Here is a 112,613-nt window from a genome sequence, read left to right on the forward strand (position 1 = left end):
TGCCGCCGTGGACGGCCCACGATGCAGAGCCGGGGCCGAAGAATCCGGCATCCGTTCCGGTGGCCAGCTCGAGAACCCACGGGGGCGACCCGTCGTCGGTGCCGGAGAGCGTCTGCAGCAGATGGGAACGCCATCGATCGCGCACCGTCCCCATACCGCCAGTAGATCACGCTGTGCGGTGTCCGGGGCCGGATGCGACCCTTGTGCCTGCATCGCGGTTCTGCGACGGTATCGATGGGGGAGCTCCCACACACAGGAGTCTTCATGAACGTCGAACCATGGGGCACGACCGGGCCGGGCGCCTCGACGCCGGTGGTCCCCGCCATCCAATACCTTCTCCGGGACCATGGGCATCCCGTCGTCGTCGACGGCGCGTACGGCCCCGCCACGGCGTCTGCGGTGTCGGCAGTGCAGAGCGCCGCGGGCGTGCCATCCGACGGAACAGTGGGACCGGTCACCTGGCCGCATCTGGTGGTCGTGACCCACGACGGCTCGACCGGCGATTCCGTGCGCGCGGTGCAGCAGTTCGGTCTGGTGCCCTCTCCGGGAGTTCCTCCGCTCGCCGTGGACGGATCGTACGGGCCGATCACCGTCGAGCGCGTGCGGTTCCTGCAGGAGTCGTGGGGCCTCACGCAGGACGGCGCTGCCGGACGGGAGACCTGGTCGTTCGTCAGTACCTTCCAGCCCGGTCCTCGGCCGTGGGCGCTGGTGAAGGTCGGCGCCACACAGGCCTCGAACTGGCGCGTCCTGGCTGCGCAGCATCTGCTGCGATTCCGAGGCGCCGCGATCGCGGCCGACGGCGTGTTCGGCCCTCTCAGCGGCGAGGCAGCCCGCACCTTCCAGATGACCCTGCGCGCCACGGAGATCTCCACCACGCTGGGGCAGCTCGACTGGCCGGCGCTGATCCAGACCGTGCGACTGGGCGATACCGGGGAGGCCGTCCGTGCTGCGCAGTCGCTGCTTCCGGGCGCGTTGGCCGTCGACGGCGAATTCGGTCCGCTCACCGACGCGGCGGTCCGCAGCTTCCAGGGTGTGTTCCTGCCTCCGGCGGACGGCGTCGTCGGACCTACCACGTGGCACGCACTGACCCAGCGCACGTTCGACTGACCGCGGCCGCTGCCGAGCGGTGCGACCGCGCGCGGCTACGCTGAAAGCATGGTCCGCGGCAACGACGATGACGCCCTCGCATGGGGCGGCGACGATGATCCGACGCTCGATGTCGGTGCGACGACGGATCCGGATGCCGCTCCGGCAGCCCTGCCCGAGGGATACAGCGCCGTGGGCAAGGGCAGCGAGAACGTCGGCCGAATCCGGCAGGACGGCTCGGTCGCGATGCCGGGGGAGCGCGCGCCGATGGGCAACGCGCTGCTGATCACCCTCGGAATCATCGGCGGCATCTACCTGCTCTACGCGATCGGATGGCTCATCGGCGGTCTGCGCCTGCAGGGGCAGGCCGCGTACCTCGTGACCGACGTCATGTACCAGGGCAGCTTCTGGCTGGCCGTCCTCGCGCCGCCGCTGTGGTTCGCCACCGTGTTCCTGCTCACGATCGGCTCGAAGCCATGGGTCCGCGTCGTCTGGCTCGTGGCGGGCGTGGCCCTGCTGCTGCCTTGGCCGTTCGTGCTGATCGGGGCGGTGGGACGATGACCGATGCGACGGAAGCTCCGCTCGAGCGGCGGAGGAACCCGACGTGGGTGGTCGCGACCATCGCGGGGGCCTTCGGGCTCTTCTACGCGTACGCGGTATGGAACGCGGTGGGCAATCTCGTGCAGAGCGTCCAGTACGCCGGCGAGAACGGCTTCGCGCTCAGCGCGCTGGGATGGTTCATCTGGCTGTTCGCCACGGCGGTGCCGATCATCGCGTTCGCCGCCGCCTTCGCCGTCGGCTACCGTCGTCCCGTCCATCACTTCCTCCTCGTGATGCTCACGGGTCTGGCGCTCACCGCGGTGTTCTGGCTGAACGTCGTGGCGTACACCGAGCTCAACTTCGCCTCTCTGCTGGCCTGACGGCTCCGTCACACGATCGGAGGCCCGCAGACAGAGCCGATAGAGTGTGAGCTGAATGCGCCCCGATGGCGTGCGGCGCAGCATCCACTCGTCTTTCCGGCCGCGTCCCGCGCGCCCACGCTCCAAAGGATCCGCAGTCGTGCCGAAGCCTGTCGTGCTCATCGCCGAAGAACTCTCTCCCGCCACGATCGACGCGCTCGGTCCCGACTTCGACGTCCGGCAGGTCGACGGCACCGACCGGCCGGCGCTGCTGGCGGCGCTCGGTGACGCCCAGGCGGTCCTCGTCCGATCGGCGACCCAGATCGACGCCGAGGCGCTTGCCGCGGCGCCCCTGCTGAAGGTCGTCGCCCGCGCGGGCGTCGGGCTGGACAACGTCGACATCAAATCGGCCACCACAGCCGGCGTGATGGTGGTCAACGCCCCGACCTCGAACATCATCTCCGCGGCCGAACTCACGATCGGGCACATCCTGAGCCTGGCGCGACACATTCCGAGCGCGCACGCGTCGCTCGCGGACGGCAAGTGGAAGCGCAGCGCCTACACCGGGACGGAACTGTTCGAGAAGACCGTGGGCATCGTCGGCCTCGGCCGCATCGGCGCGCTGATCGCCGAGCGCCTCCGCGCGTTCGGCGTTCGCGTCGTCGGGTTCGACCCGTACGTGACGCCGACCCGCGCCCAGCAGCTTCAGGTCGAGCTGCTCTCGTTCGACGAACTGCTGCGGCAGAGCGACTTCGTCACCGTGCACATGCCGAAGACCCCCGAGACGACCGGAATGATCGGCGCCGAGCAGCTTGCGCTGATGAAGCCGACCGCATTCGTGATCAACGTCGCCCGCGGCGGCCTGATCGATGAGGAGGCGCTGTACAGCGCGCTCGCCACGGGTGTGATCGCCGGCGCGGGACTCGACGTGTTCACCTCCGAGCCCCCGGCGGCCGATTCGAGCGCCTCGCGCCTGCTGGACCTGCCGAACGTCGTCGTCACTCCGCACTTGGGCGCGAGCACGGACGAGGCCCAGGAGAAGGCCGGGGTGTCCGTCGCCCGTTCGGTCAAGCTGGCTCTCGAGGGCGATCTGGTTCCCGATGCCGTGAACGTCGCGGGCGGTGAGATCGACCCGTTCGTGCGCCCCGGCATCGCCCTGGTCGAGAAGCTCGGGCAATTCTTCACGGGCCTCGCGCACGCTGCCGTCACCAGCCTGGACATCGAGGTGCGCGGCGAACTGGCCGCCTACGATGTCAGCGTCTACCGGCTGGCGGCCCTGAAGGGCATTCTCACCAACGTGGTGAGCGAGAACGTCTCGTACGTGAACGCACCGCTGTTCGCGGAGCAGCGCGGCATCGAGACCCGGCTGATCGTCGAGTCCGAGAGCCCGCTCTACCGCAACCTCACCGTGCTGCGCGGCACGCTGGCGGACGGCACCGTGCTCACCATCTCGGGCACCCTGGCCGGAACACGCATGGTCCCCAAGGTCGTGGGCATCAACGGCTACGAGATCGAGGTGCCCTTCGAACAGCACCACATCGTCATGCGCTACGCCGACCGCCCCGGCATCGTCGCGATCTACGGGCAGCGACTCGGCGACGCGGGCATCAACATCGCGGGACTGCAGGTCGCCCATCCCGACGCGAGCGGCCGCGCGCTGTCGGTGCTGACGGTGGATTCCCCGGTGCCCGATGACATGCTGAGCGAGTTGCACGAATCGGTTCAGGCCGATCTGTTCCGCCAGATCGAGATCACCGAGCCCTGAAACGCGTGACGCGTTCGCTACGGTGAGCGGATGCGCCTTCTGAACGGACCACTGGCCCGCGTGCTCGGCTCGGCCGTGTCGTGGCTGCTGTTCACGGTGTGCTTCACCCTGCTCTTCCAGGTGTCCGCCGTCGTGATGGGGCTGGGCGGGTTCTGCGCCTCGGGCGGCCCGTACGTCATCGAGACGCAGTGCCCGGACGCCGTGGTCGTCTTCGCCCCGCTCAGCATCTTCGGCGGTCTGATCGCGGCGGCGATCGCGCTGTTCTTCGCGCGGGGATTCGGCACTCCGCTGGTGATCTGGGCGTGGCCGATCCTCTTCGTCGGACTCGGCATCGACTTCCTGCTGGCCGCGATCGTTCCCGGAGGGCTGGCCAACCTGATCGTGGGCATCGTCTTCGTCGCGATGGGCATGGCCCCGCTGCTGCTGGTCTGGCGGGTCGGGGCGGCGCGACTGCTCATCGGCACCACCGACGCGCATGACCGGCCGTTCCTCGACGGCCGAGGCCCGACGCCGATCTTCTCGCTCGGCAGCCGGGCGGACGACGAGGACGCGGCGCCGGCGACGGCGGGCGACTGGCTGAGGGCCCTGGCCGTCTCGGTGCCGGCGATCCTGCTCGGCTGCGGGCTCGGACTGACGATCTTCCGCGCTGCCGCTCAGACGGGCGGGTAGCTCAGCGCTTGGCCGCGCGCTCCACGAGCGCGATGAGGGCATCCATCTCCGCGCCTCGGGGGACCGGCCCCGGGATGCTGCCGCCGGCGAGGGCGTTGTTGAAGTAGAGGCCGTCGCTGACCAGCATCACCAGGTCGAGGGATGCGGCATCCTTCGTGTGCGGACGCAGGGCGTCGCCCCACCGTTCGCGTACGTCGCGCAGCGCCCGGCTGGCCGACGCGTTGCCCCCCTGCGCCAGCCGCGCCGTCGCGAGGATCGCCCGATCGAGGGGATCGTTCTCCATCACCGATGACCGCAGGAAGTACGCGACCGGACCCTCGGGCGCCTGCGCCATCGCGTCGATGTCCGCGGTGACCAGGGCATCGAGGCGCTCGATGACGCCGGATTCCAGGGCATCCTTCGAGCCGAAGTGGTACAGCAGACCGCCCTTGGAGACGCCGGCGGCGCGTGCCGTGGCGTCCATGGTCGCGGCCCGTTCGCCCTCGTCGATGAGGATCGCCGCGAACGCGTCGAGGACGCTCTCGCGGGCGTGCGGGGGCCGGCTCATGCGCTCGATCGTATCGAGGAACCCCGCGAGCCATGCCCAGACGAATCTGTTACTATACCGGCTGGACGGTTTATATATCATGACAACACTCACGCAGGACCTCGCCATCGCCAACGCTCGGGCACCTCGGGTGGGCTGGCGCGGCTGGGCCGCGCTGGTCGTGCTCATGCTGCCCGTGCTTCTCGTGTCGGTCGACAACACCGTGCTGAGCTTTGCCCTGCCCCAGATCGCGCTGGATCTCGAGCCCACCGCGACCCAGCAGCTCTGGATCATCGACGCCTACCCGCTCGTGCTCGCCAGCCTGCTGGTGACGATGGGCGTGCTCGGCGACCGTTTCGGCCGCCGCCGGATGCTTCTGATCGGCGCCACCGGCTTCGGCCTGGTCTCCGCCCTCGCGGCGTTCGCTCCGAGCGCGGAGTGGCTGATCGCCTCCCGTGCGGCGATGGGCGTCTTCGGTGCGATGCTCATGCCCTCCACGCTCTCGCTCCTGCGGAGCATCTTCGTCAACCGGGACCAGCGCCGGCTGGCGATCGCGGTGTGGGCTGCCGGCTTCTCGGCCGGGGCGGCCCTCGGACCGGTCGTGGGCGGCATCCTGCTCGAGCACTTCGCGTGGGGATCGGTGTTCCTCATGGCCGTGCCCGTGCTCGTTCCGCTGCTGATCCTCGTGCCGATCCTGGTCCCCGAGAGCCGTGACCCGAATCCGGGCCGCTTCGATCCGCTCAGTGTCGCGCTGTCGCTCATGACGATGGTGCCGATCGTCTACGCGATCAAGGAGTTCGCGGTGCACGGTACGCAGACGCTGCTCCCGGTCGTGCTGCTGGCCGTCGGCGTCCTGTTCGGAGTCCTGTTCGTGCGACGGCAGAACCGGCTCGAATCACCGATGCTCGACATGGCGCTGTTCCGCCGCCCGACCTTCTCGGGTTCGGTGCTGGTCAACCTGCTCAGCGTGATCGGCCTCGTGGGCTTCCTCTACTTCGTCGCGCAGCACCTTCAGCTCATCGTCGGACTGTCGCCGCTGGAGGCGGGCCTGGCCCTGGTCCCCGGCCTGCTCGCCATGATCGTGGCCGGCATCGGCGTCGTGCCGATCGCCAAGCGGGCGGCGCCGCGCGTCGTCGTTCCGGTCGCGCTGAGCTTCTCGATCCTCGGCTACCTGCTCGTTGCGGTGAGCACCAGCACCGGGGCACTGCCCCTGCTGATCGCCGCATTCGTCTCGCTGGGCGTCGGCATCGGCGCGGCCGAGACCGTTTCGAACGAGCTGATCCTCGCCAGCGCTCCGCCGGCCAAGGCGGGCGCCGCAAGTGCGGTCTCCGAGACGGCGTACGAGCTGGGCGCCGTGCTCGGCACGACGATCATCGGCGGCCTGCTCGCCGCGTTCTACCGCGCCAACCTCGTCCTGCCGGCGGGGATCCCGGCCGATGTGGCCGACGCCGCCCGCGAGACGCTCGCGGGTGCCGTGGCGGGGTCGAACACGCTCGACGCGGTGCTGGGCCAGGCGCTGCGGGATGCCGCCGCCCAGGCCTTCGACGCGGGGGTCGGTGTCACCGCGCTGATCGGCGCGGGCCTGATCGTCGTGGCGGCGGTGATCGCGGCGTCAACGCTCGGCGGTCGTCACAAGCGCGTGCCGGTCGAGCACTGACCCGCTGCAGAACTCCACTGATCTCAACGCCGCCGCTGCGGCCACTCCTGTGATCGTCCGGGCCGGGAATGCGGTGGTGGCCCGATTCGGCGGAGTTCTGCCCGCCGCTACGCTGGCAGGGACAGAAGGAGCGCAATGTCCCCGCCGTATGACCGTGTCGTCAAGCTCGCTGTGATCCCGGGGGACGGCATCGGACCCGAGGTGATCGCCGAGGCCGAGAAGGTTCTGGATGCGGCCACGGCCGGCTCCGGCATCGGATTCGACAAGACGCGATTCTCCCTGGGCGCCGCACGCTTCCTCGAGACCGGCGACACGCTGACGGATGCCGACCTCGCGGAGATCGCCGCGCACGATGCGATCCTGCTCGGCGCGGTGGGAGGCGTGCCCGGCGACCCTCGGCTGAAGGACGCCAACATCGAGCGCGGGCTGCTGCTGAAGCTCCGCTTCGAGCTCGACCACTACGTGAACCTGCGGCCGTCGAAGCTGTATCCCGGTGCTCCCGGACCTCTCGCGGAGCCGGGCGAGATCGACTTCGTGGTCGTCCGCGAAGGCACCGAGGGTCCGTACGTGGGCAACGGCGGGTCGATCCGGCGTGGCACGGAGCACGAAGTGGCCAACGAGACGTCGGTCAACACGGCCTACGGCATCGAACGCGTCGTGCGCTACGCCTTCGCCCTCGCGGAGCGCCGCCGTCAGAAGCTCACCCTCGTGCACAAGACGAACGTGCTGGTGCACGCCGGCGGCATGTGGCAGCGGATCGTGAACCGCGTGGCCGACGAGCACCCCGGCGTCGCGGTAGATTATCTTCACGTCGACGCGGCCACGATCTTCCTGGTCACAAACCCGTCCCGCTTCGACGTCGTGGTCACCGACAACCTCTTCGGCGACATCCTCACAGACCTGGCCGGCGCCGTCACCGGTGGCATCGGCCTCGCAGCCTCCGGGAACATCAACCCGGACGGCGCGTTCCCGTCGATGTTCGAGCCCGTTCACGGTTCGGCGCCCGACATCGCGGGGCAGCAGAAGGCCGACCCCACGGCCGCCATCCTCTCGATCTCGCTCCTGCTCGATCACCTCGGGCTGCGGGAGGAAGCACAGCGCGTCACCCGCGCTGTCGAGGACGACATCGCGGCCCGCGACGGGGATGCCCGCCCCACGGCCGCGATCGGCGACGCGATCGTCGCGCGGCTGCAGGCGTAACCTGGAATCTCGCCCGTCCGCGGGCACATCGAAGCTTTGGATGTGACATGACACTCATCGGAACCGACCCCGACACCGGACTCGAGCCCCTCTCGTTCGCCGTCACAAAGAACCTGAACGCGAAGAACCCGTCGCAGCGCGACGCGATCCTCGCGAGCCCCGGGTTCGGCGAGCATTTCACCGATCACATGGTCGACATCTGCTGGTCGGTGGGCGGCGGCTGGCACCGGCCGCGTGTGCAGCCGTACGGGCCCATCACCCTCGATCCCGCTGCCGCCGTGCTCCACTACGGGCAGGAGATCTTCGAGGGCATCAAGGCCTACCGTCATGCGGACGGCTCGATCCACACCTTCCGCCCCGATCAGAACGGCCGCCGCCTCCAGCGCTCGGCGCGGCGCCTGGCGCTGCCCGAGCTGCCCGTGTCGTACTTCATCCAGTCGTTGCGCGAGATCGTCGCGGTGGACGGGGCGTGGGTGCCCTCGGGTGAGGACCAGAGCCTCTACCTGCGCCCGTTCATGTTCGCGAAGGAGGCTTTCCTGGGCGTGCGTCCCGCGCACAAGGTGAACTACTACGTCATCGCCTCTCCGGCCGGCGCCTACTTCAAGGGCGGCGTCCAGCCGGTCTCGATCTGGCTGAGCGAGGACTACGCGCGTGCCGGCAAGGGCGGTACGGGCGCGGCGAAGACGGGCGGCAATTACGCCGCGTCGCTGCTGCCGCAGTCCGAGGCCTACGAGAACGAGTGCGACCAGGTCGTGTTCCTCGATCAGGACCGCAACGTCGAGGAGCTCGGCGGCATGAACGTGGTCTTCGTCTACAAGGACGGCACGCTCGTCACGCCGCAGTCCCCGTCGATCCTGGAGGGGATCACGCGCGATTCGATCCTGCAGCTGGCAGCGGATCGCGGTCACACGGTCGAGGGGCGCAACGTCTCCTTGGACGAGTGGCGGCGAGGCGTCGCGTCCGGCGACATCGTCGAGGTGTTCGCGTGCGGCACCGCCGCTGTGGTGACGCCCATCGGCGTGCTCAAGGGGAAGGACTTCTTCGACGAGCAGCCCATCGGAACTCTCGCGCTCGAGCTGCGCAAGGAGCTGACCGACATCCAGTACGGGCGCCTGCCCGACAAGCACGGATGGCTGCTGCGCCTGGACTCCTGACCGGATGCCGCGCCTTGGTCAAGATCTCGATACGGCGCTGGCGCGCCTACTCGATCTAGAGCCGCGGACGCGTCAACGCGGGCTTCGCTCACATTGACCCGTCCCGGCTCTAGGCTGATGCGGTGAGAATCGCGCGCTTCAGCCACCAGGACGCCATCCGCTACGGCATCGTCGACGACACCGAGCTGGTCGTGCTCGACGGCGACCCGATGTTCGCGGGATTCGACACGACGGGTGAGCGAGTGCCGCTCGGTGATGTGGCTCTGCTGGCACCGGTCATCCCGCGCTCGAAGATCGTCGCGGTGGGGCGCAATTACCGTGCGCACGCGGAGGAGCTCGGCAACGAGGTGCCCGCCGATCCCATGCTCTTCTTCAAGCCGAACACCTCGGTGATCGGCCCGGGGGACACGATCGTCCGGCCCCGGCAGTCGCAGTTCACGTCCTTCGAGGGAGAGCTCGCCGTCGTGATCGGCTCGATCGCCAAGAACGTCGCGCCCGAGCGCGCATCCGAGGTGATCTTCGGCTACACGATCGCCAACGACGTCACCGCTCGCGACCTGCAGAAGACCGACGGCCAGTGGGCGCGCGCGAAGGGCTTCGACACGTTCTGCCCGCTCGGCCCTGCGATCGAGACGGAGTTCGACCTCGCGTCGGCGACCCTCGAGACCCGCCTGAACGGACAGGTCGCCCAGCAGGCGCCGTTGACGGACATGATCCACTCGGTCGCCGCCATCATCGCGTACGCCTCGGCGGCCTTCACCCTGCTGCCCGGGGATGTCATCCTCACCGGGACCCCGTCCGGCGTCGGTCCTTTCGTGGCCGGCGACACGATCGAGGTCGAGATCACCGGACTCGGCACCCTGCGCAACACCGCGCGGGACGCATGATCCTCGCTTTCCATGGCTGACGCCGCGTCATCCACGAGCGCCCCGCTCACCGCGGCGGACGTCGCGGGAGTGCAGCGGCGCACCGTCGGCGTCCTGTCGGTCGCTCAGGTGCTCGGCGGCGTGGCGTTCGGCGCGACGATCTCGCTGGGCGCTGTCCTGGCCGCCGAGATCTCGGGAGACGAGACCTTCTCCGGGCTCGCGGCGGCTTCGGTCACGTTCGGCACGGCGATCATCGCGATACCGCTGGCCCGCCTCGCGAGGGTCCGCGGCCGCCGCCTGTCGCTTGCCACGGGCATGGCGATCGCGCTGGTGGGTGTGACCCTCGTCGTGCTCGCGGCCGGCATCGGGTCGTTCGCCCTGCTGCTGGTCGCGTTCCTTCTCGTGGGCGGCGGTCAGGCGGCCAATCTGCAGTCGCGGTTCGCTGCCGCCGACCTCGCGACCGACGTCTCGCGCGGCCGGGACCTCTCGATCGTCGTGTGGGCGACCACGATCGGCGCGGTGCTCGGTCCGAATCTCACCGGCCCGGGTGAACTCGTCGGCGACGCGATCGGCATGCCGCCCCTCACGGGCCCGTACCTGTTCACGATCATCGGCCAGATCCTCGCGATCGCCCTCTACGTCACAGCCCTCCGCCCGGATCCGCTGCTGCTGGCTCAGCGCGTGGTCGCCCAGGACGCCGCCCGCCCCGAGGCGCGTCCGATCGCACGGGCCGATCAGCCGCGCGTGGCCCGTTACGCGATCTTCGCCATCGCCGCCGCGCACGGCGTCATGGTCGCGGTGATGGCCATGACTCCCGTGCACCTGCTGCACCAGGGGGCCACGCTGACGATCATCGGCCTCACTCTGAGTCTGCACATCGCCGGCATGTACGCGCTGGCGCCGGTCTTCGGCATCCTCGCCGACCGCGTGGGCCGGATCCAGACCATCCTCATCGGGCAGGCGATCCTCGTCGCGGCGCTCGTGACGGCGTCGTTCGGTCAGGATGCCCCGGAGGCCGTCACGGTCGGACTCATCCTGCTCGGGCTCGGCTGGAGCGCGACGACCGTCGCCGGCTCGGCCCTGCTGACCGAAGCGTCGGCTGAGAAACAGCGCACCCGGCGGCAGGGTCTGAGCGATTTCACGATGAGCCTCGTCGCAGCGATCGGCGCCATCCTCGCGGGGGTCATCCTCGGCTGGATCGGCTACGGAGGGCTCGCGCTGCTGGTCGGAGTCGCGGTCATCGCCGTGGTCGCGCTGGCCCCGCTCGGACGCGCCGCGTCCGAGCGAACGGCCTAGCGCCCGAGGGCGGCCAGCGCGGCGCGAACGTCGGGCTCGTCGTTGAAGACGTGGAAAGCGACACGTGCCCGACCGGCGCGACCGGATGCCGCGACCCCGGCTGCGGTCAGTCGGGCCAGATCCCGCCCGCCGGGGTCCGCCCACGTGACGATCGCACTCGCGCGCTCCGCTGCAGCCAGCCCCATACCGGTCGAGAAGGTCGCCGCGAGTCCGGTGGCGTGCGCGTGCAGTTCGCGCGGGTCGACGGAGGCGAACAGCTCGAGCGCCGGCTCCGCTCCGACGAACGCCTGCCAGGCGGGGGAGATGTCGAATCGAGACGCGTCCGTCGCGAGCGCGACGTCGTGACCGTAGCAGGAGGTCCAGGGATCGGCGCCGGCGTACCAGCCGGCGAAGATCGCGGGCACGTGCTCGGCGAACTCCGCGGAGATCGCCAGGAACGCGACGCCGCGGGGCGCGCACAGCCATTTGTACGCGTGACAGATCACGGCGTCGTACTCGGACGCGTCGACCGGCAGCCAGCCCACCGCCTGCGTGGCGTCGCAGAGTGTGCGCGTGCCGTGCCTGGCCGCTGCGGCACGGATGGCGGCGGCATCCGCCACCTCACCCGTCGCCGACTGGACCAGTGAGAAGGCCACGAGCCACGTGTCCGAGGTGATCGAATCCGCGAGTTCGGTGAGGGGAACGGTGCGCAGGCGGATGCCGCGCCCGCTGTGCGCGAAGGGCAGCACCATCGATGCGAAGTCGCCGTCGACGCAGAGCACTTCGGCTCCGTCGGGGACCGCCGCCGCGATCAGGCCCGCGAACACCGAGGCCTGTGAACCGATCGCGATGCGACCGGGCTCCACCGCGACAAGCTTCGCGAAGTGCCCGCGCGTGCGCTCCACCACGGCGGTGTACTCGGCGGCGCTCGCACAACCTTCGGCGGCGGCATCCAGGTCGGCGATCACCGCCGCCCGGGTGGCACGAGTCGGCAGACCGACCGTGCATGCGGCCAGGTACAACGGCCCGCCCGCGAAGGATGCCCGCGCGCTGCGCAGACTCACCGCAACATCAGTGCTCATGCATCCAGCGTCCGCCGGATCGGCGCATTCGTCTACCGCAGCCTTTGCATCCGAATCATGCGTGACCGTTATGATTCCCCCGTGACCGATCGCTCCTTCGATGACCCCGACCTCGACGTTCAGACCCTTCGCGTCATGAAGGCCATCGCGGATGAGGGCTCCATCACCGCCGCCGCGGCGTCGCTCGGATACAGCCAGCCGGCGGTGAGCCAGCAGCTGCGGAAGCTCGAGCAGCGACTCGGCGTGCCGGTGATCGAACGCGTCGGGCGCGGTGTCCGGCTGACCGAGGCGGGACGCGTTCTGGCCCGCCACGCGCCCGCAGTGACCACAGCTCTGGACGCCGCGGCCGGCGAGCTCGCCGAACTGCGCGGACTGCGCGCGGGACGCGTCCGCCTCGTCGCCTTCCCCTCCGCCTCGCCCACCGTCGTGCCGCGGCTGCTCGCGGAGGTCGCGGCGCGACACCCCGGCCTGTCGATCACCTACGTCGAGGCCGAACCGCCCGAGGCGGTGGAGGCCGTTCGCGAGAATCGGGCGGACATCGCGCTGACGTTCAGCTACCCCGGCGATCGCGACGATCCGCACGGCTCGAGCGCGAGCGGTCTCGCGGTGCGTGCGGTCGGGGCTGACGACCTGCTGGTGGTCCTTCCCGTCGGGCACCGCGCGGCGGAGGTCGAGCGCGTCGAGGTGGGGGACCTCGCCGGGGAGAACTGGATAGCCGGCTGCCCGCGCTGCCGCGGTCACCTGCTGCAGCTGTGCGGTCGAGCGGGTTTCGAGCCGCGCATCGGATTCGAGACGGACAACTTCGTGGCGGTCGAGGGTCTTGTCGCTCAGGGGATCGGGGTGGCCACGCTGCCGCGCATGGCTGTCGAGTCGTTCCCCCTGCTGCCGGGCATCGTCACGCGGCCGCTGCCCGCCGCCGAAGCGCGCACTCTTCATGTCGTCACGGCGCACGGCGCCGATCGCGTGCCCTCGATGCGCATCGCACTCGGGGCCCTCGAGCGCGTCCTGGCCCGGCCTCCAGAAGGATCGGCCGCGGCCGCGAACTAAGCTGGTCCACGATGTCTACACCCGATCCCCGCACCACGACCGCCTCCGGCGCCGACGTGCGCGTGCGCTTCTGCCCCTCTCCCACCGGCCTTCCGCACGTCGGGCTGATCCGCACCGTGCTGTTCAACTGGGCGTACGCCCGACACAACGGGGGCACGCTCGTCTTCCGCATCGAGGACACGGACTCCGCACGCGACAGCGAACAGAGCTACCACCAGCTGCTCGATGCCCTCCGCTGGCTCGAGATCGACTGGGACGAGGGCGTCGAGGTCGGCGGACCCCATGCGCCGTACCGTCAGTCCGAGCGACACGACATCTACTTCGAGGTGCTCGAGAAGCTGAAGGCGACCGGCGCCGTATACGAGAGCTACTCGACGCCCGAGGAGATCGACGCCCGCAACGAGGCCGTCGGCCGCGCGAAGCAGCTCGGGTACGACAACTTCGACCGCGACCTGACCGAAGAGCAGAAGGCCGCCTACCGCGCGGAGGGTCGCGAGCCCGCCTGGCGGGTGCGCGTGCCCGACGAAGACCTGACCTACGTCGATCTCATCCGCGGCGAGGTGACCTTCCCGGCAGGATCCTTCCCGGACTTCGTCATCGTGCGCGCCGGCGGAGTGCCGCTCTACCCGTTCGTGAACCCGGTCGACGACGCGCTCATGGGCATCACGCACGTGATCCGCGGCGAGGACCTCATGCCGTCCACGGCGCGCCAACTGGCGCTCTACCGAGCGCTGGTCGAGGCGGGCGTGACGAGCTTCATCCCGCGCTTCGCGCACATGCCGCTCGTGCTCGGCGATGAAGGCAACAAGAAGCTGTCCAAGCGCGACCCGAAGGCCGACCTGTTCCTGCAGAGGGAGAGGGGCTTCATCCGCGAGGGACTGCTGAACTACCTGTCGCTGCTCGGCTGGTCGCTCTCTCACGATCGCGACGTGTTCTCGCTCGATGAGCTGATCGCCGCGTTCGACATCGTTGACGTCAACCCGAACCCGGCGCGCTTCGATCAGAAGAAGGCCGAGTCGATCAACGGGGATCACATCCGGATGCTGGCTCCCGAGGATTTCGCCGCGCGCATCGTTCCGTACCTGGCAGCGGAGGGCGTGCTGACGGTTCCGGTGGGCGATGAGGACCAGTCGATGCTCGACAAGGCGGCACCGCTCATCCAGGAGCGGCTCCAGCTGCTCGGCGACGCCCCGAATCTGCTGCGGTTCCTCTTCACCGACGAGATCTTCTACACCGAGGACGCCCTGGCCGGCCTTCCCGACAACACGGGGGTCGTGCTCGCGGCATCCGTCGGGGCCCTGGAACTCGTTCCCGAGGCCGAGTTCACCGCGGCGGCCGTCCAGGAAGCTCTCGCCGGCGCGCTCATCGACGGCCTCGGTCTGAAGCCGCGTGTCGCCTACGGCCCGCTGCGGGTGGCAGTGAGCGGCCGACGCGTCTCCCCGCCGCTGTTCGAGTCCATGGAGCTGCTCGGCAAGGCGGAGTCCATCCGCCGCCTGTCCGCGCTCGAGGCTTTCCGGACGCCGTAGCGCCGGCCGCCCCGGTTTGGCCGGGGGCCGTCTGTCGCGTAGACTTGACCCTTGGCACGGGCTTGAGTCCAGCGCCTTGGGGTATGGTGTAATTGGCAACACGGAGGTTTCTGGTACCTTTGTTCTTGGTTCGAGTCCAGGTACCCCAGCCAGTTGAAAACCCCCGCTCAGCGGGGGTTTTTCGTTTCCCTGCCGCGACGGGGCACGCGTTCGGGATGCCGCCCTTCCCGCTCACGTGCGAGGGATAATCGGAGCATGGACGCGCCGCCACTGCCGTCAGAGCGTCGACGAGAACTCGCCGTGCTCCGTTCCCGCGCGTACGGCCCCGATGCCGACATCAACGGCGACGCCGATGCGCTGGCGCGACTGATCGAGCTCGAGGACCTGGCCCGAGCCGACGGCGCGCCGGAGGTGGCAGCCGCCGGGGCCGAGAGCGCACCGCCGCAGAGGCAGCCCGCCGGCGTGGACCGAGACACGGCGACCGTCGTCCTCATCGATGAACCCCTTGCCTCCGGCGCCTCGGCCGCGCCGCGCGCGGGATGGCGCCGCGTACCGTTGTGGGCATACATCCTGAGTGCTCTCGCACTCGGGGTCCTCATCGGCGCGATCGTGCCGAGCCTGACGTCGCCGCATCCGGTCACGACGCTGCAGCAGATCCCGATCGAGGGAAAGCCTCTCGATTTCCAGATGTACGGCGTGCGTGCCGCATCTCCGGTCCGCTACGAGTCGTTTCACGATCTCGAAGTGTGGTCGGCGCGCACGACGCAGGGCTCGACGTGCATCGTGGTGGCCAACGATGCGGGGGAGTGGGTTGCGACGGGCTGCGCGCCCGAGCCGCTCACGCCGTCCGCCGACGTCATGTTCTACGAGGGGATGCGGCCTATCGACGGCCTGGACCTGCCTGACGGCAGTCTGCTGCGCTTCGTCCTGCGTGAGGACGTCATGGAGATCTGGATCGCCGAAACCGCACAGCCCGCGTGATCGCGGCTATCGCGTGAGAGCGATCAGCGCCTGTGCGCCCAGGGCGGCGTACTCGGGGTTGTCGTCGCTCTGGTCCAGGAATATGAGCGTGACGGCAGCGGCCCAGCCGCGCGCACGCGTCCAGGTGGCGGCGTCGTACCGGTCCGCGAGGGCGGCGACGAACGAAGCGCGGCCGACGGCATCGAAGGCCAGCCACGCGACGGCGAGGTCGTAGGCCGGATCCCCGGCGGTCACATCGCCGAAGTCGATGATCGCCACGAGGCGCGTCCCCTCGGCGACGAGGTTGCCCGGATGCAGATCACCGTGGATCCAGACGGGTGCACCGGACCACCGCGGAGCGGCAAGCGCTGCGTCCCACCACCGTCGGAGACCCTCGAGGCCGTCGTGGACGGACCGACCGCTCAGGGAGACGAATCGGGCGTCGACCGCGGCAGAGCGCACCGCCAACGGCGCGCCGCGGACGGGGTTCACGGGATGATCGGGCGGAGCAGGTACGTGCAGGGCGAGGAGCGCCTCCGCCAGGGGCCGCGCCCAGCCGCGGCGCTGCTCGGGATCGATCTGCAGACCGGTCTGACCGTCGAACCACGGCACGATCGACCACGACCAGGGATAGCCGCATCCCGGCCGCCCGGCGAACACCGGAGCGGGCACGCCGACGCCGGCGACCGCGATGCGCTCAGCGATCCCGGCGAGCACGTCCTGCTCGTGCAGGACGAGCGGCGCGGACAGCGCTCGACGCGGAAGGCGTACGGCGTACTCCTCGCCCAGCCGCCAGACCGAGCAGTCCCACCCGTCCGCGACGTGGGAGAGCGGCAGAGCGCCAGAATCCGCGATCGATGTGGCCTGACTGCTCACGAGCGCGCGCACGAGTTCGACGTCGATCACCACCTCCGCAGACGGCTTGTCGGGCACCCTCCGAAACTAGCGCCGGCGGCCTCCTCATGCCGGAATCGCCACCTGATTCGGGGATAGCCCTTGCGTTTGTGTTGTTTTGTGTTGTAACGTGTGGGAAATTCACGGAGGAATTCGCATGTACGCAATGGAGCGCCAGCAGCAGATCGAGCGCCTGCTTCTCGATGAGGGCCGCGTCAGCGTCATCGAGCTCGCGCGTCGCTTCGAGGTGACGACCGAGACGGTCCGCCGAGACCTCGACCAGCTGGAGCGCACCGGCGCACTTCGCCGGGTGCACGGGGGAGCGGTGACCCGCGACCGGGACAGCATGGCCGAGCCCACCCTCGCCGAGCGGTCTCACCGGCGCAGCGAAGCCAAGGCCGCGATCGCCCGGCGCGCGCTGGAGGTCATCGGGGATCGCTTCCACGGTTCGGTGTACCTCGACGCCGGCACGACGACGCACGCCGTCGCCGCTCAGCTCGCCGAGCGGCTCATCGTGACGGGCGGCAGCATCGACATCGTCACGCACGCGATGACCCTCGCCCACACGCTGGCCGGAGCATCCGATGCGGACCTCACCGTCATCGGCGGGCGTGTGCGCACGGCGACGGCGGCCGCGGTCGGTGCCGACACGGTCCGTGCGGTCGAGCGTCTGCGGCCGGACATCGCCTTCCTCGGAACCAACGGCATCTCGGCATCCTTCGGCCTCAGTACGCCCGATCCCGACGAAGCGGCGGTGAAGTCGGCGATCGTGCGGGCGGCGCGGCGTGTGGTCGTCGTCGCCGACGCGGACAAGCTCGGCAGCGAGCTGCTCGTCAGTTTTGCGCCGCTGGATGCCATCGACGTGCTGGTGACGGATGCCGAGCCCGATGCCGAGCTGTCCCGAGCGCTCTCCGACGCCGAAGTGGAGGTGTGGCTCGCATGAGCTTCCCGTTGAACGCGCCGGGTCGGATCGTCACCGTCACCGCGAATCCGTCGCTGGATCGGACCATCACGCTCGTCTCCCCGCTCGTCCCGGGGGAGGTTCAGGCGGCCGCGGCGGCCCGTGAGGATGCCGGCGGAAAGGGCATCAACGTCGCCCGTGTCGTTGCCGCAAGTGGGGTGGCGACGCTCGCCGTCCTGCCGCTGGCGGCGGACGATCCGTTCGCGCCCGCCCTGCACGCCTCGCATGTGCCCGCCCGGGCCGTGCCGGTCCGGGGGCACGTGCGCGCGAACGTCACGATCACCGATCCCGACGGCGTCACAACCAAGCTGAACCTGCCCGGCGCCCCGCTCTCGGCGCGAGACGTCGCCGCACTCGTCGAAGCCGTCGTCGAGGCCAGCGGCGGTGCCGCGTGGCTGGTGCTCGCCGGGTCCCTCCCGCCGGGCGCGGGAGATTCCCTCTACGTCGAGATCATCGCCGCGGTGCGCCGGCGTTGGGGCGCCGACGCCCCCCGCATCGCGGTCGACACCTCCGGAGCAGCCCTCCGCGCCGTGGTCGAGCAGGCGTCCCCCGACCTCATCAAGCCGAACGACGAAGAACTCGCAGAGCTTGCGGGCGCCACCCTCGAGCCGGGAGACCTCTCCGCCGCGGTGCTCGCCGTCGCGCGCACTCTCGTCCCTGCGAAGGTGGCCGGCGCGCTGATCACGCTCGGCGCCGCCGGCGCCGTGCTCGTCACCGCCGACGGCGCCTGGCAGTGCACACCGCCTCGCATCCGCGTCGTCAGCACCGTCGGCGCCGGCGACAGCTCGCTCGCCGGCTACCTGCTCGCCGACGTCGCGGGCGTCCCGCCCGAAGACCGGCTGCGCCGATCGGTGCAGTACGGAGCGGCCGCGGCATCGCTGCCCGGAACGCAGGCGCCGACGCCGGCTGACCTGCCCGCGGACGACCTGGTCGTCCGCGAACTTCGCACCACCCGCTAGAGAAACATCCACCCCGCCTCACCGCACCACCGACCATTGGAGGTCATCGTGTCCCAGACAATCACGCCAGAGTTGGTGTCTCTCGACATCCCACTCGGCACCGACAAGGCAGCGGTCATCCGCTCGCTCGCCGCGCGAGTCGCGCAGGAGGGCCGCGCGACCGACGCCGAGGCGCTGTTCGCCGACGCGTGGGCCCGCGAGCAGAAGGACGAGACGGGCCTGCCGGGAGGCATCGCCATTCCGCACGCGAAGAGCGCAGCGGTCGTCACGCCGTCGCTCGCGTTCGCCCGGCTCGCACCGGGCGTCGACTTCGGCGCCCCCGATGGGCCCGCCGACCTCGTCTTCCTCATCGCGGCCCCCGACGGCGCCGCCGAGGCGCACCTCGCAGTGCTCTCGAAGCTGGCGCGAAGCCTCATGCAGGACGACTTCACGGCGGGTCTGCGCGCGGCCGGAACGGCAGACGAGGTGGTCGCCATCGTGCGCAACGCGATCGGCGAAGGCGATGCCGTGCCGGCGGCGCCCGCGGCGGCGGCAGCGCCGGTCGCGGCAACAGCCTCCGACGCGCTCAGCATCAACGGCCATCCCGCCCGCATCGTCGCCGTCACGGCGTGCGCGACGGGCATCGCCCACACCTTCATGGCAGCCGACGCGCTGACCGCGGCCGGCAAGAAGGCGGGCATCGACCTCGTGGTCGAGCCGCAGGGCTCGAGCGGATACCAGGCCTTGCCGCGCGACGTGATCGACGGTGCCGATGCCGTCATCTTCGCGACCGACGTCGATGTGCGCGAGCCGGGTCGGTTCGCCGGCAAGCCCGTTGCACGCTCGGGCGTCAAGCGGGGAATCGAGCACCCCGACGCGCTCATCGCAGAGGCGATCGCCGCGGCGAAGAACCCCAACGGCGCGCGCGTGAGCGGCACCGCAGACGAGGCGGGTGCCAGCTCCTCCGCGCAGATCTCCTTCGGCGCGCGCATCCAGCGCATCCTGCTCACCGGCGTGAGCTACATGATCCCGTTCGTCGCCGGCGGCGGTCTGCTGATCGCCCTGGGCTTCGCGCTCGGCGGCTATGAGATCACGGCGAACGCGTCGACGATCATCACGCAGAACTCCCTGTGGGACCTGCCGACGACCGACATCACCTCCCCGTTCGGTCCGCTGGGACAGTACCTCGGCGCGGTCTTCTTCATGATCGGCGCGACCTCGATGGGATTCCTCGTCTCGGCGCTGGCCGGTTACATCGCCTTCGCGATCGCCGACCGCCCCGGCATCGCGCCGGGCTTCGTCGCGGGTGCTGTTGCCGTCCTCATGAACGCCGGGTTCATCGGCGGCATCGTCGGCGGCCTGCTGGCCGGTGTCGTGGCCTGGTGGCTCGGGCGACTGCCCGCACCGCGCTGGCTGCGCGGTCTGATGCCTGTCGTGATCATCCCGCTCGTCGGATCGATCGTGGCGTCCGGTCTGCTGATCCTCTTCCTCGGTCGACCGATCGCGACGCTGATGACGTGGCTCACCGACTGGCTGACCAGCCTGACGGAGTCCGGCGGTTCGGCGATCGTCCTGGGCGTCATCCTCGGCCTCATGATGTGCTTCGACTTGGGTGGTCCGGTCAACAAGGTGGCGTACTCGTTCGCCGTCGCGGGCCTGGCCGCCGGTTCGGTCGACAACCCGGCGCCGCTGCTGATCATGGGCGCGGTCATGGCCTCGGGCATGGTGCCCCCGCTCGCGATGGCGCTGGCCTCCACCGTGCTGGCCCGCAAGCTGTTCACTCCCGTCGAGCGGGAGAACGGCAAGGCCGCGTGGCTGCTCGGAGCGTCGTTCATCTCCGAGGGTGCCATCCCGTTCGCCGCGGCCGACCCGCTGCGCGTGATCCCGGCCTCGATGGTGGGCGGGGCGGTGACGGGTGCGCTGTGCATGCTGTTCCAGGTGGGTTCCTACGCGCCTCACGGCGGCATCTTCGTGCTCTTCGCGATCAGCCCGATCTGGGGCTTCCTGCTCGCTCTGGCGGCGGGTGTCGCGACCTCGGGCTTCCTGGTGGTCGCCTTCAAGCGCTTCATCGCACCGAAGGAGCTCGCAGAGGCCGAGGCGAACCTCGAGGTCGCCGCCGTCCCGGCCTGAACACTCGCAACCGCATGACGAATGCGGAATGCTTGCAACAGCCGTCTTCTACGAAAGGCAAGAAACCATGGCAGAACGTCAGGCAACCATCGCGAGCAGCTCCGGCTTGCACGCACGCCCCGCGAAACTCTTCGTGCAGGCCGTTCAGGAGAAGAAGATCCCCGTCACCATCGCCGTCGAGGGTGGCGCCGACCTGAACGCGGGCAGCATCCTCTCGCTGATGGGCCTGGGTGCGTCGCACGGCACCGTGGTCACTCTCAAGGCGGAGGGCGAGGGGTCCGAGCAGGCCCTCGACGAGCTCGTCACCCTGCTCGAGACGGATCTCGACGCCGAATAGCACGACGACGGATGCCGCGGGCCTCAGGGTCCGCGGCATCCGTCGTTTTCGGCGGAGGACTAGAGGTCGGTCGCGTCTCCGGGATCGAGCTCGAGGAACTCCCCTCCGTTCTTCTCGGTCGCCCACCGCAGGCGGGCCCGATGCATCGTGCGGCCGATGACCGAGAGCGTCATGTCGTGGGTCCCGAAAGCCTGGCGCGGGGCGACGGCGAGCACGAAGTCCATCGCCTCGCCCACCTTGAGCCAGGGCGCGCCGATCGGGGCCGCCAGCAGCTTCACCTCGGCATCCTCGGGAACCGCGAAGGAGTCGCCGGGGTAGTACAGCTGTTCGTTCACCAGCACCCCGACGTTCTCGATAACCGGGATGGTCTCGTGGATGACCGCGTGCGTGCCGCCGAAGAACCGCAGCGTGAACGGCTCGACCGTGACGGTCTCACCGGGCGCGACGACGGTGATGTCATAGCCGGCGGCAGCCTTGGCCACGCCCTCGGGACCGTAGATCGGCGCGTCGGGGGAATTGCGCAGCAGACGGTCGAGGTGGTCGGGTGTCCAGTGGTCAGGATGCTCGTGCGTGAGCACGATCGCGACGACCTCCCCGAGGTCCACGAGCGGGTCGGTGAACGAGCCGGGGTCGATGACGAGGGTCTTGCCGGATTCGCGGACCGTGAGGGCGGCATGGTGGTGCTTGGTGACTCGCATGCCTCGAGTCAAGCGGCCGGAATGGGCTGCGGCAAGCCGCGCCCAGACATCGGCCGTGATTTGTCGGGATGCCGCGGACATGGCATAATCGAACGGTTGCGTAAGCGGCCCCATCGTATAGCGGCCTAGTACGCCGCCCTCTCACGGCGGTAACGCGGGTTCGAATCCCGCTGGGGTCACCAACGAGAAAACGCCCGTCCGAAGGACGGGCGTTTTCTCGTTCGTTGCACGGAACCGGCGGGCGGGCAAGCCCCTCGGGCGAGGTCCTCCCGCTGTTCTACCGTCGGGCGCATGGACAGCATCAGGGTCATGACCTGGAACGTGTGGTGGCGGTTCGGGGGCAACTGGCGGGAGCGGGAACCCGGACTTCTCCAGGTCATCCGGAATGCCGATCCCGACGTGCTCGGTCTGCAGGAATGCTGGGGAGCGGCCGATCGCACGCAGGCCGACGTGATCGCCGCGGCACTGGGCGCGCATCACGCGGCGTTCGTCGAGGTCGGTCTGCCGCCCGCTCCCGACCCGGTGGAGACGGACGACCAGCGCGGAGCCGTCATGGGTCTCGGTCTGGTCAGCCGGTGGCCCCTGCGCGTCGTCGACCGATTCGAGGTGCCGTCGGTCGGGCGCAGCAACGCCGCGCTCGTGGCGACGATCGAGCACCCTGACGGCGAGCTGCGCGTGGTGGTGGGAGCGACCAGCTGGGAGCCCGAGCGGGTAACCGAGACGGCAGTGCAGTTCGCCGAGCTGCAGCGGCTCACCCGCGATCGCCACTCCCAGCGGCCGAACCCCAGCATCCTGCTCGCCGATCTGAACTACGATCCGAGCCAGCCGGCGCTGGCCGGACGGCATCTGCGCGATGCGTGGGAAACCGCCGATCCGGATGCGGACCCGCGGACGCTGAGCGCGACGAACCGCTTCGCACCCGCCGAAGCGGTCGATCAGTTCGACCGGCGGATCGACCACATCCTGTATCTCCCCGGGTCGGCGGGCGCGGAAGCCACGAGCGCCCGGATCATCCGTGAGGAACCGAACGGGATGCCGCCGTCCGACCACTATCCGGTCGTGGCGGACATCGCGGTGGGCCGGGGACCGAAGGCGCAGGCCGAGCCCCGCGGAAGTGCGTCCTGGATGGTCTGAGGCAGCCATCGCTCCGAGAACACGTCACGCGCCATAGGATCTCCCCAGGGCCGACCCCCGAGGAGCGCGCACATGACCGACGACACCCGAGTCACCTGGGTGCTCGTCGACGGCGAGAACATCGATGCCACGCTGGGCACCTCGATCCTCGGCCGGCGTCCGCAGCCGGACGAGAGACCCCGGTGGGACAGGCTGACGACCTTCGCGGAGCGGACGTGGGCGCAGCCGGCGCGCGGCGTGTTCTTCCTGAACGCATCCACCGGCATCCCGATGCCCTTCGTCCAGGCGTTGAAGGCCATGGACTACATCGTCGTGCCCCTGTCGGGGTCGCCGGACGAGAAAGTGGTCGACATCGCCATCCAGCGCACGCTGCAGGCGCTGCGGGGACGGTCGGCCGACGTGCTGCTCGTCAGTCATGACGGCGACTTCCTCGATGACCTCTCGGCTCTGATCGCCGACGAGCGGCGGGTCGGCATCGCCGCATTCTCGGAGTTCCGCAACTCGAGATTCAGCACGCTGGCGGGACTGGAGAAGTTCGACCTCGAGTACGACGCCCGCGTGTTCGATGCGCCGCTGCCGCGCATCCGCGTCATCCCGATCGACGAGTTCGATCCGAGCATCTTCCTGAACTGAGGACGTGATGATGGGGGATCGCAGCGGGACCGCAGAGCCGGGCGGAGCCGACGAGGTCGGTGCCACCCGTGACGCGCTCGGCGGCCGCCACGATCCGCTCGACCACCGACTGGGGGCAGGGCCGGGCGCGGACAATCCGAATGATCGTGCCGTGCCGAATCTGCCGTCGCGGGACTTCGACCGAACGATCTCGTTCTACAGCGCGTTCGGGTTCGTGACCGCCCACCGCGACGGGGGCTGGCTGATCCTGCGTCGCGGAGGGATCGCGCTGGAGTTCTTCCTCGCGCCGGAACTCGACCCGTATTCGAGCTGGTTCATGGCGAGCGTCCGACTGAGCGATCTGGACGGACTCTATGCCGCGGTCCGGGCGAGCGGTGTGCCCGAAGCAACGGTCGGTATCCCGCGGCTCGTACCGGTGGCCCTTCGCGAGTGGGGCCAGCGAGCGGGGTACCTGATCGACCTGGACGGCACCCAGCTGCACCTCATCGAGGATGCCGGCTGACGCTGTTCATCGGTAGCGGTAATGCTGCGCCGACGCGTTGATCCACGCCACGAACTGCCGCCCCCGGGTGGCCTGGTCCTGCCGCACGGGTGCCAGCCACATCTGCCCCCCGACCTCGACGACCAGGAAGGTCGTCTCGGGCACGACCACTCTGCGCAGCAGCCGCGGAGTGATCAGACCCGACGGTCCGTACAGCACGCGTGCGGTCGAAGGCTTGGCGAGCCGGCCCCGTCGCAGCAGTTCGGCTCCGGTGTCGAGGGATGCCGCTGCTTCGCTGATCGGCTGCGTCAGAGCGCCGAAGCGGATCGACCGCCCGTCGACCACCACTCCGGCGAAGACGTCCGGGTCGGCGGTCGGGGTGGTGTGCAGCTCGGTGTCGGTCTCGCGGAGGTCGATGTAGTGCTCGGTCCACGCCGCGCCGTCCCACCATCGCTGCTTTCCGTGGCCGTCGTCGTACCAGCCTGGTTCCGGTGCGCTCACGTCTCACCCCTTTCCGCCGCAGGCGATGGGGTCAGCGTACCGATCCGCGACCTGCAGGCGACGCATAATTGCCAGCTCGGTACCCTCGAGTGTGACCACACGAACCTTCGCCGACGGCGCGATCCTGCGTCCGGCTGCCCCCGGCGACGAGCCGGGGATCCTGGCCGGCATCCACGCACTCGCCGTCTACGAGAAGGAGCCGGATGCCGTGGCGAACACTGTTCCGGCCCTGACCGAGAGCCTGTTCGGGCCGACGCCGCAGACCTTCGCCCACGTGGTCGAGCGTGACGGCGCGATCGTGGGGATCGCCGTCTGGTTTCTGACCTATTCCACGTGGACCGGGCGTCACGGCATCTGGCTGGAAGACCTGCACGTCGATGATGCGCAGCGCGGGCGGGGGTACGGCAAGGCGCTCCTGGCCGCACTGGCGGTGCTCTGCATCGAACGCGGCTACTCCCGCCTCGAGTGGACGGTGCTGGACTGGAACGCTCCGGCCATCGGCTTCTACGGCTCCCTCGGTGCTCAGCCGATGAGCGAGTGGACCACGCAGAGGCTCACGGGCAACGAGCTGGCCGATCTGGCCGAAACCGATTCGCCGCAGCACGTGCGCCCCGGCGCCGACGTGGATGAGCGATGATCGAGGCGTGTATCCCGTTTCTGCATCCAGCGCGCAGGTGGGCGGTCCGGACGGCCACTCGTACGGCGGTGTGATCCTCCCTGAGCGGGATGCGGCTCTGCCGGGTCTGCTGGACTCGTTGGCCGGCATCCGGTTCAGCGGCTGGATAGCGCCGAGTCAGGACGGCTGGACGGTGGTCCTCGGTGATCCCGGCGCCGGGGTCGTCGCCGACGCGCGTCGCGGGATCATCGAGGTCGGCGCTCTGCTCGCCGCCCGGGTCCCCGGACCGGTGCTGGCGGTCCGCGTGCGTGAGGACCGTCAGCTCGCACTCGTCGCCTGGCGTTCGGCAGAGGAGGTGGCCCGCTACTGCAGCGATCCCTCTCGAGAGCCCGGCGCCGACAGGGAGGTGCTGAGCGAGCCGGTCGGCGCGGAGTACGCGGGCGCGTTCGCGCAGCTGTGGGACCGCCCGGATGCCGTCGACGAGCTTGCCGAACTGCTCGAGGAGGAACTGGACCCCGACAGCGTCTACGAGTCCGAGCGCCTGGGGACGTTGCTGCGTGTGCTCGGGCTGCCCGGTTGGATCGTCGCGGCCGGGTCGCTCCCGCGGTCCATGCCGCGCGGCCCTTCGTCCGCTGAGCTGACGCGGCTGCGCGCAGGGCTCACCGGCATGGGCGGTCGTTCGCGCGACGCGCTCGTGCGGCGGTTGCGGCGGCGGCAGAATCCGCCGCCCGTGATCGACGAACCACCGACCGGAGGAGCCGCGGGACTCGAGCCCTGGATGTTCTGAGGCTGGCGGTCCGTCTCGCGCAGGCGTACCGTTCGGGCCATGGATGCCGACCCCGTGGAGACCAACCCGGACCTGTACTCGATCGTCTTCGAGAACGAGCGGGTGCGTGTGCTGGAGTATCGCGACGCGCCGGGTGCGAAGAGTGTTCCGCACCATCACCCGGACAGCGTGATGGTCACCCTCAGCGGCTTCGAGCGCCGACTCTCGTCGGGCGGAGAATCGCTGGAGCTCACTCTTCCCGCGGGCGCCGCGCGTTGGCTGGGAGCGCAGAACCACAGCGGTGAGAACATCGGCACGACCGAGACCCACGTGATCTTCATCGAGCTGAAGGAGCCGTCTCCGGCAGGCCGCCCGGGGCCGGCGCCCTTGGGTCCGGCAAGCGGGTCCTAGACCCGGGTACCCACCCAGCCGAGCGCCGGCGCCACGAACTTCGCGAAGGACTCCACGACGCGCAGATTGAACGCGACCCCCAATTGACTCGGGATCGTGAGCATGAGCGTATCGGCGCTGCGGATCGCGGCATCCTGCAGCAGCTGCTCGACAAGCACGTCCGGCTCGGCGGCGTAGGTCTTGCCGAACGTGGACCGCATGCCGTCGATGACCCCGATCTGGTCGCCGTCCTGGCGTCCGCCGAAGTACATCTGCTCCTCGGCCGTGGTGATCGGGAAGATCGATCGGCTCACCGATACACGAGGCTCGCCGCTGTGACCCGCCTCCCGCCACGCGGTGCGGAACGTCTCGATCTGCTGTGCCTGCAGTTCGTCGAACGGCTGCCCGCTGGCCTCGGTCAGCAGGGTCGAGGACATGAGGTTCACGCCTACGGTGCCCGCCCAGGCGGCCGACTCGCTGTTGCCGGCGCCCCACCAGATGCGCGAGCGCAGACCGGGGGAGTGCGGCTCGATGCCCTGCATCCCGGAGCCTCCGCCGAACGGACTGTGGGCGTCGCGCTCAGCGAGTCCCTCGCCCTCGACGGCGCGAAGGAACGTCGTGAAGTGCTCACGCGCGATGTCGGCCCCGCGCGGGTCCCCCGAGCCGGTGTAGCCGAACGTTTCGTAGCCGCGCACGACGGACTCGGGTGACCCTCGGCTCACGCCCAGGGCGAGCCGGCCGTCGCTGATGAGGTCCACCGCCGCTGCCTCTTCGGCGAGGTACAGCGGGTTCTCGTACCGCATGTCGATCACGCCGGTTCCGACCTCGATGCGCTGGGTCGTGGCCGCAATCGCGGCAAGCAGCGGCATGGGCGAGGCCTGCTGGCGCGCGAAGTGATGCACCCGGAAGTACGTGCCGTCGACCCCGAGATCGTCCATCCCCTGCGCGAGATCGATCGCCTGTTTCATCGAATCGCCGGCGGTCAGCATCCGTCCGCCGCCGAGGGGGCCGTAGTGACCGAACGAGAGTGTTCCGAAGCGTTCCATGGTGGATGCAACGCTACTCCGGCACCCGTATTCCGGTGAATGGAGTCGCCGGGTGGATTCAGCGCAGCCTGCGCAGCGCCGATCCTTTGTGCGCGGCCCGATCGCCGCTCTTGTCCGATTGCACGATGAATGCCGGCTCATCCGCCGACGCCGTGAAATGCTGACCGGCGAACTCGAAGTCCTTCGTCTTGCGCTCCACGATCTCACCCTGCGTCCGCCCCTGAGAGGTGTTCCAGCTCACGCGGTCGCCCTTGCCGAGCTCTTCGGTCATGTCCGTCTCCGTCCGCCGGACTCCAGGGTGCGCCGGAGGTCCGGCCGCCGCCAACGGGTTGACGCGACCCGCGCCTCTGTGGGAATAACGCCGCACCGCAGCGGGGTTGGCGAGACCATGACCCGTGTCGGAAACAGCTCGCTCGATGTCCTCCCGCTCTCGCTCGGCGGCAATGTGTTCGGCTGGACAGCCGATCGCGACCAGTCCTTCGCCATCCTCGATGCCTTCGCAGCCGGCGGGGGGAACTTCATCGACACCGCCGACGGATACAGCGCGTGGGTCCCGGGCAACACCGGCGGTGACAGCGAGCGCATCATCGGCGAATGGCTCTCCTCCCGCCGCCCCGAAGGCATGGTCGTCGCGACGAAGGTGAGCCAGCACCCCGACTACCGTGGGCTGTCCGCGAAGAACGTCCGTGCTGCCGCCGAGGCGTCGTTGCAGCGGCTCGGCGTCGAGAGTCTCGACCTGTACTACGCGCACTTCGACGACGAGTCCGTCCCGCTCGAGGAGACGGTGGCGGCCTTCGGACAGCTCGTCGCCGACGGGCTCGTGCGCTACACGGCGGTCTCGAACTACGCGCCCGATCGGATCCGCGAGTGGCTCCGCATCGCCGATGAGACGGGCGTCGCCCGCCCGGTCGCCATCCAGCCGCACTACAACCTCGTCCACCGCAACGAGGTCGAAGAGCACATCGTCCCGATCGCCGGTGAATACGGCCTGAGCCTCGTGCCCTACTTCGCGCTCGCGAAGGGGTTCCTGACCGGCAAATACCGGTCGACGGATGCCGCGGGCCACGACTCACCCCGCGCGGAAGGTGCCGCGGTGTACGCCACTGCGCAGGGCCTTCAGATCATCGACGCCCTCGAGGGCATCGGACGGGCGCATGAGGTCTCGATCGCGGCGACCGCACTGGCCTGGCTGCGCGCCAAGCCCAGTGTCGCGGCGCCGATCGCCAGCGCGTCCCGGGCCGCGCAGGTCGCTGACCTCCTCGACGGCGCCCGCGTCGCGCTGACCTCCGACGAGGTCGCCGAGCTCGACAGCGTCTCGGAGTGGACCCCCGTCCAGGTCTGAGCCGCGACGACGTGCCGGTCATGCGCTAGTTTCGCGGCATGACCGACACCTCCGCTCCCGACTCGACAGTCGGCCGCAGACGCGACATCCCCCTCGCTGTGATCTCGGTGGGCATGGCGATCGTCGTCTGGTGGCCGGCCTTCACGATCGGCGCGTGGGGTCAGCTCTTCTTCGACACCCTTCTGACGCTGTGGGTGGCCTCGACCGCAGCCTTCGTCTTCGTGCTATTCGAGCGTCGGCCGCGCGGAAGTCGGCTGTGGCGTGCTTTTCTGCTTCTGCTGCCCTCGGTCGGGCTGGCATTCAGCTTCTTCGACTTCGAGACGACCGACCTGGTGACCTTCGCCGTGTCGCTGCTCGCGCTGCTGATCGTGGCGATCGCCAGCCCGCTCACCGTCTGGGTGCTCGCCCGCATCATGTGGCCGGACTTCGGGGAGAACTCCACGCGCGGCCAACGCTGGCTGATCGTCGGCGTCGTCGGCGGGATCGCGCTGACCGCGTTCCTGCTCGGCCTGAACCAGGAGTACTTCCTCACCTGCGGCGACTTCGCGATCAGCGGCAACTCCGAGCCGCCCGGGTGCGTTCCGGGGGACGACTAGCGCGTCATCGACGCCAGGAGCTCCGCGACGCCGGCGGAATAGACGCGGATGCGCGAGTCGCCCACGCCCACCGGCACCCAGAAGGTGCCGTCGTGGACGATCCCGCCGCAGGAGTAGACGACGCGCGGAACGTAACCGTCGCGCATGTCGCCCACGGGTGTCAGCACGGGCCGCGCAGTGCGCCCGATCACCTGCGTCGGATCCTCCAGGTCCAGCAGCAGCGCACCGAGTGAATAGGTGCGCAGCGGCCCGACCCCGTGCGTCAGTACGAGCCACCCCTCGGGCAGTTCGATCGGCGATCCGCAGTTGCCCAGCTGGATCAGCTCCCACACCTCGGTCGGCCGGTGAACGACCTCGATCTCCTCCCAGCTCAGTCCGTCCTCGGAACCGGCGAGCGAGATCGTCTCGCCGTCGGTGCGGCTGAGCGCGAGATGCCTGCCGCCGACTTCGCGCGGGAACAGCGCCATGCCCTTGTTCTTCGCGCCGGGGCCGGTGAGGCGGTGGATGGTGAAGCTCACCAGATCGTCGGACGTGATGAGCTTCGGCGCGATGTGATGCCCGTCGTAGGCGGTGAACGTCGCGCGATACTCGGTGCGTCCGTCGGGGTGTGTGAAGTGGACGAATCGCGCGTCTTCGATCCCGTTGCTCTCCTCGGCGGCCACCGGCATGAGCACACGTCCGCTCAGCGGCGAGTCGGCGGAGAAGTCGGCACGATAGGCGGATGCGGCGACCTCGCGCATCGACTGCATCGGCTGGTGACTGTCGGGACGCGCCGACAGCTGCACCGGCAGCTGGAGGAGGGTGTTGTCCAGCTCGAGCAGCGTGAACTCGTCGGGAAGCTGGCTCAGCACCGCGGTCGAGACGTCCGTGAGCGTACCGGCGTGCTCGAGCGAGAGCTGGTAGTGCGGGAGCGACCACGGCCCCGGCGCGATGACCGGCAGTGATGTGTCGAGCGAACGTTCGCCGAACCGCCACGTCCCGTCGACGCCGATGACGGCATCCGCGAATTCGATCGAGGAGATGTGGCCTTCTCCGATGCCGCGCAGCGAGACTGCCACACGCAGCTCACCCGGCTGGAGGCCTTCCTGCGAGGGATGGATCATCGTGCTCGGATTGCACAGGGCGGCGCCTTCGATCGCATACTCCGCCGTGAACGCGGCCCCCAGCACGACGGCCTGAGCATCGGTGACGAGGTGGTCGTGCAGCAGGCGGTTGGCCACAGCACGGGCGTTGGAATGCATCACCTCCGCGGCGTCGCCCTCTTTCGCGCGCAGGTCGGTCACGACTTCCCCGGCGGTCCGCTCGACGGCCTCGGCGGGCATCGTCAGGACTCGGGAGATGATCTGGGCGATCCGTGAATTGGAAAGCTCCAGTCCGCCGCCCGGGAGGGAGAATCTCGCCACGACGCGAGAGGTGTCAGGCTCGAGGAGTCCTTCGTGCGGTGTCAGCATCACCCGGTCAAGGATATGCAGTCACCGGACGCACACGACGTGCCGGCGGGCGATTCGCGATCAGCGCTCCAAGATCCGCCGGTACACCTGGAGGTAGCCGTCCACCATGCGCTCCACGTCGAATCGCTCTCGCGCTCGCCGCTGCACCAGAGTTCGATCCAAGGCGGCTGCGCGCGGGACGGCGGCTACAGCCTCGTCGAGGTCCGACACCGCGAAACCCGTCGTGCCCTCGTCGATGATCTCGGGCATCGACCCTCTCCGATAGGCGATCACCGGGGTGCCGCTCGCCATCGCCTCCACGACGGAGAGACCGAACGGCTCGTCGAAGTGGATGGGGTGCAGGAGGGCGGCCGCCTCGGCCAGCACATCCGATCGCTGCGCGGGTCCGACCGAACCGAGATAGACGACGCGATCTCCGTCGAGGTGAGGCTGCACTCTCTCGGCGAAGTAGGTCGGATCCTGCACGATTCCGCAGATGATCAGTCGCCGATCGGCCCGCCTGGCGATCTCGATCGCGTCGGCGATTCCCTTGTCAGGGTGAATCCGCCCGAAGACGAGAAGATGCTCGCCTGCCGTCGCGGTGGGCGCGAACTCCGTCATGTCGATGCCGTGGTGCACCGTCGCCGCGTACTCGAGCAGCGGCGAGCGGTCGGCGTCCGAGATGGAGACGAAGGCGGACGCGCCGCGCTCGTACGCCGGGAGGATCCCGCTGCCGGAGAAGCCGTGGATCGTCGTCACCATCGGCGCCCGCCACGCGGCGGCGAAGGCCAGTGGCAGCCAATCCAGCTGGTTGTGCACGAGATCGAACTGCGACGACCGGTCGATCGTGTGGGCGACGTGCAGCGCCTCCCACACGCGGCCGTCCATCGCGGGATCCTCGGCATACCCGTGTGCGGCCACCGACTCCAGGCGTGCACCGGTCAGTGAGTCCGCCGTGGCGAACAGCGTGACATCGACGCCGCGCCGCACGAGGCCTTCCGTGAGGAGACCGGTCACGCGCTCCCAGGGGCCGTAGTGCGCAGGGGGAGTCCGCCACGCGATCGGGCCGAGCATCGCGAGCTTCATGGCGCCACTGTACGCGGTCGCGTTTAGCCTGGAAGAGGACGCGTGGAGGTGGGCGTGACGAACGACAGCCGGGAAGCGGCGCTGCGGTACCGGCTGCAGCGAGAGGCGATCGAGCGCGGCGAGGAGCCCCCGCAGGACGACCCGGCGGCATCGCGCACCTGGTCCGAAGCCGAGCGCGCGGCGATCGTCGAGGTGTCGATCGAGCAGGCCATCCGTCGCGGCGACTTCGACGATCTTCCGGGCGCCGGCAAGCCGATCCCGGGGTTGGGCGCCACGGCCGATCCGGATTGGTGGATCCGGCGCAAGATCGAGCGTGAGCGACTCACCGGCCTCGGTCCGCCGGCGTTGACCCTGCGGACGGAGTACGCGTCGCTGCAGAGAACGCTGGACGAGTTGCGCACGGCGGAGGAGGTGCGAGAGCACCTGGAGGACTTCAACAAGCGGGTCATCGAAGCCCGGCGACAGCTCCTGGGCGGTCCACCGGTCGTCACGCCGACCGTCGAGATCGATGAGTGGGTGGCCGGCTGGAAGGACCGGCGTTCGGAGGCCGCTCAGCGAGTGGCCCAGCAGGCCACGACCGAGCATCGGCCACCGCCGCGCTGGCGGTTCTGGCGGGTGGACCGCTAGCGCGATCGCGGGTCTTCGCCGGCGTGCTGCCGGTACAGGTCGACGACTCGTCGCAGGTAGCGCGTGATCGCGTCCTGCTCGTCGGGACCGAAGTGATCGAGCTGCGCGTCCACGCCCATGATCATCGGCATGAGCCGTGCCATCGCCTGCGCGCGGGACGCCTCTTGCGGCACGACGAGCACACCGCGGCGGTCGTGCGGGTTGGGCTCGCGCGTCACATGGCCCAGGGCTACGAGACGGTCGATGGCGATCGTGGCCGACGCCGTGGAGATTCCCAGACGTCGCGCCAGCTCGCTCGGACCGAGCGGCCCGCTCATCAGAAGGTGCTCCATGGCCTCGAGGTCGGTCTTGTTGACCCGCAGCTCCGCGCCGAGCGACTTCTCGAACGATGCGCTCACATCCAGGAACGCACGCAGCAGTCGGGTGGCCTCGTGCACCTGAGGCTCGCGGGGGGCTGTCAGCTCCTCGGGGGAAGCATCGCGCGCCGTTTGCATGGCCACCACGATAGCGCTATTGTCTCTAGGCATCCTGGTAATTAGATAAACTAGCAACTTCAGCCGCCAGGCACCTCGCACACAACATCGAAGGAGTGAGTCACCGGTGACCGGACTTGTTCGTTTCATCACGTCCGCGAAGACATCGTGGATCATCCTCGTCCTCGTGGCGCTGGCCGCCGCCGCGCTGTTCGCCCTGAGCGGCGGCGAGGAATCCGAGACCGCTCCGGGCGTAGGACTGCCCGATGCCGCCGAGTCCGTGCAGGTGCAGAAGCTGCAGGAGGAGTTCGCGAGCGCCGATCAGACCGCGGCGCTGCTGGTGTTCGCATCGGACTCCGGAGAGCTGAGCGCGCAGACCCTCGCGGCGATCGACGCCAAGGCGTTCGGCGATCTGGCCGATCTCTCCAGTGACGGGTTCGTTCCTCCGGCCCAGGTCTCCGATGACGGCACGGTCGCCCTCCTGGTCGTGCCGCTCGATCCCGAGAGCGACGTCGCTGCGCAGGCCGAGCGCGCCCAGGAGCTGCGGGATGCCGCATCCGCCGATCTGGAAGGCGTCCGCGTCTATCTCACCGGTGCGGAAGGCTTCGAGGTCGACATCGCCGCCGTGTTCGCCGGCGCCGACTTCACCCTGCTGCTGACGACGGTGATCGTGGTCGCGATCCTGCTGCTGATCACCTACCGCAGCCCGTGGCTGTGGCTCATCCCGCTCGTGGTCATCGGGCTCGCCGACGCACTGGCCGGCATCGTCGCGGGCCTGGTCGCCTCGGCAGTGGGGGTGACCCTCGACGCTTCGGTCACCGGCATCCTCTCCGTGCTCGTCTTCGGCGCCGGCACCAATTACGCCCTGCTGCTCATCGCCCGCTACCGCGACGAGCTGCGCCTGCACGAGAGTCGCCGTGACGCGATGGCGCGTGCTCTGCGCGGCGCCGGACCGGCGATCATCGCGAGCGGCTCGACCGTGGCGCTGGCCCTGTCGACGCTGCTGCTGGCCGAACTCGCCGGCAACAGGGCGCTCGGCCTCGCGTGCGCCGTCGGCATCATCGTGGCCATGATCTTCGCGCTGTTCGTCCTGCCGGCGGCACTCCTGCTGTTCGGCCGCGGGCTGTTCTGGCCGTACGTCCCCCGATTCGGATCACCCGATGCGATCTCCCGAAGCTTCTGGGGCAAGCTCGGCCGCAACGTGTCCCGACGACCCGTCATCGTGGCCGTTTCGGGATTCATCGTGCTCGGGGTGCTGGCGAGCGGACTGTTCTTCGTCCAGACCGGTCTGTCGCAGAACGATCGGTTCCTCCAGAAGCCGGAAGCGGTTCAGGGACAGGAGGTGCTCGCCGACGCGTTCTCGGCCGGAGCCACCTCACCGGCGGTCGTGATCGTTCCGCTCGACGAGGCTGACGAGACGGCGGCCGCGCTCGCCGAGATCGACGGCGTCGATTCCGCAGCGGTCGGTGAGACCACCGATGACCTCGCCCGGATCGACGTGACGCTGAATGCCGGTGCCGAGACTCCCGAGGCCTTCGCGGCTGTGGAGGCGATGCGCTCGGGACTCGATGAGGTGGGAACCGGCGAGGGACTCGTCGGCGGCCTCGACGCCCAGGCCCTGGACGTGACGAATGCGCAGGCTCGGGATCAGGCGCTGATCATCCCGTTGATCCTCGTGCTGGTCTTCGTCGTCCTCGTCGTGCTGCTCCGGGCGCTCGTGGCGCCGCTGCTCCTGCTCCTGGCGGTGGTGGCCAGCTTCTTCTCGGCGGTCGGCGCCGCGTGGTACCTGTTCCAGACGCCGCTGTTCGGCTTCCCGGCGATCGACACGAACGTGCTGCTGTTCAGCTTCCTGTTCCTGGTCGCGCTGGGGGTCGACTACAGCATCTTCCTCGTCACCCGCGCGAAGGAGGAAGCCGATCATCTCGGCATGACGCAGGGCATGATCCGCGCGCTGGCGGCGACGGGCGCGGTGATCACGAGCGCGGGCATCCTGCTGGCCGCGGTCTTCGCGGTGCTGGGCGTTCTGCCGCTGATCACGCTGACCCAGATCGGGATCATCGTCTGCATCGGCGTGCTCATCGACACACTGCTCGTTCGGACCGTGATCGTTCCGGCGCTCGCCTTCATCACGAAGGACAGGTTCTGGTGGCCGCGCAAGCCGCTGCTGACCGATGCGCAGGCCGCCGCGCAGGGCGCCGACGCCCTCGCGCCGATCTCGAACGCCGAGGCGCTCGCGCGCGAAGCCGACGAGGACAGGACTCAGAAGGTTCCCGCCTGATCGGCGAGATCACGATGAGGAGTCGCTCGCCGAACCTTCCGTGCTGCTCACCGACGTCTGATTCGTCCTGCGTCGGCGGACGAGCGTGACGATCGCCCAGACGACCAGCGCGATCACACCGACCACCAGGATCCAGGGGATGAGGAACCCGAGTGCGATCACGATGCCGTTCAGCGTCGCGACCAACCCGTTCCAGCCCGCGGCGAGACCGTCACCGAACCCGGCGGGGTCCGCGGCGACGGTCTCGACCGGCTCGGTCAGCGTCACCGTGAGGGTCGACATCGCGACCTGCTCGTCGTAGTACTTCAGCTGCTGCTGGTAGGACTCGAGCGTCGCCTGCCGTTCGGACAGCGCCGCCTCCGCCGCGATCAGATCCGACACACTGCCCGCCTGCGCCATGAGCTGCGTGAGGCGGTCGACGGACGCCTGCGCCGCATCGACCCGCGCCTGCAGGTCGAGGGTGACTTCGGTGACGTCCTGCCGATTGAGCGACGACGCCGTCACCTCGCCCAGCCCGGACAGCTGATCCACGAGCGACTCGAGCCCGTCGGCCGGGACGCGCACCGTGATCCACGCACCGTCCGGGGAGGGGGGGTAGGGCATCGTGCTGTCGTAGGTCATTCCCGTCATCGGATCGATCGGCGTCATCTGACCGGATTGACCGATGCTCATCGACTCGACGTAGCCGTCGCGCGAAGTCGCGGCATCCGCGATCAATCCGACCGCCGCGTCGATGTCGTCGACGACGACGGTGGCCGACGCGGTCGTGATGATGTCGCGGCCCGTGGTGCTCGCTCCCGTGCCCGCGAGTGTGTCGGCGACCGCACCGCTGTCGGAGCTCATGCCCTCTTTGACTGCGGACGAGTCGGGGGCTGTGCCCTCGGCCGCGCCCTCCGCGGAGTCCACGAGCGGCGCCGATGGCGCGACGGCCGCCTGGTCGCCCCCCGCCGCGCCGACGAGGCCCCCGACGCTCGGAGCGATCACCGCAGCCACGACGATCACAGCGGCGGCCGCTCCGCTCGCGATCCACACTCCGGTGCGGCGCTTGCGGTGCACCGTGCGATCACGTGCGATCCCGGCGAACACGGCGCTCTCCATGCGCTCGACGCGTTCGTCGCTCAGTTCGGGCAGGGCCTCGGGCGTGCCGTCGACGGCCGGCTGGTCGGTGTTCATGTGCTCTCCTCGGCAACGGTCCGCAGGCGCGTGCGGATGCGGGAGAGACGATTGCGGACGACGCCGTGTGCGACCCCGAGCTGTTCGGCTGCCGCCTGGTAGGCGTAGCCCTCGCTCGCGCACAGGCGGAAGATGTCCTGGTCCAGCGGGCTCAGCCCCTCGACCTCCCGCAGGATGCGCTCGGCGAACTCGGTGTCGATGACCTGCTGCTCGACGTTCACCGTCGAGGGGATGCTGTCATCCGCGGCCTCCGCCGTGTGCTCACGCTCGCGCCGCTGTGCGCGGATGCGGTTCGCCGCCTGGAAGCGGCACACCGTCACGAGCCAGGGGAGGAGCGAATCACCGACGAGCTCGAGGCCGCGAAGCTTGCGCCACGCGACCAGGAACGTCTCCTGCGTGACATCCTCCGCATCGGGAGCATTGCCCAGGAGTCCATGCGCCAGCCAGTACACCGGACGCACATAGGCGCGGTACAGCGTGCGGAACGCGTGCTCGCTCCCGCCCGCGGCCTGCGCGACGAGCGAGGCGTCACCCGCCGCAGCCTGCACCATGCGCGTTCCCCTTCCCCGCCCGGCGGCATCGCCGCCGTTCGGCGGAAGCCTCATTGTCTCTCAACGGTTAAGTGTCCAGACAGCCGCGATCGTCTCAGCCTGTATCCTGGAGCGGCGAGAGGGAGTATCCCGACATCGCGTGTCCGTCATCACGGGAGCCATCGCCGCATCCCCGGGCACGCACCTCGACCGTCCGTACAGCGACGGCGAGGGGGAGAGACTTTCGGGAATCGAACGACCCCGCCCCCCTCGGAAAGGCCCTGCCATGGACCTGCAACTGCCCCTTTGGTTCGAGATCGGTTCGCTGATCGTCCTGACGTTGATCCTCGCGGCCGACCTGCTGCTGATCCTCAAGCGCCCCCACATCCCCTCCACCCGCGAGTCGACGCTCTGGGTGGTGTTCTACGTCACACTGGCGCTGATCTTCGCGGGACTGATGTGGATCTTCGCGGGCGGAGAGTACGCGGGCCAGTTCGTCGCGGGATGGCTCACCGAGTACAGCCTGTCGATCGACAACCTGTTCGTCTTCGTGCTCATCATGAGCCAGTTCGCGGTGCCCCGCCGGTACCAGCAGGAGGTGCTGATGGTCGGCATCATCATCGCGCTCGTGCTGCGCGGCGCCTTCATCCTCATCGGCGCGGCGGCGATCGAGCAGTTCAGCTGGGTGTTCTACATCTTCGGCGCCTTCCTGGTCTGGACGGCCTATCGTCAGGCATTCCCCGGGGGCGACCATGACGACGAGGTGAAACGCGAGAACTTCATCGTCCGGCTGCTGCGTCGCACGATCGACATCAGCGACCACTACGACGGTGCGAAGCTGCGCACGGTCGTCGACGGCAAGAAGTACTTCACGCCGATGATCATCGTCTTCGCTGCGATCGGGGTGACCGACCTGCTGTTCGCGATCGATTCCATCCCCGCGATCTTCGGCATCACGACGAGCCCGTTCATCGTCTTCACGGCGAACATCTTCGCGCTGATGGGACTCCGCCAGCTGTACTTCCTGCTCGGCGACCTGCTGGACCGCCTGCGGTACCTGCACTACGGGATCGCCTTCATCCTCGCCTTCATCGGCCTCAAGCTCGTCTTCCACGCGATGCATGTCAACGAGTTGCCGTTCATCAACGGCGGAGAGCCGATCGAGTGGGCGCCGGAGATCTCCACGTGGATGTCGCTCGCCGTGATCATCCTCTCGATGACGGTCGCCACGGTGGCGAGCCTGATCGCCTCGGCACGGGAGAAGAGCGCCAGCGCAGCGGTGCAAGAGCCCAAGAACCTGTGAGGTGCACAGCTTCCCGGAGTAGCGTGGGCAACCGGCGGGCTCGTCTGTGCCCGCCTCAGCACACGACCTCGGGAGGTCGTGATGTCTCACGGCATCGTCGCCACGAAAAAGCCCCAGACCCCGGCTCGCACAGGCAGTGATTTCACCGAGCTCGCCGCGATCGTCCGCGGTTCAGGTCTGCTGAGACGCCGTTACGGGTACTACTGGACCAAGCTCATCGCCGTCCCTGTCGTCCTGTTCCTCGCCGTGCTCGCCTTCGTATGGATCGGCGACACCTGGTGGCAGCTGTTCACCGCCGTGGCCTTCGCGGTCCTGTTCACCCAGATCGCCATGCTCGGTCACGACGCGGCGCACCGGCAGATCTTCGTGTCGGGTCGCTGGAACGACTGGGTCAGCCTGATCCTCGGTGATCTGTTCGTCGGCATGAGCTACGGCTGGTGGCGGCACAAGCACACGCGCCACCACGCGAACCCGAACAAGATCGACGCCGACCCCGACATCGACCTGCCGGTCATCTCCTTCACGCCCGAACAGGCGCGCGCGCCTCGATCACGCCTGTCCCGTTGGCTCGTCGCGCACCAGGGGATCTTCTTCTTCCCCATCCTTCTGCTGGAGGGTCTGTCGCTGCATGCCTCGGGTGTGCGCCGGGTCATCACGCGCGACAAGCTCGACCGCCGCTGGGTGGAGATCTCCTTCCTGACGGTGCGCCTCGTCGGATTCGTGACCCTCGTGTTCCTCGTGCTCTCACCCGGCATCGCCGTGGTGTTCCTCGTGGTTCAGCTCGGCGTCTTCGGCGTCTACATGGGGATGGTCTTCGCGCCCAATCACAAGGGCATGCCGCTCGTTCCCAGGGACGCCAAGCTCGATTTCCTCACGCGCCAGGTGCTGATGAGCCGGAACGTCCGCGGCACGTGGGCGCTGGATGTGATCATGGGCGGTCTGAACTATCAGATCGAGCATCACCTGTTCCCGTCGATGCCGCGCCCCCATCTGCGGCGAGTGGCTCCGATCGTCCGCGCCTACTGCGCGACGCACGGCGTTGCCTACACCGCGACCGGGCTGCTCGAGTCGTACGGCATCGTGATCCGCTACATCAACCGGGTGGGTCTCGGCGAGCGGGACCCGTTCGCCTGTCCGCTCGTGCAGCAGCGGCTCGCCGGCTGACGGTCGAACTGCGCGCCATCCGGTGCCGGTGATACCCTGAGTCCGTGCGGATCGCTCTCCTTCTCCTTAGCGGCCGCGGCGAGTCCTCGTAATCTCAGGCCTCCCTCGTCGCGGAGTTCGTCACGGGCCCGATCCCCTGAGGGCACAGCCCTCCTTCCTGGAGAACGAGACACATGAGCATCGACATCCCCGACCAGCCGCGCACCCTCGCCGAGAAGCTGTGGGCGGACCACCTCGTCGTGAAGGGCGAGAACGGCGAGCCCGACCTCATCTACATCGACCTGCACCTCGTGCACGAGGTCACCAGCCCTCAGGCCTTCGACGGCCTGCGGGCTGAGGGTCGGCCGCTGCGCCGCCTCGACCTGACGATCGCCACCGAGGACCACAACACTCCGACCCTCGACATCGACAAGCCGATCGCCGATCTGACGAGCCGCACGCAGATCGAGACACTGCGCCGCAATGCCGAGGAGTTCGGTGTGCGGCTGCACTCGCTCGGCGACAAGGAGCAGGGGATCGTCCATGTCGTGGGGCCGCAGCTCGGGCTCACGATGCCGGGCATCACCGTCGTCTGCGGCGACTCGCACACCTCCACGCACGGTGCGTTCGGCGCGATGGCGTTCGGCATCGGCACGAGCGAGGTGGAGCACGTCATGGCGACCCAGACGCTCCCGCTCACTCCCTTCAGGACCATGGCCATCACCGTGGAGGGGACCCTCAAGCCCGGCGTCACCGCGAAGGACATCATCCTGGCCGTGATCGCGAAGATCGGGACCGGCGGCGGACAGGGCTACGTGCTCGAATTCCGCGGCAGCGCGATCCGCGCGCTCTCCATGGAGGGCCGGATGACGATCTGCAACATGTCGATCGAGGCCGGCGCCCGCGCGGGAATGGTCGCACCGGATGAGACGACGTTCGCGTACGTGAAGGACAAGCCGCACGCTCCCCAGGGGCAGGACTGGGAGGATGCCCTCGCCTACTGGCGCACCCTTCCCACAGACGAGGGCGCGGTCTTCGACGCAGAGGTGTACCTGGACGCGGACGAGCTCGAACCCTTCGTCACCTGGGGGACCAACCCCGGTCAGGGCGTCTCGCTGAGCGACGTGGTCCCCTCGCCCGACGACTACGCCGACCCCAACGACCGAGCCGCCGCCGAACGGGCGCTGGAGTACATGGCCCTCACCCCCGGCACGCCGTTGAAGGACATCCCCGTGGATGCGGTCTTCATGGGTTCGTGCACCAACAGCCGGATCGAAGACCTGCGCGCGTTCGCCTCGATCGTGCGGGGCCGCAAGAAGGCCGACGGCGTCCGCGTGATGGTGGTTCCGGGTTCCGCCCGCGTGCGGCTCGAGGCAGAAGCCGAGGGGCTCGACAAGGTCTTCACGGAATTCGGCGCCGAGTGGCGCTTCGCCGGGTGCTCGATGTGCCTGGGGATGAACCCCGATCAGCTCGCGCCCGGCGAACGCTGCGCTTCCACCAGCAACCGCAACTTCGAGGGACGCCAGGGCAAGGGCGGGCGCACTCACCTGGTGTCGCCGCTCGTTGCCGCGGCCACCGCCGTGCGCGGGACTCTGTCCAGTCCGAGCGATCTCGACGAGCCGGCTCTCGGGGCAGCCGAACTCGATGACACGCCGATCTTCGCGCGCGTGCAGGCGGGGGAGGTCTGATCATGGAGAAGTTCCTGACCCACACCGGCATCGCAGCCCCGCTGAAGCGATCCAACGTCGACACCGATCAGATCATCCCGGCGGTGTATCTGAAGCGCGTCACCAAGACCGGGTTCGAAGACGCCCTGTTCGCCGCCTGGCGCCAGGACAACGAGTTCGTCCTCAACCAGTCCGCCTTCCAGGGTGCCAGCATCCTGGTGGCCGGGCCCGACTTCGGCACCGGCTCCAGCCGGGAGCACGCGGTCTGGGCTCTGCGGGACTTCGGGTTCGACGTCGTGCTGAGCCCCAGGTTCGCCGACATCTTCCGCGGCAACTCCGGGAAGCAGGGGCTGCTGACCGGTGTGATCTCGGAGGAGGACCTCGAACGCATCTGGGCGGCGATCGACGCGGACCCCGGCATCAGCATGACCGTCGATCTGGAACGCCGGACGGCCTCGATCGGCGACCTGGAGGTGCCTTTCGGGATCGATGATTACACTAGGTGGCGGCTTCTCGAAGGACTCGACGACATCGGGCTCACTCTGCGCAACGAGGACAAGATCTCGCAGTTCGAGGCGCGCCGTGAGGCGTGGCGGCCGCGGACCCTGCCTGTTCCCTAGACTCAGGCGGTTCCGTAGGCTCGGGCATTCACCCCACGAGGGTGGAACGCCGACAGCCGCCCCCTCGACACACACAAGTGAGGTTCCACCGGATGAAGACACTCCTAGACGACGGTGCTCGATCGAAGGATCAGGCGCAGGGCAAGGCAGGGGAGAAGCTGTCCGGCGAAACGCTCGCGATTCGAGGCGGGCGGCCCCTCCAGGGGCGGGTCGAAGTCAAGGGGGCGAAGAACCTCGCCACCAAGGCGATGGTTGCGGCCCTCCTCGGTGAGACGACCAGCGTGCTGCGCGACGTGCCGGACATCAGCGATGTGCAGGTCGTCCGCTCGCTCCTCGAAGTCCACGGTGTCACCGTCGTGGACGGCGAAGAAGAGGGATCGCTCGTCTTCGACCCGAGCGGCGCCGTCTCGGCGCACTTCGAGGAGATCGACGCGCACGCCGGCGCCTCCCGCATCCCCATCCTGTTCTGCGGACCGCTGCTGCACCTGCTCGGCGAGGCGCTCATCCCCGATCTGGGAGGCTGCCGCATCGGCGACCGCCCGATCAATTTCCACATGGACGCGCTGCGCGCATTCGGGGCCATCGTCGACAAGACCTACGAGGGCATCCGGATCACCGCCCCCAACGGTCTGCACGGCGCGAACATCGAACTGCCCTATCCGAGCGTCGGCGCCACCGAACAGGTGCTGCTGACCGCCGTACGCGCCAAGGGCGTCACGGAGCTGCGCAACGCCGCCATCGAGCCCGAGATCATGGACCTCATCGCGGTGCTGCAGAAGATGGGCGCCATCATCTCCTACGAGCCGAACCGCGTCATCCTCATCGAGGGCGTCGAGTCGCTGCGGGGATACGACCACCGGTGCATCTTCGACCGCAACGAGGCAGCCTCATGGGCGTGCGCGGCACTCGCGACCGACGGCGACATCTTCGTCGGCGGGGCCAAGCAGCAGGAGATGCTGACGTTCCTGAACGTGTACCGCAAGGCGGGCGGGGAGTTCGACGTCCATGAGGACGGCATCCGGTTCCGCCGCGGCGGTCCGCTCAAGCCGGTGGTCGTCGAGACCGATGTGCACCCCGGCTTCATGACGGACTGGCAGCAGCCGCTCATCGTGGCGCTCACGCAGGCGGAGGGTCGCTCGATCGTCCACGAGACGGTGTACGAGAACCGCCTGGGATTCACCGAAGCCCTCGTGCAGATGGGCGCCGACATCGTCGTCCACCCCGAGGGGATCGACAGCCCGGATCGCCGGGTGCCTCGCCGCGCGCTCGAGCAGGCAGCGGTCATCAACGGCCCCACGCCGCTGCACGGCGCCGATGTGGTCGTCCCTGACCTGCGCGGCGGCTACAGCTATCTCATCGCGGCACTCGCAGCCGAGGGCGAGTCGGTCGTGCGCAACGTCGGGATCATCCGGCGAGGCTACGAGAAGCTCTTCGCGAAGCTCGACGCCCTGGGCGCCGATTTCGACGTCATCGGATAGCACGAGTGGCCGCCTCCTCGCCCCGGCCCCGGGCTTCCGCCGAGAAGACGCGGCCGAGCGTCTTCTGGCCGCTCGCCCTCATCGTCGTGCCCCTCACCGGCCTGTTCGCCAAGATGGAGATCATCGACGGCCACAAGCTTCCGCGCGAGGGCGCCTACGTGCTGGCACCCAGCCACTCGACGGAGTTCGACCCCCTCATCGTTGCGGTCGCCGTGTGGCGCATGGGCCGTGCCCCGCGCTTCATGGCCAAGGAGAGCCTGTTCAAGGTTCCGGTGCTGGGCTGGGCGCTGCGGGCGACGGGCATGGTTCCGGTCGCGCGGTCCTCCTCGGCCGCCGCGGCGCGCCAGACGATCGAGGCGTCCGAGACGCTCGTCGAGCTCGGCCGCGGCGTGATCGTGTATCCCGAAGGCACGCTCACCCGCGATCCCGACCTCTGGCCCATGCGCGGCAAGACCGGCGCCGTCCGCCTCGCCCTGGCGGACGGCATCCCGCTCATCCCGATGGCCCACTGGGGCGGGCAGGACATCCTGCCGCGGTACGGCAAGCTCAGCTTCTGGCCCCTGCGCCGCCCCGTCAAGGTGATCGTCGGCGACCCTGTCGACATCACCGAGTTCCGCGGAAGAACGGCCTCGCCGGCCGCGCTGGCCGCCGGCACCGACCGGCTCATGAACGCGATCGCGCAGTTGTTGTCGCAGCTGCGCGGCGAGCCGGCTCCCGAGAAGCGCTGGAATCCCGGCGAGCACGGGCAGAGAGAGACGGGACGTCTTGAGCCGTAGACAGGACGCCGGACTGCCGCGCGTTGCCGTGATCGGCGCGGGAAGCTGGGGCACGACCTTCGGCAAGATCCTCGCCGACGGCGGAGCGCACGTCACCATGTGGGCGCGCCGGCCGGAGCTGGCGGGCGAGATCAACGAGGCCAAACGCAACAGCGAGTACCTGCCCGGCATCAACCTCCCCCGCGAGATGTACGCGACGCATCACCTGTCAGAGGCGCTCGAGGGTGCCGAGCAGGTGTTCCTGTCCGTTCCGAGTCAGTCCCTGCGTGAGAACCTCAAAGGCGTGCGCCCGCTCGTGGTGGGCACGGACGCTCCGATCGTGTCGCTCATGAAGGGCGTCGAGCGGCGCAGCGGTCTGCGGATGAGCCAGGTCATCGAGCAGGAGCTGAATTGCGATCCCGCCCGCATCGCGGTCGCGTCAGGCCCCAACCTCGCGCTCGAGATCGCCCGGGAGCAGCCCACCGCTGCGGTGATCTCCTCGGTCAGCCAGGAGACCGCGGATGCCGTCGCCCGCCGGGCGCGCAACCGCTACTTCCGCACCTTCGTCAACACCGACGTGATCGGGACCGAGTTCGGCGGCGTGCTCAAGAACCTGATCGCCGTCGCGATCGGCATCGTCGACGGCGTGGGCTACGGCGAGAACACGAAAGCCTCGATCATCACCCGGGGACTCGTGGAGATGACCGATTTCGCGGTCGCCCAGGGCGCCCACGTCGAGACCCTGCAGGGGCTGGCAGGCCTGGGAGACCTCATCGCGACGTGTCAGTCTCCCCTCAGCCGCAACAACACGGCGGGGCGCCTGCTCGGCCAGGGGTACAGCTTCCAGGATGTCGTGAAGCAGATGAACCAGACCGCCGAGGGACTCGCGTCGGTGGCTCCGGTTCTGCAGCTGGCCCGTGAGGCCGGCATCCAGATGCCGATCGTCGAACAGGTCAAGATGGTCCTGGACGGCACGATGAATCCCCGTGAGATCGCACCGCACCTCACGACAGACGACGACAGCCCCCAGGGCGAGAGGACGCAGAATGGACAGGCCGGCGGTGGTGGTGCTCTTTGGAGGTCGCTCCAGCGAACACTCGATCAGTTCCGCAACGGCGGGCGGCGTCCTTCGCGCGATCAGTCGTGACCGCTACCGGGTGATCCCGGTCGGGATCACGCGTGCGGGCGCGTTCGTCCTCGAGGACGACGATCCCGACAAGTTCCGTCTGGATGCCGACGAGCTGCCCGAGGTCATCGACAACGGCACGCGCATCCTGTGGCCGGAAGCGGGAGGAGATCGCGTGCTGCGCGTGCGGCGCGCGGACGGGTCGGTCGACGATCTCGGCGCCGTCGATGTCGTGCTGCCCATCCTGCATGGCGTCCACGGTGAGGACGGCACGGTCCAGGGATTCCTCGACACGCTGGAGATCCCGTACGCGGGGGGCGGTGTGCTCGATTCGGCCCTGTGCATGGACAAGCACTTCATGAAGATCGTGCTGCAGGCGGCGGGTGTGCCGGTCTCGCCGTGGGTCACGGTGACGCGCGCCGCGTGGGGGCGCGAGCAGGAGCGGATCCGAAGGGATGCCGCGGCCCTCGGGCTGCCGATGTTCGTCAAGCCCGCCCGGGCCGGCTCCAGCGTGGGGGTTTCGAAGGTGGCCCATCCGGATGAGCTCGATGCCGCCCTGCAGCTGGCGTTCGCCGAAGACGACAAGGTGCTGATCGAGACCGCGATCGTGGGTCGCGAGATCGAGGTCGCGATCCTGGAGGGGCGTGGCGGGGCGGCCTCGCGGGCCTCCCTGCCGGGTGAGATCGTGCTCACCACCCGCGAGTTCTACGACTTCGAAGGGAAGTACCTCGGCGGCGACGGCGCCGAGGTCGTCTGCCCGGCCGAGCTCACCGACGCCGAGATCGCGCGCATCCAGGAGCTCGGCATCCGCGCGTTCGACGCCGTGGATGGGCGCGGACTCGCCCGGGTGGACTTCTTCCTCGCCGCGGACGACCTCTATGTCAACGAGCTGAACACGATGCCGGGGTTCACGCCGATCTCGATGTTCCCCAAGTGCTGGATCGCATCGGGGATGAGCTACCCCGAGCTCATCTCGGAGCTGATCGACACCGCGCGGGAGCGCGCGTCGACGTAGGCGACGCTACCCCGATTCCGTGCAGGCCCGGCCGTTCTGCGGCAGCACCGAGACGACCTGCGAGAGCCGGTCGAGCACCTGCGCACTCGAGACGACATCGTTGTCGAGATAGATCTCCACAGCGGGCGTGCGATCGAAGGTCGTGACGCGGTAGCGGGGTGCGTCGGCGTCGTCGATCACCCAGTCCACGCCGTTGACCGGCGTGCAGGGGAGCGTGGTCGGGCCCAGTTCGGCGACCCCGCACGTGATCAGGACGGATGCAGGATCACCCCAGGCGCCGGTCGCCTGAGCGTCCGTCCACCGGCGAGACTGTCCGTCGACCGTGTCCGGCAGGCGCACCGTCAGATCGGCGCAGGCCGGGTCGTTCGCGTTCGCGGCCGCCGGGAGGGACACCGTCGACGTGCAACCGGTCAGCAGTCCGGCGACCAGCAGGATCGGTGCCGAGAGGACGAGGGCGAGGGACCGGCGGGGCACCGTTCCAGGTTACCTTCCGCGCGGTGCGAGCAGCCGTACGGCTAGCGTGGGACGGGTGACTGCCCCGCGCGAGGACCCGACGGTGGGCGAGCTGACGGAGGGCGAGATCCTGCGGCGGATCCTCGCCCGGCTCGGCCCTTCCCGCGCGCTCATCGGTCCGGGCGACGACGCGGCGGTCCTCGCCTCCCCGGACGGCCGGGTGGTGGCGACGACCGACACGCTCGTGCACGGCCCGGACTTCCGCCTCGCCTGGTCGAGCGGTTTCGATCTCGGGTGGAAGTCCGCAGCCGTGAACCTGGCCGACGTGGCGGCGATGGGCGGGCGTCCGACCGCCCTGCTGGTGGCCCTGGCGATGCCGAACGACACGCGCGTGTCGTTCGTCGAGAGGCTTGCGGACGGGCTGCGTGACGCGTGCGCGGCGCTCGCGCCGGGGTGCGCGGTCGAGGGCGGCGATCTGACCGTCTCGGACACCCTCACGATCGCCGTCACGGCGCTCGGATCGCTCGAGGGAAGACCCCCGGTGCGGCGCGGCGGGGCCCGTGCCGGGGATGTGCTGGCCGTCGCAGGTGACCTCGGTCTCGCCGCACGCGGCCTCGATCTGCTGTTCGGACGGTTCCGCGACGACCTCGGAAATCCCGTCGCCGTGGACCCGCTGATGCTCACCGCCGCCGAGACCGCCGCCGTCACTGCGCAGCTGCGCCCGCAGCCTCCCGTGGGTCTCGGCGTCGCCGCTGCCGAAGCCGGCGCGACGGCGATGATGGACGTGTCGGACGGGCTGCTTCTGGACGCCTCCCGGTTGGCCGCGGCATCCGGTGTCACGCTCGAGATCGACACGGCCGTCCTCGGCCCCGACCCCGCGCACGCGCTCACCGGCGGCGAAGATCACGCGCTGCTCGCGTGCTTTCCGGCCGGTGCTGCCCTACCGCTCGGATTCCACCGGATCGGCACCGTGACCGCGGCCGGCCGGCACCCGGTGCTCGTCGACGGGCAGCCGCACACGAGCGGCGGCGGATGGGATCCCTATCGCGACTGGGACGCCCAGGTCGGGTGACTCAGTCGGCGCGGCCCACCCACCACAGCACGGTGTCGCCGTATCTGCGGTCGCGGGAGTGAGCCCATCGATCCGGGAGAACGGGCTTCGCCGAGCGCGCCGCCCTCTCGATGATCACCGTGGCAGCGGGCGCGAGCGACGGCGTGAGCAGCTCGAGTGCGTGCGTGAGCTCCGGCTCCTCGAGGTCGTAGGGCGGATCCAGGAAGACGAGGTCGAAGGGACCGCGAACCCCGCCCAGGAACGCCGAGGCCGTGCTGCGGTGCACGCGTACCGCGACGCCTCGACCGACGGACTTGACAACTTTCGCGACGTTCCGCTCCAAGATCGCGACAGCGCGGGGGGACTTCTCGACCAGATCAGCGGATGCCGCGCCCCGGCTGATCGCCTCGAGCCCGAGCGCGCCGGAACCGGCGTAGAGATCCAGCACCGCTGCGCCCTGGAGCGAGTCGGCGGACTCGAGCGCTCCGAACAGGGACTCTCGGACGCGATCGCTCGTCGGCCGCGTGCCGGCCTCGGGCACCTCGAGGGTGATGGAGCCGGCACGCCCTGAGATGATCCGCGTCACACGATCACCCTATGCTCGGCACCAGGGGACCTTCGAGAGAATCGGAACGCACGATGATCCGCACGCGCACGCTGTCCATGATCCTTGCCGCCGCCGCCGTCACCCTCGCGCTGAGCGGATGCGCCGGGGGAAGCGGCGGCCCCACCGCTTCGCCGTCGACTCCGACTCCGACCCCGACTCAGACGCCGACGGCCACTCCCACTCCGACCCCGACGCCCGAGCCGACCGAGACGGTGGCTCCGGCGAACCTGCCGACGGATTGCAGCACTCTCGCCACGCCGGAGGTGCGCACGGAGGCGATCGGCGACCTGACGCTGCAAAGCGATGGCGTCGGGTTCGTCCGACCTGCTCCCGCGAACGCGACGCTCGTGCTGGGGTGCGACTGGATCGTCGGAGACTCCACGGGGATGCTGCTGCTGATCAGCACCGCGGCGCCCTCCGATGTCGCCGCCGCCGTCACGACGCTTCCCGGTCTGGGCTACGAGTGCAGCTTTTCGGATGACTTCGGCGCGGACTACTGCCAGCTCGAGGGCAACGCGCCCGACACGGAGGAGATGATCGTCGCGCGGGACGGGGTGTGGGTCTACCTCTCCACGTCCAACCGCAATGGGCGGGCGTTCCTCTCCGACATCGCCACGGGCATCTGGGGGTAGCCGCGGCAGGAGGGGCGGCGTCGTCGCCCGCCCTGCCTAGACTCGGAGCATGGTGGCCTTCGCTCTCGAGTCGCGCCTGGACGGCGCGGTCGGCGGCAAGACCGCAACGGCTCTGGAGAAGGCCTTCGGTATGCGGACCGTCGGCGATCTGCTGGCGCACTATCCGCGCCGCTACGCCAAGCGCGGTGAGCTGACCCCGATCTCCTCGCTTCCGATCGGCGAACCGGTCACGATCGTCGCGGAGGTGCGCCGGGCGAGCGAGCGGCGGATGCAGAATCGCAAGGGCTCGCTGCTCGAGGTCACCATCAGCGACGGCCAGGGCGAGCTGTCGCTGACGTTCTTCAATCAGGCGTGGCGGGTCAAGGACCTCCAGCCCGGACGCCGCGGGGTCTTCGCGGGCAAGGTGGGGGAGTACCGCGGCGCCAAGCAGCTCGCCCACCCCGACTACGAGCTGTTCGACGACGAGCAGACCGCGCGTCTCACGGCCGAGGCCAACGCGAATCTGCCGATTCCGATCTACCCCGCCACGAGCACGATCGCCAGCTGGCAGATGCGCAAGATCATCGAGCTGGTGCTGGACGGGCTCGGAGCGGTCGCGGATCCGCTGCCGGACGAACTGCGCCTGGCGGACGGACTGCTGGAAGCGCGCACGGCGATCGAGCGGATCCACCGCCCCGACTTCGAAGAGCAGATCGATCAGGCGCGCAGCACGCTGCGCATGCACGAAGCCTTCGTGCTGCAGGTGGCGCTGCTGCAGCAGCGCCAGTTCGTGCGCGCCCTGTCGGCCGTCCGTCGAGAGCCGGGGGCGCTGCTGCAGAGCTTCGACGGAGCGCTTCCCTTCGCACGCACGCCTGACCAGGTGTCGGTGGGCGATCAGATCGCGAAGGATCTCGAAGGCGACTGGCCCATGAATCGGCTCGTGCAGGGCGAAGTGGGATCGGGAAAGACCCTCGTGGCGCTGCGCGCCATGCTCCAGGTCGCGGAATCCGGCGGGCAGTCGGCGCTGATCGCCCCGACCGAGGTGCTCGCCGGCCAGCACGTGCGTTCGATCGCCCGCATGCTCGGCCCACGTCTGGCGCCCGAGCTCATGCCGACGCTCCTGACCGGTCAGATGGCCGCCGCCGACCGTCGCAAGGCCGCACTGCGGACGGCGTCCGGCCAGGCGAGGATCGTCGTGGGCACGCACGCGCTCCTGAGCGACTCCACGACCTTCGCGGACCTGGGCCTGGTCGTCGTCGACGAGCAGCATCGCTTCGGCGTGGAGCAGCGCGAGCAGCTGCGCGCCAAGGGCGCAGCCCCCCACGCGCTCGTGCTGACGGCGACCCCGATCCCGCGGACGGTCGCCATGACGGTGTTCGGAGACCTCGACGTCTCCACCATCCGGACGATGCCCGAGGGCCGTGCCGGCATCCAGACGTTCGTGGCGCCGCTGGCCGAGAAGCCGGGCTGGTTCGCGCGCGTGTGGGATCGCATCGCCGAAGAGGTCGGCAAGGGACATCAGGCTTTCGTCGTGTGCGCGGCCATCGACGCGGACGCGTCCGTCAAGGATGACACCGCGGACGAACCGGCCGCGGTGGTCGAGGGGGAGGCGGCACGCACCCGATGGGGCGTGGCGCAGGTCGTCGACATGGTGTCGCGGCATCCGGCGTTCGCGGATCTGCGCGTCTCGCCCCTGCACGGCAAGATGCCCTCGGACGAGAAGGACGCGATCATGCAGTCCTTCGCGCGCGGCGAGATCGACGTGCTCATCGCCACCACGGTCGTGGAAGTCGGGGTCGACGTGCCGAACGCCTCGACGATGGCGATCCTGGAGGCCGACCGCTTCGGCGTCTCTCAGCTGCATCAGCTGCGCGGCCGCGTCGGACGCGGCGGCGTGCCCGGGCTGTGCCTCCTCGTGACCGAGGCGCCGGCGGGGACTCCGGCCCGAGAGCGAGTCGAGGCTGTCGCAGGAACACTGGACGGCTTCCTGCTGGCCGAGATCGACCTCGAGCTGCGCGGTGAGGGCGACGTCCTCGGCGACGCCCAGTCGGGCGCTCGATCATCGCTGCGGCTGCTGCGCGTGGTCGCGGATGCCGATCTCATCGCAGAGGCGCGCATCGCGGCCGAGCGCGTGCTCGACGAGGATCCGGAACTGACCCGGCACCCGGGCCTGGCGGCGGCGCTGGAGCGCCGGCTCGGGATGGAGGAGCGAGCGGCGCTGGCGAAGAATTGACGCGAGCCGGATCAGGGTCGCGACAGAACTAGGCTCGTGGCATGAGCAGCCGGATCGCCGTCGTTCCTGGATCCTTCGACCCGCCCACCCTGGGGCACCTCGACGTCATCCGCCGCGCCGCCGCGCTGTACGACGAGCTGCATGTGCTCGTCGTCCACAACCCCGGCAAGGAGGCGATGCTGCCGATCGCCCAGCGGCTGTCGCTCCTCGAGCAGTCGATCGCCGAAGGCGACGTGGAGGGCGAGGTCATCGTCTCGTCCTGGAGCATGGGACTGCTGGTCGATTACGCGACCGATGTGGGCGCCGGGGTACTCGTGAAGGGCATCAGGTCGCAGATCGATGTCGCCTATGAGACGCCGATGGCGATCGTGAACCGCCACCTCGCTCACGTCGAGACCGTGTTCCTGCTTCCCGATCCCGCGCACGCGCTGGTGTCCAGCTCGCTCGTGCGGCAGGTCTCGGCCCTGGGCGGCGATGTCTCCCCGTTCGTGCCGCCGGCGGTCGCCCGCTTCCTCGACACCGGCGCCCGGGACATCTGAGCCGACCGCCCACAGCCGTTGCCCGGCTGCGCGCGGGTAGCATGGTCGACCGTGAGAAAGCACCGTTCCGGCCCCTTCGCACTTCCCGTGCGCGACATCATCCACCACCCCGGCGAGATGCGCGAGTTCACGCTCGACATCCCCGCGCCCGACAGATGGGGTGAGGGGCTCGTCAGCGTCGCCGAGGGCGATTCGGTGCTCGTCGAGGTGCGTCTCGAATCGGTGCACGAGGGGATTCTCGCCACCGGACGGATCGAGACCGAGTACGTCGGCATCTGCGGACGCTGCCTCATCGACATCGCCGAGCCTGTCGAAGTCGAGTTTCAGGAGCTTTTCGCGTATCCTGGAGAGGAAGCAACTGACTTCGAGGTTCAAGACGATCACGTGGATCTTGAAACTCTGGTCAGGGATGCGACCGTATTGGCGCTTCCGTTTCAGCCGGTGTGTCAGCCGGATTGCCCCGGCCTCGATCCGGCCACGGGCGAGCGGCTGGCCGTGAGCACCGGATCAGAGCAGCGCGAGCCCCTCGACAACCGCTGGGCCGCGCTCGAGAAGTTCACCCCAGACCACGACGACGAAGCCCCGCGCGCATAGCGCGGCCTGCGGCGCCGAGAACACAGAAGAGAGCAAGCCATGGCAGGTAACCCCCCGAAGCGGAAGGTCTCCCGCTCCAACACCCGTTCGCGTCGCGCCCAGTGGAAGGCGGCGCCCATCACGCTGACCTCCACCGTCGAGAACGGCAAGGTCGTCTACAGCCGTCCTCACCAGGCGAAGGTCGTCACCGACTCGCAGGGCACCGAGCTGTTCCTCGAGTACAAGGGCCGCAAGGTCGCTGACGTCTGATTCCGCGCCCGCGGATCGTGACTGACGTCGCACCGGAGCGCGTTGCGCTCACCGACAAGCTCGGAGTCGTGATCGACCCCGAGCTTCTGTCGTTGGCTCTGACCCATCGATCGTGGGCGTACGAGCACGGTCAGGGTCCCCACAACGAGCGTCTGGAGTTCCTCGGCGACTCGGTGCTGGGGCAGGCCGTTACCGTGCGCCTTTTCACCGCGAATCCCGCGCTCGACGAGGGCGCGCTGGCCAAACGCCGTGCCAGCGTCGTGTCCACCGTGGCGCTCGCGCAGGTCGCGCGCGGAATCGGCCTCGGCGACCACGTGAAACTCGGTCGCGGTGAGGAGCAGACCGGCGGCCGCAACAAGGACTCGATCCTGGCCGACACGATGGAAGCCGTGATCGGGGCGACGTACCTCTCGCTCGGTCCGGATGCCGCTGCGGGGCTCGTGCTGCGCCTGATCGACCCGCTCCTGGCGGATCCCGAGCGCTATGGCGCCGCCGTCGATCCGAAGACCACCCTGCAGGAGCTGGCCTCGCAGCGCGGCAGCGCTCCGCCGGTGTACGAGGTGTCCTCGACCGGCCCGGATCACAGCCGACTGTTCACTGCGACCGTCCAGGTCGCCGACTTCACGGCGTCGGGCTCCGGCTCCAGCAAGAAGCAGGCCGAGATGGCGGCCGCTCTGCTCGCGTGGCGTGAGCTCAGCGGCCGGGCCTGATCCGGCGTGCCCGAACTCCCCGAGGTCGAGGTGGTCCGCGCCGGCCTGAACCCGGCTGTGGCCGGCGCCACGGTGGTCGCGGTGACCGTGATGGACGAGCGCGCACTCACCCGGTATGCCGGCACCGGCGCAGAGTTCGAGGTCGCCCTCACCGGACGCCGGCTCCGCGGGGCGGCCCGACGCGGCAAGTTCCTCTGGATTCCGCTCGGTCCTGATGCGGGCGATGGCGCGGCGACCGAGGCGCTGGTCGCGCATCTGGGCATGAGCGGTCAGCTGCTGCTGCGTCCACCGGGCGCGGATCCGGAGCGGCACGAACGGGTGCGGCTCGATCTCGCCCACCCGGACCACGGTGAGGTGGCGATCGTCTTCGCCGACCAGCGCACGTTCGGATCGTTGACGCTCGATCCGCTGGTACCTACTGCGGATGCCGCTCCCGCTGGTCTCGGGACGCTCGAGCCCGCTGTTCCGAGCCAGGTGGCCCACATCGCACGCGATCCGCTCGATCCCGCGTTCGCGGACCGCGCTTTTCGCGCCGCGTTGAGCCGAAAGGGTTCCGCGATCAAGCGCGTGCTGCTCGATCAGACGACGATCAGCGGCGTCGGCAACATCTACGCGGACGAAGCGCTGTGGCGAAGCCGGATCCACCCCGAGACCCCGGCCCGAACCCTGCCCACGCGCTCGGCCCGTCGGCTTCTGGCCGAGGTCCGAGGGGTTCTGGAACAGGCTCTGGCCGAAGGCGGCACGAGCTTCGATGCCCAGTACGTCAACGTGAACGGGCAAGCCGGCTACTTCGCCCGATCGCTGAACGCGTACGGCCGCACGGGGGAGCCGTGCCCGCGCTGCGGTCGCCCGATCGTGCGCGTCTCCTTCATGAACCGCTCGAGTCACTACTGTCCGCACTGCCAGAAGCTGCGCGGCTGAGCATGCTGGTCGTCCGTCAGAGGCTCATCTGCCACATGCCTGCGTAGGCGATCGGCACGAAGCCCATCGCCTCGTTGATCGAGAGCATGGGCCTGTTCTCCTCGGCGTTGTTGGTCAGCACCTTCGGGGAGGTCGGCATGCGTTCGCGCCAGATCTTGAGCGTCTCCGCCTTCACGAGTGCGCCGAGCCGGTGACCGCGATGCTCCTTCAGCACGAGAGTGTCGTTCTGCGATGTCGGCCGCGAGTGGTCCTCGCCGATCATGTACAGCTCCGTGTAGGCGACGAGCTCGCCCGTTCCGATGTGCTGCGCTGCTCCGATCACGCCGGTGTAGCCCTGCGCGACGAGCCGGTCATCCATGCGGGCGACCCGGTCGGCATCCCATATCTGCTCGTCGAAGTCCATGTCGCCGGCGGGACTGTCCGTCGACATCCGCGACTTCATCCAGGCATACCCCTCTCGCCACTCCGGCGGCGTCGGCAGCGACCACGACACGTACCGATAGCCGGATGCGGCGCGCTGTGCGGCCGCCAGAATCTCGTCGATGCGCTCGAGCGGCTGGGTCAGGTCCAGGGCGCTGGCGCGATAGACCTGCTCGAGTGAGAACCCGAATGCCGTCATCGCCGCGGCGATGTGGTCCTCCGGCACCGAACCCCAGCCGGTGCGAGCGGTGAGCCGCCTCCCGCTCCGTTCCTGGTGGTCTGTCCAGCCGTGCAGCACGGTCCGGCGCTGGTCGCGCGCCAGTGCGACGAGGTGGTCGAACGTGTGCCGGCCCGCGCCGCGTCCCCACCATTCCGGCAGGATCTCGATGCGCACATCGGCGCCCCGAGACCCTTCCTGGGCCGGAATGTAGAGCATCCCCCGCCCGATCGGCTCGCCGTCCGCGAGGACGAGGAAAGCGTGGATCGCCTCGTCGGCCTGGTCCTGGAATGCCGGGAGAGTCTGCGCCGGCGTTGCGGCGACGGCCTGCTCGCCGCGAACGACGCGGTTGATCCGGTTGCGCAGATCGACCATGACCGAGAAGTCCGCGGAATCCGGTCCGCCCAGATCTGCGGGCACGACGATCGGTCGAAGGGTGATCGTCGCCTCCGGCCCCGTCGTCACGCGAGCACCTTCTTCCACGCGCCGGCGTACGACGCCGGGACGAAGCCGATCGCCTCGTTGATGTCGAGCATGTGCCGGTTCTCCTCGGCGTTGAAGGTCGACACGCGCGGCGACTGCGGCACGAGCTCGCGCCAGCGCAGCAGGTTCGCGCACTTGACGATCGTCCCCAGCCGGCGTCCCCGGTGATCCCGGAGGACGAGGGTGCCGTACTGCTGCGTGGCGCCGTCGGGCTCGGCGATCACCAGCTCGTTGTAGGCGGCGATCGCGCCGGTCGGCACGTGCAGCACGCAGGCCACCGAGACGGTCAGACCCTGAGCCTGCAGTCGGGCGTCGCGACGTCGCACCCGGGCGGCATCCCAGTGCTGCTCGTCGATGACCAGACCCGCCGCAGGCGCGTCGGTGGACATGCGGGCGAGCACCTGTGCGAATCCGTCCAGATGCTCCTCGGGCGTCGGGGCCGTCCACATGATGAGGCGGTAGTCCTGACCCGCGCGCTCGAGTGCGTCAGCGAGCTTCTGCTCGACGATCTCGAGCGAGCCGTGCAGGTCCAGGACGCTGTTGCGCTCCACCTGCTCGAGGGTGAACCCGCTCTCCTGCATGAACACGGTCTGCGGATCCATGGCGGGGATCGCGCCGAAGCCGGTCGGCGGAGCGAGGCGCGGTCCTTCCGTGTCGGGGCGATGCAGCGTCCACGACTGGATCGTGCCGATACCGCGCACGCGAGCCTGGGCTTCCACCGCGGTCAGCAGCGCCTGTTCGGCGCCCCGGCCGCGCATCGGCGGGTCGACCATGAGATCGAATTCGATCGATGAGACGTCGTCCTCGTTCGAGACCATCATCTTCACGGCGCCGACCACGCGACCGTCGAGCTCCGCGGTGAAGCCGATCTGGGTCCAATCCGACTGGTCCTGCCAGAACCCGAGGACCTCCTCCGCCGTCTCGTTCAGATAGTCGTGACCGGCATCCTCGAGGCACACGGCGTTCGCGATCCGCACCATCTCGAGGAACGGGCCGGCATCGGGGGAGTCCAGACTCGCCGGAACCACGATGGGCGAGACCGTCACGCCCGTTCGCTGGTCGATGTCAGTCATCGAGGACCTTCTTCCACGCGCCTTCGTACGCGATCGGCACGAAGCCGATCGCCTCGTTGATGTCGAGCATGGGGCGGTTCTCCTCAGCGTTGTAGGTGATGATGCGCGGCGAGAGGGGGGCGAATCGGCGCCACCTGAGCAGGCCGGCGCATTTGACGAGGGTTCCGAGCTTGTGACCGCGGTGGTCCTTCAGCACAAGGGTGTCCTCCTGGTGCGAGGCTTCCGTGCGGTCGTTGCCGATGACGAGTTCGTTGAACGCGCACAGCTCGCCCGTGGCGATGTGCTGCGCGGCGGTCACGAGCAGCGGCCGGCCGGCATCGGTGTAGATCGAGTCGTGCCGGGCGATGCGCGCGGCATCCCACGTCTCCTCGTCGAACTGCAATCCTGCAGACGGCGCGTCCGTCGCCATGCGGGATTTCATCCACGCGTAGCCGTCCACGAATTCCGGCGGCGTGGGCGCGAACCACTGCACGAGCCGATATCCGGAGGAGGCCGCCGTCGCCTCGGCGAGCAGTCGCTCGACGTTCTCGAAGGGTCCCTGCAGGTCCAGGGCACTGTTGCGTTCGACCTGTTCGAGCGTGTACCCGTGCCGCAGCAGGAACCGGGCCACGTGATCCTTCGGAATGCTGCCGAAACCGGTCGGCGCCTTCAGCCGCGGTCCGGGCGCGTCCGGGTGCTCAGCGAAGGACTGCAGGACGCTCCGGCCGTTCTCGCGAGCGATGCGCTCGACGAGTTCGTACGCGAGGGAGCCGATGCCGCGACCCCAAGCGTCGTGAACGAGCTCGATCAGCCAGAACGCCAGTGCGGAGTCGCCCTCGAGGGGCAGATCCACGCCGATGCGACCGACCATGCGGCCCTCGGTCCACACGGTCCAGGTGAGTCTGCGTTCGTGTTCGGAGGGCTGGTAGACGGGCAGCAGCTCGTCGGCGGCGATGCGATGGTCGTCATGCCCGGAGATCTCCCGGTAGACGAGATTTCGCACGCGGACCATCTCGATGAACTCCGCGGCATCGGAATCCTCGATGGATGCCGGGATGGTGAGAGGTCGGAGTTCGAGGCCGACCGGGGCGGTGATCATGGCTGGTTCCGTTCAGGAGGAGGGGATCCGGGCCCGCCGACAAGGCGGGCCCGGATGGGGATCAGGTGCGGATGCTGTTCAGGGCGTGCGCACGGAGGGCGGCATGGTTCCGGTCGGCCAGCGACCGGTGGTTTCCGAGCCTGCGGGCGTGGTCGGCATGATCGCGCGCGCTCTGCTGGCGACGGGCACTGCGCAGCACCAGCCAGAGACCGACCCGCAGCTCGAGTCGGTCGGCGAGCGTCAGCCGTGCAGCCTGCGCCGTCGTGGGGTGACGCAGCGCGGTGTTCAGCAGCGTGTCCGAGCCGGGAGACCGGACGGGCGCCAATGTGTCATTCATGGTGGTCTCTTTCTGGAAGGGGTGGAGGGAGGGACGCCCGAGCGGGCGGGGTCGCGAAGAAGCGACGCGCGGGACGCCTGAAGGAGGGCGTCGGCGGAGCGCGATATCGCGATCGGCCGGTGTCTGCGGGGACCAAGCGGTCCGCGGGCAGAGTCCTCCCGGGCGGCGGTCAGCCGGCGGTGGGAGCCGTGGCGCCGAACACCGAGGTCACCGGAGCGAATCCGCGGAACAGCGAACGGCGAACGGGCGAGAAGCCTGGGTTCATCTTGTGCATCATCGGTGACCTCCTTTCGTGTGTGGACGCGAAGAGTGACGATAGCGCCACGGCGATGCCGGCGTCAAGCGAATTCGCAGATTCGGTGACCGACGGGCGTGTCGCGGGCGGCTTCCGCTCCGGGCGGACCGCCGATCCCCTCGGCTCGCCTGCGCGGAAGTGAGGACGCGCTCGGGTAGCGTGGGTCGCTGAACAGCCCGGGGCGGAAGGCGTCTGTATGCACCTGAAGAGCGTGACGCTCAAAGGGTTCAAGTCGTTCGCTCAGCCGACGACCTTCGCGTTCGAGACCGGCGTCACCTGCATCGTCGGACCCAACGGGTCGGGCAAGTCCAACGTGGTCGATGCGCTCGCCTGGGTGATGGGCGAGCAGGGCGCCAAGACCCTTCGCGGCGGCAAGATGGAGGACGTCATCTTCGCCGGGACCTCGACGCGCGGCCCGCTGGGGCGTGCCGAAGTCCAGCTGACCATCGACAACGCCGACGGCGCACTGCCGATCGAGTACTCCGAAGTCACGATCAGCCGCACGCTGTTCCGCAACGGTGCGAGCGAGTACGCCATCAACGGCGGCGTGTGCCGTCTTCTGGACGTTCAGGAGCTGCTGAGCGATTCGGGCCTCGGTCGCGAGATGCACGTCATCGTCGGGCAGGGCAGGCTCGACAGCGTGCTGCAGGCTTCGCCCGAGGAGCGGCGCGGATTCATCGAGGAAGCGGCGGGAATCCTCAAGCATCGGCGGCGCAAGGAGAAGACGCTGCGCAAGCTCGAGGCGATGGAGGCCAACCTCACGCGCCTCAGCGATCTCGCCGGCGAGCTGCGCCGGCAGCTCAAGCCGCTCGGCCGTCAAGCCGAGATCGCGCGCGAAGCCGCCACGATCGCCGCCGTCGTGCGAGACGCCCGCGCCCGACTGCTCGCCGACGAGCTGGTCGCTCTCCGTACAGAACTCGCCGCATTCGCGCGCAGCGAGCAGGAGCGGCACACGGAGCGCCTGGTCCTGCAGGAGCGGACCGACAACCTGCGCACGCGGATCGCCGAGCTGGAGCAGCAGCAGCGGTCCGAGGGCGTCGACGAGGCGCGGAGCATCGTCCATGGGCTGGAGCGGGTGCAGGAGCGGCTGCGGAGCCTGTTCACCCTGACAGGTCAGCGACTCGCTCTCCTGGGCGAGAGCGCCGGTGACGAGGGTCTCGAGATCACGACAGTCTCGCAGGCCATGATCGACGACGCTCGCACGGAGATCGACGACATCGCCGCGGGACTCGGTGACGCACAGGATGCCGCCGCCGACGCCTCCCGGCAGGTCATGCGCGTCCGCGCGGAACTGGACGCGCTCGATGTCGACATCGCCGCGCAGAGCGCCCTGGTCTCCGAGCACGACATGCGCATCACCGCTCTGCGCGGATCCGCCGAGGCCGCAGCATCCGCCCTCGCCGCCGTGCAGGCCGGCGTCGCGCGGCAGCGTCTGGCTCTGGAGGCCGCCCTCGCGCGTCGCGCCGAGGCGGCAGGGGAGCTGGAGGACGCCGACCCCGATCTCGTGCCCGAGGGGTCGGCGGCCGAATACGCGGCAGCGTATGAGCGGTCTCAACGCGACGCGACGGAGGCGGAGGCCGCGGTCGGGCGACTCCGCGACCGACTGCACGCCGCCGAGCGCGAGCGCGAGTCGGTGACCGCGCAGACCGCCGCGCTGGGGCGGGCTCTGGACGTCCGAAACGCCGCGGCCGAACTCGTCGCCACCGGCGGGACGGGAATCGTCGGTCTGCTGGGTGATGCCGTGAAGGTGACGCCGGGATTCGAGGCGGCCATCGCAGCGGCATTGGGACCCCTCGCGGAGGGCGTCCTGGTGGAGAGCCGCGAAGACGCTTTCGCGGTCGCGCAGACGGTGAAGGGCGCGGACCTGGGAGTCGTCGACATCGCGATCGCGCGGTCGGTCGCAGAGGTTCCGGTGACGCCCGGCATGCCGGGCATCACCGCGGCGTCCGAAGTGGTCACGGCCCCGGACGGGGTCCTCGGCATCCTGTCTCGCGTGGTCGTCGCCGACGATCTGAAAGCCGCTCGAGCGGCGGGCGAGCAGCTGGCGACCGGCGGCGCCGTGATCACGATCGTCACGCGGGCCGGCGAGGTGTACACCCCGCACACGCTGCGCGCCGGCTCCGGACAGGGACGATCACGGCTCGAACTCGCTGCCGAACGTGATGCCGCAGCGGAGCGCCGGGACGAGATCGTCGTGGTGGCCGATTCTCTGCGCGAGGCACTCGGCGATGCCGTGCATGCTCTCGAGAATTCCCGGCAGCGTGCCAAAGCGGCTCTCGCGACGCTGCGGGCGCACGACGCGGCACTGGCGGCGCACACCGAGAAGGTCAACCGGGCCACCGTCCGTCACGAAGCGGCGATCGCGGACTGCGATCGCCTCGCCGCAGCCCTCGAGCAGGCATCGACGGCGGTGGATGAGGCGGAGGCGGCGGCCCGGGCCGCCGAGGACCGGCTGACCTCCGCGCGACAGGCGCCGCGCCCGATCCTGGACGCCTCGGCGCGCGACGGCCTGCTGGCGGAGCTGGAGCAGGCGCGGGACGCCGAGATGCGCGCGCGCCTGGAGGTCGAGACGCTCAAGGAGCGGGTGCGGGCGGGCGAGGCGCGCGTGGTGCAGCTCGAGCGGCAGCGTGAGCGCGAGCGGGATGCCGCGGCAGAAGCCGCGCGTCGTGCAGTGGTCCGCCGCGCCCAGCGGGAGGTCGCGGCGGAGGTCGCGGACCGGCTGCCCGCCGTTCTCGATTCCGTCGATCGCTCGGTGAGCCAGGCTCGCGTGGAGCTCGCGGCGGCGGAGTCCTCGCGGACTGCTGTCACCGCCGAACTCTCGGAGCTGCGGCGTCAGGAGAGCGCACTGCGAGATCGGCTCACAGGTCTGACCGAAAGTGTGCACGGACTCGAGCTGCAGATCCACGAGAAGCGTCTGCACGTCACGAGTCTTCTCGAGCGCGTCGGCTCGGAGCTCGGCCTGGAAGAAGACATTCTCATATCGGAATATGGCCCTGATCAGCCTTTGCTCCCGGAGGACGGGGCGGAGACCGACCCCGCACCGTTCGACCGGGCGCAGCAGCGGCGGCGGCTGCAGGACGCGGAGCGCAAGCTCGCGCAGCTGGGCCGGGTCAACCCGCTCGCGCTCGAAGAGTTCGCCGCCCTCGAGCAGCGGCACAAGTTCCTCGTCGAGCAGCTCGCAGATCTCACCCAGACCCGCAAGGATCTGCTCACGATCATCGAAGAGCTGGACGAGCGGATGCAGACGATCTTCCTGGCTGCATTCGAGGACACCCGCACGGCATTCGGCGAGGTGTTCCCGGTGCTTTTCCCGGGCGGGACCGGGAGCATCTCGCTGACCAACCCGGATGACCCGCTGACGACCGGCATCGAGGTCTCGGTGCGCCCGGTCGGCAAGAAGATCGAGCGGCTTTCTCTGCTCTCCGGTGGCGAGCGGTCGCTTGCGGCCGTCGCGCTGCTGGTGGCGATCTTCATGGCGCGGCCGAGCCCGTTCTACATCCTCGACGAGGTGGAGGCTGCGCTCGACGACGCGAACCTCGGACGCCTGCTCGGCGTCTTCGAGCGGCTCCGTGAGAGCAGCCAGCTCATCGTCATCACGCACCAGAAGCGGACGATGGAGATCGCGGACGCCCTCTACGGCGTCTCGATGCGTCAGGACGGCGTCTCCGCCGTCGTCGGTCAGCGTGTCGGGGAGCGCGCCTCGGCGTGAGCTCCCCGTCGGACGGCCCGATGCGGTCGCCGTAGGCTGGATGCATGGCTGAGAAGTGGTCCCTGGGCGGCGCGCTGCGCGGCATGTTCGTCCGTCCGACGATCGATGAAACCACCTGGGAAGACCTCGAGACGGCGCTGCTGACGGCCGACTTCGGTCCGGACATCACCGAGCGGATCATCGAAGAACTGGGCGAGAAGGTCGATCGCTATCGCACGACCGATCCGCGGGATCTGCAGCGGATGCTGAAGGAGACGCTCGAGGAGCACTTCGCGAAGTTCGACACCACGCTGCGTCTCACCGAGCGTCCGGCTGTCGTGCTCGTGGTCGGAGTGAACGGCGTGGGCAAGACCACGACGATCGGCAAGTTCGCGAAGTTCCTGCAGCGCTACGGCCGCACCGTCGTGGTCGGTGCCGCAGACACGTTCCGCGCCGCAGCCGTCGACCAGCTGGCCACCTGGGCCGAACGCGGGGGAGCGGCGATCGTCCGGCCGCAGCAGGAGGGCCAGGACCCGGCATCCGTCGCGTTCCAGACGATCGACTATGCGAAGCGCACCGGCACGGAGATCGTGCTGGTCGACACCGCCGGCCGTCTGCACACCAAGGGTGGGCTCATGGACGAGCTGGGCAAGATCCGTCGCGTCATCGAGAAGCAGGCTCCCATCAGCGAAGTGCTGCTCGTGCTCGATGCCACCACGGGCCAGAACGGCGTCATGCAGGCGCAGGCCTTCTTGGAACACGCCGGCGTCACGGGCCTCGTCCTGACCAAGCTGGACGGCTCGGCCAAGGGCGGATTCGTGCTCGCGGTCCAGGAGCGCACGGGCATCCCCGTCAAGCTGCTCGGACAGGGCGAGGGGATCGGGGACCTCACCGGTTTCACGCCGCATGTGTTCGCGGCATCCCTCGTCGACTGATTGCGAAGGCACTTCTGCGGCGCGCCGTCGCGGGATGGCGCCGATGCGCCGAGGCTGGTTTCATGGGGATATGGCGATCGAGCACGATTTCTTCGGACTCCTGGAGTCGGGCCCGGACGGGTCCATCTTCTGGTCCGAGAACGTCGACCTGGGCGATCAGACGGTGACGGTGGATCTGACCGCACCCGACCAGGACGATGTCTCGGAGGCCGCGCTCGATGTGGCGGCCAGCCTGATCTCCTCGATCGAGTCGATCGACCGCACGGCGCGCAATGCGATGGTCTCGGAGCTGGACGATCGCACGAGCGAGGTCATCGAGTACATCCTCCAGCAGCAGGAGGCGCTCGGCGACGAGCTCGACGACATGCTCGTGGACATCTCCGGGGACGTGCAGGTCGACGTGATCCGGTCGCTGCAGCTGATGAGCATGACCATCCTGGCCGACGAACACGGCGGCGCCGACCCGTTCGCGGTTCTCGAGTACGCCCTGGACCCGGATGCGACGGACGACGTCATCCTGGTGAACCTGGATTCGGACGGCCAGGTGCTCTCCGTGACCAGCGCGGACTGAGGCCACGGGCTCCAGCCGTTCGGTTCGCGCATGCAGACCTTCCTTCCGTACCCGTCTTTCGCGCGCTCGGCAGAAGCGCTCGATCGCAGCCGCCTCGGCAAGCAGCGCGTCGAGACGCTGCAGCTGCTGCGCGCGAACACGATCCCCGATTACGGGTGGCGCCACCATCCCGCGACCAAGATGTGGTCCCGGCACCTCCCGGCTCTGGTCGCATACGGCCTGGCGATGACGGACGCCTGGACGGCGCTGGGGCGCCCCGACACCGTGCGGCCGCAGCTGGTGGAATTCGCGCCGGAGGTCGATGGGCTCGCGCAGAGCGAGCTGGAGATGCCGCCGTGGATGGGTGACCCGGCCTTCCACCTCGCACACCAGTCGAATCTGATCCGCAAGGATCCCGAGTTCTACCGGCCGCTGTTCGGCGACGTGCCCGACGATCTGCCCTACATCTGGCCGCTGGCGTAGCTCAGACGGCCTGTGCGAACCCGCGCGACCCCTGCGCGATGTCCTGGGCGAGGTGCGACAGGTCGTCGGGGATGCCCCGGCCCTTGGAGATCATCGACTGCGCCCACAGGCGACCGGCCCGGTAGGACGAGCGCACGAGCGGACCGGCCAGCACCCCGAGGAACCCGATGCGCTCGGCCTCCGTCTTGAACTCCACGAACTCCTCCGGCTTGACCCACCGATCCACAGGCAGGTGCCGCGGAGAGGGCCGAAGATACTGCGTGATGGTGATGATGTCAGTTCCGGCGTCGTGCAGGTCCTGAAGCGCCTGCACCACCTCGTGCGGCTCCTCACCCATGCCCAGGATGAGATTCGACTTCGTGATCAACCCGAAGTCGCGCGCCTGCGTGAGCACGTCGAGCGAGCGGTCGTAACGGAAGGCGGGGCGGATGCGCTTGAAGATTCGCGGAACGGTTTCGACATTGTGCGCGAACACCTCTGGGCGTGACTCGAACACCTCGCGCAGGAGCGCGGGGTTGCCCGAGAAATCCGTCGCGAGGATCTCCACCCCGGTGCCGGGGTTCTCGGCGTGGATCCGCCGGACCGTCTCGGCGTGCAGCCACGCACCTTCGTCGGGGAGGTCATCGCGGGCCACACCGGTGACCGTGGCGTACCGCAGGCGCATCTTCTGCACGCTCTCGGCCACCCGGCGCGGTTCGTCGCGATCGTAATCGGCGGGCTTGCCGGTGTCGATCTGGCAGAAGTCGCACCGCCGCGTGCACTGCGAACCGCCGATGAGGAACGTCGCCTCGCGGTCCTCCCAGCACTCGTAGATGTTCGGGCAGCCTGCTTCCTGGCACACCGTGTGCAGACCCTCGTCCTTCACGAGCGAATGAAGAGCCGTGTATTCGGGCCCCATCTTGGCGCGCGTCTTGATCCACTCGGGCTTGCGCTCGATCGGGGTCTGGGCATTGCGCACCTCCAGACGCAGGAGCTTGCGTCCGTCGGGGGCGGATGCCGGGGTGACCGCGGCGGGCGCGCCGGTGGCGCAGCCGCTCACGCGAGCACCCCCGCGTACTCGCCCTGGAAGGCCGACACGACGGAGTCGACGATGTCGACGGGAGAGACGTCGGCGCCGACCACCTCGCTGATGGTCGTGACACCGGCATCCGTGATCCCGCACGGGATGATGCCGCGGAATCCCGCCAGAGTGTTGTCGCAGTTGACGGCGAAACCGTGCATCGTCACACCCTTCTCCACACGCACGCCGATGGCGGCGACCTTGTCCACGGACAGCGGACGGCGCACCCACACACCGCTGCGCCCCTCGACCCGGTATCCGTTCACCCCGTGCTCGGCCAGCGCTTGGATCAGCAGCCGCTCGAGACGGCGCACGTGCGCGACCACGTCCACCGGTTCCGGAAGGCGCACGATCGGGTAGCCCACGAGCTGGCCGGGACCATGCCAGGTGATCTTGCCACCGCGGTCCACATCGACCACGGGGGTGCCGTCGTGCGGCCGCTCGTGCGGCTCGGTGCGCTTGCCGGCGGTGTACACGCTCTCGTGCTCGAGCAGGATGAGGGTGTCGCGCCGTTCTCCGGAAACGACGCCCGCGTGAACTCGCCGCTGCAGCGCCCAGCCGTCGATGTAGGGCACGTAGCTGGGGCCGAGTCCGGCATGGACGATCTCGAGCATCGGTCCTCCGAGGGCAGTTTCTGGATCGCGTCCAACATTACATCGTCATGTATCTCGCCGCACGACCCGGCCCGTGTCCTCGTACGCTGTGGTCATGACCGCTCAGCGAGCAGGCCGGCCCCGTGCCTCGTCCCGCGAGACCCTCGCCGAAGCGGCGTGCGAACTCTTCCTCGAGCAGGGCTTCGCGCACACCACGATCGCCGAGATCTCCGGCCGTGCGGGAGTGAGCCGCTCCAGCTTCTTCAACTACTTCGCCTCGAAGTCGGACATCCTCTGGGCCGCGTTGGACGAGCGCATCGCGTCGTGGCAACGGGCGCTCGATGCCGAAGAGGGGCCGGATGCCGCGGCGGAGGTGCGCGACGGCGCGATCGGGCTCGCCGCCGGCTTCGCCCCGGACAGCCTCGCACTGGCCATCGTCAACGCTCGCGCGATGGACCTGGAAGAGGAGCTCGAACGCGAAGCCTCGATGCGGCGCGCGCGCATCGGTCGGGCCGTCTCGGCGCGACTGGTCCGCAGCGGCACGGAGCGCCTTCACGCCGATGTGGCCGGCTCCGCCTGGGGCGGGGCGATCCTGGGCGCAATCGAGGCCTGGGCTCGCGGCGGAGCAGGTCGCGCGCCTCTCAGCGGGTTCGTGGCGCGCGCAGCGAAGGTCGCCGACACCGCGACGACGGTTCCCGTGCTGGGGAGAGTGCGGCAGCTGCGCGTCGTCGTCCAAGCCGCGGACTTCGAGCGGACCCTTGCCTTCTACCGGGACGATGTCGGGATGCCGCAGGCCGAGGCCTACGAAGCCGAAGGCGGCGCGCGCGTGGCGATCCTCGACGCCGGGCGCGCGACCCTCGAGATCGCCAATCCGGCCCAGGTCGCGTTCATCGACCGGGTCGAGACCGATGGCGGCGCGAGCGATCCGATCCGGATCGCTCTCGAAGTGGAGGACACCGCCGGCGCGATGGAGCGCCTGACCGACGCGGGCGCCGAAGTGGAGGCATCCGCCCGGGAAACGCCGTGGCGGTCGATCAACGCCCGCCTGCGTGCACCTGCCGATCTGCAGCTCACGCTGTTCCAGGAGCTGGGACCGGCTTGACGGGTCGCCTCGCGTAAACTTGAGGCACTATGGCAACCTTCGGCACACTCTCCGACCGGCTCACCGAGACCTTCCGCAACCTTCGCAAGAAGGGGCAGCTCACCCCGGCGGACGTCGACGGCACGGTGCGCGAGATCCGCCGTGCGCTGCTCGAGGCCGACGTCGCGCTGCCGGTCGTCAAGGAGTTCACCGGCAAGGTGCGTGAGCGTGCCCTCGGCGATGAGGTCAACCGGGCGCTGAATCCCGCGCAGCAGGTCGTCCAGATCGTGAACGAAGAGCTCATCGCGATCCTCGGCGGTCAGCAGCGCAGGCTGCAGTTCGCCAAGAACCCGCCCACCGTCATCATGCTCGCGGGCCTGCAGGGCTCGGGTAAGACGACGTTCGCGGGCAAGCTCGCGCATCAGCTCGAGAAGGACGGGCACACCCCGCTGCTGGTCGCCGCGGATCTTCAGCGCCCGAACGCCGTGAACCAGCTTCAGGTCGTCGCCCAGCGCGCCGGTGCGGCGATCTACGCCCCCGAACCGGGCAACGGTGTCGGCGATCCCATCAAGGTCGCCAAGGACGGCGTCGAGATCGCGCGCCGCCAGCAGCACGATGTCGTGATCATCGACACCGCGGGGCGACTGGGTGTAGATGCCGAGCTGATGAAGCAGGCGGGCGACATCCGGCGGGCCACCGATCCGGACGAGGTGCTGTTCGTCATCGACGCGATGAGCGGACAGGACGCCGTCAACACGGCGAAGGCCTTCCAGGACGGTGTCGATTTCACCGGTGTGGTCCTGTCGAAGCTGGACGGCGACACCAAAGGCGGTGCCGCTCTCTCGGTGGCCTCCATCACCGGCCGCCCCATCATCTACGCGTCCACGGGTGAGGGACTCGACGACCTCGAGCCCTTCTACCCCGACCGCATGGCGTCGCGCATCCTCGACCTCGGCGACATCCTGACCCTCATCGAGCAGGCACAGCAGGCCTTCGACGAGGAAGAGGCCATGAAGATGGCCGAGAAGCTGGCCACCGACAGCTTCACGCTCGAGGACTTCCTCGACCAGATGCAGCAGCTCAAGAAGATGGGCTCGATGAAGAAGATGCTCGGCATGCTGCCGGGTATGGGCCAGATGAAGCAGCAGCTCGAGGACTTCGACGAGTCCGAGCTCGGCCGCACCGAGGCGATCATCCGCTCCATGACGCCGATCGAGCGCCGCAACCCCAAGGTGCTCAACGGCTCGCGCCGCCTGCGCATCGCGCGCGGTTCGGGCGTGACCGTCACCGAGGTCAACGGACTCGTCAACCGCTTCGAGCAGGCCGCGAAGCTTATGAAGACCGTGGCCCGCGGCGGCACGCCGAACATCCCCGGCATGGGTCCGATCCCGGGCTCTCGCCCGGGCGCGTCCGCCAAGCGCGGCAAGCAGCAGCCGAAAGCCAAGGGATCGCGTTCGGGCAACCCCGCCAAGCGCGCCGCCGAGAACGCCGGGATCGCGGCATCCACCCCCGCCGTCCCCACGGGTTCCGGCTTCGGCCTGGGTGCCGGTGCGGCGGCGAAGGGCGCGCCGAGCGAGGCGGACCTCGCTCAGCTGCAGAAGCTCCTCGGCAAGGGCTGATCTCCGAAGGTTCTCTTCGCTCGCGGTAGGAAATCGGACGGCCGTAGGAGAATTTCGCCGGGAACCTCCTGCGTCTGGCCGGTTTCCTCTCCTGGGCCGATCGCTGTCGACTCCTCCCCAGCTCCCCGGGGCGGGCTGCAGGTCCACAACGCGGCTGATCACCTGCCGCATGGTGACCTCACGCGTCACGCTCGGTGCATGACCAAGGCGACGTTCCTGCTCGAGTGGCTGGCGCGGCGCGGTGACATCGCGCACTCGGCTGAGGCCCGTGCCGCGGGCTTCTCTCGCCAAACGATGGCGGATGCCGTCGATCGTGGGCTCGTGCGACGAACACGGCGTTCGTGGCTGGTCGGCCCGGCAGCCGATGATCGCCTCGTGCGGGCCGTCTCGGCCGGAGGCCGGCTCAGCTGCCTCAGTGCGGCATCCCGACACTGCTTGTGGACGCCGCCGCACTCGGACCTCCACATCGCCGTCAAGCCGACGGCGTCCCGGATTCCGCGCGAGAACATCGTCGCGCACTGGTCGATCGGGCCGGCACCCGTTGGTCGGTACGTAGTCGAGGATTCGATGATCAACGCGTTGCTGTTAGTCGCGGAGTGCGTGCCGCGGGACCTAGCCCTCACGGTGTGGGAATCCGGCGTGCGTCGCGGACTGGTGAAGACAGAAGAGCTTCGCCGAGTGGACTGGCGAAGCCTGCGTGCACGAGAGGTCGCCGATGCGTGCTCGGCCTTGAGCGACTCGGGACTCGAGTCGATCTTCCTCAGCCGAATCGGCCGGTTAGGCGTCGGCATCCGTCAGCAGGTCTGGATCGATGGTCATCCGGTCGACTTCCTCATTGGCGTCAGACTGGTCGTTCAGCTCGACGGCTTCGAGCATCACAGCTCACCAGCCGCGCGGCGACGAGACTTGGATGCCGATGCTCGCCTGATTCTGGAGGGGTACACGGTGCTGCGATTTGACTATCAGCAGGTGATGTTCGGCTGGGACGCGGTGGAAGCGGTGATCGTCACGGCGATGGCGCAAGGCCTTCATCTCTCCAACCGGCCCCGAGGGTAGGAGACCGGCCTCACGTCGGATGAGACCTCCGCAAAGGTCCTACGGTCGGCCTATGTCCGACGCTCGCAGGCCACAACCCGGGTCAGTGACCCAGCGAGGCCAGATGCTCTCGCAGCGTCGGCCCGGCGCGGAACTCGCGGATCAGATGCTGCACGACCTCCCGCAGGTCGCCGTCGGCGGCATCCGCCACCATCGTCTGGCGTGCGTAGCTGGCACCCTGCGTCAGTATCGTCTCGAGACCGCTGAACTCGCGTGCGCAGTGGAGGTCGACGGCGAGGTCGCCGACGCGCTCCATCGTCTCGCGCAGGTGCTCCCTCACCGGAGCCTGCGTGCCCTGGTCGTCGACGATGATGCGGGCATCCAGGCCGTACCGGGCGGCGCGCCACTTGTTCTCGCGCACGAACCAGGGCTGGATCGACGCCAGTTCGCGCCCCTCGTCCAGCTGCCGGGAGAAGTGCTCCACGAGCACCTGCACGAGCGAGGCGACCGCGGCGAGCTCGGGCAGCGTCGACATCCCGTCGCACGCGCGCACCTCGATCGTGCCCCAGCGCGGGGCCGGCCGGATGTCCCAGCGCACTTCGCTCGCGTCGGCCATGACGCCGGTGCGCACCATGTCGTCCAGATACCCCTCGAACTCCGACCAGTCCCGCAGCGGCCACGGCAGGCCGGCCGTCGGCAGCTGCTGGAAGACGAGCGAGCGGTTGGATGCGTAGCCCGTGCGATCGCCCGCCCAGAACGGGCTCGAAGCGGACAGTGCCTGAAGGTGGGGCAGGTAGACCGCCAAGGCGTTGATGATCGGGAAGACCTTATTGACGTCCTCGACGCCCACGTGCACATGGATGCCCCAGATCATCATGTTTCGCCCCCACCATTGGGTGCGCTCGATCAGGGTGTGATAGCGCGTCTTGTCGGTGACCTGCTGGTCGTACCACTGCGCGAACGGATGGCTGCCGGCGCAGAGCAGCTCGACCTCCATGGGATTGGTCACCGTGCGGATCGCGGCGATCGCGTCCGCGATGTCATCCACCGCAGCGGCGACGGTGTCGCCGATGCCGCTCGTCACCTCGACGGTGTTGGTCAGCAGCTCCCCGGTCACGGTGTAGCGCTCGAGGGCGGTGCTCTCGGCCAGGGCGTCGATGACCTCGGGCCCGCGCGGAACCAGATCTCCGGTCGTGCCGTCGGCGAGCATCAGCTCCCACTCCAGACCGACCGAGGAACGCGCGGATGTGGCGAAGGGCACCGTCATCCGCACAGTTTGACACGCGGATGCCGCCACCCCGCGGTTTCGCGTGGTTCGCGGCGCCGCTCCGGTTATGAGAGAATTGTGGGTCGGATCACTTGCTCGACCCTCTATCCAGCATCTGATCCTCCCTTTTGAGCTTCCGCCGGGTGTGCACCCCACGCTCCAGGCGATCAGTTCGTCTCACTTCACACAATTCAGGAGAATCGTGGCTGTCAAGATCCGTCTCAAGCGCATGGGCAAGATCCGCGCGCCGTACTACCGCATCGTCGTCGCCGACTCGCGCACCAAGCGCGATGGTCGTGTCATCGAGGAGATCGGCAAGTACCACCCGACCGAGGAGCCTTCGTTCATCGAGGTCGACTCCGAGCGCGCGCAGTACTGGCTGGGCGTCGGCGCGCAGCCGACCGAGCAGGTCGCAGCCCTGCTGAAGCTGACCGGCGACTGGGGCAGGTTCAAGGGCGACAAGAACGCCGTCTCGACCGTCAAGGTCAAGGAGCCCAAGGCGCCGTTCGAGGTCGACTCGAGCAAGAAGGTCGTCATCAAGCCCAAGGCCGAGAAGAAGGCCGAAGAGCCCGCCGCCGAGGCGTCCGACGCCGACGCCGCGACCGACGCAGAGTAATCGTGGTGCTGGCCGCTGCGCTCGAGCACGTCATCAAGGGGATCGTCGATCACCCTGAGGACGTGTCCATCCGCTCGTCGACCTCGCCCCGCGGCGACGTCCTCGAAGTGCACGTGCACCCCGACGACCGGGGTCGCGTGATCGGGCGCGGCGGACGCACCGCCAGGGCGCTGCGCACGCTGATCACCGCACTCGCGGACGGCCGGCGCGTGCGCGTCGACGTCGCGGACGACTGACGTGGCTTCTCCCGAAGAGACCTCGTCGGCACGTCCGCCCAAAGCGGCCAAGACGCAACTGCGCGTCGGTCGCTTGGTCAAGGCGCACGGCCTCAAGGGCGCGCTCAAGCTCGAGCTGTACACGGATGACCCCGAAGGTCGCTTCGCGCCGGGATCATCGTTCACCCTGCAGGTTCCGGAGTCCTCTCCGTGGCACGGCAAGTCGCTCACCGTCCGTGAGTTCCGCTGGATGAACAGCCATCCGGTGGCCTTCTTCGAGGGCGTGGATGATCGCTCCGGCGCCGAGGAGCTCGTGCGCGCCATCCTCTGGATCGACCAGGACGACGAAGACGCTCCGTCCGAAGACGACGCCTGGTACGACCACCAGCTCGTGGGTCTGCAGGTCGTCCGCGACGGCGAGGTCGTCGGGCGCGTGATCCGCGTGGACCACTTCCCGGCACAGGACCTGCTGATCGTCCGACTTCCCGGTGACAGCGAGGTGCTCGTTCCCTTCGTCAAGGCGATCGTGCCCGAAGTCGACATCGCGGGCGGCCGGATCCTGGTGACCCCGCCGGCAGGCCTGTTCGAGGACCTTCCCGCCGACGACACCGACGACGACGGCGAGTTCGGGGACGCGGATGCCGACCGCCCGGCATCCGACGAGGACGACACCGAAGAGGCCTGACGTGCGCATCGACGTCGTCTCGATCTTCCCGTCCTTCTTCGACGTCCTCGAGGTCTCACTGCTGGGCAGAGCCCGCGGGAGAGGACTTCTCGACGTCCGCGTCCACGACCTGCGCGAGTGGACGTACGACCGCCACCGCACCGTCGATGACACGCCCTACGGCGGTGGAGCCGGCATGGTCATGAAGCCGGAGCCCTGGGGTGAGGCGCTGGATGCGATCACCGCGGATGCCGCACCCCTTCCGGTGATCATCTTCCCGTCGCCGGCGGGGGAGGTCTTCACCCAGGCGACCGCGCGCGAACTCGCGCAGCGGGAGCACCTGGTGTTCGGCTGCGGGCGATACGAAGGAATCGACGAGCGCGTGTTCACGCATGCCGCGCAGCTCGGCGAGGTGCGCCTCATCAGCCTGGGCGATTACGTGCTCAACGGCGGCGAGGTCGCCGCGATGGCGATGATCGAGGCGGTCGGTCGCCTCATCCCGGGTGTCGTGGGCAACCCGGAGAGCCTGGTCGAGGAGTCGCACGAGGAGGGCCTCCTCGAGTATCCGTCCTACACGAAGCCCGCCGCTTGGCGCGGCCTGGAGGTGCCACCCGTGCTCCTGAGCGGAAACCACGGCGCCATCGCGTCATGGCGTCTCGAACAGCAGCTCGAGCGAACTCGCGCGCGACGCCCCGACCTGCTGGGCTCCGACCACGACGGGGCCTCGTAGCCGCCACGTCAAGGGTCGCGGACCATGTTTCCCGGCCCAGTAGCCTGGAAACCCCGGTCGATCGGGTCCCGAACGATCGACCTCACTGGAGGCGATGTGCAGACTTGGCCAGGTTCGAGCTATCCGCTCGGCGCGACGTTCGACGGCAATGGAACCAATTTCGCACTGTTCAGTGAGGGGGCTGAACGGGTCGAGCTGTGCCTGTTCGGCGACCGCGGCAAGGAGACCCGCGTCCCCCTCGTCGACGTGGACGCCTACGTGTGGCATGCCTACCTTCCCCAGGTGCGCCCGGGACAGCGCTACGGCTACCGGGTGTACGGACCCAACGACCCGAAGAGCGGCGCGCGTTTCAACCCCAACAAGCTGCTGCTGGATCCCTACGCGAAGGCCGTCGAGGGTCAGGTGACGTGGGGGCAGCCCGTCTTCGGCTACGACTTCGGCGAGCCCGATTCCCGCAACGACGAGGACTCGGCGACATCCATGATGAAGGGCGTCGTGGTCAACCCGTACTTCGACTGGGCCGGTGACCGGCAGCCCAAGACGCCGTACTCCGAGTCGTTCATCTACGAGGCGCACGTCAAGGGGCTCACGCAGACCCACCCCGGCATCCCGGACGAGATCCGGGGCACCTACAGTGCCATCGCGCACCCCGTGATCATCGAGCACTTGAAGAAGCTCGGCGTCACGGCGATCGAGCTCATGCCGGTGCACCAGTTCGTCAACGACTCGACCCTTCAGGAGAAGGGGCTGTCCAACTACTGGGGCTACAACACCATCGCGTTCCTCGCGCCGCAGAACACCTACGCGTCCACGGGCGACCGGGGCCAGCAGGTCGAGGAGTTCAAGGGCATGGTGCGGGCGCTGCATGCCGCGGGCATCGAGGTGATCCTCGACGTCGTCTACAACCACACCGCTGAGGGCAATCATCTGGGGCCGACCCTGTCGATGAAGGGCGTCGACAACGTCGCGTACTACAAGCTCGAAGACGACGACAAGCGCTACTACACCGACTACACCGGTACGGGCAACAGTCTTAACGCCGGCAATCCGCACGCGCTCCAATTGATCATGGACTCGCTGCGGTACTGGGTGCTCGAGATGCACGTCGACGGCTTCCGCTTCGACCTGGCCTCGGCCCTCGCACGCGAGTTCTACGACGTCGATCGCCTCGCGACCTTCTTCGAGCTCGTCCAGCAGGACCCGGTGGTCTCACAGGTCAAGCTGATCGCCGAGCCGTGGGACGTCGGCCCCGGCGGATACCAGGTCGGCAACTTCCCTCCGCAGTGGACGGAGTGGAACGGCAAGTACCGCGACACCGTGCGCGACTTCTGGCGCGGCGAGCCGCAGGCCCTCGGCGAATTCGCGTCACGACTGACGGGGTCGGCAGACCTCTACGAGCACTCCGGTCGTCGTCCGGTCGCGTCGGTCAACTTCGTCACGGCCCACGACGGGTTCACGCTGCGCGACCTCGTGAGCTACAACGAGAAGCACAACGAGGCCAACGGGGAGGACAACAACGACGGCGAATCGCACAACCGCTCGATGAACTTCGGGGTCGAGGGTCCGACCGACGACGTCGAGATCAACACGATCCGAGCCCGCCAGCAGCGCAACTTCATCGCCACGCTCCTGCTCAGTCAGGGCGTGCCGATGCTCCTGCACGGCGATGAGCTCGGCCGCACCCAGTACGGGAACAACAACGGCTACGCACAGGACAACGAGATCACCTGGGTCGATTGGGAGAACGTCGATCAGCCGCTCGTCGAGTTCACCGCCGCCATGGCGCGACTTCGCCGTGACCACCCCACCTTCCGCCGCAGGCGCTTCTTCAACGGCCGTCCCGTGCGCATGCAGGACGGCGAACAGCGCCGCGACATCGCCTGGCTGCGACCGGACGGTACGCTCATGCAGCCGGATGACTGGGAGTCGGGTTTCGGACGCGCCATCGGCGTGTTCCTCAACGGACGCGGCATCCGCGAACGCGACTACCGGGGCGAGCCCATCGTGGACAAGCACTTCATCGTGCTGTTCAACGCCGGTGACGACATCGTCGACTTCCGCACGCCCGTGATCGACGACAGCCCGATGTGGAACGTCCTGATCGACACGGCGGGCGAGAAGGCGGACAGCGATCCCCTGCAGCCGGGCGCCACCGTCCGACTGCATGCGAAAGCGCTCATGGTGCTTTCGGAGCACAGCGTGATGGAGCCGGAGATCGACCACTCGGTCGCGGCATCCCTGGCGGCGCAGACCGACACGACGATGCCCGGGCAGTCGCCCAAATCGGAGCTGGAGCACTGAGCATGGCCCGCACGCCCCGATCGACCTATCGTCTGCAGATCCGGCGCGATTTCGATCTGGATGCCGCGGCCCGCGTGACCGGATACCTGCGGGACTTGGGCGTGTCGTGGGCATATCTTTCACCGCTGCTGAAGGCGACCGACGGCTCCGACCACGGCTACGACGTGGTGGACCCCTCGCAGGTCGACCCTGCGCGCGGCGGCGCGGCGGGTCTGGGGCGGTTCGCTTCTGCCGCGCGGGAGGCCGGACTCGGCATCCTGATCGACACGGTGCCCAACCACATGGGGATCTCTCAGCCTGCGCAGAATTCCTGGTGGTGGGACGTCCTCACGCACGGGCGGGCATCCCGCTACGCCGAGGCCTTCGACATCGACTGGGACTTCGGCGGCGGCAGAGTGCGCGTGCCGATCCTCGGTGCGAGCACCGAGGAGGTCATCGCCGACGGCCAGGTGAGGATCGATCCCGGCACGAGCGGTCTCGCGCCGCACGGCGTGGTCCGCTTCTATGACGAGCACGTCCTGCCGCTCTCACCGGGATCCGTCACGGCCGGCTCCGACCTGGCCGACACCCGCGTCATCGAACAGGTGCTCGCGCGCCAGCACTGGGAGGCGATCTTCTGGCGGCGCGAGGCGGCAGAGCTGAACTACCGCCGCTTCTTCGCCGTGACCACTCTCGCCGGCGTCCGCGTCGAGATCCCGTGGGTGTTCGACGAGAGCCACACCGAGGTGCTGCGCTGGATCCGCGAAGGCCTCGCGGACGGACTCCGCGTCGATCATCCCGATGGCTTGCTCGATCCCGGCGCCTACCTCGAGCGTCTGGCCGCGGCCACCGGGGGAGCGTACGTCCTCGTGGAGAAGATCCTCGAGCACGGCGAAGAGCTGCCCGGCTGGTGGGAGACCGACGGGACCACCGGGTACGACGCGCTCGGCGAGATCGACCGCGTCCTGATCGATCCGGCGGGGGAGGCCGCGCTGTCCGTGCTGGATGCGCAGCTGCGCGGGGATGACACGAGGCCGTACAGCGAGGTGATCCACGACACCAAGCGGATGATCGCGGACACGATTCAGGGTGCGGAGATCGCCCGCCTCGTCCGGGAGCTCCCGTCGAATCTGCAGGGGCCCGCTGCTCATGACGCACTCGCCGAGCTGCTGGCCTGCTTCCCCGTGTACCGCTCCTATCTTCCCGCCGGACGCCGCCATCTCGACGATGCCGCCGCCGCTGCTGTGACCCGTCGTCCGGATTTGACCGGGACCATCGAGCAACTCGTCCCGCTCCTGGCGGACCCGGCGCGGGATGTCGCACGCCGATTCCAGCAGACGACCGGCCCGGTCATGGCGAAGGGTGTCGAGGACACTGCCTTCTACCGCTACGGGCGGCTCGGCTCCCTCACCGAGGTGGGCGGCGACCCGTCCGTGTTCGCGCTGACCGTGGAGGGGTTCCACCGCGCGCAGGCCCAGCGGCACGCATCGTGGCCGCTGTCGATGACCACGCTGTCGACGCACGACACCAAGCGCGGCGAGGACGTGCGCGCCCGCCTCGATGTCCTCGCCGAGGTCCCCGGACGCTGGGCGGCGGTGCTGGCGGAGATGCGCGAACGCGCTTCGACCGGGCACGCAGCGTTCGACAACCTCCTGTTCCAGGCGGTCCTCGGGTCGTGGCCTGCGTCGCGCGAACGGCTCCACGCGTACGCGGAGAAGGCGTCCCGCGAAGCGGCCGAGGCGACCGGGTGGTGGGATCCCGACCCTGCGTTCGAGCAGCGCCTGCACGCCACCGTCGACGCCGTCTTCGACGATCCGCAGCTGCGGCGCACGATGGCCGAATTCGTCGCCGAGGTCGCCGCGGCCGGCTGGTCCAACGGCCTGTCGGCCAAGCTGCTGCAGCTGACCGCACCGGGGGTTCCCGACGTCTATCAGGGCTCGGAGCTGTGGGAGACCTCGCTCGTCGACCCCGACAACCGGCGCGAGGTCGATTTCGATGCACGTCGACGGATGCTGGCCGAGCTGGACTCCGGCTTCTCCGAGGGTCGCCTCCCACGCGTGGACGAGACGGCGGCCGCGAAGCTGCTCGTCACGTCGCGCGCGCTGCGCCTGCGCCGGGACCGCCCCGACCTGTTCACGATGTACCGGCCGATGACCGTCGTGGGACCGGCATCCGATCACGCGATCGCGTTCGATCGGGGCGGGGCGGTCGCCGTCGCCACGCGACTGCCGGTGGGGCTCGCAGCACGGGGCGGCTGGGGGGACACGGTGCTGCTTCGGCATTCCGGCCCGACGACGGATGCCCTCACCGGACGCACGTTCCGCGGCTCGACCATCCCGCTGCACGAACTCCTCGCCACGTACCCGGTCGCCCTTCTGGTGCCGGCTGAGAACGAGGAGGATCAGTCCGCATGATCGAGGTCTGGGCGCCGCGGCGCACGACGGTCCGGCTGCATCGGCCGGGCCACGACCCGCTGGCGATGGAACGGCGCGAGGGAGGCTGGTTCGCGGCATCCGTCGATCTGGACGACGGCGACGAGTACGGATTCCTCCTCGACGATGCACCGGCCGTCCGCCCCGACCCGCGGTCGCGTCGGCAGCCGCACGGCGTGCACGAGCTGAGTGCGTGGTTCGATCCGGGTCGTCACGACTGGCAGGACGCCGACTGGACCGGACGGCAGCTCGCGGGAGCGGTGATCTACGAGCTGCACATCGGAACGTTCACGGCGGACGGAACGCTCGATTCGGCCATCGACCGCCTCGACCACCTCGTCGACCTCGGCATCGGCTTCGTCGAGCTGCTGCCGGTCAACGCGTTCAACGGCACGCACAACTGGGGATACGACGGAGTCCTCTGGTACGCCGTCCACGAGGGCTACGGCGGTCCCGCCGCCTATCAGAGGTTCGTCGACGCCTGCCATCAGCGCGGAATCGGCGTCATCCAGGACGTCGTGCACAACCACCTGGGACCGAGCGGGAACTATCTTCCCGAGTTCGGGCCGTATCTGCGCGACGCGGAGCGCAACACCTGGGGTTCGTCCATCGACCTGGACGAACCGGAAGTGCGCTCGTACATCGTCCAGAACGCGCTGATGTGGATGCACGACCACCACGTGGACGGACTCCGCCTGGACGCCGTGCACGCGCTCAAGGACCGCTCCGAGCGACACATCCTGCCGGAGCTCGCGGAGGCCACCGAGGCCCTCAGCGCGCACCTCGGCCGGCCCCTCACGCTCATCGCGGAATCGGACCTGAACGACGCCAGGCTCATCACCGCCCGCGAAGCCGGCGGCTATGGCCTGACCGCGCAGTGGAGCGATGACTATCACCACGCCCTGCACGTCGCGGTCTCCGGCGAGACGACCGGGTACTACGCCGACTTCGAGCCGCTCTCAGCGCTGGTGAAAGCGACGACCCGGGGCTTCTTCCACGACGGCAGCTGGTCCTCGTTCCGGGGGCGCGCGCACGGGCATCCGATCGACACGCGCATTCCCACATCGCGCCTGGTCACCTTCAGCCAGGATCACGACCAGATCGGCAACCGCGCGGCAGGCGACCGCCTCTCGCAGAGCATCGACGAGGGGGGTCTGGCGGTCGCAGCAGTGCTCACCGTGCTCTCGCCGTTCACGCCGATGCTCTTCATGGGGGAGGAGTGGGCGGCGTCCACGCCGTGGCAGTTCTTCACGTCGCATCCCGAGCCCGAGCTCGGCCGGGCGACGGCGGAGGGGCGGATCGCCGAGTTCGCCGCGATGGGCTGGGACCGCACGGTCGTGCCCGATCCGCAGGACCCGCAGACCTTCCAGCGCTCGAAGCTCGACTGGGCCGAGCGCGATCGGGATGTGCACGAACGCATGCTCACCCTCTACCGCACGCTCATCGCCCTGCGGCGGCAGCTGCCCGACCTCACCGACCCCGCGTTCGGCTCGCTCGCCGCCGAGGCCGACGAGGAGGCCAGGGTGCTCCGCCTCTCCCGGGGTGGAACGCAGATCCTGGTGAACTTCGCCGAAGACACGAGACGGATGCCGCTGCCCGGGTCACCGGCGGTGCTGCTGGCGACCGCCGATGACTTCGCCCACGAAGCAGGGGATGCGGTCCTGCCGGGTCGTTCGGCCGCGGTCGTGCGCGTCGCCTGAGATCGCGACACCCGGTCGACGGTGCCGCGTCAGGCGACGCCGAGCCAGGAGCGATCGGTCAGCACGATCGGGCCGGACTCCGTGACGGCGACCGTGTGCTCCGCATGCGCGCCGCGAGAGCCGTCGGCGCTGCGCAGCGTCCAGCCGTCCGGGTCGGTGACGAGCTTGTCGGTGGTCTCGAGGAACCACGGCTCCAGGGCGATCACCAGCCCCGCACGCAGCGGGTATCCCCGGCCAGGCTTGCCGTCGTTGGGCACGTGCGGATCGCCGTGCATGATGTGGCCCACACCGTGCCCACCGAAGTCGGTGTTGATCTCGTAACCATCGCCCCGCGCCACCTGCGCGATCGCGTGCGAGATGTCGCCGATGCGCTGCCCGACCGCGGCTGCCGAGATGGCGGCATCCAGCGCCCGTTCGGCCGTGTCGATGATCGCAAGGTCCTCATCCCGCGCCGAGCCGACGACGAACGAGACCGCGGAGTCGGCGACCCAGCCATCGACCGAGGCGGCGAAATCGAGCGACACGAGGTCGCCGTCCTTGAGGGAGTAGTCGTACGGAAGCCCGTGCAGCACCGCGTCGTTCACGGAGGTGCAGATGACCTTGCCGAACGGGCTGGCGCCGAAGGAGGGGTGGTAGTCGATGTAGCACGACTCCGCACCCGCTCGCCGGATGAGCTCGTGCGCGCGGCGGTCGATGGCCAGCAGGTTCGATCCGACTCGCGTCTCGTCGCGCAGCGTGGCGAGCACTTCGGCCACGAACCGCCCTGCGGGGCGCATTGCCTCGATCTCGGCGGGAGTGCGTAACTCGATCATCCGGTTCCTTTCGTCGGGTCCATTCTGTCCGAACGCGCGGGGTCGCGCTCCGGCGCACCGCCGGCCGCACTCCGTGCCGCTGGGTCTCCGCGTACGGGGACCCGCATCCTGGCTGGGAGGATGCCGCGTGGTCACGGGCCACCCTGTCCGATCCGCGCACCACCGGCGTACCATCAAGGCTATGTGGCTCCGTCGCGCGTTCTACGCCTGGTTGATTCCGGCTGCGTTCGTGCTTCCGCTGTGGCTCCTGGTCGGCTGGGGCGTCTTCAACGCCGGTGGCTGGGCGTTCCTGTGGGTCCTGTTCCTCGCGATTCCCTCCGTGTTCATCGGCCAGCTCGTGCTCACGCTGCTCGTCCGCGCACGCGGGACGGTGCGAGCCGAGCGAGCGGTGTCGTGGTGGGATGTGCTCGGCTTCGGGGTGTGGCACGCGCTCACGTTCTCGCTCGGGTTCTACAACCAGGCGTGGTGGGCGCCGGTCATGGTGCTGACGATCATCGTCGGCCTGGCCCTGTTCTGGCTCGAGCTCGTGCAGCTGTGGCGCGAGGCCAAGCCGTCAGCGCTTCTCATGCGCACGACGGAGGGGATCGGCTACATCCCCGCGCAGGTGCCTCGCACGGCTCCCAGCGAGCGGGACGTGATCGTCATCACGGAACGACCGCCGACCGTCTGAGGCGTTTTGGCCCGCCGGGGCATCCATGGCAGAATGATCCTTTGTGTCCTGATCAGGCTCTGCCTCAGGGGAGCCGGCTCTCGGACGAATCGTCGAGGGCCTCGGGCACACACCATCCTTTCCCACCAGTACCGCGGTCGACCTGTGGCGGCCGCAGAGAGCAATGATCATGCAGATCCTCGACTCCGTCGACGCAGCCTCGCTGCGTTCCGACATCCCCGTCTTCGGCGCCGGCGACACCGTCAAGGTGCACGTCAACATCACGGAGGGCAACCGCTCCCGTATCCAGGTCTTCCAGGGCGTCGTGATCCGTCGCTCGGGCGACGGCGTCCGTGAGACGTTCACGGTCCGCAAGATCAGCTTCCAGGTCGGTGTCGAGCGCACGTTCCCCGTGCACAGCCCCGTCATCGATCACATCGAGGTCGTCACCCGCGGTGACGTGCGTCGCGCGAAGCTCTACTACCTGCGCAACCTCCGTGGCAAGAAGGCCAAGATCAAGGAGAAGCGCGACAACTGACGCGCTCCCACACGAAACCCCGGTCACTTTCGACCGGGGTTTCGTCGTCCCCGGTCCTGCGGATGTGCGACCCTTGATCTCGCGGTGCGCTCATGTGCGGCGGACGCGTAGAAGGATCTGAATGTCGATCGAGCAGACGGCGCCCGCGGCGCCGGCGCCGTCCTCGCGTTCCACGGAGAGCAGCGGGCGGCGCGACCGTCGTCGCGGGTGGCTGACATTCCTGCGCGACGTCATCATCATCGTGCTCGTCGCGGTGCTCGTGTCCTTTTTGGTCAAGACGTTCCTGGTGCGGTCCTTCTACATCCCTTCGGGCTCGATGGAGAGCACGCTCATGGTCAACGACCGCATCCTGGTCGACGAGGTCACCCCGCGGTTCGGCGGCTACGAGCGCGGTGACATCGTCGTGTTCCGCGACCCGGGCGGCTGGCTGCCGGTCAGCACGGACGCGCCCCGATCGCCGATCGTCGAGGCGGTGGACTGGAGCCTCTCCCTCGTCGGTCTCTCCGCGCCGGACAGCGACGACCACCTCGTGAAGCGGATCATCGGGACGCCGGGCGATCACGTCGTCTGCTGCAACACCCTCGGGCAGATCAGCGTGAACGACGTGCCGATCGATGAGACCGACTACCTCAAGCTCCCCACGGCCGACAGTCCGGCATCCGCGGACGACTTCGATGTCGTGGTGCCGGATGACCGCCTCTGGGTGCTCGGTGACAATCGCTACTCGTCGAAAGACTCCCGCTACAACCAGGACCAGCCCGGCAAGGGCTTCGTGCCGGTCGGCAACGTCGTGGGACGCGCCTTCCTGATCACGTGGCCGTTCGATCGGTTCGGGATGCTGGACTTCCACCACGCCGTGTTCTCCGGGGTTCCGGAGCCGGTCGGGGAGCCCGCCGCGAAATGACCGTCGCGGAGCCGCGCCTGACGCTCGAGCGGCGACTGCTGCGCGATCATCCGATCCTGATCGCGTGCGACGAGGTCGGCCGTGGAGCTCTGGCGGGACCGGTCGCCGTGGGCGCTGTGATGATCGACGCACCCCGCTCGCGCAAGCGCGTCCCGCAGGGACTGCGCGACTCCAAGCTCGTGCCCGAGCATCGGCGCGCCGAGGTCGCGGCCCGGGCGGCCTCGTGGGTGTCGGCCAGCGCCGTGGGCTGGGCGAGCGCCGCCGAGATCGACGACGTCGGCATCATGCGCGCGCTCGGGCTTGCGACCATGAGGGCACTGGCGGACCTCCGCGCTCACGACGTGGTCCCGGAAGAGGCGATCGTGGTGCTCGACGGCAACTACGACTACATCACGCCGGCGGGCGGCACCGGACTGACGATCCGGCCGGTGATCAAGGCGGACCGCGACTGCGCCAGCGCGGCCGCGGCATCGGTCATCGCCAAAGTCGCCCGCGACTCGCTCATGACGGGACTGCACGACGAGATGCCGGCGTACAACTGGGCGCGCAACAAGGGGTATGCGAGCCCCGACCACCGCGACGCCATCCTCGAGCACGGCATCAGCCGCCACCATCGCGCATCGTGGTCGTTCATCGGCTCGCCGACTCTGTTCTGAACCGTCGACTCCGACCCGAAGGCGCCGACCCCGCCGATCAGGAGTCGAGCGAGAGCTCCTCGGGCAGGTGGAAGTCGCGTCGGGAGAGCTCCTCGACGTTGACGTCCTTGAAGGTGAGCACCCGTACGGCCTTGACGAACCGATCGGCGCGGTAGATGTCCCAAACCCACACATCGGACATCGTGATCTCGAAGTAGAAGTCGTGCTCGGTGTCCCGGCGGACGACATTGACCTCGTTGGCGAGATAGAACCGGCGTTCCGTCTCGATCACGTACTGGAACTGCGAAACGACGTCGCGGTACTCGCGGTAGAGAGCGAGCTCCAGTTCGCGGTCATAGTCTTCGAAGACTTCGTCATCCATGGTGCTCCCATCCTAGAGTCGCGCGCCCGATCCCGCTCTCGCCTCCTCCCCAGCATCGGTTCACGCACGGTTGTCCACCCCCGGCCGATCGCGGACCCGCTGCGCGGTTCTGGCCGGACACGATCGATGCATGGCACACAAGGACGTCCTCGGGCGCGCGGGTGAAGAGCGCGCCGCGCGGTATCTGCAGTCACGGGGATACACCGTGCTGGATCGCAATTGGCGCATCCGGGAGGGCGAACTCGACCTGGTCGCGGCAAGCGGAGCCGAACTCGTGGTCGTCGAGGTGAAGACGCGGCGCGGCGAAGGGTTCGGCCATCCCTTGGAGGCGATCGACCGGCGCAAGCAGTCACGGCTGTGGAGACTCGCGATGGCGTGGATCGCCGCCCACCCCGATGAGGCTCAGGGGCGCCGGCTGCGCATCGATGCCATCGCGATCGTCGGTCCCGACCCATCGTGCGCACACCTGGAGCACCTGGAGGATCTGCGGTGACGACGGCTCGCACGTGGGCGATCGCGCTCACGGGCCTGGACGGAGCGCTCGTCGAGGTCGAGGCGGACCTGTCGAATCAGCAGCCGGAGTTCCGCATCATCGGACTGCCGGACAAGGCGCTGGGGGAGGCGGTGCAGCGCGTGCACAACGCGAGCGCGAACTGCGGTCTCACGTTGCCGCGGCGGCGACTGACGGTGAACCTCTCACCCGCGAGCCTGCCGAAGACCGGTTCTGCCTTCGACGTCGCGATCGCGGTCGCCGCCCTCGCCACCGAGGGCGGGATGGATGCCGCATCCCTCGCCGAAACCGTGCACATCGGCGAGCTGGGCCTGGACGGTCGCCTGCGCCCGGTCCCCGGTGTGCTGCCGGCGGTCCTGGCCGCCGTGCGGGCGGGCAAACGCCGGGTGATCGTTCCTCATGCCAACGCCGCGGAGGCGGCGCTGGTGGACGGTATCGAGGTGATGGGCGCAGTCTCGCTCGCCGATGTCGCGAGGAGGCACGGTGCCGATGTCGAAGAGCGCTCGCTCGATCCGGTGCCGGGGCCGTCGGTTCCCGCAGAGGAACAGACAGCCCCGGAGCTGGCCGAGGTGATGGGCCAGCGCGACGCCGTCGGTGCCCTGATCGCAGCGGCCGCGGGCGGGCACCACATGCTCATGAGCGGTCCGCCGGGGGCGGGCAAGACGATGCTCGCCAGCCGGCTTCCCGGAATCCTGCCCCCGCTCGATGACGCGCAGGCGCTCGAAGTGGCCGCGATCCGATCCCTCTCCGGCGAGGGCGCGGGCAGCCTTCTGCGGCGCCCGCCACTGGAGGCTCCGCACCACAGCGCCAGCATCGCCGCGCTCGTTGGCGGCGGCTCGCGAATCCTTCGCCCCGGCGCGATCGCACGCGCGACGCACGGAGTGCTCTTCCTGGACGAGGTGGGGGAGTTCGCCCCCAGCGTGCTGGACGCGCTGCGGCAGCCGTTGGAGAAGGGCGAGATCACGATCCACCGAGCTGGAGTCACGGCATCCTTCCCCGCGTCGTTCCAGCTCATCCTCGCAACGAATCCGTGCCCCTGTGGCAGCTATGGCGTGAGGGGCGGCAGCTGCGTGTGTCCGCCCATGGCGATCCGGCGCTACCTGGGGCGGCTGTCGGGACCGCTGCTGGATCGCGTCGACATCGAGCTCGCGATGGCCCGCGTGTCGGTCGCCCACGCTCGCGACCTCGGGGAAGGTGTCGTGACCACGTCGGAAGCGGCAGCTCGCGTCGCCGAGGCTCGGGAGCGAGCCGCCCACCGACTGCGAGGCACGCGCTGGAGCCTGAACGCCCGGGTATCGGGGCCGTGGCTGCGCGAGGGACCGCTCGCTCTGCCGCCGGTGGTGCTGCGCCCTCTGGATGCCGCCCTGAACCGCGGCGCTCTGACGCTGCGCGGGTACGACCGGGTGCTGAGGGTCGCCTGGACCTTGAGCGATCTTGCGGCGCGCGCGAGCCCCACCGTGTCGGATATCGGCCGGGCACTGTTCATGAAGAAGGGCATCAGCACATGAGGGACTTTCTGCCGGTCGCGGCTCAGGCGCGGAATCTGCTCGCTCCGCTCGTCCCAGGGGAGCTCGACGACGAGCGGGCGCGGCGCCTGTATGCCGTGCACACCTGGAGCTGGCTCACGGAACCCGGAGACGGCGTTGCCGGACGCCTGGTCGCGGCGCTGGGCCACGAGGCGGCCCTGAACGAGGTGATCGCCGGTGGGAGGGACGGCGTTGCGAAGGATGCCGCGTCGATCGGCGAGAAGGAGTGGGCGGATGCCCGCGCCCGTTGGCTGCCGCGACTCGATCCGGACGGCGTCCGGCAGGCCCTGGAGATCGCCCGTCGGGCCGGGCTGTCGCTGCTGACCTCAGAGGACGCGGGGTGGCCCGCGGGTCTGGAGGATCTGGGCCCGCACGCCCCGATGCTGCTCTGGGTGCGCGGCGATGCCGGTGCGCTCACGCGCACTCCCCGCTCGGTCGCGCTGGTGGGCGCCCGTGCCGCCACCGCCTACGGCGAGCACGTGGCGATCGAGCTCGCCGCGGACCTGGTCGCCCACGGCGTCTCGATCGTGTCCGGCGCCGCCTATGGCATCGACGGCGCCGCGCACCGGGCTGCTCTGGCGGCCGGCGGCACGACAGTAGCGCTTCTCGCCGGCGGCGTCGACCGCCCGTATCCCACCGGACACAGCCAGCTCATCGAGCGGGTCGCCGCGACCGGCGCGGTGGTCAGCGAGGTCCCGTGCGGAACGGCGCCGACCAAGTGGCGATTCCTCGCGCGGAACCGCCTCATCGCGGCGCTGGCGGATGCGACGGTCGTGGTGGAGGCCGGGATGCGCAGCGGTTCGCTGAACACAGCGGGTCACGCAGCGACGCTCGCCCGACCGCTCGGTGCGGTGCCCGGGCCGGTCACGAGTGCGGCTTCGGCCGGTTGCCATCGCCTGCTCAGAGAGTTCGACGCGCGCTGCGTGACCAGCGCCGACGATGTGCGGGAACTGCTCGGAGCTGAACCGCAGACGCTGTTCGATCTGGCCGCCTCCGGCGCCCACCGGACCGACGACACCACGAGAGTGCGGGATGCGATGAGCTTCCGCTCCTGGAGACCGACCGCCGAGATCGCACGGCGATCCGGCCTGGCCCCAGGCGACGTGACCGGCATTCTCGGTCTGCTGGCACTCGACGGGCACGTCGTCGGAGGAGGGGAGGGCTGGCGGCGGACGCGCCATGGCGGAGGCGGCTGAGACGAACGCGAACTGAGGACGGCGCGCCGTGTGCCGCGGCGTCCTCAGCGAGCAGGGCGGGCATGCTGGGAGGATGCAGTTCGACCGTGCGGCTGCCGCGTATGCGGATCAGCTGTCGCGCGTGCGCCGGCTCTCGCCCGCGACCGTGCGCGCCTACGGGGCGGATCTGCGGGACCTGTCAGCAACCGTGCCTGGCGCGGAGGTCGGCGAGGTGGACCTCGAAGCGCTGCGCGAGTGGCTCTGGCGGGCGACCCAGCGCGGTGACGCGCGCGCGACCCTCGCCCGCCGTGCGGCCGCCGCTCGGAGCTTCTTCGCCTGGGCTCTCGAGGAGGGACTCGTGCCGGCGGATCCGAGCCTGCGCCTCGTGGCACCCAAGCGCGGACGGACGCTGCCGCGTGTTGCGACCGCGGACGGCGTCCGCGGCATGCTGGACGGTCTTGCCGACCGTGCGGCGACCGGGGACCCCGTCCTCCTGCGCGATCACGCCATGCTGGAGGTCCTCTACGGGTCGGCGGTGCGCGTATCCGAGCTCACGGGCCTGGACCAGGGCGACATCGACCTGCAGCGGGCGACGCTGCGAGTCCTGGGCAAGGGCGCGAAGGAGCGCGTGGTTCCCTTCGGCGTTCCCGCGCGGCGAGCGCTGGAGACGTATCTCGGTCGAGGCCGGCCGGTGCTCGTGGCCAGAGCGGCGCACCGGGCCCCGGGCCCCGCGGTCTTCCTCGGCGTCCGCGGCGCACGCGCGACACCGCGTGCGGTCTACGACGTCGTCGCCCGAGAACTCGGGGCGGTCGTCGGAACGGCGGCGGTGGGCCCGCACGCGCTGCGTCACTCCGCGGCCACCCACCTGCTCGACGGCGGCGCCGACCTGCGAGCCGTCCAGGAGATGCTCGGCCACGCGAGTCTGGGCACCACGCAGATCTACACGCACGTGTCTTCGGGGCGGCTCGCGGCCACGTACCGGCTCGCACATCCCCGGGCCTGACCCGCACCGCATCAGTCGCAGCAGGGCAGAAGCACCGCCCTCGGCACGATGCCCAGCAACAGCATCGGATTGATGTAGACGCCATCGAGGCGTACGCCGAAGTGCAGGGCACCCACCGTCGCGTGTCCGCCTGAGGACAAGGTTGCCACCGGCTCTCCGCGGATGACGAGGGTTCCCGGCCCCAGCGCGCTGGCGACGGGCTCCAGCGTGGTGACGAGTCCGTCTCCATGGTCGATCGTGAGGACGCCCCGGCCGGCGACCGCCCCCGAGAAGGCCACGATTCCGTCGGCCGGCGCGCGCACCGCAGAGGCGCCGAGCAGGTCCAGGTCGACGCCGCGATGACCCGGACCGTACTCGTGTGCCGGAGCGACGAACGCGCGGGCGATGCGAAATGTCTCCGCGGGCCAGACCCAGCCCTTCTCCGCCAGTTCCGCCGACTCCTGCCCGACCGGTGCGAGATCGGAGTCGCCGAGCGCATCAGCTCGGTCACCCGCAACACCGGTCACCAGCAGGAGCACGAGGCCGGCAGCGCAGGCCGCGGTGGGTCCGGATGAGTGCGAGCGCGGTGAACGCATGCGACCAGCCTGATGGGACGCCGAACGAGGTGGCGGCGGACGCTCGGCGCCGGGGGACAGACGGCGGCGCCCGAGCGCTGGGGAGGAGGGGCGGCTGGTACACTGAGGGGACACCTTGCTCGTCGAGGTGAATACGCGTGCCCAGAGCGCAGCCGAGAACGTCAGGTTCCCGGCGGCGCGGCATCCACTCCCACCGGTCTTGCAGAGCGATTTCGCTCTCGAGCGGGAGTGTGCCGGGCACCAGGCTCGCCGGCCGATCGGTCCGGCGGAAGACACAACCGCAAGCGGCGCTTCCGAGCGTCGAGAACAGGAGAACGGCCATGGCCGTCGTCACCATTCGCCAGCTGCTCGACAGCGGCGTCCACTTCGGACACCAGACCCGCCGGTGGAACCCGAAAGTCAAGCGCTTCATCCTCACCGAGCGCAGCGGCATCCACATCATCGACCTGCAGCAGTCGCTGACGTACATCGACAAGGCGTACGAGTTCGTCAAGGAGACGGTCGCCCACGGCGGCACCGTTCTGTTCGTCGGCACGAAGAAGCAGGCCCAGGAGATCATCGCCGAGCAGGCGACCCGCGTCGGCCAGCCCTACGTGAACCAGCGCTGGCTCGGTGGCCTCCTCACGAACTTCCAGACGGTCTCCAAGCGCCTCGCGCGCATGAAGGAGCTCGAGGAGCTCGACTACGAGAACCCGGCCGACAGCGGTTTCACCAAGAAGGAGCTGCTGCTGAAGAAGCGCGAGCTCGACAAGCTGCACAAGTCGCTCGGCGGTATCCGCAACATGTCCAAGACGCCGTCCGCGATCTGGGTCGTCGACGCCAAGCGCGAGCACCTCGCGGTCAACGAGGCGACCAAGCTCGGCATCCCGATCATCGGTATCCTCGACACGAACGCCGACCCCGACGAGTTCCAGTACCCGATCCCCGGCAACGACGACGCGATCCGCTCGGTGGGACTGCTCACCCGCATCATCGCCGACGCCGCCGCCGAGGGCCTCATCCAGCGCCACAACCCCACGGACGAGTCGGCCGAGGCCGCCGAGCCGCTGGCAGACTGGGAGCGGGAGCTGCTCGAGCAGAGCGCGCCCGAGCAGTCCTCCGCCGAGACCGAGAAGGTCGCCGACGAGGCGATCGCCGAGGCCGACCTGGCTGAGGCCGTCGAGGCCGAACGTGCCGTCGAAGGCGAAGCGGCCACCGAGACGGCCGCCGACGCCGCCGGCGCCGAGGCGCACGACGAAGCCATCGCGGATGCCGCGGGCGAGCCCGTCGCTGAGGTCGAGGCCGCCGAGGCCGAGGCCGCGAAGTAGTCGAACTTCCGCAACACGCAGTCGGCGGGGTCGTTCTGAACGACCCCGCCGACGCATCCCACTGAACTCATCACAAGCAAGGAGCCGCCACCCATGGCAAACTTCACCATCGCCGACATCAAGGCGCTGCGCGACCAGCTCGGCACGGGCATGGTCGACACGAAGAAGGCGCTCGAAGAGGCCGACGGCGACGTCGAGAAGGCCGTCGAGATCCTCCGACTCAAGGGCGCGAAGGGCAATGCGAAGCGCGCCGACCGCTCGACGAGCGAAGGCCTCGTCGCCGCTCGCGAGCAGGACGGCAAGGTCACGCTGATCGAGCTCGCCTGCGAGACCGACTTCGTCGCGAAGAACGAGCGCTTCATCGCGCTGGCCGACAAGGTCGCCGACGCGGCCGCCGCCGTCGCCGCCGACTCGGTCGAGAGCGCCCTGGCTGCGCCCGCGGGCGCCGGCACGGTCGAGACGCTCATCTCGGACGAGGCCGCCATCATCGGCGAGAAGGTCGAGCTGCGGCGCGTCCGCACCCTCAGCGGCGATCACTTCGAGGTGTACCTCCACAAGACCAGCAAGGACCTGCCCCCGCAGGTCGGCGTCGTGCTGGCCTACTCGGGTGAGGACGCCGAGACTGCGCGCAGCATTGCGCAGCACATCTCGTTCGCCAACCCCACGTACCTCTCGCGCGACGAGGTCCCCGAGGCCGACGTCGACAAGGAGCGCGAGATCGTCACCGAGATCTCCCGCCAGGAGGGCAAGCCCGAGGCCGCCCTTCCGAAGATCGTCGAGGGCCGCGTGAACGCGTTCTTCAAGCAGGTCTCGCTGCTCGACCAGGATTACGCGAAGGACAACAAGCAGTCCGTCGCCCAGGTCGCGAAGGACGCCGGTCTGACCCTGACGGGCTTCGCCCGCTTCAAGGTCGGCGCGTAGCACCGTGAGAAGGCCCGCATCGTGCAGATGCGGGCCTTTTCTGCTGTGCGGCACACGCCGCACGCTCGGATAGTTTGTACTCGACGAGAGGACGACACGTGATCGATGAGGCCACCGGAACCCGGCGGGTGCTGCTCAAGCTTTCAGGAGAGGCCTTCGGAGGCGGACAGCTCGGGGTGAACCCCGATGTCGTCAGTCAGATCGCTCGCGAGATCGCCGCGGCGGTGGACCGCGTCGAGATCGCCGTCGTCGTCGGGGGCGGCAACTTCTTCCGGGGTGCCGAGCTCAGTCAGCGGGGAATGGACCGCGGGCGCGCCGACTACATGGGGATGCTCGGCACCGTCATGAACGCCCTCGCGCTGCAGGACTTCCTCGAGCAGGCGGGAGCCGCCACCCGCGTACAGTCCGCGATCTCCATGACCCAGGTCGCCGAGCCGTACATCCCGCGTCGCGCTCAGCGTCATATGGAGAAGGGCCGCGTCGTGATCTTCGGTGCGGGCGCTGGGCTGCCGTACTTCTCCACCGACACCGTCGCCGCTCAGCGCGCGCTCGAGATCGGCGCCTCCGAAGTGCTCGTCGCCAAGAACGGCGTGGACGGCGTGTACACCGCCGACCCGCACAAGGATCCGAGCGCCACGATGATCGAACGGATCACCTACCTCGACGCCCTTCAGCGCGGGCTCAAGGTCGTCGATTCCACGGCGTTCAGCCTGTGCATGGACAACCGCATGGACATGCGAGTCTTCGGCATGCAACCGGCCGGCAACGTCACGCGCGCGCTCCTGGGCGAGCCGATCGGCACGCTCGTCACCGCGTGAGCTCAAGGCCCTCCCCACTAGACTGAAGCCTCTGGATCTACCGATGGGAGTCACTGTGATCGCGGACGTGTTGGCTGAGGCCGGATCGCGTATGGACCGCGCTGTGGAGGGCGCGAAGGACGACTTCGCCACCGTCCGCACCGGCCGGGCGAACCCGCAGCTCTTCCAGAAGATCCTGGTCGACTACTACGGAACACCGACGCCGCTGGCTCAGCTGGCGTCGCTGAACAACCCGGAGGCGCGGACTCTCGTCGTCACCCCGTACGACAAGTCGGCGCTCAAGGCCATCGAGCAGGCGATCCGCGACACGCCCAATCTCGGGGCGAACCCGACCAACGACGGCAACCTCGTACGGGTCACGCTGCCGGAGCTCACCGAAGAGCGCCGCCGCGAATACGTCAAGATCGTTCGCGGCAAGGGCGAGGACGCGAAGGTCCACGTTCGCGGCATCCGCCGCAAGTCGAAGGACGACCTCGACAGCCTGAAGAGCGACATCGGCGAGGACGAGCTCGCCCGCGCCGAAAAGGAGCTCGACGCGCTGACACGCGCACATGTCGACGCGATCGACGAGGCGCTCAAGCGCAAAGAAGCCGAGCTGCTCGAGGTCTGAGCCCCACTGATGACCGACGCATCCGGCGATCTTCCGGGCAGCGAGCCACCCTCGCTGCCGCCGCTGACGAGGCGGGACGCCTCGAGCACGCGCCGCACCCCGGGGGCCGCCGACCAGCATCCCGATTTCCAGTCGCACGTGCGCGCCGCGCGCAGCGAGTTCGAGAATCAGGTCGCGCAGAAGCGCGCCGAATTCGAGGAGGCCAACGAGCGGATCAAGCAGCGCACCGGACGCAACCTGATCCTCGCCATCCTGATCGGTCTCGCGATCGGCGCCGTGCTCATCGCCTCGCTCATCTTCTGGAAGCCCGTCTTCGTCCTGTTCGCGCTGGGGGCGGCGATCCTGGGCATCTTCGAGTTCAGTCGGGCCCTGATCGGCTCGGGACGCAAGGTCGATCTGATCCCGCAGCTCGTGATCGGGACGATCCTGGTGCTCTCGGGTTTCTTCGTCGGACTGTGGCTGCACTGGGTGGTCGTCTTCGTCGCGGTCGCCCTCGTCATCGTGTGGCGACTGCTCGCGCAGATGTTCGCCCGGGACGGCCGCACGTACGGCGACGTCCTCGCCGACGTGCTGATCGCCGGCTTCATCCAGCTCTACGTTCCGTTCCTGACCAGCCTTTGTCTGATCCTGCTGCGTCAGGACGGCGGTGAGTGGTGGGTCCTGGCGTTCATCATCATCGCCGTCGCATCCGACACCGGCGCGTATGCGACCGGATTGTCGTTCGGCAAGCACCCGATGGCCCCGAAGATCAGCCCCAAGAAGACGTGGGAGGGATTCGCCGGCGCCGCGCTGGCGGCCCTGATCGCGGGCGTGCTGCTCTCGCTGTTCATGCTGGGGCTGCCCTGGTGGCCGGGGCTGATCCTCGGCGCGGTGGTGCTCGGAACGGCGACCGCCGGCGATCTCGGCGAGTCGATGATCAAGCGGGACCTCGGGATCAAGGACATGAGCTCGTGGCTGCCGGGACACGGGGGAGTGCTGGACCGCCTGGATTCGATACTGCCCTCCGTCGTGGCGGCGCTCGCGCTGTATTACGCATTCGCCCCGCTGGCCGCCTGATGGGCGCCGTCGAGACCCCCGCCATCACCTTCCCCGAGACCTCGGGCTCGGTGAAGGGCTACGAGCGGCGCGCGGTGGACGCTTTCCTGATCCGCGCCCGGCGTGCCTTCGAGGCCGACGCCGAGCCCCTGACCGCGGCCGACGTACGGCGGGCGGCCTTCCCCCTCGTGCGCCACGGTTACGTCATCGCCGCGGTGGATGCCGCGCTCGGCCGCATCGAGGATGCTTTCGCCGCGCGGGAGCGGGAAGCCGCCGTGGCAGACGAGGGCGCGCATGCCTGGGTCGGTCAGACACGCGAAACCGCTCAGGTCGTGCTCGACCGGTTGTCGCGGCCGAAGGGCCGGCGGTTCGACCGCGTGGGGCCCCTGCGATACGGCTACCGCATCGACGAGGTCGACCTGGTCGCCGACAAGCTCGCGAAATACCTCGAAACGGGGGACTCGGTGACCGTCGAGCAGGTGCGGGCCGTCGCCTTCCGGATGCAGCGGGGCGGGTACCGGGAGGTTCAGGTGGACGCGGTGCTCGACGCCGTGATCGAGGTCATGCTCGCCGTCGCGTGAGCACCCTCTGCGGATGGCAGGCCCGTGCGTGCCCGGCTAGACTCGGAGCACTGTGACCCCCGGTGACGAGATGCTGCCCGCGCGACGGACGACCCGTCACGACGTGGCGACGGTCGCGTCGCACAGCGGTCGCAGCTCGTCGGCGCCGCCGCAGCGCTGGTCGCGCCGACGCGGTGTTCTCGGAGTCTTCGCCGCGTTCGCCGCCCTGGGGTTCGTGGCCGCCTACATCGGACCGACCGGGAGTGCGCTCTCGCAGGCGAGTGCGCAGGAACGCGCGCCGATCACGCTCTACTCCAGCACCCTCGGCGACGCTCAGCGTCTGCTGCTGCAGGCGAGCGCCGAGGGCGCCGCCGTCGCTGCGGTCGACCTCGGCCGCAGCGGCTACACGGTCTACGTCGCGCCGAAGCCGACCCCCACGCCCACTCCCGAACCGGAGCCGGAAGTCGCCGAGGAGTCGTCCTCTGCCGCCTGGTCGCCGCCGTTCGTCTCCCCCGATCCGGGCACCGCTCAGGCGATCGCGTACGACATGGTCCGGGGCCGAGGGTGGGGCGATGACCAGTTCGCCTGCCTCGTGGCGCTGTGGAACAAGGAATCCGGGTGGCGCGTGAACGCCTACAACGCGGGCAGCGGGGCGTACGGCATCCCGCAGGCGCTGCCGGGCGACAAGATGGGATCGGTCGCACCGGATTGGGAGACGAACCCCGCGACGCAGATCGCCTGGGGGTTGAACTACATCGGGGGGCGCTACGGCGACCCGTGCGGCGCATGGGCGCACTCCGAGTCGGTCGGCTGGTACTGAGCACATGCCGCGGTCGAATCGTCGACGCTCGGAAGAGCCGGACGACGAGGCTCTCGATCGGCTGCTGAGCGGCTGGAGGCGCACGGAGACGCGTCGGGGGATCGAGTGGTCCGTGCAGCCCGTGTCCGCCGCCCAGGCTGTCAAGTCGTACACCTGCCCCGGCTGCGGTCGCGCTGTTGCGCCGGCGACGGCGCACGTCGTGGTCTGGCGCGCTGACGGCGTGCTCGGCGATCAGGCCGACCTCTCGGGGCGGCGTCATTGGCATTCGCACTGTTGGAGGATCGCCTGACATGGACATCCGCGGACCCGTTCTGCTGCCCGCCCGCCGCGAGGAGATCGAACTGCGCACGCTCGACGAGCTGACCCTCGTGGGCGAGCTCGCCCTGCCGCTGCAGGCCGAGCCGGTCGCGACACTCGTGACCCTACATCCCCTTCCGACGGCCGGGGGATTCATGGACTCCCACATTCTGCGCAAGTCCGCCGCACGCCTGCCCGCTCTCGCCGACCTCGCCGTCCTGCGCTTCAACACCCGCGGCACGACGTCGCCGCGCGGCACGAGCGACGGCGCCTTCGACGGCGGTCGGGCCGAGGCGTTCGACGTGGCCGCGGCGATGGATTTCGTGCGGGCGCGGCGGCTGCCCCGCCCGTGGCTGGTCGGCTGGTCCTTCGGCACGGAGCTTGCGCTCAAGTACGGCCTCGATCATGACATCGAGGGCGTGATCCTGCTCTCCCCGCCGCTGCATCGCACCACCCCGGAGGAGGTCGCGGCGTGGGCGGGAGCGGCTCGCCGGGTGGTCCTGCTCGTCCCCGAGCTGGACGACTATCTGCGTCCGGACGCGGCCGCCGAGCGCTTCGCGAGCGTTCCGGATGCCGTTCTGGTCGCCGTCGAGGGCGGAAAGCACCTGTGGGTCGGCGAGAACCAGACTCGCCGCGTGCTCACCGAGATCGTCGCGGCCGTCAACCCGGACGCCCTTCCGCTGGCCACCGAATGGGACGGCCCGCCGGGCGAAGAGGCCTGATCCGGCTCAGCGCTCGTTCTGCCGGGGGATGATGACCTGGCGGTAGATGATGAGGATGCTGGCGGCGACCGGAATCGCGATGAGCGCTCCGAGCAGGCCCAGCAGCGAGCCGCCGGCGAGCGCGGCGATCACGACGACGGCGCCGGGGACCGATACCGCGCGGTTCATGACGCGCGGCGAGATGACGTATGCCTCGATCTGCATGTAGATCAGGTAGTAGATCGCCGCGATGAGCGCCGTGGTCGGCGACCCCAGCCCGAGGCAGGTCAGCACGATGATCGCCGAGCCGGTCAGAGTGCCGACGAGGGGAATCAGTGAGAAGAAGAACGCCACGACGGCCAGGACCGCAGGGAAGGGCGCGTTGATGATCGACAGGAAGACCGCGCTCAGCACGCCGTTGATGACGCCCATGATGACTTGGCCCATGACGAAATAGCCGACGGACTTCGTGATCTGCTCCGCGATGTCGATGAAGCGCGCCCGCTTGGAAGCCGGGACCAGCTGGTAGACGGCCGCCTTCAGGTTCGGGGTCGATGCCGTGAAGTAGATGGTCAGGATGAGCACGATGAACGCACCGGCGATGCCGGCCAGCACCGTCGCGCCGACGGCGAGCACACCCTGGCCGATCGAGCCGTAGTCGAGATTGTTGACCCAGTCCTCGATGAACGAGAAGACCTCGTCCACGTTGAGATTCGGGAACACCCCACCCAGCCACGTCTTCACGTCATCGAGGGTCGTGCCGCTCTCGATGAGCTTCGTGATCGCCTCGATGAGCTGGCTGATCTGGCTGGCGATGATCGGTACGAGCATGAGGATGATGCCGCCGAAGAGCGCGAGCAGTCCCAGGATCGTGATCAGCACCGCTGCCCACCGGGGGAGCTTGCGCCGCTCGAGGAAGGCGATCGCCGGTTCCAGCCCGAGGCTGAGGAACAGCGCAGTGCCGACGTAGAGAAGGATCGTCGAGAGCGTCTGGACGCTGCCGATGAGCAGCAGTCCCACCCCGACGCCGAGGGTCGCAACGAGCGCGACGCGGAATGGGTTGTGCACCTTCACGGTGACTCCTGACTCTCCCCGTTCGGGGAGTGGTGTGCTGTCAGGTCAGGATATGCGGAGGTCGCACTCAGCGCGGGGATTGGCACCTCCCGGGCGACGCTCAGGTCTCTTTCGCTAGTCTGAAATGTCGAGTCGACGGCCCGCACCGTTCCCCCGCGGGCCCAGGAGAGGTGTATTCGTGCGTTTCGTGTGGGCTGTGGCGGCCTTCGTGCTCGCCGCCGTGATGATCGGCGCAGGCATCGCTCAGCGCACGGTCTTCCAGGGTCCCCGGTCTGATTCCGTCGATGTCACAGCCTCGGAAGAGGCGCCGTACCTGCTGATCGACGGCGCGGTGCTCAACAAGCTTCCCGGCGCGCAGACGCTGCGTGCCCAGGGTGACGGCGAGATCTTCGCCGCGTACGGTCGTACGACGGACATGAAGGCCTGGCTGGCCGACACGGAGTACAACGCCGTCTCGCTCAGCGCATCGGGAAAAGCGGTCTCCGACCTCGTCCCCCCCGCCGACGTCGAGGACGCCGACACGAACGCGGCCGACACGACCGACCCCTCACCGACTCCCTCCCCCGAGGAGACCACGGATGCCGCCGCGGAGCCCCTCGACGCGCGCAGCCCGATCGGCTCGGATCTGTGGCTGGACGAGTTCCAGCAGGAGGACGTCCTGATCGCACCCCTGCAGCTGCCCGAGGACATGAGCGTCCTGGTCGCGACCGACGGCACCGCCGCGGCTCCCTCCGAGGTCAGCGTCTCCTGGGCCGTCGCACGCACGACGCCATGGGCGGGGCCCCTCATCGTCGCTGGCGGCATTCTGATGGCGATCGGCGTCTTCCTGTACATCCTCGGCATCCGTCACGCGCGCCGGTCCCGAGGCCCTCGCCGCAAGGGTCTGCCCCTGCCGGTCACCGAGCCCATCGATCTGGCCGTCGAGGGGTCCGACAAGGGCGTCATCAGTGCGGGCGCCCCGACGCGCCGCTCCGTGACCAGCCGGAAACGCGCTTTCATCGTGATCCCGGCCGTCGCCGTCTCCGCCCTCCTGTTCGCCGGCTGCTCCTCGGATTCCTGGCCGCAGCTCGCCGGAAGTCCGACCCCCACCCCGACCGAGTCCGTGATCGTCCCCGAAGGTCAGCAATCACCCGCGGTCACGAAGGCCCAGGCGGAGCGGATCATCACGCGCATCGCCGAGACGGCCGCAGAGGCCGACACCGCGATGGACGCGACACTTGCCGCGAGCCGCCTCGACGGGGCCGTCCTCGATGAGCGGGAGACCAACTACCGCCTGCGCGGTGCGCTGCCGGACGAGGCGGCACTGCCGGCGATCCCCACCAAGCCGCTGGAGATCGTCCTTCCGCAGGCGTACGACGGCTGGCCGCGCTCGGTCATGGCGGTCGTGAACGACGAGGCCGACAAGACCGCGAGCATCATGCTGATGACGCAGGAAGACGCGTGGGCGCCCTACAAGCTCACGTACCTGTCCAGCCTCGAAGCGGCGACCCAGATGCCCGACCTCGCGCCGGCATACGTGGGAGCCCAGCAGGTGCCGCCGGACTCGTCCTTCCTCGTCATGCCTCCCGACCAGCTCGCGGCCGCATACGCCGACGTCGTCAACAACGGCGAGGCGAGCGAGTTCTCCTCCCAGTTCGAGGCGGAGGGGGATCAGTTCCGCACGAGCGTCGCGGCCGACAGGGAGAAGCGCCTGGCCGACTTCAACACCACCGCCGCATCGACCGGAAGCCTCTCCTTCGACACCGTCGCCGGAGCGCACCCCCCGCTCGCGCTCGCGACACTGGAGAGCGGCGCGATCGTCGCGGTGCACGTGAACGAGGTCGACACCGTCAAGCCGACGAACGCCGACGCGGTGATCAAGCTCGACACGAACCCCCGCGTCAAGACGCTCGCCGGTGCCGAGCAGTCCGCGACAGGGTTCACGACCACGTTCAGCGACCAGCTCTTCTTCTACGTTCCCGCTCTCGGTTCCACCGAGAAGATCCGCCTCCTGGGATATGCCTCCCAGATCCTCGATGCGAAGGTGATCCCTTGACGGACGTCCCCCTGGGCGCTGCACTCCGCGGCGCCGTCGACCTCTCCGCGCTCCGCAACCGCCCGGCACCGGCGCCTGCCGGTGCGCAGCCCCCGGCATCCGCTCCTTCCCTGGTCATGGATGTGACCGACGAGACGTTCCCGCAGCTGCTCGAGCTCTCTCGGACGGTTCCGGTCGTCATCGACCTCTGGGCCGAGTGGTGCGGTCCCTGCAAGCAGCTGAGCCCGATCCTCGAGCGGGTCGTGCTCGAGCTGGGCGGACGGCTGGTCCTCGCGAAGGTGGACGTCGACGCGAATCCGCAGCTGTCGCAGGCCTTCCGGGCGCAGTCGATTCCTCTGGTGGTGGCGCTCGTGGGCGGGCAGCCCGTGCCGCTGTTCACCGGCGCCGTCCCCGAGCAGCAGGTCCGTGAGGTCTTCGCACAGCTGCTGCAGCTGGCGGCGCAGAACGGCGTGACGGGGACGCTCGACGTCTCCGCAGACGGCGAGCTCGACGGCGAACCACAGGCCGAGGTGGAGCCCCCGCTGCCACCGCTTCACGCCGAGGCGTTCGAAGCGATCGAGGCGGGAGATTACGCGCGCGCGATCGTCGCCTATGAGAAGGCCCTCGCGGAGAATCCCCGCGACGACGAGGCCCGCGCCGGACTGGGCCAGGTCAAGCTGCTGGACCGCGTGCAGAACCTCGATCTGGCGCAGGCTCGCGCGGCTGCCGCGGCAGCCCCTCTGGACCCCGCTGCACAGTTCGCCGTCGCCGATCTCGACCTGGCCGGCGGACACGTCGAGGACGCTTTCGGGCGGCTGCTGGATCTGTTCGCAGCGCTTGCGCCCGACGAGCGCGCCCCGGTGCGCGAGCGGCTGGTCGAGCTGTTCGCACTCATCGGCGACGCGGATCCCCGCGTCGTGAGTGCCCGCGGTCGCCTGGCGTCGCTGCTCTTCTGAGTCCTCCGGGCGCTCTCGGGCCTGCAACCGCTAAGGCAGCAGCAGGCGTCCGCTGGGCGTCTGGGACGGAAGGTGCGCCTGCTTGTCGTGCTGGAGCCAGAGCACTCCCAGCGGCGGGAGCACCATCGTGGCGCGCCCGGATTCGCTCGCATGGACGGCTCCGAGATTGCCGACGCCGGACCCGCCGTACTCCTGCGCGTCGGAGTTGAGGATCTCGTGCCAGACGCCCGACTCGGGCAGATCCAGCGTGTAGCCGTTCACGGGCACGCCCGAGAAGTTGCAGACCACCACGACGGTGTTGCCATGCCAGTCCTTGCGCGAGAACGCGATGACGTTCGGATTCCAGCTCGGCCCGCCGAGCCGTGAGAACGCGGCGCCGTCGCTGTCGCGCGCCCACAGCGGCGACTGCGCCTTGTAGACGCTGTTGAGCGTCGCGACGAACCCGTGCAGCTGCGCATGCGAGGGCTGATCGAGGATCCACCAGTCCAGGCCCCGACCCTCGGCCCACTCCGACAGCTGACCGAACTCCTGACCCATGAACAGCAGCTGCTTGCCGGGGTGTCCCCACATGTACGCGAGGAAGGCACGCATGTTCGCGAGCTTCTGCCAGTGGTCGCCCGGCATGCGCGCGAACAGGCTGCCCTTGCCGTGGACGACTTCGTCATGGCTGATCGGCAGGATGAAGTTCTCACTGAACGCGTAGACGAACGAGAAGGACAGCTCGCCCTCGTGGTGAGCGCGGTACATCGGATCCCGCGCGATGTACTGCAGCGAATCGTTCATCCAGCCCATGTTCCACTTGAACCCGAAGCCGAGGCCCGCGCGGCTGGTCGCAGCGGTGACGCCGGGGAAGCTCGTAGACTCCTCGGCGATCATCGCGATGCCGGGGTAGCGCTTGTACGAGGTCGCCGTCACCTCCTGCAGGAACCGGATCGCCTCGAGGTTCTCCCGGCCGCCGTGGACGTTCGGCACCCACTCGCCTTCCTCGCGGGAGTAGTCCAGGTAGAGCATCGAGGCCACGGCGTCCACGCGCAGGCCGTCGACGTGGAACTCCTCAAACCAGTAGAGTGCGTTGGCCACGAGGAAGTTGCGCACCTCATTGCGGCCGTAGTCGAAGATGTAGGTTCCCCAGTCGCGGTGCTCGCCGCGTCTCGGGTCGGGGTGCTCGTACAGGGCTTCCCCGTCGAAGCGGGCGAGCGCGAAGGCATCCTTCGGGAAGTGCCCCGGAACCCAGTCCATGATGACCCCGAGACCGGCCTGGTGCAGCCGGTCGATCAGGTAGCGCAGGTCGTCCGGCGTTCCGAACCGGCTCGTGGGGGAGTAGTAGCCGGTGACCTGGTAGCCCCAGGATCCGCCGAACGGGTGCTCGGAGAGCGGCAGGAATTCGATGTGCGTGAAGCCCTGGGCGGTGACGTAGTCGATGAGCTGGTCGGCGCCGTCGCGGTACGAGAGGCCGGGGCGCCACGAGGCGAAGTGCACTTCGTAGATCGACATCGGCTGCGACACCGGCTGACGGGAGGCCCGGGCAGTCATCCACGCGGAGTCCTGCCACGCGTAAGCGGAATCGGTGACCACGGATGCCGTCGCGGGGGGCACTTCCGCGTAGCGCGCCATGGGATCGGCCTTGAGGATCCATTCGCCGCCGCGCGTCAGCAGCTGGAACTTGTACGTCGTCCCGGCGCCGATTCCCGGGATGAACAGCTCCCAGACGCCGCTTCCGCCCATGGAGCGCATCGCGTGCGCTGAGCCGTCCCAGCTGTTGAAGTCGCCCGCAACCCGAGCTGCCTGGGCGTTGGGGGCCCACACCGTGAAGGCGGTGCCCGCGATGCCGTCGATCGTCCGCACGTGTGCTCCGAGCACCCGCCAGAGCTCCTCGTGCCGGCCCTCGCGGATCAGGTGCAGATCCAGCTCGCCGATCGCCGGTCCGAAGCGGTACGGGTCCACGGCGCTGAAATCCGGCGCGTTCTCGTACGAGGTCAGGAGTTCGTAGGATCCGGCCTCACCGGAGCGCACGCCTTCCCAGATTCCGGCGCGCACGTGCTCGAGCGGCACGCGCGTGCCGTCCTCGAACACCGCGGTGACACTGCGCGCCAGGGGCCGGCGGGCACGGATCGTCCACTCCGCAGCGCCCTCCGCATCGGAGCCGAGATGGATGCCGAGGACGGAATGCGGATCGTGGTGCGATCCGGCGGCGACCGCGTCGAGCAGGTCATCGGTGGGACTCGTCATCGAGACTCCTTCACGTGCAGGATGTGGACGGGTTCTGTGAACGCGTCGAGCTTGACGAAGTTGTGATCCGACCACGTCCAGTGCTCGCCGGTCAGAAGCTCCTCGACCTCGTAGGGCTCGCCGGGCGGCACCCCCCACTCGCGCGTGTTCAGGTGCACCATCGTCTGTCGCACCGAGTGCGGGTCGACATTGGCGACGACGATGATCGTGTCGGAGTGACCCGTGGGCGACAGCTCCGCTCCGATGCGCTTGGAGAAGACGAGGATCGCGTCGTCGTCGCTCCAGTGAAGCCGGAGATTGCGCAGCTGCCCCAGTGCCGGGTGCGCGCGGCGGATCTCGTTGAGTCGCGTCAGATACGGAGCGAGCGAATCGCCGCGCGCTTCCGAGCCGGCCCAGTCGCGCAGCTTGTACTCGTACTTCTCATTGTCGATGTTCTCTTCCGAACCGGGCCGCGCGACGTTCTCGTACAGCTCGTAGCCGGCGTACACCCCGTAGGCGGGGGCACCGGTCGCGGCGATCGCGGCCCGGATCTTGTACGCCGGCCGCCCGCCGTACTGCAGATATTCGGTGAGGATGTCGGGGGTGTTCACGAACAGATTCGGGCGCAGGAAGTGCGCGGTGTCCGTGGCGAGTGCGGTGAGGAACTCTTCCAGCTCCAGCTTGGTGTTGCGCCAGGTGAAGTAGGTGTAGCTCTGCTGGAATCCCGCGAGGGCGAGGCCCTGCAGAGGCGCGGGGCGCGTGAAGGCCTCGGCGAGGAAGACGACGTCCGGATGGTCCGCCGACACCGTCGCGATGAGCCACTCCCAGAACTGCAGCGGCTTGGTGTGCGGATTGTCCACGCGGAAGATCTTGACGCCCTGGGCGATCCAGTGCCGCAGCACCCGCAGCGCCTCGGCGCGGATCCCCTCCGGGTCGTTGTCGAAATTGATCGGATAGATGTCCTGATACTTCTTGGGCGGGTTCTCGGCATACGCGATGGAGCCGTCCGGGAGAGTCGTGAACCACTCCGGGTGCGCCGCCACCCACGGATGATCGGGCGCCGCCTGCAGGGCGAAGTCGAGCGCGACCTCGATTCCCTCTGCACGCGCCGCGCGGACGAATGCCCGGAAATCGGCGAGCGTGCCGAGGTCGGGATGCACGGCGTCGTGGCCGCCCTCGTCGGAGCCGATCGCCCAGGGCGAGCCCGGATCGCCGGGCTGCGGGTCGAGGGTGTTGTTGCGTCCCTTCCGGTTGAGCCGGCCGATCGGGTGGATGGGCGGCAGGTAGAGCACGTCGAACCCCATCGCCGCGACGGCCGGCAGCCGCCGGGCGGCTGTGCGGAACGTGCCGCTCTTGATCGTGCCGTCCTTGAGGCGACGCGCTCCCTCGGACCGCGGGAAGAATTCGTACCAGGCACCGACGCCGGCCCGCTCGCGCTCGACGAGCAGCTCCAGCCGCGGCCCGATGCTCATGAGCGAGGTGAGCGGACGCTGCGCGAAGTACTCGGCGATCGATGGATCACGCACGATCTCCAGCGTCGCCTCGTCGGTGACCGACGGGTCGCGCAGCGATGCTGCGGCGCTCTCCAGCCGGCGCCGTTCGCTGATCGGTCGCGACTTCTCGGAGACCGCGCGGTCGAACAGGCGCGCTCCCATCTCGCGCATCACCGCGACGTCGACGCCCGCGGCGATCTTCAGGTCGGCGGCGTGCTCCCACGTTCCGAAGTCATCCGCGAACGCCTCGAAGCGGAAGCCCCAGACGCCCTCCTCGAGCGGGGTGATGGCGGTCTCCCACCGGTCGAACCCGTCGTTCAGCGGCTCCAGGCGGTGCAGCGACTCATCGCCGGACGGCGCGAAGAGACGCACATGCACGCCGATGCGATCGTGGCCCTCGCGGAAGGCCGTCGTGCGGAACGGGACGATCTCGCCCGCGTAGGCGCTGGGGCGGAACACCCCGTCCGGCACGGAGGGGGAGGAGAGCGCGAGGGGGATGCGGGGGGTCGCCGTCGCCCGATCGGGCTGGGTGTCGACCGCCGCTCGAACCGGGATCGGAGAGGCGCTTCGCCAGGGGCTGGTGCGCTCGGTGCGCGACGTCGTGACCACCTCTCGAACCTACCCCGCCGCCCGACGGGTGGACAGCCTGCGGCGCGCCGGATCGATCGCCGGCTGTGCCGAGTTCGGACGCCGCAGCGCGGCGCCGGCTCACTCCGCGCGGAACAGCCGCATGGACGTGCCGCCGAGCGGGACGATGTCACCGGGAAGGAACTCCTCGCCGGCGGCATCCGGCGCTTCGTCCTCGCTGGACCACAGGGAGACGAAAGAAGTGACACCGGGAATCGTCGGCAGCGTGACCTCGACCGGACGCTCATTTCCATGGACCATGAGCAGGATGCGGTTGAACGCCTCGTTCTCGGGCGTGGATGCCGCGACGTATTGCAGCGTGCGGTGGGAGGGGTCGGTCCACTTGTCGATCGACATCGTGCTGCCGGTCTGGTCGTACCACTCCATCACGGAGGCCGACGGAGTCCGCTCATCGAGTCTCGCGAACCGGCTCGGCCGCAACGCGGGGTTCTCGCGGCGCAGCTGGAGAAGTCGCCGCACGTGCGCGAACAGGTCACTCTGCCACGGCGCGTGGTCCCACGACATCCAGGTGAGCGGCGAGTCGTGGCAGTAGGCGTTGTTGTTGCCGCGCTGAGTGCGGGCGAATTCGTCGCCGGCGGTGATCATGGGCACCCCCGAGGACAGCAGCAGCGTGCCGAAGAGGTTGCGCATCGCCTTGCGGCGGGTGGCGAGGATGCCCTCGTCCGACGTCGGACCTTCCGAACCGTGGTTGAACGAGCGGTTCGTGTCGGCGCCGTCCCGGTTCTGCTCGCCGTTGCCGACATTGTGCTTCACGTCGTACGAGACGAGGTCCCGCAGGGTGAAGCCGTCGTGGGCTGTGACGAAGTTGACGCTGGCCAGCGGTCCGCGCTCGACGCTGAACGTGTTGGAGGACCCCGACAGCCGGGTGGCGAAGCCGCCGATGCCGACCGGGGCCGTGGATGCGCGGCGGGCGTAGTCGACGTCGCTCAGCCAGAAGTTGCGGACGCGGTCCCGGTAGCGGTCGTTCCACTCGTGCCAGCCGTCGCCGAAGTTGCCGGTCTGCCAGCCGCCCATGCCCACATCCCAGGGCTCGGCGATCTTCTTCACGCCGGCCAGCGCCGGATCGTCGACGATCGCGCGCAGCAGGGGATGATCGGGCGCGAAGTGGTGGCCGGCGTCGCGGCCCAGTGTGGCGGCCAGGTCGAATCGGAAGCCGTCGACCTGCACGTCGTTCGCCCAGTAGCGGAGCGAGTCGAGCACCAGGCGGGCGGCGGCATCGGTGGACGTGTTCAGCGAGTTGCCGCACCCTGTCACGTCGATGTAGACGCCGTCCTCCTGCTGCCGGTAGTAGGACCGGTTGTCGATGCCGCGCAGACTGGTGCGGGGACCGCCGATCGCCTCTTCGGCGGTGTGGTTGTAGACGACGTCGAGGATGACTTCTAGGCCTGCCTGGTGCAGGAGCTTGACCATGCCCTTGAACTCCCGCAGCACCGCCTCGGGGCCGTGCCGGCGGTTCTCCTCGGTGGCGTAGGCGCCATGGGGGGTGAAGAAGTTCAGCGAGTTGTAGCCCCAGTAATTCGTCAGGCCGTGCTGCAGCAGGCGCGGCTCGGTCGCGAAGGCATGCACCGGCAGCAGCTGGATGCTCGTCACGCCCAAGGACAGGAAGTGCTCGATCATCGCCGGGTGGGCCAGACCCGCGTAGGTGCCGTGCAGCGCGGGGGGAACGAGCGGGTGCCGCTTGGACATGCCCTTGAGGTGTCCCTCGTAGATGACGGTCCGATCCATGGGGACGGCGGGCTTGCGGATCCCGCCCCAGTCGAACGCACCGTCGATCACGACGGCTCGCCAGTCCTCGAAGCCGCCGCTGACCAGTCCCTTGGCGTAGGGCTCGACCAGCAGCGTTCCGGGGTTGAAGGTGCTGCCGGGCGCGTGCGGTCCGTCGACGCGGATCGAATAGCGGGTGCCCGGCCGAAGGAGCGGTGTGGTCACGCTCCAGACGCCGCCCTCCGCCGGACGCAGGGCGATCGTGTCCGTGATCCAGTCCAGATCGGTGTCGTCGAACACGACCAGCTCGATCTCGCTGGCGTGCGCGGACCACACCCGCAGAGTTCCGCCGTCGGGTCCGAGTGTGACGCCGAGGTCGTCGAGCTCGGAGCTCAACAGTCCTGGCGGCGGGGCGAGCGCGGTCAGGGGTTCGGTCGAAACCATGCGCTCTACAGTAGTAAGGCCGGGAGCAGGTCAGGTCACGCGGAGCGGGGGAGCCATGGTCGTCTACCTGGACCACGCCGCGACGACACCGCTGCGGCCCGAGGCCCGTGAGGCCTGGCTCCATGCATCGCACGATGTCGGCAACGCCTCGTCCATCCACGGCGCCGGGCAGTCGAGGCGCCGGGTGCTGGAGGATGCGCGCGAGCGGCTGGCCGCGACGCTGGAGTGCGATCCGATCGAGGTCGTCTTCACTTCCGGGGGCACGGAGTCGGTGAATCTGGGCATCGCGGGTCTGTACCGCAGTCGGCGGGAGAGCACAGGGCGTACGGCGATCGTGTCGGCCTCCGCGGAGCACCACGCCACGCTGGACACGCTCGAGTGGCTCAGTGCCCACGAGGTGGCGGACCTGGAGTGGGTGGGCGTGGACGCCGATGCGCGGCTCGACCTCCTCGAGTGGGAGGCTGCCGTCGGTTCCGGGGATGCCGCCGTGGCGACACTGCTGGCGGCGAACAACGAGGTCGGCACGGTTCAGCCGGTCGTGGCGGCATCCACGGCCTCCGCCGACGCCGGCGTTCCCCTGCACGTGGACGCGGTGGGCGTCTTCGGACATCTTCCGCTGTCGTTTCGAGGTCTGCGAACCGCGTCCGGCGCGGGCAGCTCGGGCCTGGTCGCCCTCAGCGTGGCCGCCCACAAGCTGGGTGGACCGGTCGGTGTCGGCGCTCTGGTGGTCTCCCGCGAGGCGCGGGTGGAGCCGCTGCTGCACGGCGGCGGACAGCAGCGGGGCCTGCGTGCCGGGACGCAGGACGTCGCCGGTGCGCTCGCCTTCGCCGTCGCAGCCGAGCTCGCGGTGGCCGAGCTCGCCGACGAGGCGGCGCGGGTGGGCGCGCTGCGCGATCGCCTCGAGGCCGGCCTGCGCGCCCGGATCCCCGAGATGCGGGTCTCGGCGGCCGGAGCCGAGCGCTTGCCGGGGCATCTGCACGCCGTGTTCCCGGGCGCCCAGGGCGACTCGCTGCTGCTGCTGCTGGACATGGCCGGTATCGCCGTCTCCACCGGCTCGGCGTGCCAAGCCGGCGTGCCCGAGCCCTCGCACGTGGTGCGGGCGATGGGATTCGGCGACGCGGCTGCCCGCAGTGCCCTGCGCCTGACGCTGGGCAAGCCCACGACCGACGCAGACGTCGATGCGGTCCTGGCCGCGCTGCCGGATGCGTACGAGCGCGCGCGCAGCGCGGGCCTGTCGACCCGTGCGGTCGGCGCTCTCAGGCGCGGTTGAGCCTCAGGATCGTAGACTCGTCGCATGCGTGTTCTGGCGGCGATGAGCGGGGGAGTGGACTCCGCCGTGGCTGCGGCGCGCGCCGTGGATGCCGGGCATGACGTGGTCGGCGTGCACCTGGCGCTCTCGCGCGCGGGCGGGACGCTGCGCACCGGCAGTCGCGGCTGCTGCACGATCGAGGACGCCATGGACGCCCGTCGCGCCGCTGATCGCCTCGGCATCCCCTTCTACGTGTGGGATTTCTCCGAGCGCTTCCGCGACGACGTCATCGAGGACTTCGTCGCCGAGTACAGCGCCGGTCGCACACCCAATCCCTGCATGCGATGCAACGAGCGGATCAAGTTCGCGGCCGTCCTGGAGAAAGCGCTCGATCTGGGATTCGACGCCGTCTGCACGGGCCACTACGCGATCCTGCGGGAGGGTCCGACCGGCCGGCGCGAATTGCACAGGGCCAGCGACAACGCCAAGGACCAGTCCTACGTCCTCGGGGTGCTGACCGCCGACCAGCTCGCCCATACGATGTTCCCGCTCGGGGAGACGCCCTCGAAGGCGCTCGTGCGCGCCGAGGCCGAGGCCCGCGGCCTCACGGTCGCCAACAAGCCCGACAGTCACGACATCTGCTTCATCCCCGACGGCGACACGCGCGGCTGGCTCGCCGAGCGCGTGGGCGCCGAGCGCGGGAAGATCCTCGATCGCTCCGGTGCTGTCGTCGGCGCGCATGAGGGTGCGCATGCGTTCACCGTCGGACAGCGGCGCGGGCTGGCCCTCGGCGTGCCCGCCGCGGACGGCAAGCCCCGCTTCGTGCTCGAGGTGCGACCGGTGTCGAACACGGTCGTCGTCGGCCCGAAGGAGGCGCTGGCGATCGGCGAGATCTCGGGCGGGAGGTTCACGTGGGCCGGCGCGGCGCCCGGCGCGGAGGAGTTCGCGTGCCACGTGCAGATCCGCGCGCACGCGGACCCGGTGCCCGCCCGGGCGGTGGTGCAGAGCGCGAACGTCAGTGTCCGGCCCGAGACGCCGCTGGACGGCGTGGCCCCCGGGCAGACCGCCGTCCTCTACGACGGCACGCGCGTGCTCGGCCAGTTCACGATCGACCGCACGGTCTCGGCGGTTCCCGCTGTCGCAGGCGGCTCGTAAACTACGGGCGTGACGGACGCCGCTCCCCCCGCAGACCCTGCGGACCTCTCCCTCGACCAGGCCCGCGACGAGTCCGTGCGGCTGGTCGAGCTGATCCTCCAGGCCCGCGACGCGTACTACGGACGCGATACCGTCGTCGTCGACGACGCCACGTACGACCATTGGATGCAGCGCCTCGAGGCGATCGAACGGCTGCACCCCGAACTGCAGGGACAGGACTCGCCGACACTGTCGGTGGGCGCGGCATCGGGCTCCCTGTTCGCACCCGTCGAACACGCGGAGCGCATGCTGAGCCTGGACAACGTCTTCAGCGATGACGAGTTCCTGGCGTGGGCGGCGAAGGTGGAGCGGGATGCCGGGCGGCCGGTGCACTATCTGTGCGAGCTGAAGATCGACGGCTTGGCTCTCTCGCTGCGCTACGAGCACGGACGACTCGTGTCGGCCGCGACCCGTGGCGACGGCCGTGTCGGCGAGGACGTCACCGAGAATGTACGGCGGGTCGGCGGCATCCCGTCCCGGCTTTCCGGGGAGGGGCACCCGGCGCTGGTCGAAGTGCGCGGTGAGGTGTTCTTCAACGTCGCGGACTTCGAATCGCTCAACGCCTACCAGGAGTCGATGGGCGATCGCGTGTTCGCGAATCCCCGCAATGCCGCGAGCGGATCGCTGCGGCAGAAGACCGAAGGCAAGAACGAGCGTCAACTGGACGCCGTCCACCAGCGCCTCTCGCGCCTGCGCATGACCGTGCACGGGATCGGCGCCTGGCCCGAGCCGCCCGTCGCCACGCAGAGCGAGGTGTACGCGCTGCTCGAGTCGTGGGGACTTCCGACGAGCCGGTACTTCTCGGTCGCCGGGTCCGCCGCGGAGGCTGACGAGTTCATCCGGCACTACGGCACCCACCGCCACGACGTCGAACACGAGATCGACGGCATCGTGGTCAAGGTCGACGAGCTGGCCCTGCACGATGAGCTCGGTGCGACCAGCCGCGCGCCGCGCTGGGCGATCGCCTACAAATATCCGCCCGAGCAGGTGAACACGAAGCTCCTGGACATCGTCGTCTCGGTCGGGCGGACCGGCCGCGCGACGCCCTTCGCGGTCATGGAGCCCGCGCGCGTCGCCGGCAGCGTGGTGCGTCAAGCCACCCTGCACAACCAGGAGGTCGTCAAGCTCAAGGGCGTGCTGATCGGCGACACCGTCGTGCTTCGCAAGGCGGGCGATGTGATCCCCGAGGTGCTGGGTCCGGTGGTCGAACTGCGCGACGGCACCGAGCGGGCGTTCGTCATGCCGACCGACTGCCCCGAGTGCGGTTTCCCCCTCGCCCCGGCCAAAGAAGGCGACATCGATCTCCGTTGCCCCAACGCACGATCCTGCCCGGCGCAGGTGCGTGGCCGGGTGGAGCACATCGGCTCCCGCGGCGCCCTCGACATCGAGGGCCTCGGTGAGGTGTCCGCGGCAGCGCTGACCCAGCCCGTGCGTCCGGAGACGCCGCCGCTCGTGACAGAGGCCGGGCTGTTCGAGCTGCGCGCCGAGGACCTGTTCCCCATCGACGTGGTCGTCCGCGATGCCGAGACGGGCCTGCCGCGGCTTCTCGAGGACGGCGCTCCCGACACCCGGTCTCCGTTCCGGCGGCAGCGCAAGAAGTCCGACCCGGCCTTCGACGCCGAGGGACCCTTCGACGGCGACGCCCGCTTCGTGCTCTCCGCCTCGGCGACGCAGCTGCTGGCGAACGTGCGGGCGGCCAAGACGAAGGAGCTCTGGCGGTTCCTCGTGGCGCTGAACGTGCGCCATGTCGGACCGGTCGCCGCGCGCGCTCTGGCCCAGTGGTTCGGTTCCGTGGATGCGATCCGCGCGGCCTCGCGCGACGAGCTGGCCGCCGTCGAAGGCGTGGGAGGGATCATCGCGGACGCGCTGCGCGAGTGGTTCGACGTGGACTGGCATGAGGAGATCGTCCGGCGGTGGGCGGCCGCCGGCGCACGGTTGAGCACCCCCGGCCACCCCGGGCCGGGCGGCGCCGTCGCCGCGGGCGGTGTGCTGGAGGGCCTCACGGTGGTCGCCCCCGGATCCCTCGAGGGCTACAGCCGCGAAGGCGCGCAGGAGGCCATCCTCGCAGCGGGCGGCAAGGCGGCCTCCAGCGTCTCGAAGAAGACGGACTTCGTCGCGGCGGGTCCGGGAGCCGGCTCCAAGCTCGCGAAGGCGGAAGAGCTCGGGGTTCGCATCATCGACGCCGCCCAGTTCCGCATCCTCGTCACCGAAGGACCGACGGCGCTGACCGCTCTCGATCCCGATGCGGGATGATCGAATCATGTCGCAATGGATCTACCGCATCGAGCCGACTCGTCCCGGCCTCGTCGGGTCGCGCACCGACGAGGAGTCCTCCGTCCTGGCCGAGCGAGCGGGCTACCTGCGGGCGTTGAAGGACGCCGGCATCCTCATCCTCGCCGGCCGCACGCGCGTCGAGGAGGGAGCGTTCGGCGTCACGGTCTTCGAGGCGCCCGACGAGGCGTCGGCGCGAGCCGTCATGCGGACCGATCCCGCGGTGTCGGCGGGCGTCATGCGCGCCGAACTGTACCCGTACGCCGTCGCTGGTTCGGGTGACGCGCTCGACGACTGACGCCGTCAGCCGCCGCTCGTCAGCTGCAGGAGCGAATCGCGGACCTGCCGCCGCAGCACCTTGCCGATGAGGGACTTCGGCAGCTCGTCGACGACGAAGATGCGCCGAGGAACCTTGTACGGGGTCAGGATGCCGCGCGCGAACGCTCGGATCGCCTCGGTGTCGGCCTCCGCCGCACCGGGCGCGAGCACGATGGCCGCCACGACCTCCTCGCCCGAGGTGGGACTGGGCAGCCCGACGACGGCGGCGTCCTCGACGAGCGGGTGCTGACGCAGTGCGATCTCGACTTCCGTCGGCGCGACGTTGAAACCGCCGGTGATGATGAGCTCTTTGATGCGGTCGACGATGCGCACGAAGCCGCCCTCGTCGACCGTCACGATGTCGCCGGTGCGGAACCAGCCGTCGACGAAGACCTTCGCGGTCTCCTCGGGCTTGCCGTAGTACCCGCCGAACACCTGCGGGCCCCGGACGATGAGCTCCCCGCGGCCGCCGGTCTCGACATCGGTCGTGGGATCCTCGGGATCGACCACCCGCAGCTCCGTCCCCGGCAACGGCAGGCCGACCGTCCCGGGCACGCGGTTGTCGGCGACCGGATTCGCCATGAGAACCGGCGAGCACTCGCTCAGCCCGTAGCCCTCGACGAGATAGCCGCCGGAGGCGGCCTCGAACGGCACGACGAGCTCGTGGGGAAGAGCCATCGCGCCCGAGATCGCGACCTGCGTGCCCGCCAGCGAGACACCCTTCTCGCGGGCGGCCGTGAGAAGGCGGTCGGCGATCGGCGGCACGAGCGGGAGGAAAGTGGCCGGGTGCTTCCGGGTGACCCCGAGCACCATGTCGGGGTCGAACCGGGGGAAGAGCACGAGAAGCGCGCCCATCGACATGGCGAACGTGAGGCAGAGCGTGAGGCCGTAGGCGTGGAACATCGGCAGCACGGCGTACACGACGCAGCCGTCGCCGCGGACGATCGAGGGCACCCACGCACGTGCCTGTGCGGCGTTCGCGAGCAGATTGCGATGGGTGAGGGAGGCGCCCTTGGGCGTGCCCGTCGTGCCGCTGGTGTACTGGATCAGGGCAAGATCGTGCGTCTCCGGCTTCGGGTGAGACTCCGGCAGGCGTGCCGAGCCGACGATCGACTCCCAGGTCACCGTGCCGCTCACGCGCTCGTGCAGTGCCGTGCGGGCCTCACGGGCCTTGGCGATGGGCAGCTTCAAGGCCATGCGGGTCCCCATCGGCATGGCCCTGGTGATGTCGACCGAGATCAACGAGGTCACGGCGATGTCGTCGGGGAAGTCCTGGATGAGTCCCACGACCTTCGTCCACACGATCGCGTGCCGCGCACCGTGGTCCTCGAACTGCTTGCGCATCTCCCGCGGGGTGTACAGCGGATTGTGCTCGACCACCACGGCGCCCAGTCGCAGGACCGCATAGAAGGCCACGATGTGCTGAGGGCAGTTCGGCAGCACGATCGCCACCGGGTCACCGGCTGTCACGCCCTGGTCGCGCAGTCCGGCGGCGGCGCGATCGATTGCCTCGTGAAGCTCTCGGTACGAGGTGGTCCGTCCGAAGAACTGCAGCGCGGGAGCGTCGGGATAGTCGCGAGCCGAGGCTTCGACGATGTCCACGAGCGATCCGGAGACGGGCGCGAGATCTTCGGGCACCCCCTCGGCGTAGCTGGCGATCCAAGGGCGTGGAGGCTCGTACGTCGTCACGAGCCCAGCCTATGCCTGGCCCCGCCCGCCCGCCGGGGGTCGCGTCGATGCCCAACTAGACTGCTGGAGTGTCTGAAATCACCCCCGATCTCGTGCGCCATCTCGGTGTGCTCGCCCGGATCCAGCTGAGCGACGAGGAGATCGAGCGCCTCACCGGTCAGCTCGATGTCATCGTCGACAACATCGCGAAGGTGTCGCAGGTGGCGACCCCGGATGTGCCGGCGACGAGCCACCCGATCCCGCTGCAGAACGTCTACCGGCCCGACGTCGTCGGGGAGACCCTCACGCTCGCCCAGGCGCTGCAGAACGCGCCGGATGCCGCGGACGGCCGCTTCCGCGTGACGGCGATCCTGGGGGAGGAGCAGTGAGCGCCGCCGAGCTGACCCGCCTGAGCGCTGCCGACCTCGCCGCCAAGCTCGCTTCGGGAGAGGTCTCCAGCGTCGAGGCGACGCAGGCGCACCTCGACCGCATCGCCGCGGTGGATGCCGACATCCACGCCTTCCTCCATGTCAGCGATCACGCAATCGAGGTGGCCGCCGACATCGACCGGCGCCGCCGCGCCGGTGAGGACCTGGGACCGGTCGCGGGCGTCCCGCTCGCGATCAAAGACGTCCTGGTCACGACGGACATGCCGTCCACGAGCGGTTCGCGCATTCTCGAGGGCTACATGTCGCCGTTCGATGCGACAGTCGTCGCCCGCTCCCGGACGGCCGGACTCGTGCCGCTCGGCAAGACGAACATGGACGAGTTCGCGATGGGCTCCTCGACCGAGCACTCCGCGTACGGACCGACCCACAATCCCTGGGACCTCGACCGGATTCCCGGAGGATCCGGCGGGGGGTCCGCTGCAGCGGTGGCCGCGTTCGAAGCGCCG

General features: G+C 69.2%; 112 protein-coding genes and 2 tRNA genes (2 of these 114 cut by a window edge). 84 read left to right on the forward strand and 30 right to left on the reverse strand.

The features are described from left to right. On the reverse strand, positions 1-154 hold the 5' portion of the coding sequence (locus RWQ91_RS00565) for an oxygenase MpaB family protein (RefSeq protein ID WP_314501805.1). Its footprint begins 746 nt before the window's first position; 154 of the gene's 900 nt are visible here — the first part of the coding sequence; the start codon lies at positions 152-154; the stop codon falls past the left edge of the window. A 110-nt stretch (positions 155-264) separates the two neighbouring features. Here RWQ91_RS00565 and RWQ91_RS00570 point away from each other — a divergent pair, with 110 nt between their 5' ends. The 5 genes from RWQ91_RS00570 to RWQ91_RS00590 all read left to right on the forward strand — a co-directional run bounded on the left by RWQ91_RS00570 (position 265) and on the right by RWQ91_RS00590 (position 4,419). Next, positions 265-1,107, forward strand: coding sequence for a peptidoglycan-binding protein (locus tag RWQ91_RS00570; protein WP_314501807.1), 843 nt, complete (start codon positions 265-267; stop codon positions 1,105-1,107). Positions 1,108-1,155: 48 nt separating this feature from the next. After that, entirely contained in the window at positions 1,156-1,647 is a 492-nt protein-coding gene (locus RWQ91_RS00575; RefSeq protein ID WP_314501809.1) for a DNA polymerase III subunit gamma/tau, read from the forward strand. Beyond that, on the forward strand, positions 1,644-2,006 hold the full coding sequence (locus tag RWQ91_RS00580) for a bacitracin resistance protein (protein ID WP_314501811.1): 363 nt from the start codon (positions 1,644-1,646) through the stop codon (positions 2,004-2,006). The genes RWQ91_RS00575 and RWQ91_RS00580 overlap by 4 nt, the downstream gene beginning before the upstream one ends. Positions 2,007-2,145: 139 nt before the next feature. Continuing rightward, entirely contained in the window at positions 2,146-3,750 is a 1,605-nt protein-coding gene (serA, locus tag RWQ91_RS00585; RefSeq protein WP_314501813.1) for a phosphoglycerate dehydrogenase, read from the forward strand. Between the two features lie 30 nt (positions 3,751-3,780). Then, positions 3,781-4,419 (forward strand): hypothetical protein, encoded by a 639-nt coding sequence (locus RWQ91_RS00590; protein WP_314501815.1) that lies wholly within the window; start codon positions 3,781-3,783, stop codon positions 4,417-4,419. Between the two features lies 1 nt (position 4,420). Here RWQ91_RS00590 and RWQ91_RS00595 read toward each other — a convergent pair whose 3' ends face one another. Beyond that, the gene (locus tag RWQ91_RS00595; protein ID WP_314501816.1) at positions 4,421-4,966 is read right to left on the reverse strand and encodes a TetR/AcrR family transcriptional regulator; all 546 of its coding nucleotides are present in this window, start codon (positions 4,964-4,966) and stop codon (positions 4,421-4,423) included. A gap of 79 nt (positions 4,967-5,045) precedes the next feature. On the opposite strand from RWQ91_RS00595, the gene RWQ91_RS00600 reads away from it, so the two are divergent. The 5 genes from RWQ91_RS00600 (at position 5,046) to RWQ91_RS00620 (ending at position 11,118) form a co-directional block, all read left to right on the forward strand. Further along, the gene (locus tag RWQ91_RS00600; protein WP_314501818.1) at positions 5,046-6,602 is read left to right on the forward strand and encodes an MFS transporter; all 1,557 of its coding nucleotides are present in this window, start codon (positions 5,046-5,048) and stop codon (positions 6,600-6,602) included. Positions 6,603-6,737: 135 nt separating this feature from the next. Next, positions 6,738-7,802, forward strand: coding sequence for a 3-isopropylmalate dehydrogenase (locus RWQ91_RS00605; protein WP_314501819.1), 1,065 nt, complete (start codon positions 6,738-6,740; stop codon positions 7,800-7,802). A gap of 47 nt (positions 7,803-7,849) precedes the next feature. Further along, entirely contained in the window at positions 7,850-8,956 is a 1,107-nt protein-coding gene (locus RWQ91_RS00610) for a branched-chain amino acid aminotransferase (protein WP_314501820.1), read from the forward strand. Positions 8,957-9,078: 122 nt separating this feature from the next. Beyond that, positions 9,079-9,843 carry a fumarylacetoacetate hydrolase family protein gene (locus tag RWQ91_RS00615; RefSeq protein ID WP_314501822.1) on the forward strand — a complete coding sequence of 255 codons (765 nt, stop codon included), beginning with the start codon at positions 9,079-9,081 and terminating at the stop codon, positions 9,841-9,843. A gap of 12 nt (positions 9,844-9,855) precedes the next feature. Beyond that, complete coding sequence (locus RWQ91_RS00620; RefSeq protein WP_314501823.1) at positions 9,856-11,118, forward strand: MFS transporter; 1,263 nt, start codon at positions 9,856-9,858, stop codon at positions 11,116-11,118. Here the strand turns inward: RWQ91_RS00620 and RWQ91_RS00625 are convergent. Then, positions 11,115-12,179 carry an aminotransferase class V-fold PLP-dependent enzyme gene (locus tag RWQ91_RS00625; protein WP_314501824.1) on the reverse strand — a complete coding sequence of 355 codons (1,065 nt, stop codon included), beginning with the start codon at positions 12,177-12,179 and terminating at the stop codon, positions 11,115-11,117. The two genes, RWQ91_RS00620 and RWQ91_RS00625, sit on opposite strands and share 4 nt — an antisense overlap. A 57-nt stretch (positions 12,180-12,236) precedes the next feature. On the opposite strand from RWQ91_RS00625, the gene RWQ91_RS00630 reads away from it, so the two are divergent. From RWQ91_RS00630 to RWQ91_RS00645, 4 genes are all read left to right on the forward strand, one after another. Further along, a complete protein-coding gene (locus RWQ91_RS00630) occupies positions 12,237-13,226 on the forward strand; it encodes a LysR family transcriptional regulator (RefSeq protein ID WP_314501826.1) in 990 nt (329 codons plus the stop codon). Positions 13,227-13,237: 11 nt separating this feature from the next. Next, positions 13,238-14,752: a glutamate--tRNA ligase gene (gene gltX, locus RWQ91_RS00635; RefSeq protein WP_314501828.1), complete on the forward strand. Its 1,515-nt coding sequence runs from the start codon at positions 13,238-13,240 to the stop codon at positions 14,750-14,752. Between the two features lie 77 nt (positions 14,753-14,829). After that, positions 14,830-14,904: transfer RNA gene (locus RWQ91_RS00640), tRNA-Gln, on the forward strand. A 103-nt stretch (positions 14,905-15,007) separates the two neighbouring features. Further along, on the forward strand, positions 15,008-15,733 hold the full coding sequence (locus RWQ91_RS00645; protein ID WP_314501830.1) for a hypothetical protein: 726 nt from the start codon (positions 15,008-15,010) through the stop codon (positions 15,731-15,733). A gap of 6 nt (positions 15,734-15,739) precedes the next feature. Here RWQ91_RS00645 and RWQ91_RS00650 read toward each other — a convergent pair whose 3' ends face one another. After that, positions 15,740-16,645 carry an aminoglycoside phosphotransferase family protein gene (locus RWQ91_RS00650; protein WP_314501832.1) on the reverse strand — a complete coding sequence of 302 codons (906 nt, stop codon included), beginning with the start codon at positions 16,643-16,645 and terminating at the stop codon, positions 15,740-15,742. Between the two features lie 118 nt (positions 16,646-16,763). Here RWQ91_RS00650 and RWQ91_RS00655 point away from each other — a divergent pair, with 118 nt between their 5' ends. The 4 genes from RWQ91_RS00655 (at position 16,764) to RWQ91_RS00670 (ending at position 20,972) form a co-directional block, all read left to right on the forward strand. Further along, positions 16,764-17,549: a DeoR/GlpR family DNA-binding transcription regulator gene (locus RWQ91_RS00655; protein WP_314501835.1), complete on the forward strand. Its 786-nt coding sequence runs from the start codon at positions 16,764-16,766 to the stop codon at positions 17,547-17,549. Beyond that, a complete protein-coding gene (gene pfkB, locus RWQ91_RS00660) occupies positions 17,546-18,526 on the forward strand; it encodes a 1-phosphofructokinase (RefSeq protein WP_314501836.1) in 981 nt (326 codons plus the stop codon). The genes RWQ91_RS00655 and pfkB overlap by 4 nt, the downstream gene beginning before the upstream one ends. A 48-nt stretch (positions 18,527-18,574) precedes the next feature. Continuing rightward, positions 18,575-20,635: a fructose-specific PTS transporter subunit EIIC gene (locus tag RWQ91_RS00665; RefSeq protein ID WP_314501838.1), complete on the forward strand. Its 2,061-nt coding sequence runs from the start codon at positions 18,575-18,577 to the stop codon at positions 20,633-20,635. 67 nt (positions 20,636-20,702) lie between these two features. Beyond that, the gene (locus RWQ91_RS00670; protein WP_314501840.1) at positions 20,703-20,972 is read left to right on the forward strand and encodes an HPr family phosphocarrier protein; all 270 of its coding nucleotides are present in this window, start codon (positions 20,703-20,705) and stop codon (positions 20,970-20,972) included. 59 nt (positions 20,973-21,031) lie between these two features. On the opposite strand, the gene RWQ91_RS00675 is transcribed toward RWQ91_RS00670, so the two are convergent. Further along, positions 21,032-21,670: an MBL fold metallo-hydrolase gene (locus tag RWQ91_RS00675; protein ID WP_314501842.1), complete on the reverse strand. Its 639-nt coding sequence runs from the start codon at positions 21,668-21,670 to the stop codon at positions 21,032-21,034. 106 nt (positions 21,671-21,776) lie between these two features. On the opposite strand from RWQ91_RS00675, the gene RWQ91_RS00680 reads away from it, so the two are divergent. The 4 genes from RWQ91_RS00680 to RWQ91_RS00695 all read left to right on the forward strand — a co-directional run bounded on the left by RWQ91_RS00680 (position 21,777) and on the right by RWQ91_RS00695 (position 23,939). Further along, positions 21,777-21,852: transfer RNA gene (locus RWQ91_RS00680), tRNA-Glu, on the forward strand. 109 nt (positions 21,853-21,961) lie between these two features. Then, positions 21,962-22,804 (forward strand): endonuclease/exonuclease/phosphatase family protein, encoded by an 843-nt coding sequence (locus RWQ91_RS00685; RefSeq protein ID WP_314501845.1) that lies wholly within the window; start codon positions 21,962-21,964, stop codon positions 22,802-22,804. A 72-nt stretch (positions 22,805-22,876) separates the two neighbouring features. Continuing rightward, on the forward strand, positions 22,877-23,437 hold the full coding sequence (locus RWQ91_RS00690; protein WP_314501847.1) for an NYN domain-containing protein: 561 nt from the start codon (positions 22,877-22,879) through the stop codon (positions 23,435-23,437). 109 nt (positions 23,438-23,546) lie between these two features. Beyond that, positions 23,547-23,939, forward strand: a complete 393-nt coding sequence (locus tag RWQ91_RS00695) for a bleomycin resistance protein (RefSeq protein WP_399545841.1) — start codon at positions 23,547-23,549, stop codon at positions 23,937-23,939. Positions 23,940-23,945: 6 nt separating this feature from the next. Here the strand turns inward: RWQ91_RS00695 and RWQ91_RS00700 are convergent, their stop codons facing one another. Next, on the reverse strand, positions 23,946-24,419 hold the full coding sequence (locus tag RWQ91_RS00700) for a DUF2510 domain-containing protein (protein WP_314501849.1): 474 nt from the start codon (positions 24,417-24,419) through the stop codon (positions 23,946-23,948). Between the two features lie 91 nt (positions 24,420-24,510). Here RWQ91_RS00700 and RWQ91_RS00705 point away from each other — a divergent pair, with 91 nt between their 5' ends. From RWQ91_RS00705 to RWQ91_RS00715, 3 genes are read left to right on the forward strand one after another with little or no spacing between them, the layout of a single operon-like run. After that, positions 24,511-25,056, forward strand: a complete 546-nt coding sequence (locus tag RWQ91_RS00705) for a GNAT family N-acetyltransferase (protein ID WP_314501851.1) — start codon at positions 24,511-24,513, stop codon at positions 25,054-25,056. A gap of 7 nt (positions 25,057-25,063) precedes the next feature. Further along, positions 25,064-25,822, forward strand: coding sequence for a hypothetical protein (locus RWQ91_RS00710; protein ID WP_314501853.1), 759 nt, complete (start codon positions 25,064-25,066; stop codon positions 25,820-25,822). A 39-nt stretch (positions 25,823-25,861) separates the two neighbouring features. Next, entirely contained in the window at positions 25,862-26,212 is a 351-nt protein-coding gene (locus RWQ91_RS00715) for a cytoplasmic protein (protein ID WP_314501855.1), read from the forward strand. Here the strand turns inward: RWQ91_RS00715 and RWQ91_RS00720 are convergent. Together RWQ91_RS00720 and RWQ91_RS00725 are read right to left on the reverse strand one after the other, a co-directional pair. After that, entirely contained in the window at positions 26,209-27,237 is a 1,029-nt protein-coding gene (locus tag RWQ91_RS00720; protein WP_314501857.1) for an LLM class flavin-dependent oxidoreductase, read from the reverse strand. The genes RWQ91_RS00715 and RWQ91_RS00720 overlap by 4 nt on opposite strands. Before the next feature lie 58 nt (positions 27,238-27,295). Beyond that, positions 27,296-27,508 (reverse strand): DUF2945 domain-containing protein, encoded by a 213-nt coding sequence (locus RWQ91_RS00725; protein WP_314501860.1) that lies wholly within the window; start codon positions 27,506-27,508, stop codon positions 27,296-27,298. A gap of 117 nt (positions 27,509-27,625) precedes the next feature. Between RWQ91_RS00725 and RWQ91_RS00730 the strand changes: the two genes are divergently transcribed. Together RWQ91_RS00730 and RWQ91_RS00735 are read left to right on the forward strand one after the other, a co-directional pair. Continuing rightward, positions 27,626-28,579 (forward strand): aldo/keto reductase, encoded by a 954-nt coding sequence (locus RWQ91_RS00730; protein WP_314501861.1) that lies wholly within the window; start codon positions 27,626-27,628, stop codon positions 28,577-28,579. Positions 28,580-28,617: 38 nt separating this feature from the next. Next, the gene (locus RWQ91_RS00735; RefSeq protein WP_314501863.1) at positions 28,618-29,175 is read left to right on the forward strand and encodes a hypothetical protein; all 558 of its coding nucleotides are present in this window, start codon (positions 28,618-28,620) and stop codon (positions 29,173-29,175) included. Here the strand turns inward: RWQ91_RS00735 and RWQ91_RS00740 are convergent. Both RWQ91_RS00740 and RWQ91_RS00745 read right to left on the reverse strand, forming a co-directional pair. Then, positions 29,172-30,626, reverse strand: coding sequence for a glycoside hydrolase family 130 protein (locus tag RWQ91_RS00740; RefSeq protein ID WP_314502888.1), 1,455 nt, complete (start codon positions 30,624-30,626; stop codon positions 29,172-29,174). The two genes, RWQ91_RS00735 and RWQ91_RS00740, sit on opposite strands and share 4 nt — an antisense overlap. Positions 30,627-30,686: 60 nt before the next feature. After that, entirely contained in the window at positions 30,687-31,691 is a 1,005-nt protein-coding gene (locus tag RWQ91_RS00745) for a glycosyltransferase family 4 protein (protein WP_314501865.1), read from the reverse strand. Between the two features lie 54 nt (positions 31,692-31,745). On the opposite strand from RWQ91_RS00745, the gene RWQ91_RS00750 reads away from it, so the two are divergent. Next, positions 31,746-32,318, forward strand: coding sequence for a DUF1992 domain-containing protein (locus RWQ91_RS00750; RefSeq protein ID WP_314501867.1), 573 nt, complete (start codon positions 31,746-31,748; stop codon positions 32,316-32,318). Here the strand turns inward: RWQ91_RS00750 and RWQ91_RS00755 are convergent. Then, positions 32,315-32,812 carry a MarR family winged helix-turn-helix transcriptional regulator gene (locus RWQ91_RS00755; RefSeq protein ID WP_314501869.1) on the reverse strand — a complete coding sequence of 166 codons (498 nt, stop codon included), beginning with the start codon at positions 32,810-32,812 and terminating at the stop codon, positions 32,315-32,317. The two genes, RWQ91_RS00750 and RWQ91_RS00755, sit on opposite strands and share 4 nt — an antisense overlap. 106 nt (positions 32,813-32,918) lie before the next feature. On the opposite strand from RWQ91_RS00755, the gene RWQ91_RS00760 reads away from it, so the two are divergent. Continuing rightward, positions 32,919-35,069 (forward strand): MMPL family transporter, encoded by a 2,151-nt coding sequence (locus tag RWQ91_RS00760; RefSeq protein WP_314501871.1) that lies wholly within the window; start codon positions 32,919-32,921, stop codon positions 35,067-35,069. 9 nt (positions 35,070-35,078) lie between these two features. On the opposite strand, the gene RWQ91_RS00765 is transcribed toward RWQ91_RS00760, so the two are convergent. Both RWQ91_RS00765 and RWQ91_RS00770 read right to left on the reverse strand, forming a co-directional pair. Then, positions 35,079-36,242 carry a DUF4349 domain-containing protein gene (locus tag RWQ91_RS00765; protein WP_314501872.1) on the reverse strand — a complete coding sequence of 388 codons (1,164 nt, stop codon included), beginning with the start codon at positions 36,240-36,242 and terminating at the stop codon, positions 35,079-35,081. Next, positions 36,239-36,793 (reverse strand): sigma-70 family RNA polymerase sigma factor, encoded by a 555-nt coding sequence (locus RWQ91_RS00770; RefSeq protein WP_314501874.1) that lies wholly within the window; start codon positions 36,791-36,793, stop codon positions 36,239-36,241. Before RWQ91_RS00770 ends, RWQ91_RS00765 begins: the two co-directional genes overlap by 4 nt. 265 nt (positions 36,794-37,058) lie before the next feature. Here RWQ91_RS00770 and RWQ91_RS00775 point away from each other — a divergent pair, with 265 nt between their 5' ends. From RWQ91_RS00775 to RWQ91_RS00810, 8 genes are all read left to right on the forward strand, one after another. Continuing rightward, positions 37,059-38,075, forward strand: coding sequence for a TerC family protein (locus RWQ91_RS00775; protein ID WP_314501876.1), 1,017 nt, complete (start codon positions 37,059-37,061; stop codon positions 38,073-38,075). Between the two features lie 81 nt (positions 38,076-38,156). Further along, on the forward strand, positions 38,157-39,239 hold the full coding sequence (locus RWQ91_RS00780; RefSeq protein WP_314501878.1) for an acyl-CoA desaturase: 1,083 nt from the start codon (positions 38,157-38,159) through the stop codon (positions 39,237-39,239). 173 nt (positions 39,240-39,412) lie between these two features. Further along, positions 39,413-40,906, forward strand: coding sequence for a 3-isopropylmalate dehydratase large subunit (gene leuC, locus RWQ91_RS00785; RefSeq protein WP_314501880.1), 1,494 nt, complete (start codon positions 39,413-39,415; stop codon positions 40,904-40,906). A 2-nt stretch (positions 40,907-40,908) separates the two neighbouring features. After that, a complete protein-coding gene (gene leuD, locus RWQ91_RS00790; RefSeq protein ID WP_314501882.1) occupies positions 40,909-41,505 on the forward strand; it encodes a 3-isopropylmalate dehydratase small subunit in 597 nt (198 codons plus the stop codon). Positions 41,506-41,597: 92 nt separating this feature from the next. Continuing rightward, positions 41,598-42,983 (forward strand): UDP-N-acetylglucosamine 1-carboxyvinyltransferase, encoded by a 1,386-nt coding sequence (murA, locus tag RWQ91_RS00795; RefSeq protein ID WP_314501884.1) that lies wholly within the window; start codon positions 41,598-41,600, stop codon positions 42,981-42,983. Positions 42,984-42,988: 5 nt separating this feature from the next. Next, a complete protein-coding gene (locus RWQ91_RS00800) occupies positions 42,989-43,759 on the forward strand; it encodes a lysophospholipid acyltransferase family protein (RefSeq protein ID WP_314501885.1) in 771 nt (256 codons plus the stop codon). Next, positions 43,749-44,885: an NAD(P)H-dependent glycerol-3-phosphate dehydrogenase gene (locus RWQ91_RS00805; protein WP_314501886.1), complete on the forward strand. Its 1,137-nt coding sequence runs from the start codon at positions 43,749-43,751 to the stop codon at positions 44,883-44,885. The genes RWQ91_RS00800 and RWQ91_RS00805 overlap by 11 nt, the downstream gene beginning before the upstream one ends. Beyond that, the gene (locus tag RWQ91_RS00810; protein WP_314501888.1) at positions 44,785-45,879 is read left to right on the forward strand and encodes a D-alanine--D-alanine ligase family protein; all 1,095 of its coding nucleotides are present in this window, start codon (positions 44,785-44,787) and stop codon (positions 45,877-45,879) included. Before RWQ91_RS00805 ends, RWQ91_RS00810 begins: the two co-directional genes overlap by 101 nt. A gap of 6 nt (positions 45,880-45,885) precedes the next feature. Here the strand turns inward: RWQ91_RS00810 and RWQ91_RS00815 are convergent, their stop codons facing one another. Then, positions 45,886-46,353 (reverse strand): DUF3515 family protein, encoded by a 468-nt coding sequence (locus RWQ91_RS00815; RefSeq protein ID WP_314501889.1) that lies wholly within the window; start codon positions 46,351-46,353, stop codon positions 45,886-45,888. Positions 46,354-46,408: 55 nt separating this feature from the next. Here RWQ91_RS00815 and thiL point away from each other — a divergent pair, with 55 nt between their 5' ends. After that, the gene (thiL, locus tag RWQ91_RS00820) at positions 46,409-47,404 is read left to right on the forward strand and encodes a thiamine-phosphate kinase (RefSeq protein WP_314501891.1); all 996 of its coding nucleotides are present in this window, start codon (positions 46,409-46,411) and stop codon (positions 47,402-47,404) included. A gap of 1 nt (position 47,405) precedes the next feature. On the opposite strand, the gene rsmD is transcribed toward thiL, so the two are convergent. After that, positions 47,406-47,969: a 16S rRNA (guanine(966)-N(2))-methyltransferase RsmD gene (gene rsmD, locus RWQ91_RS00825; RefSeq protein ID WP_314501893.1), complete on the reverse strand. Its 564-nt coding sequence runs from the start codon at positions 47,967-47,969 to the stop codon at positions 47,406-47,408. Between the two features lie 53 nt (positions 47,970-48,022). Between rsmD and RWQ91_RS00830 the strand changes: the two genes are divergently transcribed. From RWQ91_RS00830 to mutM, 7 genes are all read left to right on the forward strand, one after another. Next, the gene (locus RWQ91_RS00830; protein ID WP_314501895.1) at positions 48,023-48,622 is read left to right on the forward strand and encodes a hypothetical protein; all 600 of its coding nucleotides are present in this window, start codon (positions 48,023-48,025) and stop codon (positions 48,620-48,622) included. A 49-nt stretch (positions 48,623-48,671) separates the two neighbouring features. Continuing rightward, the gene (locus RWQ91_RS00835) at positions 48,672-50,834 is read left to right on the forward strand and encodes an ATP-dependent DNA helicase RecG (protein ID WP_314501897.1); all 2,163 of its coding nucleotides are present in this window, start codon (positions 48,672-48,674) and stop codon (positions 50,832-50,834) included. Positions 50,835-50,875: 41 nt separating this feature from the next. Then, complete coding sequence (gene coaD, locus RWQ91_RS00840) at positions 50,876-51,373, forward strand: pantetheine-phosphate adenylyltransferase (RefSeq protein ID WP_314501899.1); 498 nt, start codon at positions 50,876-50,878, stop codon at positions 51,371-51,373. Between the two features lie 117 nt (positions 51,374-51,490). Continuing rightward, complete coding sequence (locus RWQ91_RS00845; RefSeq protein WP_314502890.1) at positions 51,491-51,967, forward strand: YceD family protein; 477 nt, start codon at positions 51,491-51,493, stop codon at positions 51,965-51,967. 39 nt (positions 51,968-52,006) lie between these two features. After that, entirely contained in the window at positions 52,007-52,216 is a 210-nt protein-coding gene (rpmF, locus tag RWQ91_RS00850) for a 50S ribosomal protein L32 (protein ID WP_091706827.1), read from the forward strand. Between the two features lie 17 nt (positions 52,217-52,233). Then, entirely contained in the window at positions 52,234-52,926 is a 693-nt protein-coding gene (gene rnc / locus RWQ91_RS00855) for a ribonuclease III (protein ID WP_314501903.1), read from the forward strand. Between the two features lie 6 nt (positions 52,927-52,932). Further along, positions 52,933-53,847, forward strand: a complete 915-nt coding sequence (gene mutM, locus RWQ91_RS00860; RefSeq protein ID WP_314501905.1) for a bifunctional DNA-formamidopyrimidine glycosylase/DNA-(apurinic or apyrimidinic site) lyase — start codon at positions 52,933-52,935, stop codon at positions 53,845-53,847. A gap of 16 nt (positions 53,848-53,863) precedes the next feature. Here the strand turns inward: mutM and RWQ91_RS00865 are convergent, their stop codons facing one another. From RWQ91_RS00865 to RWQ91_RS00880, 4 genes are all read right to left on the reverse strand, one after another. Continuing rightward, entirely contained in the window at positions 53,864-54,949 is a 1,086-nt protein-coding gene (locus RWQ91_RS00865; protein ID WP_314501907.1) for a GNAT family N-acetyltransferase, read from the reverse strand. Then, complete coding sequence (locus tag RWQ91_RS00870) at positions 54,946-56,040, reverse strand: GNAT family N-acetyltransferase (RefSeq protein ID WP_314501908.1); 1,095 nt, start codon at positions 56,038-56,040, stop codon at positions 54,946-54,948. The genes RWQ91_RS00865 and RWQ91_RS00870 overlap by 4 nt, the downstream gene beginning before the upstream one ends. Next, positions 56,033-57,118 (reverse strand): GNAT family N-acetyltransferase, encoded by a 1,086-nt coding sequence (locus RWQ91_RS00875; protein ID WP_314501910.1) that lies wholly within the window; start codon positions 57,116-57,118, stop codon positions 56,033-56,035. Before RWQ91_RS00875 ends, RWQ91_RS00870 begins: the two co-directional genes overlap by 8 nt. 61 nt (positions 57,119-57,179) lie before the next feature. Beyond that, positions 57,180-57,455: a hypothetical protein gene (locus RWQ91_RS00880; protein WP_314501912.1), complete on the reverse strand. Its 276-nt coding sequence runs from the start codon at positions 57,453-57,455 to the stop codon at positions 57,180-57,182. A gap of 491 nt (positions 57,456-57,946) precedes the next feature. On the opposite strand from RWQ91_RS00880, the gene smc reads away from it, so the two are divergent. The 4 genes from smc (at position 57,947) to RWQ91_RS00900 (ending at position 63,406) form a co-directional block, all read left to right on the forward strand. After that, positions 57,947-61,459, forward strand: a complete 3,513-nt coding sequence (gene smc / locus RWQ91_RS00885) for a chromosome segregation protein SMC (protein ID WP_314501914.1) — start codon at positions 57,947-57,949, stop codon at positions 61,457-61,459. A gap of 44 nt (positions 61,460-61,503) precedes the next feature. Beyond that, complete coding sequence (gene ftsY, locus RWQ91_RS00890; RefSeq protein WP_314501915.1) at positions 61,504-62,373, forward strand: signal recognition particle-docking protein FtsY; 870 nt, start codon at positions 61,504-61,506, stop codon at positions 62,371-62,373. Between the two features lie 70 nt (positions 62,374-62,443). Next, complete coding sequence (locus tag RWQ91_RS00895; protein WP_314501917.1) at positions 62,444-62,944, forward strand: DUF2004 domain-containing protein; 501 nt, start codon at positions 62,444-62,446, stop codon at positions 62,942-62,944. A gap of 30 nt (positions 62,945-62,974) precedes the next feature. Then, positions 62,975-63,406 (forward strand): MSMEG_6728 family protein, encoded by a 432-nt coding sequence (locus RWQ91_RS00900; protein ID WP_314501919.1) that lies wholly within the window; start codon positions 62,975-62,977, stop codon positions 63,404-63,406. 1 nt (position 63,407) lies between these two features. Here the strand turns inward: RWQ91_RS00900 and lipA are convergent, their stop codons facing one another. Then, the gene (gene lipA / locus RWQ91_RS00905; RefSeq protein WP_314501921.1) at positions 63,408-64,445 is read right to left on the reverse strand and encodes a lipoyl synthase; all 1,038 of its coding nucleotides are present in this window, start codon (positions 64,443-64,445) and stop codon (positions 63,408-63,410) included. Continuing rightward, positions 64,442-65,080 (reverse strand): lipoyl(octanoyl) transferase LipB, encoded by a 639-nt coding sequence (gene lipB / locus RWQ91_RS00910; RefSeq protein ID WP_314501923.1) that lies wholly within the window; start codon positions 65,078-65,080, stop codon positions 64,442-64,444. The genes lipA and lipB overlap by 4 nt, the downstream gene beginning before the upstream one ends. A 94-nt stretch (positions 65,081-65,174) precedes the next feature. Between lipB and RWQ91_RS00915 the strand changes: the two genes are divergently transcribed. From RWQ91_RS00915 to RWQ91_RS00925, 3 genes are all read left to right on the forward strand, one after another. Further along, entirely contained in the window at positions 65,175-66,161 is a 987-nt protein-coding gene (locus tag RWQ91_RS00915; RefSeq protein WP_314501925.1) for a TetR family transcriptional regulator, read from the forward strand. Positions 66,162-66,190: 29 nt separating this feature from the next. Further along, positions 66,191-67,759 carry a signal recognition particle protein gene (gene ffh, locus RWQ91_RS00920; protein WP_314501927.1) on the forward strand — a complete coding sequence of 523 codons (1,569 nt, stop codon included), beginning with the start codon at positions 66,191-66,193 and terminating at the stop codon, positions 67,757-67,759. 375 nt (positions 67,760-68,134) lie between these two features. Continuing rightward, entirely contained in the window at positions 68,135-68,815 is a 681-nt protein-coding gene (locus RWQ91_RS00925) for a DUF559 domain-containing protein (RefSeq protein WP_314501929.1), read from the forward strand. 82 nt (positions 68,816-68,897) lie between these two features. Here the strand turns inward: RWQ91_RS00925 and RWQ91_RS00930 are convergent, their stop codons facing one another. After that, positions 68,898-70,061 carry a glutamate--cysteine ligase gene (locus RWQ91_RS00930; protein ID WP_314501931.1) on the reverse strand — a complete coding sequence of 388 codons (1,164 nt, stop codon included), beginning with the start codon at positions 70,059-70,061 and terminating at the stop codon, positions 68,898-68,900. Between the two features lie 202 nt (positions 70,062-70,263). On the opposite strand from RWQ91_RS00930, the gene rpsP reads away from it, so the two are divergent. The 7 genes from rpsP to treZ all read left to right on the forward strand — a co-directional run bounded on the left by rpsP (position 70,264) and on the right by treZ (position 78,698). Further along, positions 70,264-70,677 (forward strand): 30S ribosomal protein S16, encoded by a 414-nt coding sequence (gene rpsP, locus RWQ91_RS00935; protein WP_314501933.1) that lies wholly within the window; start codon positions 70,264-70,266, stop codon positions 70,675-70,677. Between the two features lie 5 nt (positions 70,678-70,682). Continuing rightward, positions 70,683-70,913 (forward strand): RNA-binding protein, encoded by a 231-nt coding sequence (locus tag RWQ91_RS00940; RefSeq protein WP_314501935.1) that lies wholly within the window; start codon positions 70,683-70,685, stop codon positions 70,911-70,913. A gap of 1 nt (position 70,914) precedes the next feature. Continuing rightward, positions 70,915-71,577: a ribosome maturation factor RimM gene (gene rimM, locus RWQ91_RS00945; RefSeq protein WP_314501937.1), complete on the forward strand. Its 663-nt coding sequence runs from the start codon at positions 70,915-70,917 to the stop codon at positions 71,575-71,577. A gap of 1 nt (position 71,578) precedes the next feature. Further along, positions 71,579-72,286: a tRNA (guanosine(37)-N1)-methyltransferase TrmD gene (trmD, locus tag RWQ91_RS00950; protein WP_314501939.1), complete on the forward strand. Its 708-nt coding sequence runs from the start codon at positions 71,579-71,581 to the stop codon at positions 72,284-72,286. A gap of 96 nt (positions 72,287-72,382) precedes the next feature. Beyond that, on the forward strand, positions 72,383-74,587 hold the full coding sequence (glgX, locus tag RWQ91_RS00955; protein WP_314501941.1) for a glycogen debranching protein GlgX: 2,205 nt from the start codon (positions 72,383-72,385) through the stop codon (positions 74,585-74,587). Positions 74,588-74,589: 2 nt separating this feature from the next. Beyond that, positions 74,590-76,980, forward strand: coding sequence for a malto-oligosyltrehalose synthase (gene treY / locus RWQ91_RS00960; RefSeq protein WP_314501943.1), 2,391 nt, complete (start codon positions 74,590-74,592; stop codon positions 76,978-76,980). Continuing rightward, positions 76,977-78,698: a malto-oligosyltrehalose trehalohydrolase gene (treZ, locus tag RWQ91_RS00965; RefSeq protein ID WP_314501945.1), complete on the forward strand. Its 1,722-nt coding sequence runs from the start codon at positions 76,977-76,979 to the stop codon at positions 78,696-78,698. Before treY ends, treZ begins: the two co-directional genes overlap by 4 nt. Positions 78,699-78,727: 29 nt before the next feature. Here treZ and map read toward each other — a convergent pair whose 3' ends face one another. Continuing rightward, complete coding sequence (gene map, locus RWQ91_RS00970) at positions 78,728-79,510, reverse strand: type I methionyl aminopeptidase (protein ID WP_314501947.1); 783 nt, start codon at positions 79,508-79,510, stop codon at positions 78,728-78,730. 181 nt (positions 79,511-79,691) lie between these two features. Between map and RWQ91_RS00975 the strand changes: the two genes are divergently transcribed. From RWQ91_RS00975 to RWQ91_RS00990, 4 genes are all read left to right on the forward strand, one after another. Continuing rightward, the gene (locus tag RWQ91_RS00975; RefSeq protein ID WP_314501949.1) at positions 79,692-80,180 is read left to right on the forward strand and encodes an MFS transporter permease; all 489 of its coding nucleotides are present in this window, start codon (positions 79,692-79,694) and stop codon (positions 80,178-80,180) included. 169 nt (positions 80,181-80,349) lie between these two features. After that, positions 80,350-80,697, forward strand: coding sequence for a 50S ribosomal protein L19 (rplS, locus tag RWQ91_RS00980; protein ID WP_314501951.1), 348 nt, complete (start codon positions 80,350-80,352; stop codon positions 80,695-80,697). Positions 80,698-80,818: 121 nt separating this feature from the next. Further along, positions 80,819-81,601, forward strand: coding sequence for a signal peptidase I (lepB, locus tag RWQ91_RS00985; protein WP_314501953.1), 783 nt, complete (start codon positions 80,819-80,821; stop codon positions 81,599-81,601). Continuing rightward, on the forward strand, positions 81,598-82,257 hold the full coding sequence (locus tag RWQ91_RS00990; RefSeq protein ID WP_314501955.1) for a ribonuclease HII: 660 nt from the start codon (positions 81,598-81,600) through the stop codon (positions 82,255-82,257). The genes lepB and RWQ91_RS00990 overlap by 4 nt, the downstream gene beginning before the upstream one ends. A 37-nt stretch (positions 82,258-82,294) precedes the next feature. Here RWQ91_RS00990 and RWQ91_RS00995 read toward each other — a convergent pair whose 3' ends face one another. Further along, entirely contained in the window at positions 82,295-82,618 is a 324-nt protein-coding gene (locus RWQ91_RS00995; protein ID WP_314501957.1) for a DUF2469 family protein, read from the reverse strand. Positions 82,619-82,748: 130 nt separating this feature from the next. On the opposite strand from RWQ91_RS00995, the gene RWQ91_RS01000 reads away from it, so the two are divergent. The 4 genes from RWQ91_RS01000 to RWQ91_RS01015 all read left to right on the forward strand — a co-directional run bounded on the left by RWQ91_RS01000 (position 82,749) and on the right by RWQ91_RS01015 (position 86,833). Further along, entirely contained in the window at positions 82,749-83,111 is a 363-nt protein-coding gene (locus RWQ91_RS01000) for a YraN family protein (protein ID WP_314501958.1), read from the forward strand. Beyond that, on the forward strand, positions 83,108-84,637 hold the full coding sequence (locus RWQ91_RS01005; protein WP_314501960.1) for a YifB family Mg chelatase-like AAA ATPase: 1,530 nt from the start codon (positions 83,108-83,110) through the stop codon (positions 84,635-84,637). The genes RWQ91_RS01000 and RWQ91_RS01005 overlap by 4 nt, the downstream gene beginning before the upstream one ends. Beyond that, on the forward strand, positions 84,634-85,851 hold the full coding sequence (gene dprA / locus RWQ91_RS01010; protein ID WP_314501962.1) for a DNA-processing protein DprA: 1,218 nt from the start codon (positions 84,634-84,636) through the stop codon (positions 85,849-85,851). Before RWQ91_RS01005 ends, dprA begins: the two co-directional genes overlap by 4 nt. A 73-nt stretch (positions 85,852-85,924) precedes the next feature. Next, on the forward strand, positions 85,925-86,833 hold the full coding sequence (locus tag RWQ91_RS01015; RefSeq protein WP_314501964.1) for a tyrosine-type recombinase/integrase: 909 nt from the start codon (positions 85,925-85,927) through the stop codon (positions 86,831-86,833). A gap of 11 nt (positions 86,834-86,844) precedes the next feature. Here RWQ91_RS01015 and RWQ91_RS01020 read toward each other — a convergent pair whose 3' ends face one another. Then, positions 86,845-87,408: a M23 family metallopeptidase gene (locus RWQ91_RS01020; RefSeq protein WP_314501966.1), complete on the reverse strand. Its 564-nt coding sequence runs from the start codon at positions 87,406-87,408 to the stop codon at positions 86,845-86,847. Between the two features lie 320 nt (positions 87,409-87,728). Between RWQ91_RS01020 and rpsB the strand changes: the two genes are divergently transcribed. From rpsB to RWQ91_RS01065, 9 genes are all read left to right on the forward strand, one after another. Next, a complete protein-coding gene (rpsB, locus tag RWQ91_RS01025) occupies positions 87,729-88,715 on the forward strand; it encodes a 30S ribosomal protein S2 (RefSeq protein ID WP_314501967.1) in 987 nt (328 codons plus the stop codon). Positions 88,716-88,808: 93 nt separating this feature from the next. Further along, on the forward strand, positions 88,809-89,636 hold the full coding sequence (tsf, locus tag RWQ91_RS01030; RefSeq protein ID WP_314501969.1) for a translation elongation factor Ts: 828 nt from the start codon (positions 88,809-88,811) through the stop codon (positions 89,634-89,636). A 98-nt stretch (positions 89,637-89,734) separates the two neighbouring features. Further along, positions 89,735-90,454: a UMP kinase gene (gene pyrH, locus RWQ91_RS01035; RefSeq protein WP_314501970.1), complete on the forward strand. Its 720-nt coding sequence runs from the start codon at positions 89,735-89,737 to the stop codon at positions 90,452-90,454. Positions 90,455-90,509: 55 nt separating this feature from the next. Continuing rightward, the gene (frr, locus tag RWQ91_RS01040; protein WP_314502892.1) at positions 90,510-91,064 is read left to right on the forward strand and encodes a ribosome recycling factor; all 555 of its coding nucleotides are present in this window, start codon (positions 90,510-90,512) and stop codon (positions 91,062-91,064) included. Positions 91,065-91,073: 9 nt separating this feature from the next. After that, positions 91,074-92,120, forward strand: a complete 1,047-nt coding sequence (locus tag RWQ91_RS01045) for a phosphatidate cytidylyltransferase (RefSeq protein ID WP_314501972.1) — start codon at positions 91,074-91,076, stop codon at positions 92,118-92,120. Next, entirely contained in the window at positions 92,120-92,680 is a 561-nt protein-coding gene (locus RWQ91_RS01050) for a DivIVA domain-containing protein (RefSeq protein ID WP_314501974.1), read from the forward strand. The genes RWQ91_RS01045 and RWQ91_RS01050 overlap by 1 nt, the downstream gene beginning before the upstream one ends. Positions 92,681-92,732: 52 nt before the next feature. Then, complete coding sequence (locus RWQ91_RS01055) at positions 92,733-93,479, forward strand: lytic transglycosylase domain-containing protein (protein ID WP_314501976.1); 747 nt, start codon at positions 92,733-92,735, stop codon at positions 93,477-93,479. A gap of 4 nt (positions 93,480-93,483) precedes the next feature. Continuing rightward, the gene (locus tag RWQ91_RS01060; protein ID WP_314501978.1) at positions 93,484-93,768 is read left to right on the forward strand and encodes a hypothetical protein; all 285 of its coding nucleotides are present in this window, start codon (positions 93,484-93,486) and stop codon (positions 93,766-93,768) included. Between the two features lies 1 nt (position 93,769). Beyond that, positions 93,770-94,498: an alpha/beta hydrolase gene (locus RWQ91_RS01065; RefSeq protein ID WP_314501980.1), complete on the forward strand. Its 729-nt coding sequence runs from the start codon at positions 93,770-93,772 to the stop codon at positions 94,496-94,498. A 6-nt stretch (positions 94,499-94,504) separates the two neighbouring features. On the opposite strand, the gene RWQ91_RS01070 is transcribed toward RWQ91_RS01065, so the two are convergent. Next, entirely contained in the window at positions 94,505-95,551 is a 1,047-nt protein-coding gene (locus RWQ91_RS01070; RefSeq protein ID WP_314501982.1) for an AI-2E family transporter, read from the reverse strand. A gap of 178 nt (positions 95,552-95,729) precedes the next feature. Here RWQ91_RS01070 and RWQ91_RS01075 point away from each other — a divergent pair, with 178 nt between their 5' ends. Together RWQ91_RS01075 and RWQ91_RS01080 are read left to right on the forward strand one after the other, a co-directional pair. Further along, positions 95,730-97,586 carry a glycosyl transferase gene (locus RWQ91_RS01075; protein WP_314501984.1) on the forward strand — a complete coding sequence of 619 codons (1,857 nt, stop codon included), beginning with the start codon at positions 95,730-95,732 and terminating at the stop codon, positions 97,584-97,586. Further along, entirely contained in the window at positions 97,583-98,521 is a 939-nt protein-coding gene (locus RWQ91_RS01080) for a tetratricopeptide repeat protein (protein ID WP_314501986.1), read from the forward strand. The genes RWQ91_RS01075 and RWQ91_RS01080 overlap by 4 nt, the downstream gene beginning before the upstream one ends. Positions 98,522-98,551: 30 nt before the next feature. Here RWQ91_RS01080 and glgB read toward each other — a convergent pair whose 3' ends face one another. From glgB to glgX (RWQ91_RS01095), 3 genes are all read right to left on the reverse strand, one after another. Next, complete coding sequence (gene glgB / locus RWQ91_RS01085) at positions 98,552-100,750, reverse strand: 1,4-alpha-glucan branching protein GlgB (protein ID WP_314501988.1); 2,199 nt, start codon at positions 100,748-100,750, stop codon at positions 98,552-98,554. After that, positions 100,747-102,831, reverse strand: coding sequence for a maltotransferase domain-containing protein (locus tag RWQ91_RS01090; RefSeq protein WP_314501990.1), 2,085 nt, complete (start codon positions 102,829-102,831; stop codon positions 100,747-100,749). The genes glgB and RWQ91_RS01090 overlap by 4 nt, the downstream gene beginning before the upstream one ends. Before the next feature lie 99 nt (positions 102,832-102,930). Beyond that, a complete protein-coding gene (gene glgX / locus RWQ91_RS01095) occupies positions 102,931-105,018 on the reverse strand; it encodes a glycogen debranching protein GlgX (RefSeq protein WP_314501992.1) in 2,088 nt (695 codons plus the stop codon). A gap of 55 nt (positions 105,019-105,073) precedes the next feature. On the opposite strand from glgX (RWQ91_RS01095), the gene RWQ91_RS01100 reads away from it, so the two are divergent. Genes RWQ91_RS01100 through RWQ91_RS01115 form a run of 4 tightly spaced genes read left to right on the forward strand, consistent with a single transcriptional unit; the run spans position 105,074 to position 110,030 of the window. Then, entirely contained in the window at positions 105,074-106,288 is a 1,215-nt protein-coding gene (locus RWQ91_RS01100) for a cysteine desulfurase family protein (protein ID WP_314501994.1), read from the forward strand. A 24-nt stretch (positions 106,289-106,312) separates the two neighbouring features. Continuing rightward, entirely contained in the window at positions 106,313-107,422 is a 1,110-nt protein-coding gene (gene mnmA / locus RWQ91_RS01105; RefSeq protein WP_314501996.1) for a tRNA 2-thiouridine(34) synthase MnmA, read from the forward strand. A gap of 9 nt (positions 107,423-107,431) precedes the next feature. Next, the gene (ligA, locus tag RWQ91_RS01110; RefSeq protein WP_314501998.1) at positions 107,432-109,714 is read left to right on the forward strand and encodes an NAD-dependent DNA ligase LigA; all 2,283 of its coding nucleotides are present in this window, start codon (positions 107,432-107,434) and stop codon (positions 109,712-109,714) included. Between the two features lie 7 nt (positions 109,715-109,721). After that, positions 109,722-110,030, forward strand: coding sequence for a YciI family protein (locus tag RWQ91_RS01115; RefSeq protein WP_314502000.1), 309 nt, complete (start codon positions 109,722-109,724; stop codon positions 110,028-110,030). 5 nt (positions 110,031-110,035) lie between these two features. Here the strand turns inward: RWQ91_RS01115 and RWQ91_RS01120 are convergent, their stop codons facing one another. Continuing rightward, positions 110,036-111,739: a long-chain-fatty-acid--CoA ligase gene (locus tag RWQ91_RS01120; protein WP_314502002.1), complete on the reverse strand. Its 1,704-nt coding sequence runs from the start codon at positions 111,737-111,739 to the stop codon at positions 110,036-110,038. 68 nt (positions 111,740-111,807) lie between these two features. On the opposite strand from RWQ91_RS01120, the gene gatC reads away from it, so the two are divergent. Then, a complete protein-coding gene (gene gatC, locus RWQ91_RS01125) occupies positions 111,808-112,107 on the forward strand; it encodes an Asp-tRNA(Asn)/Glu-tRNA(Gln) amidotransferase subunit GatC (protein ID WP_314502004.1) in 300 nt (99 codons plus the stop codon). Continuing rightward, a protein-coding gene (gatA, locus tag RWQ91_RS01130; protein ID WP_314502006.1) for an Asp-tRNA(Asn)/Glu-tRNA(Gln) amidotransferase subunit GatA crosses the window boundary here: on the forward strand, positions 112,104-112,613 show its 5' end (the start). 1,011 nt of this gene lie beyond the right edge of the window; only the first 510 of its 1,521 coding nucleotides appear in the window; the start codon lies at positions 112,104-112,106; the stop codon falls past the right edge of the window. The genes gatC and gatA overlap by 4 nt, the downstream gene beginning before the upstream one ends.

Source organism: uncultured Microbacterium sp. (assembly GCF_963524805.1).
Classification (GTDB): domain Bacteria; phylum Actinomycetota; class Actinomycetes; order Actinomycetales; family Microbacteriaceae; genus Microbacterium.

Excerpts from the sequence above, each read along its gene's own strand:
- RWQ91_RS00570 (WP_314501807.1), top strand. The coding sequence starts at position 265 with ATGAACGTCGAACCATGGGGCACGACCGGGCCGGGCGCCTCGACGCCG.
- RWQ91_RS00575 (WP_314501809.1), top strand. The coding sequence starts at position 1,156 with ATGGTCCGCGGCAACGACGATGACGCCCTCGCATGGGGCGGCGACGAT.
- RWQ91_RS00580 (WP_314501811.1), top strand. The coding sequence starts at position 1,644 with ATGACCGATGCGACGGAAGCTCCGCTCGAGCGGCGGAGGAACCCGACG.
- RWQ91_RS00590 (WP_314501815.1), top strand. The coding sequence starts at position 3,781 with ATGCGCCTTCTGAACGGACCACTGGCCCGCGTGCTCGGCTCGGCCGTG.
- RWQ91_RS00595 (WP_314501816.1), bottom strand. The coding sequence starts at position 4,966 with ATGAGCCGGCCCCCGCACGCCCGCGAGAGCGTCCTCGACGCGTTCGCG.
- RWQ91_RS00600 (WP_314501818.1), top strand. The coding sequence starts at position 5,046 with ATGACAACACTCACGCAGGACCTCGCCATCGCCAACGCTCGGGCACCT.
- RWQ91_RS00605 (WP_314501819.1), top strand. The coding sequence starts at position 6,738 with ATGTCCCCGCCGTATGACCGTGTCGTCAAGCTCGCTGTGATCCCGGGG.
- RWQ91_RS00610 (WP_314501820.1), top strand. The coding sequence starts at position 7,850 with ATGACACTCATCGGAACCGACCCCGACACCGGACTCGAGCCCCTCTCG.
- RWQ91_RS00620 (WP_314501823.1), top strand. The coding sequence starts at position 9,856 with ATGGCTGACGCCGCGTCATCCACGAGCGCCCCGCTCACCGCGGCGGAC.
- RWQ91_RS00625 (WP_314501824.1), bottom strand. The coding sequence starts at position 12,179 with ATGAGCACTGATGTTGCGGTGAGTCTGCGCAGCGCGCGGGCATCCTTC.
- RWQ91_RS00630 (WP_314501826.1), top strand. The coding sequence starts at position 12,237 with ATGCGTGACCGTTATGATTCCCCCGTGACCGATCGCTCCTTCGATGAC.
- gltX (WP_314501828.1), top strand. The coding sequence starts at position 13,238 with ATGTCTACACCCGATCCCCGCACCACGACCGCCTCCGGCGCCGACGTG.
- RWQ91_RS00645 (WP_314501830.1), top strand. The coding sequence starts at position 15,008 with ATGGACGCGCCGCCACTGCCGTCAGAGCGTCGACGAGAACTCGCCGTG.
- RWQ91_RS00655 (WP_314501835.1), top strand. The coding sequence starts at position 16,764 with ATGTACGCAATGGAGCGCCAGCAGCAGATCGAGCGCCTGCTTCTCGAT.
- pfkB (WP_314501836.1), top strand. The coding sequence starts at position 17,546 with ATGAGCTTCCCGTTGAACGCGCCGGGTCGGATCGTCACCGTCACCGCG.
- RWQ91_RS00670 (WP_314501840.1), top strand. The coding sequence starts at position 20,703 with ATGGCAGAACGTCAGGCAACCATCGCGAGCAGCTCCGGCTTGCACGCA.
- RWQ91_RS00675 (WP_314501842.1), bottom strand. The coding sequence starts at position 21,670 with ATGCGAGTCACCAAGCACCACCATGCCGCCCTCACGGTCCGCGAATCC.
- RWQ91_RS00685 (WP_314501845.1), top strand. The coding sequence starts at position 21,962 with ATGGACAGCATCAGGGTCATGACCTGGAACGTGTGGTGGCGGTTCGGG.
- RWQ91_RS00690 (WP_314501847.1), top strand. The coding sequence starts at position 22,877 with ATGACCGACGACACCCGAGTCACCTGGGTGCTCGTCGACGGCGAGAAC.
- RWQ91_RS00715 (WP_314501855.1), top strand. The coding sequence starts at position 25,862 with ATGGATGCCGACCCCGTGGAGACCAACCCGGACCTGTACTCGATCGTC.
- RWQ91_RS00720 (WP_314501857.1), bottom strand. The coding sequence starts at position 27,237 with ATGGAACGCTTCGGAACACTCTCGTTCGGTCACTACGGCCCCCTCGGC.
- RWQ91_RS00725 (WP_314501860.1), bottom strand. The coding sequence starts at position 27,508 with ATGACCGAAGAGCTCGGCAAGGGCGACCGCGTGAGCTGGAACACCTCT.
- RWQ91_RS00730 (WP_314501861.1), top strand. The coding sequence starts at position 27,626 with ATGACCCGTGTCGGAAACAGCTCGCTCGATGTCCTCCCGCTCTCGCTC.
- RWQ91_RS00735 (WP_314501863.1), top strand. The coding sequence starts at position 28,618 with ATGACCGACACCTCCGCTCCCGACTCGACAGTCGGCCGCAGACGCGAC.
- RWQ91_RS00740 (WP_314502888.1), bottom strand. The coding sequence starts at position 30,626 with ATGCTGACACCGCACGAAGGACTCCTCGAGCCTGACACCTCTCGCGTC.
- RWQ91_RS00745 (WP_314501865.1), bottom strand. The coding sequence starts at position 31,691 with ATGAAGCTCGCGATGCTCGGCCCGATCGCGTGGCGGACTCCCCCTGCG.
- RWQ91_RS00755 (WP_314501869.1), bottom strand. The coding sequence starts at position 32,812 with ATGCAAACGGCGCGCGATGCTTCCCCCGAGGAGCTGACAGCCCCCCGC.
- RWQ91_RS00765 (WP_314501872.1), bottom strand. The coding sequence starts at position 36,242 with ATGAACACCGACCAGCCGGCCGTCGACGGCACGCCCGAGGCCCTGCCC.
- RWQ91_RS00770 (WP_314501874.1), bottom strand. The coding sequence starts at position 36,793 with ATGGTGCAGGCTGCGGCGGGTGACGCCTCGCTCGTCGCGCAGGCCGCG.
- RWQ91_RS00775 (WP_314501876.1), top strand. The coding sequence starts at position 37,059 with ATGGACCTGCAACTGCCCCTTTGGTTCGAGATCGGTTCGCTGATCGTC.
- RWQ91_RS00780 (WP_314501878.1), top strand. The coding sequence starts at position 38,157 with ATGTCTCACGGCATCGTCGCCACGAAAAAGCCCCAGACCCCGGCTCGC.
- leuC (WP_314501880.1), top strand. The coding sequence starts at position 39,413 with ATGAGCATCGACATCCCCGACCAGCCGCGCACCCTCGCCGAGAAGCTG.
- leuD (WP_314501882.1), top strand. The coding sequence starts at position 40,909 with ATGGAGAAGTTCCTGACCCACACCGGCATCGCAGCCCCGCTGAAGCGA.
- murA (WP_314501884.1), top strand. The coding sequence starts at position 41,598 with ATGAAGACACTCCTAGACGACGGTGCTCGATCGAAGGATCAGGCGCAG.
- RWQ91_RS00810 (WP_314501888.1), top strand. The coding sequence starts at position 44,785 with ATGGACAGGCCGGCGGTGGTGGTGCTCTTTGGAGGTCGCTCCAGCGAA.
- RWQ91_RS00830 (WP_314501895.1), top strand. The coding sequence starts at position 48,023 with ATGATCCGCACGCGCACGCTGTCCATGATCCTTGCCGCCGCCGCCGTC.
- RWQ91_RS00835 (WP_314501897.1), top strand. The coding sequence starts at position 48,672 with ATGGTGGCCTTCGCTCTCGAGTCGCGCCTGGACGGCGCGGTCGGCGGC.
- coaD (WP_314501899.1), top strand. The coding sequence starts at position 50,876 with ATGAGCAGCCGGATCGCCGTCGTTCCTGGATCCTTCGACCCGCCCACC.
- RWQ91_RS00845 (WP_314502890.1), top strand. The coding sequence starts at position 51,491 with ATGCGCGAGTTCACGCTCGACATCCCCGCGCCCGACAGATGGGGTGAG.
- rpmF (WP_091706827.1), top strand. The coding sequence starts at position 52,007 with ATGGCAGGTAACCCCCCGAAGCGGAAGGTCTCCCGCTCCAACACCCGT.
- RWQ91_RS00870 (WP_314501908.1), bottom strand. The coding sequence starts at position 56,040 with ATGACTGACATCGACCAGCGAACGGGCGTGACGGTCTCGCCCATCGTG.
- RWQ91_RS00875 (WP_314501910.1), bottom strand. The coding sequence starts at position 57,118 with ATGATCACCGCCCCGGTCGGCCTCGAACTCCGACCTCTCACCATCCCG.
- RWQ91_RS00880 (WP_314501912.1), bottom strand. The coding sequence starts at position 57,455 with ATGAATGACACATTGGCGCCCGTCCGGTCTCCCGGCTCGGACACGCTG.
- smc (WP_314501914.1), top strand. The coding sequence starts at position 57,947 with ATGCACCTGAAGAGCGTGACGCTCAAAGGGTTCAAGTCGTTCGCTCAG.
- ftsY (WP_314501915.1), top strand. The coding sequence starts at position 61,504 with ATGGCTGAGAAGTGGTCCCTGGGCGGCGCGCTGCGCGGCATGTTCGTC.
- RWQ91_RS00895 (WP_314501917.1), top strand. The coding sequence starts at position 62,444 with ATGGCGATCGAGCACGATTTCTTCGGACTCCTGGAGTCGGGCCCGGAC.
- RWQ91_RS00900 (WP_314501919.1), top strand. The coding sequence starts at position 62,975 with ATGCAGACCTTCCTTCCGTACCCGTCTTTCGCGCGCTCGGCAGAAGCG.
- lipB (WP_314501923.1), bottom strand. The coding sequence starts at position 65,080 with ATGCTCGAGATCGTCCATGCCGGACTCGGCCCCAGCTACGTGCCCTAC.
- RWQ91_RS00915 (WP_314501925.1), top strand. The coding sequence starts at position 65,175 with ATGACCGCTCAGCGAGCAGGCCGGCCCCGTGCCTCGTCCCGCGAGACC.
- ffh (WP_314501927.1), top strand. The coding sequence starts at position 66,191 with ATGGCAACCTTCGGCACACTCTCCGACCGGCTCACCGAGACCTTCCGC.
- RWQ91_RS00930 (WP_314501931.1), bottom strand. The coding sequence starts at position 70,061 with ATGACGGTGCCCTTCGCCACATCCGCGCGTTCCTCGGTCGGTCTGGAG.
- treY (WP_314501943.1), top strand. The coding sequence starts at position 74,590 with ATGGCCCGCACGCCCCGATCGACCTATCGTCTGCAGATCCGGCGCGAT.
- treZ (WP_314501945.1), top strand. The coding sequence starts at position 76,977 with ATGATCGAGGTCTGGGCGCCGCGGCGCACGACGGTCCGGCTGCATCGG.
- map (WP_314501947.1), bottom strand. The coding sequence starts at position 79,510 with ATGATCGAGTTACGCACTCCCGCCGAGATCGAGGCAATGCGCCCCGCA.
- RWQ91_RS00975 (WP_314501949.1), top strand. The coding sequence starts at position 79,692 with ATGTGGCTCCGTCGCGCGTTCTACGCCTGGTTGATTCCGGCTGCGTTC.
- rplS (WP_314501951.1), top strand. The coding sequence starts at position 80,350 with ATGCAGATCCTCGACTCCGTCGACGCAGCCTCGCTGCGTTCCGACATC.
- lepB (WP_314501953.1), top strand. The coding sequence starts at position 80,819 with ATGTCGATCGAGCAGACGGCGCCCGCGGCGCCGGCGCCGTCCTCGCGT.
- RWQ91_RS00990 (WP_314501955.1), top strand. The coding sequence starts at position 81,598 with ATGACCGTCGCGGAGCCGCGCCTGACGCTCGAGCGGCGACTGCTGCGC.
- RWQ91_RS00995 (WP_314501957.1), bottom strand. The coding sequence starts at position 82,618 with ATGGATGACGAAGTCTTCGAAGACTATGACCGCGAACTGGAGCTCGCT.
- RWQ91_RS01000 (WP_314501958.1), top strand. The coding sequence starts at position 82,749 with ATGGCACACAAGGACGTCCTCGGGCGCGCGGGTGAAGAGCGCGCCGCG.
- dprA (WP_314501962.1), top strand. The coding sequence starts at position 84,634 with ATGAGGGACTTTCTGCCGGTCGCGGCTCAGGCGCGGAATCTGCTCGCT.
- RWQ91_RS01015 (WP_314501964.1), top strand. The coding sequence starts at position 85,925 with ATGCAGTTCGACCGTGCGGCTGCCGCGTATGCGGATCAGCTGTCGCGC.
- RWQ91_RS01020 (WP_314501966.1), bottom strand. The coding sequence starts at position 87,408 with ATGCGTTCACCGCGCTCGCACTCATCCGGACCCACCGCGGCCTGCGCT.
- rpsB (WP_314501967.1), top strand. The coding sequence starts at position 87,729 with ATGGCCGTCGTCACCATTCGCCAGCTGCTCGACAGCGGCGTCCACTTC.
- tsf (WP_314501969.1), top strand. The coding sequence starts at position 88,809 with ATGGCAAACTTCACCATCGCCGACATCAAGGCGCTGCGCGACCAGCTC.
- RWQ91_RS01045 (WP_314501972.1), top strand. The coding sequence starts at position 91,074 with ATGACCGACGCATCCGGCGATCTTCCGGGCAGCGAGCCACCCTCGCTG.
- RWQ91_RS01050 (WP_314501974.1), top strand. The coding sequence starts at position 92,120 with ATGGGCGCCGTCGAGACCCCCGCCATCACCTTCCCCGAGACCTCGGGC.
- RWQ91_RS01060 (WP_314501978.1), top strand. The coding sequence starts at position 93,484 with ATGCCGCGGTCGAATCGTCGACGCTCGGAAGAGCCGGACGACGAGGCT.
- RWQ91_RS01065 (WP_314501980.1), top strand. The coding sequence starts at position 93,770 with ATGGACATCCGCGGACCCGTTCTGCTGCCCGCCCGCCGCGAGGAGATC.
- glgB (WP_314501988.1), bottom strand. The coding sequence starts at position 100,750 with ATGACGAGTCCCACCGATGACCTGCTCGACGCGGTCGCCGCCGGATCG.
- glgX (WP_314501992.1), bottom strand. The coding sequence starts at position 105,018 with ATGGTTTCGACCGAACCCCTGACCGCGCTCGCCCCGCCGCCAGGACTG.
- RWQ91_RS01100 (WP_314501994.1), top strand. The coding sequence starts at position 105,074 with ATGGTCGTCTACCTGGACCACGCCGCGACGACACCGCTGCGGCCCGAG.
- mnmA (WP_314501996.1), top strand. The coding sequence starts at position 106,313 with ATGCGTGTTCTGGCGGCGATGAGCGGGGGAGTGGACTCCGCCGTGGCT.
- RWQ91_RS01115 (WP_314502000.1), top strand. The coding sequence starts at position 109,722 with ATGTCGCAATGGATCTACCGCATCGAGCCGACTCGTCCCGGCCTCGTC.